This window comes from Dyadobacter alkalitolerans DSM 23607 (genome assembly GCF_000428845.1).
Classification (GTDB): domain Bacteria; phylum Bacteroidota; class Bacteroidia; order Cytophagales; family Spirosomataceae; genus Dyadobacter; species Dyadobacter alkalitolerans.
In genome coordinates this window covers 346028-461370 of record NZ_AUAS01000005.1, presented here as the reverse complement: position 1 = coordinate 461370, position 115343 = coordinate 346028, and the positions used below count along the sequence as shown (strand labels likewise).

Genomic DNA, 115343 nt, shown 5'->3' with positions numbered 1-115343 from the left:
GCACTGCTGATGCATGATTACCTGCTCAAACGTGGCATCCGCAAGGATTGCACCATCAGCATTGTAATGCCATTCGGGCTGCCGATCCCGCCTTCGCCTGACACATCACTGGCGCTGATGGACGCTTTTGCAGAGCGGGAAATCCGTTTTATCCCAAAACACGTGGTCAAATCCATTGACGCGTCAAAAAAGATAGCCACGCTTGACGATGGTGAAGAAATGCCTTTCGATTTGTTTCTGGGCATTCCAAAACATCGCGTAGCGAAGGTTGTCGAAGAAAGCGGCATGCCCGAGAAGGGCTGGATTCCGGTTTCAAAAACCAATCTGAAAACAAAATATCCCGGTGTTTATGCCATCGGCGATGTAAATAGTGTAGGAACTCCCAAAGCCGGCGTGTTTGCAGAAGGAGCTGCCAAAGTAGCCGCCGCATCCATTATTGCGGATTTTGAGCAAAGCCAGCAGCCGGAAGCCTACAAGGGCAATGGCATTTGCTACATCGAATTCGGTGACGGCCGGGTAGGGCAGGTTAGCGTAGATTTTTTCTCCGGTCCGGCTCCTTTCGGCAGTTATACCAAAGCTTCCGATGCGCTGGTGATCGACAAGGAACAGTTCGGTTCCAGTCGCGTAAGCCGCTGGTTCGGCATATAAGCGTTTGCAAAAAACGGATTCATCATAAACTTTAACCTTCAAAATTATGCCTACTTACCTGGTTGAGATTCCTCATTCTGAAAAAGTTTCAGACTGCATGCATGTTATCAATGTCTTTTTAGCCTCCGGTTCTCATATCATTTCCCAAGCGCACTGGGGATGCAAAGATGGCGTGCACAAAATGTGGTTTATCTACGATTTTGATAATAAGGAGCAGGTCATGCTGTCCATTCCACCGCTAATGCGGCCTCAGGCTCAAATTGTTGAGCTCAATAAATTCAGAGTGGAAGATGTGTCGCAGTATGCGACGGAATAAAAAAAATCAAAAGGAATGAAACAAATTATACTTGCATTTGCAATCGGTCAGAGGGCTGCATTGCGACGGTTTCTTGTGCTTTTGCCGATGCTGCTGCTAGCAGTGAGCAGTGTTTTTGCCCAAACGACCTGGAACGGAAGCGTTAGCGCGGACTGGGGCAATGCGCAGAACTGGTCGAACGGCGTGCCTGACGCCAGTGCTGATGTCATCATAACCGCTGCGGGAACTGCGCCAGCAATTGATGGGAATGTTGTCATGCGTGCAAAATCTGTACTTGTACAACCCAATTCCACCTTGACAATTGGTGCAGCCGCAATTTTGATCGTCAGTGGTTCCAATGAATTTACGACAACCTTCACATTCAGGGCAGCAATGAACAATTTGGGTCATGTTGTCAATGCAGGAGGCATTAAATTGGGCACAGTGCTCTTTCCAATTCCTCAGTATGCCATTGTAAATCAGGGGGCGTTCGACAACAAGCCGGGCGCCCGAATCCACATTGACGCGATTAATGATACGGGGATCTATAACACTGCAACTGGCACTTTCAACAATGAAGCTGATATTTTCATTGGAGTGGAATCAGCTGTTGGCTTTCACGGCATTTGGAATGAACATCTTTTCAACAACCAACCAACCGGGAACATTGAGATCAACCGCAGCCGCCTGAGAGGAATTGTAAATTATGAGAACACAGAGACGAAGTTGCGCGGATCATTTACCAATGAAGGAAAGATCAATATTGGCGCGCTGGAAAAGGTAGGCGACTCTGGAATTGAAAATACGGCAGATTTTATCAATGAGGCAGGTGGTGTTCTCATCATTGACCGCGCTATTACCGGAATATTTCAACCACCTTCAGGCGACTTCACAAACAAAGGCAAGGTCGTTGTCGGCACCAGCGACCCTGGCCGCTCGCTCGAAACAGCAATTAGAAACCAGGGAGATTTCTTTAATCTCTCCTGCGCGGAGCTTTCCGTTTTTTCGGCTCTGGATAACAACCGAACTTTCAGGAATGCCGGACTGCTTTACATACAGTCGCAAAGGGCTCATCCACTCACAACAAGCTTGCAAAACACGGGTATTCTGACATTTTCGGCGAATAGTCAGACAATCGGGGCAATCGCAAATAACGGGATAATCATTACCAGCAAAACAATTCCGGCTTGTGGAGGTGCAGTGAACGTGTTGACTTTGGGAAGCGCGGAAGGCTTTAATGTGGAAGGAATTTTCTCAGATGCCGAGGCGACTGTTTCTGCGGGGACTTATCATGCAGGATCAAATGCTTTTGAGCCCGCTGAATTGATTGCGGCAGGCATTCATACATTGTATATCAAAATCGGATCGGTTTACGAATGTACACGCATTGTCCCATGGCAACTGACAGTCCCCGAAGGGATTATTAAAGTAATTATTACTGAGCCGACAGTCGTTCAGCCGACCGAAGCAGTGCCCACGGGCAGTATTACCATCCATACAGAAGGCAGTGGTGAGCTTGAATTTAGTGTGAATGACGGAACTTCGTGGTCTGCCGAACCCAATTTTACGGGTCTTCCGGATGGTGATTATAACATCAAAGTTCGGTCCAAGATCAGCACTAGTTGTGAGGTGTCCTATGCGCAGAACCCTGTTAAGTTACGGTTGGATGTTGTTGTAGATGAAACGGATGTTTGGACCGGGGCAGTTTCATCGGAGTGGGCAAATGCTCAGAATTGGCGGGACAAAAGCATTCCCACGGCCTCTAATGGTGTGGTAATACCAAATGTTCCCAATTTGCCAGTCATCGATGCGGGTACAACAGCTGTCGCTCTGGCGGTGAAAGTGGATGAGAATGCTGCATTAACCATTGAAGATCAGGCAAACCTGACTCTTTATGGAAGCCTGGCCTATGAGTCGCTTGCGTCGGGCGCGGAACCATCGAATTTTACTGCCGCGTTGAACAACCTTGGAACTGTAACGAACAGCGGAACACTTCTTATTGGCTGGCAAAGCAGCGCAGGGATCTTTGGTATCGTTAATCAGGGAACCCTGAACAATAACGCAGGAGGAAATATCAATGTGGACCGCTCCGAAGACACCGGTATCTTCAACGCAGCCGGAGTTTTTACCAATGCTGCTAACATTACGATAGGCAGCCTTGGAAATGTGGGTAACCACGGAATATGGAACGACGCAACCTTCACTAACCAAGGTAACGGTCACATCAAAATTGACCGTTCGTCGCTTCGAGCAATTAAGAATAATGCTGATCCATCGAAATCTATCAGTGCAAGCTTTGATAATTCAGCGGCCATCACCATTGGCGACAATTTCAGTGTCGGTGTAACAGGAATCGAAAATCTTGCCAGTTTTAATAACTCCGGCAATGGAGAGATTAAAATACAGCGATCAACTGGCAATGGATTTTACAACGCCTCAGGCAATTTTATTAACGAGGCCCTCATCTTCATCGGCGGCACAACAGGTGCGGGAGACAATGGAATCGCAAACTGGGGAAACTTAGCCAACAATGCCAGTGGCAGCATTTATATTGACCGGGCAGGTAAGTTCGGGCTATTCAATGCTGCCGGAACTCTCAATAATAACGGCAAAATAATAATGGGCGAAGTAGCTTCAGGCGGGAATACGGGGATTGAAAATCATGCTGTTTTTAACAACAAAACCAATGCAGAGATCCATATTGATCATGCACAGGCAGCGGGAATCCACCACCTTTCCGGAAGCTTCACGAATGAGGGAACCATTGTCTTGGGCCGGACAGGGAACACCGGGACAAACGGGATATGGACAAAAACGGACTTTACTAACACGACGAGTGGAAAGATCTATATTGACAGGGCGAAGGCTTATGGCGGATCGGGTTTGAACCATATTAACGGTGTTTTTAATAATTCGGGAGAAATACGCCTGGGTATGAACGGGACAAGCGGTATGACCAGTATTTTTGTCGACGCAAATGCCACTTTAAATAACAACTCGGGGGCTTTTCTCACTGCTGACCGCAGTAGTGCCGCCTCCATTGAGGTCAAGGGATTTTTAAACAATGCAGGGCGTTTGCAGATAGGGTCCCTGGCAAATGTCGGTAACTATGGCCTGTACATCACTGGAACAGTGAACAATAACCTGGGAACAGGCGGTTTACGCGGGGAAATACAAATTTCTAATTCAGAAGTTTGTGCGCTTTACATTTTAAATACGCTTATTAATAATGCCGATATCAGTATTGGAGCCGCAGCAGGCGTTGGCACATCCGGGATGGAAAATCAGGGGATCATCCGAAACAAAGCCGACGGCCATATCAACATCGATCGCTCCACTGTTGTGGGACTGACGCACGTGAAGGGAACCTTCGAAAATGCCGGGACCTTGTCCATTGGAGCAAATCATGCCGTAGGGCCTTCCGGTTTTATCAACCAGGCAACTTTTCAGAATCTGGCTGGCGGAACCGTCGGCATTGACCGCACCTTTCGTATGGCGCTACGAAACGACGGCACTTTTTCGAATGCGGGCCATGTCACGATCGGTGCATTGACTTCGGTGGGGGCCACGGGTCTGGAAACAAATTCCATTTTCAATAATAATGCTGGTGGGCATATCCGGATTGATAACGCTACGGACATTGCTTTATCCAATGCAGCAGGGATATTTACCAATGAAGCCGATATTATCATTGGCGCTGCAACGGCTGTTGGCCGCTACGGGCTGGTAAACCGTGCGACATTTAATAGCAATGCCGGCCATATCCGAATTGATCGCAGCTCGGATACAGGTTTATACGAATCCAGCGGCATTTTTACCAATAAAGCCAGAATCACAATTGGTGCTTCCGAAGGCATCGGCGTTCATGGGATTTTCAATGAAGCGGCTTTCTTGAACATTGAAGAAGGCAACATTCAGATAGACCGCACAACGGTGGCTGGGCTTCGCAATTTCAACGGCAATTTTACCAATGAAGCAAATATTGCCATCGGAACAAATGATGATGTTGGGACATACGGAATATGGAATCAGGCAGCTTTTGCGAACAACGCTGGTGGAAATATCAGAGTGGACAATGCTGCCGAGGGCATTTTCGTAGAGGATAAGACCTTCGCCAATGCAGGCACCATCAACATAGGCGGGGTGAAGGCAGTAGGAACGCTGCTTAACGGGCATGGATCCGGGAATTTCAGCAACGATACTGGTGGAAATTTCAAGGCAACAGGGCAAATTGCAGCAGCGGGCTTCACAAATGCAGGCGGTACATTATCACCCGGCTATTCTCCTGGTAAGCTAACCTTTAACGAAAGTCAGGATTTCAGTAACAGTATCATGGACATCGAAATCAATGGTGCCGGAATTGCTGGCGTAGACTATGATCAGATAGAAGTGTTAGGAACCGCGACGTTGGGAGGTACATTAAAGGTAACCGTCAATTACAGTCCTGTTGATGGCGATGAAATTGAAATTTTAAAGGCATCTGCGATCTCTGGTCAGTTCAGCTCTGTTTCCGACGGAAACTTATGGCGAATCGAATATTCGGACAATGCAATCAAGTTAATTTATGACTCTTCCTTACCCGTTAATCTGGTAGAATTCGATGCCAGGCCAACTGGTTCAACCATACAGCTGAGCTGGCGTACGGCAGCGGAAACGGATAATGCTGGTTTCCAAATTGAGCGGAGTTCAAACGGAGTGAGTTGGCAGGATATTGGATTTGTAGTAGGAAATGGGACGGTCTCGGCAATACATGATTATCATTTTCAAGATATTAACCCAATTTCCGGATTGAACTACTATCGCCTTCGTCAAATAGATTTCGACGGCAAAACCCAACATTCAAGTATTCAGGTTACCAGGTTTGAAGGTCATGATTATGAGCCGATCGTGTGGGCCGACGAAGCGCGGCAGGCGCATATCAAAACTGAACATATGATAGAGCAGGTGACCGTTTTTGACCTCTCCGGGCGGATCGTCGGTGCTTCAAAACTAAAAACCTTAGACTTGTCCCATGTGAATGGCGGCTTACTGCTGGTGCGCATCCAAACAAGCAATCGAATTGTTACAAAGAAACTATTGCTTCCTTAATTCATCATCTGGTAACATTCAGAGCTACCACTATTCATCATAATCTGTGGAACAACTATGGGTTCGACTTCGGTTTAGTTCCCGCAAACGGAGTCGAACAAAAAACAGCTAAAAGTTATCCAAAAAGGAGGTTTGATTGACATATCTAGAGCCTCTCAAAGCAAAAAAGTCCCTCAGCTTACGCTGAGCGACTTTTGTACCCAGAGCCGGAGTCGAACCGGCACGAGTGTAACCTCATTGGTGTTTGAGACCAACGCGTCTACCAATTCCGCCATCTGGGCATTGATCTTCTCTTGTTGGGAGTGCAAAAGTAGGGAGAAAAATATATTAAGCAAGCGTATCGCCGAAAAAATCGTTGGAAAAAATAACGGCAATACATTCATGAAACTTAACTTCCTTATTCATAACGCAATGCTTCGATCGGATCGAGGCGGGAGGCTTTGATGGCCGGGTAAATCCCCGAAAGAACGCCCACAACTACGCAAACGAGAATTCCCATTGCCATCCAGATCCAGGGAACCACAAATGTACTATCGGAGCTGATGAGGCCGGAAATGACGTTGCCGATGATAATGCCCAGAATCAGGCCGGCAATTCCGCCCAGTATGCAGACCACGATGGCTTCGATCAAAAATTGGAAACGGATGACACCTGGCGTTGCGCCGAGCGATTTGCGGATCCCGATTTCGCGGGTTCGTTCGGTGACGGAGACGAGCATAATGTTCATCAATGCGATGGAAGCGCCTAATAATGTGATAATGCCGATGCCGAAACCGCCGATGCGCAGATAGCCGGTCACCTCTTCAAAGTCCTTGGCGACTGCATCCGCGCGGTCGATGGTGAATGAATCTTCTTTGCCCAAAGCATCGTTCCGGATCCTGCGCATGATCCCGCGGGCTTCTTCTACAATAAAATCTCCGTCGGAAATGTTGGGCGCGGAGGCGGTAATGTTGTATGTTAATGCTCGGTTTGCGGCAAGTCCGCGCCCGTTTTCGAGGGGAATGAGGATAATGCGGTCTGCGTCGTTTTGTCCGCCGAGCGAGCCTTTCTTTTGCAGCACACCCACAACTTTGTAACGGCTGCCCATGAAAGTAATGTCCTTATTGAGCGGGTCAACGCGTTGAAAGAGTTTTTTGGCGATTTCCTGGCCTATTACTGCAACATTCAGCGCGTTTTCCATATCATTCTTATCGAGATTACGGCCCAGGTCTATTTTGTAGCCATTAATGCCCAGATATTGCTCGTCGGAACCGACGACGCTTGTGTTTGGATTGGTTTTTTGGGAAAGATAATTAACCTGAACAGCTCCGCCTATGTCCGCTGAAAGCGAGGCGGTTGCGGTGTAAGATGATTTAAATTGATTGGCAAATGTTAGCGCTTGCCGGTAAGTTACTGCGGGATATTGCTTGCTTCGGCGGCCACCGTTGCGAAATTCATCGTCCTCTTTGTTTTTGACGGTGAAAGTGTTGGCGCCCAAGTCTGCAAAGCTGGCGTTTACCGAATTCTGAATGCCTTCGATGGCGGTCAGGATGCCAACCAGGGATGTAATTCCGATGGCAATGATCAGCGCGGTGAGGACGGTTCTGAGCAGATTGCTTTGAATGGAGCGGAGGCCTTCGTCAATATTTTCCCTGATGTTCATGGTTTTAAAGCTTGTGCACCATAATGTGAATTCTATCGTTTTCTTTCTATATTTAATAAAATCCGACTTTGTAAAGCTGCGCATGAAACGTGAAAGAATCAAACCAGTGATACGCTTGTTTATCCCGCTTATCATTTTTTTAACATTATCATTTAACAGCATGTCCAACCGGCTGCTTATCCCCATGGATGAGGGCCAAAAGAACCATTTGAAGGCTTACGGAATCTCTTACTGGATCCTGAAAAATTTTGAAATGGAAATGGATTGGCTGCTGAATTACCGTGGCGGCAGTTTTATGATCGCTTATAATCAGCAGTTTGCGTCGGAAATGACGGTTCGTGGGGTGAGTTTTGAAGTGATCTCGGAAGGGCAGGCGGGGCAGATCCTGAGCCAGATCAGTGCGCCGGATGTGAATATGGACGCTGTAAAGTTGCAGAAAGCGCCTAGGATCGCCGTTTATTCTCCCAAGTCGAAGCTTCCCTGGGATGACGCGGTGACGCTGGTGCTTACTTATGCGGAAATTCCTTATGATGTGATTTATGACGATGAAGTGCTGAACAATAAGTTGCCGGAATACGATTGGCTGCATTTGCACCACGAAGATTTTACGGGCCAGTTTGGTAAATTTTATCAATACAAAGATTTTCCCTGGTATCGCGAGCAAAAGCGTGAGGCGGAAGAAACGGCTAATAAATACCAGTTTGGCAATGTGCCACAGATGAAACTGGCAGTGGCCAAGCGGATTTCGGAGTTCGTTACGGGTGGCGGCTATATGTTCGCCATGTGCAATGCCACCGATACTTTCGACATTACACTTGCCGCCGAAGGGCTGGATATCGTGGAAGCGATGTACGACGGCACGCCCGTAGATCCGACTGCGAATAGTAAGCTAAATTATGATAACACATTTGCTTTCAAGGATTTCAAAACCATTTCCTATCCTTATGAAGTTGAGTTTTCAGACATTGACAACCAGCCTGAGGAGCGCAATCTGACGGAGGCCAACGATTTCTTCTCGCTGTTCCAGTTTTCTGCCAAATGGGACCCGGTGCCCAGCATGCTCACACAAAATCACCAGACTATTATCAAAGGCTTTTTAGGCCAGACAACTGCTTTTAAAAATCGCCTGATCAAGCCTGAGGTCATCATTCTGGCTGAAAATAAGACTGCTAAGGAAGCGCGTTACATTCATAGCACGCATGGAAAAGGCTTTTTTACTTTTTACGGCGGTCATGATCCGGAGGATTACCAGCACCGTGTAGGCGAAGAACCTACGGACCTGAACTTGCATCCAAATTCGGCCGGTTATAGGCTGATCCTTAATAATATCCTGTTTCCGGCAGCTAAGAAGAAGAAGCTGAAAACCTAGTTTTGAAGGCTTAAATTTCTAGTTCCAAATCACACAAACCGTGCGCTATCGCACGGTTTTTTGTTTTTGTTTTTTATATAAAATATTGATTGTGAGTGTTTTATGTATTGGCATAAAAATGGATTAACTATAAGCACATTAGCCATGAAACACATTTAACCTCCAAACAAAAAAACAATGGATCGGGAAGTTGCGCCGGACTACATTAAAACCACCAGAAACCGACGATGGCTTTTCATCGTGCTGGGAATAATCTTAACGGCAACATTGCTTTATTTTTTTCGCAAATCCCTCGGCAGCACATTGGAAAGCACCAGGATCCGCACGGGAACGGTTGAAAAAGGGAATGTTGAAAACACATTGACTGCATCGGGAGAAGTCATCCCGGCTTACGAGCAAATTTTTACGAGCCCCATCCGCGCCAGCATCAAGCGTATTTTGCTGACGCCGGGAACGCAGGTAAAACCAGGCCAGGCCATTGTTGAGCTGGATAAGTCGCTTACTGTAATCGAGTCCGAACGTTATGAGGACCAGCTGAAATTGAAGCAAAACAGCATTGAGCAGCTGCGGATGAAGTTGAACAAAGACTTGTATGACGCTGAAATCAATGATCGCATCAAATCTTTGAACATCAACAAACTCCGGGCCGATTTTGAAGACGCAAAAAGGCTTCAAAAAGTAGGAGGGGGCACGGCGGAAGACATTACCCGGGCAGAGAACGCCTTGAAAATTGCAGAACTGGAAAAGAAGCAATTGGAAAACGATCTGAAATACAACCGGGAATCGATGGGCGCGAGTTTGAAAGAGACCGAACTGGGCGCGCAGATCGAAAGCAAAAATTTAAAAGAATTACAACACAAGCTAAGAATGGCGGACATCGTCGCTGACCGGAAAGGGGTGTTGACCTGGGTAAATGAGAACATTGGCTCGTCGGTGAACGAAGGCGAAATGCTTGCAAAAGTGGCTGACCTGGGCAGTTTCAGGGTGGAGGGGAGTTGCTCGGACATTTATGCAGATCAGGTAAAAGCAGGACTTAGCGTGATTATCAGGCTGAATGAGGTGACATTACGAGGTGTGATAACGCAGGTGAAACCAGCTGTGAAGGACGGCGTGATCGGGTTTGTGATTCAGCTGGATAATGCAAAAAGCGAATCGCTCAGGCCCAATATGAAGGTGGAAGTTTATGTGGTGACCAGCAGCAGCTCTAATACGGTGCGCGTTGCCAATGGGCCAGCATTTACAGGTAAGAAAAAGCAGTTTGTTTATGTTATGAAGGACAACAAAGCGCTGCGCCGGAAAGTTGAAACCGGACTCTCAAATTTCGATTTTGTTGAAATAAAAAGCGGTTTAGAAGTGGGCGAGAAAGTGATCCTGACGGATTTGAATGATTATGAGCATTTGGAGGAAATTTCAATTCAATAAATGCTATGAAAAACACCCTTACATTCATTTTCGCTTGTTTTGTAACTTTTCCGGTTTTAGCACAGCCCAGAATACTTTCGCTGCAAGATGTTGTGCTCATGTCCAAAGAGCAATCTGTTGCCTCCAAACAGGCGGCTACGGCCAGGAAAACCAACTATTGGCAATATCGCTCGTTCCAGGCGGATTACCGGCCGCAACTTAGCCTGAATGGAACAATTCCGGGTTTTACGAGATCTTACATTGAAGTCAGGCAGCCGGACGGAACGATTTCTTTTGAGCAGGTTTCAAACAACAACTCTTTGCTGAATTTGTCTCTGAGTCAGAGCATTGCGCTTACGGGTGGAACGGTTTACGTGCAGCAGCAGACGCAGCGTTTTGATGATTTTGCAAGAAATAACACCAGATACAACGGCATTCCATTTGAAATTGGCATTACCCAGCCGCTTTTCCGGTTTAATACATTGAAATGGGACCGCAAAATTCAGCCTTTGAAATACCAGGAGGGCAATCAGCAATTTATCCAGTCGCTCGAACAGGTTTCGCTGGATGCGACGGGTTATTATTTCGAGCTGCTGGTTGCGCAGGTAAATTTGCAGATCGCCGAGAAGAACCGGAGTAACAATGATACGCTTTACAAGATCGCGCAGCAAAAATTAGCACTGGGAAAAATATCTCAGAATGACCTTCTGCAACTCCAAATGGGACTATTAACAGCGCAGAAAGACCTTGCATCGGCTCAGCAGGCAGCCGCAGTGGCATCTCTGAAACTAAAAATGTACATGGGTTCACGGGATGAAAGGGAGCTGGAACTGGAAATCCCATTGGAAGCAGCGGAATTTGCAATCAATACACAACTTGCATTGGATGAGGCATTTGCAAACAGGTCCGCAGCGGTCGGTTTTAAGCGAAAGTTGCTGGAAGCCGAACGGGAAGTGCAGTTTGCCAGGAAAGAAAATGGTTTGAATGCTTCACTAAATGCGACTTTCGGATTATCAAATCAAGGTGCACAGCCCTCCGACGTATACAGGAATCCGCAGGACCGTGAGTTTGTGGAACTGCAATTTACATTGCCGATCATGACCTGGGGCCGGAATAAAGCCCGCACGGAGGTGGCGAAGGCGAATCAGGAGTTTGCGCAGCAATCGGTGGAGCAGGAGAAGCTGACATTTGAGCAGGAGATTTTTACGCAGGTTACCCTTTTGCAAATGTTACAAAAGCAGGTTAAACTCACCAAACTGGCCGATAATATTGCCGCAGACCGCTATCAGATCGCCAAAGAAAGATTTATCCTGAGTGACCTGAGTGTAACCGATCTGGGCATCGCAACGCAGGAAAAAGACATTGCCCGGAGAGACTACATTCTAGCATTGCGGGATTACTGGCAAGCCTATTACAGCCTGAGGATCTTGACATTATACGATTTTGAACAAAACAAAAAAATAACATACTAAGCCATGATCAAACTGCAAAACGTTGAAAAAGTTTACCGCACGAGCTCCATTGAAACGCTTGCGCTGAACAACATCAATATCGATGTGAAAAAAGGCGAATTTGTTTCCATAATGGGCCCTTCCGGCTGCGGAAAAAGCACATTGTTAAACATTATGGGCCTTCTGGACGAACCTAGCAAAGGACATATTGAGATTGATGGAAGTAAAGTTGAGAAATATACGGACAAATCGCTGGCAAGTCTGCGTAACCAGAAACTGGGCTTCATTTTCCAAAGCTTTCACCTTATTAACGACCTTTCGGTGATTGATAATGTGGAAATCCCGCTTTTATACCGAACCAGTTCTTCCAAAGAACGCCGCGAGCTGGCGCAGGAAGCACTCGAAAAAGTGGGGTTGAGCAACCGCATGAAACATTTCCCAAAGCAACTTTCCGGAGGGCAAAAACAGCGCGTAGCAATCGCCAGGGCTATTGTAGGCAAGCCGGAGATCATCTTAGCTGATGAGCCGACCGGAAACCTCGACAGCGCAATGGGAAATGAGATCCTGAGCATTCTTCAAAACCTGAATGAAGGAGGCGCCACCATCGTTATGGTAACCCACGACGACGCCATGGCCAAACGCACGCACAGGCTGATACGGTTGTTTGACGGCACGCAGGTTCTTTAATTTTGAATGAGTCAATGACCGGCGACCCGGTCATGCACTCATTCATCGCACCGGCGACCCGGTCACTCACTCATTCACTCATTGAACATTATGCTTCTAAACTATATCAAAATCGCCTGGAAAGTGCTGCTTCGGCATCCTTTCTATACCTTTATTACGCTTTTCGGCATCAGCCTCACACTTACGGTGTTAATGGTGCTGACTTCGTTCCTGGATCATTTGTTCGGGACGCATTACCCGGAAGTTAACCGCGATCGCTCATTATATGTCGCCACCGTTATCCAGACCGATTCGGCGCGCACTTCCATGTCTTCCGGACCTGCGACTTTCGATTTTTTGACTAAGCATGTGAAATCGCTGAAATCGGCTGATAAGGTTGCTATTATGTCCAATTTCAGCTTTTCAAATACATATGTGAATGGAAAAAGGATCAAGTTGAACACCAAATATACCGATGCCGAGTTCTGGGAGGTGATGGGTTTTCAGTTTTTGGAGGGGAAGCCTTATAATGATAATAACATTAAAAATTCAGATCACGTGGCGGTCATTACGGATGCGTTGCGCGACCAGTATTTCGAAACAGACGGCAAATCGGTGGTGGGGAAGAACATTGAGATTGAGAACATTAATTACCGTGTGATAGGTGTAGTTAAAGGCAGCCCGCCAACGCGTATTTACAGCTATTCGGACATTTATTTTCCCTATACATCCCCAAAAAGCAATTACGAAAACAAAGGAATGCGAGGCCGCTACATTGCCATTGCCACGGCGAAAGATGCCGCAGATATGCCTGCGATCCAGTCGGAATTTGACAGCAATATTTCGCGGATTCCTTATGCTGAGATCCATACCGAGAAGAACCTGACTGTTTTAGAAGTGAAAGCAGATAAATACTTTGATCACTTCGTCAATACTTTCGCCCGGAGCAGCACGCAGCGGTTCTTGTTTTACACGGTGGTCAGTTTTGTGATTTTAATGTTTATGGGTTTGCCTGCTATTAATCTGGTGAATGTGAATGTTAGCCGGATTTTAGAAAGGGCTTCTGAAATCGGTGTCAGGAAAGCATTTGGCGCACCTTCGGCCGCATTGCTCTGGCAGTTTATCATTGAAAATATTTTCATCACATTCATTGGCGGAGCCTTTGCACTGGCGCTTTCTTACCTGATCATTTACTTCATCAATTCCAGCGGCTGGATCGCCTACGCAGACCTGACAATCAATGTGCCCGTATTTCTGATCAGCCTGGCAGTCTGCCTGTTCTTTGGCCTCATGTCCGGCGTCTTACCCGCATTCAGGATGTCAAGATTAAAAATCGTAGATGCATTGAAAGTCTGAAAGCAACATTCACTCATCGCCCGGCGACCGGTCACTCATTGGAACATTCACTCATTCAAAAAATGCCCCCATGCTTAAACATCTTTTCAAACTAATCTGGAATAAGAAGGGCACGCATTCCCTGCTTATTGTCGAAATTCTGGCGTCGTTCCTGGTGCTCTTCGGAGTGCTTTCGCTGATCGTTTTTAATGTGAGAAATTATTTGCAACCCATTGGTTTTGAGTATGAACAAGTCTGGAATGTAGACCTGGCCAGCAACCAGGATACGGTGGAAGTTGCGCGCAAGCTTACCAGCGTGATGGAGCGTATCCGGTCGTACAAAGAGGTAGAAACCGCCACGAGAATGAGCAGTAATACGCCATTTTCAGCAAATCAAATCGGCAATTCGATCACTTATAATAAGGTCACTGTCGGTGGGGATTTTTATTATACTGATCCGGATTTCAGCAAAACTCTTAACCTGCCACTCATAAAAGGACGCTGGTACAAAGACGGTGATCGGGTAGCTAAATTTGTTCCTATTGTCGTCAATAAAGCAATGGAAGACAAGCTCTTTCTCGATGAAACTTCGCTGAATAAAGTAATAAAAATCGATGATAAGAGCTCGTACAAGGTGATGGGCGTTGTCGATAATTTCAAGGCCAAAGGTGAATATATGTCGGACAACCCGGCCCTCTTCGAAATGCTTGTCAAGGACGACAGCTGGAATTCCAATGTCCTGATCAAGACAAAACGCGGCACGGATGCGAACTTTGAAGCCAAGCTTGTAAAGGACATTGCGATGATGGTGCCAGGATGGGGAATTGAAGTGAGTTATTTAAAAGAATCACGGCTCAACCGTCATAATCTGACACTCGTTCCTGTTTTAATTTTCCTGATTATCAGTGCTTTTTTGCTTACTAATGTTGCGCTGGGACTTTTTGGGATACTAAATCTGAACATTTCGCGCAGGAAAAATGAGATTGGGCTTCGCAGGGCGATGGGTGCCACGGAAGGGAGAGTAGCCATTCAGTTTTTGGGAGAAATATGGGTGATCGCGACTTTCAGTCTTATCATCGGGCTGCTTTTCGCCGTGCAGTTTCCGCTGATGAATGTGTTTGATCTCGACAGTGAAATTTATATCACTTCAATTTTCGCCTCCATTGCCGTAATTTACATCATCGTTACCCTCTGCGCCTGGCTCCCCAGCAAACAAGCCTCCCGGATCCATCCGGCGGTGGCGCTGCATGAGGAGTGAGGGTTTAGATGGGAATGAATGATTGAATGTTGAAAAGTGATTGCGAAGTAAAATTGTAATATGCTCCTAATTGTCGACGATGATCTTGCGATACGGACTTCTTTGATCCTGCTGCTTAAAAAGGAGGGGTTTGAGGTAAGAGGTGTGGGGTCGCCGGATGAGACTTTTGATATTTTGAAGACGGTTACGCCGGAGCTGATCCTGCTGGACCTGAACTTTTCGATTGAAACTTCGGGGAAAGAGGGAATGCAGCTTTTGCAGCAAATTAAGAAGCGTTACCCGGCCATTCCTGTGATCTTGATTACGGGATGGGGGACTATCGATCTGGCTGTGAGGGGAATGAAGGAAGGTGCAATTGATTTTATTACCAAACCCTGGCAGAATGACCACGTGCTGCAATCCGTTCGCACGATCCTGAGCTTGTCACAAACATTGCCGCTTTCAGGCAGCAGGAAGAAGCTGGAACAACAGTATCATTTCGAGAACATTGTAGGCCAGGATCCCAAACTGCTTGATATTCTTGAAACCGTTGGCCGCGTTGCTTCCACAGATGCGGCGGTGCTTATCACGGGCGAAAGCGGCACGGGTAAGGAATTGATTGCAGAGGCAATTCATATGAACAGCAAGCGAAAATCACGTCCTTTTGTGAAGGTGAATCTGGGCGGGATTTCTTCAACATTGTTTGAAAGCGAGCTGTTCGGTCACGTCCGTGGCGCTTTTACGGATGCCAAAACGGATCGCCTGGGCCGGTTTGAAATGGCGCATAAGGGATCAATTTTCCTCGATGAGATCGGTGAATTGGATCTGGCAAGTCAGGTAAAATTACTGCGTGTGTTGCAGGAACGAACTTTTGAGCCGTTGGGAAGCAGTAAAAGCCGGACTGTGGATGTGAGGGTGATTTGTGCTACAAACCGGAATCTGGAAGAAATGGTCGCGCAGGGAACATTTCGGGAAGACCTTTATTACCGCATTAACCTGATCACCGTTAAGCTGCCAGCGCTTAGGGAAAGGCCGGACGACATTCCGCTGCTGTCTGAATTTTTTGTTAATAACCTGAAAACCATTTATCAACGCCCCAACCTGCGCCTGAGTCCGGCATCAATGAAATGGCTCCGGACATTGCAGTTGCAGGGGAATATCCGTCAGTTGAAAAACCTGGTCGAGCGCACCGTATTGCTGTCTAGCTCGGATACATTGGATATAGCGGATTTACAGCGTAATCTGAGTGGCGGCACACAGCCGTCCGCCCAGAAAAACCTTCCCGAAGTGGGCGCGATCACGTTGGAGGAAATGGAATATCAAATGATCACCAAGGCCATGCAATTTCATCAGAATAAAGTGAGCAAAGTGGCCAGATCGCTCGGAATCACACGGTTTGCGCTCTATCGCAGATTGGAAAAATATGGTATTTCCTACGAATCCGAGGACGTATGAGATTATCAACGAAGGCCAAATACATTCTTTACATATTGGTATTGCACATTGTCCTGGTTTTCCTGGTTTACAAAATCCTGTATCAGGACAAACTGCTTTTCATTGGTTTTGAGGTGTTTCTGTTGCTTTCTGCCATCGTTTCCATTCAGATTTATCAGAATTTTATGCAACCTATCCAATTTGTGAAATCGGGAATTGAGGCCATTAAGGACAAGGATTTTTCCATCAAGTTCGTCCCAACCGGCAAAGGCGAAATAGATACATTGATTGAAGTTTACAACCTGATGATCGGCCAGCTCCGTGAGGAGCGGACGCGCTTGCATGAGCAACATTTTTTCCTCGAAAAACTGATCGCCGCATCACCTATTTCCATCATTATTCTCGATTTTGATGAAAAAATCGATTCGTTCAATGTCAAAGCAAAGGAATATTTCAAAAATGAAGCGGAAGGTTTGAAAGGGCTGTTATTGGAGGAAACCAATCATCCGTTGCTTGTTGAACTGGCTTATATTCAGGATGGGGAATCGAAAATTGTGAAAACCAATGGCGTGGTAACATTCAAAGTGCAGCGCTCGCATTTTATGGATCAAGGCTTCCGTCGCTCGTTTCTGATGATCGAAGAGCTTACTAATGAGATACTTGAATCGGAAAAGAATGCATACGGCAAAGTGATCCGAATGATGGCGCACGAGGTTAACAACACATTAGGCGCCACGGATTCCATTTTGCAGACAACCACAAACATTCTTTCTGACGATTCTTACATTGAACTGAGAGAAGCGCTTAACATTGCGTCTGAACGCAACCGGCGGCTAACGAAATTCATGCGAAACTTTGCAGACGTCGTGCGGCTGCCAGCCCCAGCGCCGGTTCCTGCGGATTTGAATAAATTTGTCAGAGACGTAGCTATTTTCATGGAGCCGACAGCCGCACACCGCGGTGTCTCAATCCACACATTACTGCCGGCAAATGTTGTATTTAAAAAAATCGACATGGGCCAGATGGAGCACGTGCTTGTCAATGTTCTGAAAAATGCAATCGAGGCATGCAGACCTGGCAATGAGATACGAATCGAAGTTTCCGAAAATGATCTGACCATTAAAAACAACGGCAGCCCCATCGAAGCCGAAGTAGGAGCCCAGCTTTTCAACCCATTTTTCAGCACCAAGCATGACGGCCAGGGCATAGGGCTAACATTAGCCAGAGAAATCCTCATCAACCACGGATTCACATTCTCATTACAGACCAATCCAGACGGCTGGACAGCATTTCGAATCGAATTTGAAGGCTGAGAAATCCGTTGAAATATGCTGCTTATGCATTTGCCTTGCGGATACGGATCGTAAATGCATTGGCTGGATTAGTGAGCATAACCTGCTTTGTATCGAACTCGCTGAATCCTTTCTGTTTCAACAGAGGTAAAAGCTTGTCTGAAATAGTGGTATAACCTCTGAATGTTCCGCCATTTGGCTCGCCTGGTTTATACCAGCCTGCGTCGTGTGACAGGAGGATTTGTTTAATAAAACCTTTTGCTTTCAAAAATATGACCAGCGCAGCGATTTTCTCAATATTATCTTCATTAACACCGTCCAGACTCACCCAGCAACCACTTCTCGCGATCTTTTCAAAATCCTCATTGCTTCCGCTGGCGTGAACCCAAACGAAAGCTGACGGACTGACACCATGTTTCTGCAATATTTCAATTTCCTGAGCGGCGGGGAGAGCTGGCCCCGTATGAGAACAGATCGTTAATCCCGTTTTTAGATGAGTAAGTGCGGCTGCACGGATCAGTTTCTGATGAAGTTCAGAAAGCGGGCCCGCATTAACGCTGGTTTTAATAAATCCCGGCTTAATGTTCGTACCATCAATACCGTTCCTGAATTCATCAATCCAGCGCTTTGAAAGTTGTTCTGCGGTTTCCGTGAAAGCAAATCGGGGTAAGTATTTGTTGTTCGAAGCACCGTAGTAACCCGTGTTCGTCAAGATATTCAATCCAGATTTTTGAGACAATTTTTGAAGCAACAGAACATCCCTTCCCAGGTAAGCAGGCGTACATTCGACAACACTTTTAATACCCCGTTCCTTAATTTCAAGCAGATACGGAAGGACTTTTTTGATTACCTCGTCATGATTCCATCGGTCCGGTGTAACCTCATCCGCCCCAACAAAATCAACCAGAACATGCTCATGAATAAGCGTCAAGCCAAGATCAGCAACATTGATTTTTCCTTTGACACTATATGTAAATGGTTCATCAAAAGAAAATTTCCCCAAAAACGGCACGCCGGCGCAAGCAGCAAAGAATTGCCTTCGGGAGAATATGGGGGTTGGTGGGTTAACGTTTACTGATTTCATATGTGTGAAGTTGCAATTTTGATTCTTCATTTGAAAGCGCATTGTCCCTCGTTTTGCTACCGATTTTCATCCCTCCGGGATTGCACAACCATTAAAATCGCGGAGCGATGCAATGCTGGTAGCAATATGTTATTCGTGCGTATTTTGCAAATCCCGGAGGGATGTGACAAACTGCACAATGTTTCATCCCTCAGGATTCCCCTGATCCAACGCTTGACTACTCAATCAGTATAAACGGAGTTGGGCTGAATGAGATGATGAAGATGATTAATGCGCAGATGCCGAGGATGATACGTGGGGCGTCGAGGGGTTCGTTCTCGTCGGTGTCGGGGTGGCGTATGCCGAGGAAGCGGCCCAGGATGAAAATGAATGGCAGGAAACCGGTGGAACCTTGCCAGTCAGGGCGAATGTAGGATACGGCGAATTGCCCGACTACTACGATCAGGCTCAACATCAGGCCCGTCATGGGACTATCGCTGGCCCTTTTGAAACAGATATAGAGGAAATAAATGTAGATGGCCAGATAGAAGAAACGCTCGTAGAAAACAGCATTGCTTCCTGTTGCAAACGACTCGGCCGTAAAAAGACCCAAACCAGCATAAAAAGCGAACAATCCGAAAAGGATCGGCGCAATGATATCAAATTTTTTCTTGCCAATTAAGCCATAAAGAATGTGCCCGCCATCCAGCTGACCGATTGGAATAAGGTTCAGCGAAGTAAAGAAAAGAGCCAGATAACCCGCGAAAATGTACGGATAGTGGATCATTTCGTAGGCATGCGGCAAGCGCGCCGGATCTGCAATGTAGGTTTTGAACATCCAGAATAGAATGTTATCGCCCAATGCAATGTTACCTGACGCATTTTCATAAGCGAATTGCGGGTAACTCAAACCAAACCGCGCGTATTCAGGATGTATGGAAAAAATGTATTCCGGCGGCGGCAAATGGGTAAAGCCATACCAGAGAACCACCAAAGCAGCAATGAAACCGGCCAGCGGACCAGCTATGCCGATATCGAAGAACTTTAAGCGTGAACGGACAACGGATTTAATGCGAATAAATGCGCCCATTGTTCCGATACTATTTGAAATACCAAACCAAAGCGGAATGTAGTAGGGGAGCGTAACTTTCACGCGATGCATTTTGGCGACGAAATAATGGCCGAACTCATGAATGGTCAGGATCGCCAGAAATGGGATGGAAAATTGGAAGCCATGCTTAAATTCAGCCCAACCGAGAAATTTAACGGTTTCATCGGTGACCGGCTTTTCAGCCCCGCTGCCCATGAGAAAATAAGCGAAGTCGTAAACGAAAGCAAAAATGTTGCCGTAAATCCATTCAGCGCCAGCCATTGTGGTGGTAATGATCGTCAGAATGAAAAGAACGGCCTGAATGATGTAAGTGCGTGTGTTAGACTGCATAGTCTTTAAGATATTCCAAAATGGTTACTGGTTTCTGGACGTGAATGGTGTCAATTCCTAATTTTGACGCCGCTTCAATGTTGTCCCGGTTATCGTCCAGGAAAAGGGTTTCTTCCGCTTTAAGACCTGCCTGTTCCAACACTTTTTGATAAATCCGCGGGTCTGGCTTCATTAGCCCCATTTCATAAGATAGGAAAACGGTTTCGAAAAGATCATCCAGCTTTTTAACGCCGGTTGATGCTTCCAGAATTTTGTTAACCTGTGTAATGTGGATGGAGCTCGTGTTGCTCAGCAAGAAAAGTCTATAATTTTTAGAAAGGTTTTGAATCAGCTCCACGCGCTCCGGAGGAAGATCGAGCAGCAGACTGTTCCAGGCTGTATCAATGGCTTCGTCGGAAAGATCGGAGAATTCCAGAATTTTCCGAACATAGTTGCGAAAACCCATTTCGTCCAGTTCGCCCGTTTCGAACTGCCGGAAGAGCGCATTTTTGCTGAATAGTTCAAGGATTTCAGCTTGTTCCCTGCCACTTAGTTCTGCAAACGATTTTGACGCAACGGGCACATCAATGTTCAGAATTACGTCGCCCAGGTCAAAAATGATATTCTTTATCTTGCTATTCTTCATTGTTCCGGTTATTCAACAACTACACCCATTGCACAGAATTTCTCAATGCGCTGGTCAATCCTGTCCTGGTGCTCTATCGCAGCGAGTTCATTAATGTTTTCCAGGATAACCATTTTCAACTTCTCGGCCATCCAGTTGTGATCTAAATGAGCTCCGCCCAATGGTTCGGGAATAATGCCGTCGATCAACCCGTTCTTTTTCATATCCTTAGCCGTGATTTTCATCGCTTCGGCTGCCTGCTCTTTGAAATCCCAGCTTCTCCACAGGATCGCTGAACAGTTTTCAGGGGAAATTACTGAGTACCAGGTATTTTCCAACATTAAAACACGGTCGCCGATGGCAATTCCTAGTGCACCACCAGAAGCGCCTTCGCCGATTACGATGCATATTACCGGCACTTTCAGCATGAACATTTCTTTCAGGTTACGCGCAATGGCCTCACCCTGACCACGTTCCTCAGCCTCCATACCAGGAAATGCGCCCGGAGTGTCGATAAGTGTAACAATAGGTTTATTGAATTTTTCAGCCAGTTTCATCAGGCGCAATGCCTTACGATAGCCTTCCGGATTGGGCATACCGAAGTTCCGGTGCTGCCTCTGTTTCGTATTCCGGCCTTTTTGTTGTCCTATGAGCATGAAAGACTGTCCGCCTACATTGGCAAGCCCGCCAATAATAGCCGGATCATCCCGAACCTGGCGGTCACCATGCAATTCGATGAACTCGTCACAGATCAGCTCAATGTAATCGAGCGTATATGGACGGTCCGGATGGCGCGAGAGCTGTACACGTTGCCAGCGCGTAAGGTTCTCAAATATTTCATTTCGAAGATCTGTTATATTGTTTTCCAATAAGGAAATGGCGCCGGAAAAATCCACATTATTGTTCTGCGCCAGTGTTTTCATTTCTTCGAGCTTGCGTTCGAGCTCGGCCATAGGTTTTTCGAAATCCAGGTATGTTCTCATATTCAGGTTCTTGTTTGTCTGGCAGCAGGACAGCTTAAAGTTCGTAAGTGCGTCCCCTCAATGGTATTTCTACCGATTTATAGCCGTTTTCTTGAATTTTATTTTGGAAATCAGTCATGCTTTGCTGTTCTCCGTGCACGAGGAAAATGCCTTTCAACTTTTCCGGATCTTGTAATTTGATGAATTTCAATAAGTCATTCTGATCTCCGTGGCCGCTAAATACGTCAATTTTTTCAATATTAGCCAAGACGGGCAACTGCTTTCCACGAATTGAAATTGTGTCCTGTCCATTCAGAAGCCGCCATCCCAATGTTCCCTCAGAGGCATATCCGATCATGAGGATCGTAGCATATGGATTGCCAATATTCGCCTCCACGTGCTGCTCAACGCGACCTCCCTGAACCATTCCTGAAGATGAAATAATAATGCACGGTTCATTGTAGTTGGAAACAGCCTTGCTTGCATCCGAGCTTTCGAGATAGATAAGGTTGTCGAAATCAAAAAGCATATCATTATCATCCTGGAAAGTGCGTGCTTCCTTATTCAGCAAGCGCACGTGGCGCTGGTACACTTTCGTGCTGCTATGTGCGAGCGGACTGTCGGAAAACACTTTCAGATTGGGAAATGAATGATCCATGTAGATCTTATTCAATGTATAAAGCAGCGCTTGCGTGCGGCCCACACTGAACGAAGGAATGATTAACCTGCCCGGAATATCAATGCAAGTTCGTTTGATCACATCTGCCAATGCTTCCACGGGCGATCCCTGGTCCTCATGCAGGCGGTTTCCGTAAGTGGATTCGCAAATAAGATAATCAACCTGTGGAATTTCCTGGGGATCGATCAGCAACGGATAATTGCTCCGGCCAATGTCACCCGAAAAGCAGATCCGCTTTTTCTCGCCATCTTCATAAACTTCCAGCACAATATGCGCGGCGCCCAGCAAATGCCCGGCCGCGTAGAAAACGATGGTTACATTATCCGCAATGCGATAGCGCTGGCCAAAAGCGACCGGCACAAAGTTATCCAATGCCTCATTTACGTTTTTTTCAACGAAATAATCCATCGGAACTTCCTTCTTTTTCTTGCCTCGTTTTTTGGAAGAACCGTTCATGCGTGCATTCAGGCGTTTCTGATGCAGGTTGGCAGCGTCCCGCAAAAGCAGCGAAGTGAGCGCTAGGGTAGGCTCAGTACAAACAACCCTTCCTTCAAATCCGTATTTATACAGATTCGGAATGTTGCCGGAGTGGTCAATGTGAGCGTGTGTTAAAAGTACTGTATTGATTAAACTCGCATCAAATGGGAATACACTTTTTTGCTCTTCATACCTGGTTTTTCTACCGATCTCGTCTAAATCAAAGTCAGAGCCGCAGTCAATTAAAATTCGGTAATCATCTGTCTCTAAAAGAAACATGCTACCTGTCACCTGCTGCGCAGCTCCCCAAAATGTCAATTTCATACGTTGGAAATGGGGTGTATCTTACAAAAGTACCAAAAACCGGCTGAGATTTGGAGATTACTTACTAGTTTAGATTTGGTATCTTCTCTTTCTGTGCGAAAGTCACCCTGCTAAACTAATATGAAATCCGGCCTGTTTTTGTTTTTTCTTTTTTTCTGTTTAACTGTCAATGCTCAAAATATAGACAGCACCGCGCTCAATAACCTCCGCGATGCCGTGCTGGAACTCGAAAACAGCGAATTGATGCGGAGCGGTTCCCTTTCCGTGAGTGTAAAAAAAGTAAAGGATGCCTCAAATGTCTTCGCATTAAATTCAGAACGTTCCCTACCATCCGCTTCCACGTTAAAATTAGTCTCAACAGCCACGGCGCTGGCCGTTTTTGGTGGTGATTTTAAATTTCAAACATATCTGGAACACGACGGGGTCATCAGAAACGACACATTAATCGGTAATGTATACATTCACGGAACCGGCGATCCGTCGCTGGGAAGTGAACGGTTCAAGGGTTATCCCACAGCAAATGAGCTCATTAACCGTTGGGCCGCAGCAGTTAAGAAAACGGGGATCCGGTATATCAAAGGCAGTATTATACCCGATGCCTCCTTCTTCGATGCGGAAACCGTTGCCAGCACCTGGATCTGGGGGGATCTGGGGAATTATTATGGCGCGGGTGTTTCAGGATTGAATTTCAACGAAAATTTGTACAAAATTAAATTCAAGCCCGGCGCCGACTTTGGCGATCCCACCACATTTGTTGGCATCGAGCCAGCCATTCCTTACCTGACATTCGTCAATAAGGTCACGACGGGTGAGAAAGGCTCTGGCGATAAGACCATTGTTTACAGCAGTCCGCTGGGCAATGCGGTGGTTCTAACAGGCACAATTCCTGCCGGCCCAGCAGTGTTTACAGTGAAAGGCTCGATCCCCAATGCAGCTGAATATGTGGCTTTTGCGTTAAAAAATAGTCTGTTAAATGCCGCGATCGGGATAGGAGAGAACAAAGTGCCGCAACCCGGAATGCCCGGCGCGTCTGCCAACCCGAAGGTTGTGCTGGACAAATACGAGTCACCGCCGTTGCGCGATCTTTGCCAGCAAACTAATTTTTGGAGCGTTAACTTGTACGCCGACGCACTTTTCAAGCAAGCCGGGAAACGACTTGCCGGAAACGCAGCATTTGATGATGCAGCCAAGGCCATTACGGCTTACTGGTCGGGTAAAGGAGCGGATTTAAGGGGATTTTATATCAAAGACGGCAGTGGTCTGTCACCGTCCGGCTCCATCACAACCCACAGCCTGACAGACATTCTGAACGCAGCTAACAAAGATGCCACCTTCAATGATTTTTACAAAAGCATTGCAGTACTCGGCTTGAATGGCACCGTCCGAAACCTTGGTAAGGGCACGAAAGCCGCTGGGAATATGCATGTTAAGAGCGGGTCCATTGAAGGAACCCGCGCTTATGCCGGTTATGTCACTTCCAAATCAGGATCCTTGCTAAGCTTTTCAATCATCGCCCACAAATACATGCCGGGCAGCAACCGCATGATTTCCGATTCACTGGTGAAAATCATGACATTAATGGCTGAACTATAATCCTACTGGACTTTTTCGATCACCAGGTTGTGATTTGTGTAAATGCAGAGGTCCGCTGCAACCGTCAATCCTTCGCGCACCATCTCTTCCGCAGTAAGGTGTCCTGCATGTTTTTTCAAAGCTTGCGCGGCCGACAACGCATAATTCCCGCCAGATCCGATGGCTGCAATGCCATTTTCAGGTTCAAGCACATCACCTGTGCCGGAAATGACCAGGATTTCCTCTTTGTTGGCCGTAATCATCATGGCCTCCAACTTGCGGAGATAACGATCTGTTCGCCAATCTTTCGCAAGCTCGATAGCAGCGCGTTTCATATTGCCGCCGTATGCATTCAACTTTTCTTCGAATTTTTCAAGAAGCGTAAAAGCATCTGCTGTGGATCCCGCAAAGCCCACGAGGATCTTTCCGCCCATTAGCGTCCGGATCTTTTTTACATTGCTTTTAGCAACTGTATTACCCATTGTCGCCTGGCCATCCGCGCCCAGGGAAACTGTTCCGTTATGAAGCACCCCCAAGACGGTGGTAGCATGTATTTTTTCCATAAATTGATTTTATACTAATTCGTAAGACCCCTCACAAAACAAAAGTGCCAGGTCGGAAAACCTGACACTTTGTACATTCTCGTAATATTCTCAATCAACTTCACTTCGACAACAGAATAGATAGAATCGATTTCTGAGTTTCAGCCATCTCGTCAAATTTGTCCTCCATCTTGTCAAACCTTCCATCCATTTTGTCCAGCCTCATTTCCACGTTCTCGAAACGACTATCCATTTTGTCTAGCCTTATTTCCATGTTTTCGAAACGACTATCCATTTTGTCAAGCCTCATTTCCACGTTTTCGAAACGATTATCCATTTTGTCAAGCCTCATTTCCACGTTTTCGAAACGATTATCCATTTTGTCCAGCCTCACTTCCATGTTGTCGAAACGACTATCCATTTTGTCCAGCCTCACTTCAATCTTGTCAAGTCGCACTTCGATCTTCTCAATACGACCGGACATTTGAAGTTGATTTTTTAACAAGAAGGAAACATTGTCATTCTGCTTTTCAACAACTTCGTTGATTCTTAACACGATAGCGGTTAAATTATCAACCTTCTTATCCGTCCTGTCCTGCCTTATGAGTAACTCGGAAATAACCGGCTCCAATTGATCTAATCTTCTGTCTGCATTCATAGTGTGTTTTTGTCTAAATGATAAATAAAATGCTATACCAACATACTCATCGGCTCTTCAAGCAGCTTTTTCACGGTTAACAAGAACTGAGCGCCTAGTGCTCCGTCTACTACGCGGTGGTCAGCAGAGAGAGTTACTTTCATGATGTTTTGCGGGTAAACCGTTCCATCTTCTTTGAAAGCTGCTACTTTCTTGATCGCGCCGATGGCCAGGATGCAGGAATCCGGCGGGTTAATGATCGCTGTAAATTCATCTACACCGAACATGCCCAGGTTTGAGATCGAGAATGTATTTCCTTCCCAGTCCTTAGGCTGCAACTTTTTGTCTTTCGCTTTACCGGCAAGATCTTTCACTTCGCCGGAAATTGTCGACAATGTTTTCTTGTCAGCATCGCGGATCACCGGAACGAGCAGACCTTCGTCAACCGCCACGGCAACGCCGATATTTACGTAATTGTATCTTCTGATTTTATCCCCTAACCAAGCTGAGTTAACGGCAGGATGTTGTTTCAACGCCACTGCGCAAGCTTTGATCACCATATCATTGAATGAGATCTTAGCAGGGCTCACCTCGTTCAATTGCGGACGCAATGCCATGGCCTTATCCATGTTAATTTCCATTGTCACATAGAAATGCGGCGCGGTGAACAAGCTGTCGCTCAATCTGCGGGCAATGGTTTTACGCATTTGCGAGATAGGAGTGTCCGTAAAGTCGCCGGATGCAGGGGCGTTCGAAGCAGTAGCAGGCTGTTCCGCTTTCGCAGCGGGAGCTGGCGCAGATGCCGCCTGAGCAGGCGCTTCTGTTTTTGCAGCAGCGGCTGCCGCAGCAGGTTTGAACTCATCCACATCGCGTTTCACGATGCGACCGTTGTCACCACTGCCGCCAACCTGGCTCAGATCAATTCCTTTTTCGTCTGCCAGACGTTTAGCCAATGGTGAAGCCTTGATCCTGTCACCTGAATCAGCAACAGAAACCGTTTTGTCGACGCCATTTGAACCCGATTCAGCAGCAGGAGCCGCTTTGCCTTCGTCGGTTGCATCAATGTTTTCAACTTCCGCACCACCTTCACCGTTTTCACGGGCCAGCAATGCTTCCACATTAGCGCCCTCTTCACCGATAACCGCGATAATGCCGTCAACAGGAACAGATTCGCCATCTTTAATTCCAATATATAGCAGCGTTCCGTCTTCGTACGCTTCCAGCTCCATCGTCGCCTTGTCAGTTTCAACTTCGGCCAGGATGTCGCCTGATTTTACTTTATCTCCAACCTTTTTCTGCCATCCTACCAATGTTCCTTCCTCCATCGTGTCGCTCATCTTCGGCATTCTGACAACGACTGCGTTGATTTTTTCAGCTGGGGCCGGAGGAGCTGCTTTTTTCGCAGGTTCCGGCGTCGCCGTTTCAATGGCAGCGGCTGGTTTTGCTTCTTCTTTGGCCGGTTCTGCACTTGCCTCCGCTTTCGCTGCGCCATTTGTGCTTCCGCCTTCGAGCAATGATTTGTAGTCTTCGCCTTCGGAACCAACAACGGCCATAATGCCGTCTATCGGAACCGCATCGCCCTTGTTAACACCAATGTATAGAAGAGTGCCGTCATAATAGGACTCAAGATCCATAGTTGCTTTGTCGGTTTCCACCTCAGCAATGATTTCACCTGATTTTATTGTATCGCCAACTTTTTTGTGCCATTCTGCGATAACACCTTCTTCCATGGTGTCGCTCATCTTGGGCATACGAATTACTTCTGCCATATCGCTTGTTAAGGTATTTTAGTTTCTTGGTCTAAAAATTAGAATTCAGTCAAAATTACAACAAAACGCGGATAGGTCTTGCCTTTCACGCCATAAAATTGACCAAGACAGCGCTCGGCTGAATATTTATGATTTAATCAATTGATTTTCAATACGGCCATAAACGCCTCCTGCGGAATTTCCACATTACCAACCTGGCGCATACGTTTTTTACCCTTTTTCTGCTTCTCCAAAAGCTTTCTTTTACGGGAAATATCACCGCCATAGCATTTCGCCAAAACGTCTTTACGCATTGCTTTCACCGTTTCACGCGCAATGATCTTTTGACCGATGGCCGCCTGGATAGCGATTTCAAACATCTGACGCGGGATCAGTTCCCTTAACTTTTCGCAAAGCTTTTTGCCCCATTCATACGATTTTGAACGGTGAACAATAGCCGAAAGTGCATCCACAGGCTCGCCATTCAGCATGACGTCCAGTTTCACCATGTCCGATTCCTGGTAACCCGCCAGTTCGTAGTCCAGGGAAGCATAACCGCGGGAAATTGTTTTTAGTTTATCAAAGAAATCAAAAACAACCTCCGCAAGCGGAATAAGAAATTGAAGCTCAACGCGTTCCGAAGTCAGGTAAACCTGGTTTTTAAGAATGCCACGTTTGTCCATACACAAGTTCAGGATCGCGCCGATGTAATCGGATTTCGTGATGATTTGTGCATTGATATATGGTTCCTCAATCGAATTAATGTGGTTAGGATCAGGCATTTCCGAAGGTGCGCTGATATTCAATAGCTGATTCTTCGTATTGGTAACGCGGAACTGCACGGATGGGACGGTCGTGATCACGGTCATATCAAACTCACGTTCCAGACGTTCCTGAACGATCTCCATATGCAGCATTCCGAGGAATCCGCAACGGAAGCCAAAGCCCAATGCCGCAGATGTTTCCGGTTCCCAAACAAGCGCAGCATCATTTAGTTGCAGCTTTTCCATGGCCTCACGCAACTCTTCGAACTCGCTCGTGTCAACCGGATAAATCCCGGCGAAAACCATCGGCTTAACTTCTGAAAAACCAACGATTCCTTCACTTGCAGGCCTGTCGATATGCGTAAATGTGTCGCCTACTTTTACCTCCTTCGCTACTTTAATTCCCGAAATCAGGTAACCTACGTCGCCGCATTCCACCACTTGTTTTGGTATTTGTTGTAGACCGAGCGTTCCGATCTCGTCGGCAATGTATTCTTTGCCCGTCGCCATAAATTTAACGCGATCGCCTTTTCGGATCGTCCCGTTTTTAACCCGGAAAATAACTTCGATCCCACGGTATGAATTAAAGACCGAGTCAAAGATTAATGCTTGCAAGGGTGCTTTCGGATCGCCAACCGGCGCAGGAATTCGCTCAACAATCGCATTCAGAATGGCCTCGATACCGATTCCTTCTTTGCCACTGGCAGGAATGATGTCATCCCGATCGCAACCGAGCAGATCGACCATTTCATCCTTAATTTCCTCAGGCATAGCGCCTGGCAAATCTATTTTATTCAAAACCGGAATGATCACCAGGTCGTGGTTGATCGCCAGATATAAGTTCGAGATCGTCTGGGCTTCCGTTCCCTGCGATGCATCTACGAGCAGCAATGCGCCTTCGCAGGCAGCAATGGAGCGCGAAACCTCGTATGAAAAGTCAACGTGGCCCGGCGTATCGATAAGGTTAAATGTATATTCTTCTCCCTTGTAAGGATAAGTCATTTGGATGGCGTGGCTCTTGATCGTGATGCCGCGCTCGCGTTCCAGGTCCATGTTATCGAGTAACTGGGCCTGCATTTCGCGTTTGCTTACAGTATTTGTAAATTCCAGCAATCGGTCTGCCAGTGTGCTTTTCCCGTGGTCAATATGGGCAATGATGCAAAAATTACGGATTTTCTTCATGAAAGTAGTTACTGTTCCAATGTTTGGCTCGTAAAAGTCTGAGGCAAAACACCTGCAAAATTACGAGGGTAATTAATATTTCAACAGCTTTTCTCATTGAAGTTCAAACTTAACGCAAATACGCACCCTAAATGAAAGCAAAATGCCTGATCCGAAACAGTCAGGCATTTTTAAATTACAATAAAACAAACGGCTCAGTCCACAGAAACCATCGCCTTGATCACACCATTGGCAGGATCCAGCCAGCCTTCAAACTCGTCCTTAACCTGACCAAAAGCCACCCGGTGCGTAATGTAAGTGGTAGGATCGATAAAGCCGTTTTTCATGCTGCTGATCACATGCTCAAAATCAGCGCGGGTTGCGTTACGGCTGCTCATTAATGTGGCTTCCCGCTTGTGGAATTCGGGATGACTGAAACTGATATCCCCTTTTTGGAGGCCTACAAGCACATATCTGCCGCCATGTGCCAGATAGCTGAATGCAGTGTTAATCGCTCTCAGATTGCCTGTTGCATCCACGATCACCGTAGGCATGTCGCCATTTGTGATCTCGGCTATTTTTTCCAAAGCATTGTCATTCAATGCATTGATCGTATGCGCTACGCCCAGTTTTTCACGGCAGAACGCTAATCTTCCATCATTAATATCCAGCGCAATCACATTCGCCCCGGCAATGCGTGCGAATTCCATCGTTCCTAGCCCGATCGGCCCGGCACCCACGACCAGCACCGTTTCATTTGGCTCCACATTTGCCCGCCTGATCCCGTGCGCGCCGATCGAAAGCATTTCTACAAGCGCCAATTCATCAAAGCTCAAACCATTTCCATGCACGAGCGAATAGGAGGGAACCGATAAATATTCAGACATCCCGCCATCAATATGGACACCGGAAACCCGGATGCTCGTGCAGCAATTAGGCTTATTGTTCCGGCAGGCAATGCATTTGCCACAATTGAAATAAGGAATAAAAGTCACTGCTTCACCAACCGAAAACCCCGGCGCTCCGTCCGTTTCGACAATTTCCCCGGCCAGTTCATGACCGAGAATGCGCGGATAATTGAAAAAAGGCTGCGTTCCCTCAAAAGCATGCAGATCTGTCCCGCAAATGCCGATCCTTTTAATCTTTATAATGGTATTCCTCGGGGTTAACGCTGGTTTTTCTGCCTGCTGATAAGTAAATTCCCCTGGTGTTGTACAAACCAAAACCTCCATAGCTGAATGGAATTAACTTCTATTTTACGTTGAGAATATTAAGAATTAGCCAATGCACGGTCCAGATGAACATAACCGCCGTCCACATAAATCAGCTGGCCTGTTGTATGACTTGAACGTTGTGATAGCAGAAAAACAGTCATGTTAGCGATTTCTTCGGCCGTTGTCATCCGGTTTTCCAATGGAATGTGCGCCGTGATGGAAGCCAGCTTTTCCTGCGGATTGGGCAGAGTTTCGATCCATCTTTCATAAAGCGGCGTCCAGCATTCAGCCACAATCACCGAATTGACACGGATGCCATATTTCAGAAGCTCCACTGCCCACTCACGGGTAAGTGCATTGCGTCCGCCGTTGGATGCAGCATACGCAGATGTGCCTCCCTGGCCTGTATCAGCGGTTTTTGAACTGATATTGACAATGGAACCTTTGGAAGCTTTTAATGCTGGCAATGCGTAATGTGCCATGAGATAGTAATGCACGACATTTTTATGCAGCGAAGCCATAAACGCTTCATAATTACCACTTTCAAGACCCACGCCGTCATTTACACCTGCGTTGTTCACCAGCCCGTCGATGCGGCCGAATTTTTCTAAAACGGCTGCAACGGCCTGCTCGCAAGCTTCGGGCCTGGTAAGCTCGGCAACCACCTGGAATGAGGACGTGCCTTTGGCGGAAAGCTCGTCAACCAATTTTTGATTATCAGCAGCATTGCGGCCAACTATAACCGGAATAGCGCCCTCGTTGGCCAGCACATGCACAATGCCTTCACCAATCCCTTTTGCGCCACCCGTTACGATAACGACTTTATCTTTTAATTGTAAATCCATAATAGAGAATGTTAGCAAGAATACGGACGACTTTTAATGGGAAGCACCCAGCGTCACATGTTTAATTGAATTGTTTTTGATCGCAAAATAAAGAACCACCAGGAAGCAGACCGCCGGAACAATATAGGCCGTTTGTATCGACGAAATATCAGAAACCTGACCCATAATAACCGGGAAAATCGCGCCGCCAACGATCGACATAATAACCAGTGAAGACCCGATTTTGGTCTGTTCTCCCAGTCCGCGGATACTGAGCGCAAAAATCGTCGGGAACATAATGGACATGAAAAACTGCACGCCTACCAATGCATATACCGCAACCATGCCTTCGGTAAGGACGGCCAGGATGAGCAATGCAACATTAATAATGCTGTAAAGTGCCAGTAAGCGCGGCGGAGCTACAAATCGCATCAGATAAGTGCCTATAAACCGGCCGATCATAAAGCTTAAAAATGCTCCGGACAGCACATATGCGGCCGTTTTTTCATCAATGCCTGCGACTTTATCTGAAAAACGAATAAAGAAACTGCTGATACAAACTTGCGCACCAACGTAGAAAAACTGTGCTATAACTCCTAAAATCAGGTTTTTTTCTGACCATATCGAGCCGCTGATCTTACCGCTGTCGTCCGTTTCCTCCTTGATTTCCGGCAATTGCGTGCGCCAGATCATTACCGCAACCAACAAAACCACAATTCCTATCACAAGAAAGGGTATTTGAACCGAAGAAGCTTCTGCATTGAGGTAACTGTTCAGCTGGTCCGCAGACATGGATTGCTCTTCCTGTTCAGAGAGTGTTTTTCCCGAGAGGATAAAAGTCCCGCCCATTAACGGCGCTAAAAATGCCGCTAAACCATTGAATGACTGTGCGAAATTAAGTCGCTGCGTAGCCGATTCACTGTCTCCCAGAACGGTTATGTATGGGTTAGCAGCCGTCTCCAGCAATGTTAAACCGCTTGCAATCACGAATAAGGCAAACAGGAAGAAGCCGAAATGCCTCATTTCGGCGGCTGGATAAAATAGGAATGTGCCAAATGCAAACAAAAGCAGCCCCAACGTGATCCCGGCTTTGTAACCGAACCTTTTCATAAAAAGTCCGGCAGGCAATGCAATCAGAAAGTAAGCGATATAAGAAGCCGAATCGATTAGTGCTGATTGAAAGTCACTTAGCTGACATGCTTTCTTTAAATGCGGAATGAGGATAGGGTTGAGATTAAGGGCGAAACCCCAAAGAAAAAATAAAGAAGTAATGAGAATGATAGCCAGCCGTGTTTTACGATCGGTCATAGAGGTCCGTAGTTAGTAATTAATAACAAGATATAGTAACGTCGCTTCGCCGCGTATCTACTTGACAAGGGCCGAATTCTTTTGGCAATTTATCACCCAATTACACATTCAGCAACCTTATCAGGACTTCTCTTTTTCTCCGCGAAACCTCTATTCTTGTCCCATCAGAAAGCACAACAAAATCATTGCCGTTGGAGATACGGATAACATGCTCAGCATTAACCAGGTGGGATTTGTGCGTCCGGATGAATTTAAATTGTTCGAGAATGTACTCAAAATATTTAAGCGTTTTGGTAGCAACAAAAGGTTTTACTTGATCCGTGAAATGGATAACCGAGTAGTTGCGGTCGGACTCGATGCGGATAATCTCAGCAAGCGGGAAAAAGAAAACGCCCTTACTAGAGCTAACCGTCAGCCGGAACTCTTTGGAGTCTTTTTTCTCCGCGCTGCCTATGAAATGCTCATATGTCTTTGGCCTTCTGGGCTTCATATTGCGCTTCACGAGATAGCGCTGGATCGCACCGACGAGTTCTTTCGGGTCAATGGGTTTCATCAGATAATCCAGCGCACTGAACCGAAGAGCCTGAATGGCATATTTACTCTGGCTGGTTGTGAAAATGACCTCAAACTGCGGATTTGTCAAACTTATCAGCAATTGAAACCCGTTTTGATAAGCCATTTCAATATTCAGAAATGCAATATCAGGCTCATAGTCAGTCAATAGCTCCCGTGCTTTGGCCGCTGACGCAGCGAAGCGGATTTCAGACACTTCCGGGACAAACTCGATGATCAGCCGATGCAGGAAACTCCTTGCCTTTTGTTCATCATCAACAATTAGAATTTTGATCATACCAGGCGGGCGAGGCACTTTTAATGCAAAGCCTATTGCACTTTTCTCGCATTCCAAAGTATTGGTAATTGAGAAAAGGCCGCCTTTCGGATGTGCGAACGGCCGCTATGGTTGATTCATTGGCTAATGTTCGGTCCCGTACTCCAAAGGTTTTTTCTGAAAGCTGTAAATCAGGTAGAACAATGCAGGAAGAATGAAAACGCTGCCGATCAGCAATGCGAGTGCCAGCGCCTCCATTGTTTTCTCCTGCCCGCTGTGTTCCAGCAGTGATAAATAACCGCCTCCTTTTAAGATTACAATGTTAGGGAAATGCTTGTAAGTGGTTGTCAGCAAGATCATTGTCACCTGAAATCCTGCAAGCGGCCGCAACAGAGCAAGCTTGCCCTGGTAAAGCAGCGACCACATCCAAACCAGCGAAAGCGTAGCAGAAACAATGGCGATCCGCCCGACCCAGTTTCCAAAGACCCAGTCGATCAGCGGAATGTGTTCGATATAGGCGGCAATAAAGACGAGTATCCCGCATATGACGGCAGCAATATTGAAAAACTGCGCTTTGTGTGCAAAGCGCAACCGGTCCTGATCATTATCCGTTTCACCGATCAGATATACAGAAGCCAAAAAACCGCAAATTGCTACAGTGAACAGGCCGACCGAAACCCCAAACCAATGCAGCCAGCTGAAAATATAAGCTGAAAGGAAGGTGTCAGCCTGTGGATCAATGTGGCCGGAAACGGCGCTTCCTGCAATGATGCCCAGAAATAGGGGCGTTATGAAGCTCGATATGGCAAATATCGTGTTGTATAAATACTGCATATCATCTACAACCGCGTCATAATGTCGGAAAGTAAAGGCTGTCCCACGTGCTATAATGCCCAGAAGCATGATGGTAAGCGGGATATGCAGGTGCACAGACATGGTTGAATAAATCACCGGAAAACCTACAAACAGGATCACGATGGCAATGATCAGCCACATGTGGTTCGCTTCCCAGATCGGCCCGATAGCGCCGTATAATGTCTTGCGGGTCACCGCTTTATTTTTACGTGACGTAAAAAGCTCGATGATCCCGGCGCCATAATCCGCACCGCCCAGCAGCAGGTAGAGGAGGATGGAAGTCCAGAGAAAGGTGATGACTATGTAGAGCATTTTAATTTAAAATGTTACCGGGTCGCCGGCGATGATTGAATGATTGACCGGGTCGCCGGGCGATGATTGACCGGGTCGCCGGGCGATGTGCTTGGTTGGCTTTATCTCGGTTTGTCGTATAGCGTTCCTACCATTTTGATTTGACGGTAGAGCATGAAAATTACGACTAATGCTAATGAGACATACACGGCGCTGAAAAGGTAGAATGAGTAGGCTATGCCAGGCATGGGGGTTACGGCGTCGGCAGTCCGCATGACGTTGTGGATGATCCAGGGTTGTCTGCCCACTTCTGTTACGGTCCAGCCAGCTTCCACGGCGATGAAGCCCAGCGGCGTTGCTGCAACGAACAATTTCAACAGCCACGGACTGGCGAGCCAGTTTTTCTTTTTCCAAAGCGCAATAAAATAAAGGATAGCAACCAGCATCATTGCCATGCCCATGCCGACCATAATCTGAAACGCATAATGCGTGATGGCTACCGGGGGCTGGTTTTCTTCGGGAATTTTATCCAGGCCTGTCACTTCTGATTCAAAATCACCGTGTGCCAGAAAGCTCAGGAAGCCAGGCAATTTTATGGCGTAATCCACCTTTTTATTCTCTTCGTCAGGGATGCCGCCGACGATCAGAGGCGCCGACTTTTCAGTATGGAAATGCGCCTCCATGGCCGCAAGCTTGGCAGGCTGGCGAATGGCCACATCCTTGGCCGAAATATCACCGCTTAGTGGTTGCAAAATCGCAGCTACGCACCCAAATATTGCGGCTATTTTAAAGGATTTGGTATGAAAAAGCACATTCTTGCCTTTTAGGATCATGAATGCGTGTACGCCCGCAACCGCAAAACCCGTGGCTACAAACGCAGCAATGGTCATATGAAGTGCCTGCGAAAACCAGGCGTCATTGAACATGGCTTCGATAGGATCAATGTTGATGTATTGGCCGTTGACAAAATCAAAACCAGCCGGACTGTTCATCCACGCATTCGCAGCCACCACCAGGATTCCGGATGCAAGTCCGCTTACGCCGACAATGACGCCGGTGAACCAGTGGAACCATTTGTTAAACCGGTCCCAACCATAAAGGAAAAAACCCAGGGCAATGGCCTCAATAAAAAATGCCGTTCCTTCCAGCGAGAACGGCATTCCAAATATGGGACCTGCGTGTTTCATAAATTCCGGCCATAAGAGCCCAAGTTCAAATGAAAGGACCGTCCCGGAGACGGCGCCTGTCGCGAAGAAAATTGCAACGCCTTTGCTCCATGCTTTTGTGACGTTTTTATAAACAATGTTGCCGGTCCTGAGCCAGTAATAATGCGCTACGGCCATAAAAAACGGCATGACCATGCCAATACAGGAAAATATAATATGAAAGCCCAGCGAAAGGGCCATCTGAGATCGGGCAGCTATAAAATCATCCATTGTGGAATTATTTTACTAAAAAATTGGAGGTCTCCAAAAAACTTCCGGCACCAAAACCGGCACCATCCAAAACTAGTGAAGTCTTATATCAAGAACCAGTTTTTTGGTAAAAAGGATCAGGAGAAATGAGAGGGATAAGGAAAAGTTTAGATGCTTAATCTTCTTTATGGAACCTGCACTTTCGAGTGAAATTTTAAATCAATATTAGTAATCAAACAAAAAATAATTAGTAATATTACTAATGAAACGCCAATGTTCTTGATATGTTAGGTATTATCGAAGATTATAAAGAGTTAAAGAGTCATTTAGGAATCCTGATTGATAAGTCAGGATATAAAAATGCCTATATCGCGGAGAAAACCGGCATTCCTGCACCTAATTTTTCCCAAAAAAAGAAACGTGGAAACTGGTCGGTTGAGGAAGTGGAAAAAATTTTGAAAGTAATTGAAAATCAGGAGCTGGAAGATATCTTTCTTCTCGAAATTTTAAAGGACCGGGATAAGGGCGATACCTTAACTTTTGAGCAGTTCCAAAAAGAAATGGGATGGAACTAGTTGTCGAAAAGACATTTGTGAAGGAATTAAAACGTTGTCCGAATTATATTCAGCGACAAGTCGCTGTTGTTTTGAATACGATCAAAGTCGTTGATCACATCATGGATATCCCTGACTGTTCCTTGCTGCAAGGAAAAGGCAATAAGGAATATTACCGGATTCGTGTGGGTGGTTACAGGATTGGCCTTAAATATGATGGCGGCACGATCAAGATTGTTTCCATTATTACGATCCAGTCACGCGGGGATATTTACAAAAAATTTTCTCCTAAATAATGTCATCCATTACGCTTCTCAGCCAGCCTTTTCTTCACAACATCTGCCGGGTATTTTAATGCGAGCTGCCTTATTTCGTAGGTGAATTCTTTGAATGTTTCTTCCCAGACTTCGGCTTCGCCGGGTTCGTAGTTGTAGAATCCGTGGGAGTTGGAGATGCCTCGGCCGCCTTCGCGAACTACTTTATCGATAAGTTCGGGGACTTCGGTACTGTTGTTTAAGGTAGGGAGCAGGTTTTTCATGACGGTGTGATAGGCGGGCACGCCGGTCAGGTCCATCCAGCGGAAAACACCGACCAATGTCATAAAATAACCGGCATTGTTGCGGCAAGAGCGGTCGACGTCTTCAATTGTCGCGTAACCATTTTCTACCAGACTGATTGCCTCGCGATACATGGCATACATGAGCCGGTTGGTGATAAATCCGGCAATGTCCTTTCTCACCAGGATCGGCTCTTTTCCCCATTTGTAGGAAAGCTCGTACAGATATTCCGCGTTTTTAATGTCCGTATCATCTCCGCAGATCACTTCCAGAAACCGCGTTGTATGCGCCGGTTCAGTCCAGTGCAGTCCCAGAAAGCGCTGAGGATGAAGTGTTAACTTTTGCAGCTGACTAATTGGAATAGCAGAAGTGTTGCTCGACAACAATGCATCCGGCGCAATAACTGCTTCAACTTTTTTATATACTGAATTCTTGATATCAATGTCTTCAATCGTGCATTCGTTAACAATTTTGCACGGTTTCAGCTGGGCGTAATCCTCGGTAATGATGAGATTTTTGAAATAAAATTCCGGATCATTTTCAATGAGTCCCTTTTCTTTTGCATTTTCCAGATGTTCCCGAATCCTTCTTTCCGCATGAAGCAGATCCGCGCTCACAGGCGCAACGGCAACCACGGGATGGCCGGCGATCAGCAGGCACGTCACAATACTGCAACCCATTAATCCCAAACCCACTATGCCGACTGGTATTTCATTTGGATTCATTTCAAGAACATTTATATAAAAGATGAAATAAAAAGGACGTTTGCAGAGCTTCCTACTACAAAAAGAGCCCTGGAATCGCAACTCCAGGGCTCTTAACCTATTATTTACTCAGTATGTCAAAACCAGGTCTATCGTGACCATCTATCCACTTCACTTTCCACTTCTTCACGGGTCTTTCCTAGTTTTTTTTGAAGCTTTCCAAGAAGTTCGTCTTCTTTACCATCTTCATATAACAGGTCATCGTCGGTCAAATCTGCATATTGTTGTTTGAATTTGCCTTTTAGCTCGTTCCAATTGCCTTTTACTTGTTGTGTGAAAGCACTCATGACTTTTTCTATTTAAATTTAAAAAGTAGCCTCGTTAGAAGCATTGAACTACACACAACAGTTCAAACATCATACCAAACCGTGTTTTGTGTCCTTGCTAAATGATTTCAAGGATCAGTGCAACGTTTTGTATGGAAAATCTTACGCAGATTGTGCAATCAGCTTATCAAGGCGTACAATTCCCTGCACCATAGAACGCACGGAATGGTAATTCACCTTCCATGAATGGCTCATATGCTTCCAGATCGGCTCTCCCTGGCGTGTCAGCAAAGGCAGCCATTCGCCTACTTCATGGTGGATCATTTTATCAAACACAAAACGGTGCGTTGCATCGTAAGCTTTCAGATATTTTTCATCGCCGTAAACGCGGTAAGCGTCCAGCATGCCAATGATCACCTCGGCTTGTTGCCAAAACTCCTTTTCACGGTCATAAACTTCACCCGCGTGCGAGCCCTCCACATACACGCCACCGAATTCCCAGTCGATGCCGTGTTCCACAGCGTGATCATACGAAGCCAGAAGTTGGCCCTGATAGGCGTCATAAGGCACGCCAGCAATGTCGAGCGCGTGCATAAGCAACCATGCAAACTCTACATTATGGCCATAGCTTGTATTGTCTTCGGCACTGCTTTTCATGCCGTCTTCCGAAAACCGGTCCCAGCCCCAGATAATGTCGAATTTGATCTGCGGTGCAACCGTCCAGTCTGCCCAGAATTGGGGAATGCCTGTTTTATAGGTTGGGTGCATGATTTTATGCAAAAGCAGCTCGATAATTTCCATCAGCTTGCGCTTGTGGACCTGTTTCTGGCTCGCTTCATATAAGGTAGTGAAGGCCTCCATTAAATGCATGTGCGCATCCAGGGTTTTGCGGTCGCCGCCAGCCGGGCCATTGCCTTTCAGCTCCCAATTGCGGTGGAACATTTCAAAATAGCCGCCATAGTAAGTGTCTGCGCCGTGGATTTGTAGCAGATCAAACACCTTTTCCGCATATTCCAAACCCCTCGGATCGCCCGTTGCTAATGTGTATTCGGCCAGGCTGTAAATAGCAAAGCTGTGTCCGTAAACGATCTTTTCATCGATCTTAACATTTCCTTTACGGTCCAAGAGCCAGTAAAAACCGCCATTTTTCTCATCCCACATTTTATTGATCAGGAAATCGACGCCGTGGCTTGCGATAGCAGCATAGCGACCGTCGCCATAGCCAGCCCTATGCGCAGAGGAAAATGTAAAAACAGTTCTGGTTTGCGCTATAAGCGACTTCTCATCCTCACCGGAGTCATTTCCGGCATTGTCGAAATGCGTAATAAAGCCGCCATTTTCCTTGTCTACACATCTGGTTTCCCAAAAAGGAAGCAGTTCAGTTGTCAAATGGTTGTGAATCTCGTCGCGGTAACTTTTTAATTGATCAATGCTCATTTTGGAAATCCTATTTTATGTCCCGGAAAGGGCTGTTTTGTTTAAAGTTTTTTCTATTTAAGACCAGCTGATACTATAACTACTTAAAGGAAAAAATGGACTACTTACCCGATATTTGCAAATGCTAAGACATACTTCGTAATTAGCAAAGAATTCTTTAACCTGAAATGATATGAGCAATCCTGAAATTGTAGAGATCCTGGAATTGACCGCCAAATTAATGGAACTGCACGGTGTGGACCCTTTTAAGATCAAAGGATATTCCATTGCGGCCTTTTACCTGGATAAATATAAGGAAGGAGAGCTCCAAAATATGACGGAACAGGAGCTTACCAAGTTGCAGGGCATTGGTAAAAGCACTGCCGGGAAAATTGTTCAGATCGCGAAAACAGGAACATTCCCCGAGCTCGAAGAGCTGCTGCGCAACACGCCGCTGGGGGTGATGGAAATGTTCAATATCAAAGGAATAGGGCCAAAAAAGATAGCGGTTCTGTGGCAGGAGCTGGGCATTGACAACCTGCACGAGCTCGAACTTGCTTGCCTGAACGGTTCCGTCGCCAAGCTCAAAGGCTTCGGCGGGAGCATTCAGCAAAAGATCATCGATTCATTGGCATTTCTGAAAGATCAGGCGGGTAAATTGCGGATGGATAAGGCAGAAGTGATTGCGGAAATGATCGTCAGAGAGCTGAAAAAAAACTTTGATCAGGTGGAAGTAGCAGGAGACATCCGGCGCCGTGCTGAAATTGTCGACAACATTAAAATACTGGTCGGAACGGATTCGCCGGCTTTGTTGCAGACATTTATTGGTGACATTGAAATCCTGGTCCAGGATGAAAAGCGGTCGTCACCTTTTGTATGGCGGGGAAATGTGCAGGACGTGGCCGTTGGCATTGAAATTATCGCTTCCAAGCCGGAACGTGTTGTGAATGAATTATTTATAGAAACTTCTGACGCCTTACATTTAGGCTATCCCACATCAACCGGCAGCACAATCTGGCGGCAAGCCCATTACGAAGAGGCGGAGAATGAAGAAGCTATTTACCAAAAAGCGGGATTGCCTTACATTGTTCCTGAAATGCGGGAAGGTGCCGGTGAATTTGCCTGGGCTGAGACACATTCCGCCGATCAACTCATTACCTGGGACGATCTGAAAGGGATTTTACACAACCACAGCACTTATTCCGATGGCCAGCATACATTGGAACAAATGGCGCTTTATTGCAGGGAGCTGGGTTTTGAATATCTGGGAATTGCTGATCACTCGCAAACCGCCACCTATGCCCAAGGTCTTAAAGTAGAGGACGTTATCCGTCAGCACGAAGAGATTGCGAAACTGAATGCACGTTTTGCATCCGAAAATCCGGAAAAGCCTTTCAAAATTCTAAAAGGAATAGAATCCGACATTCTGGGTGACGGTTCGCTGGATTACCCAACAGAAATTCTGGCCTCATTCGACTACATTGTTGCTTCCGTGCATAGTAACCTTACCATGTCGTTGGAAAAGGCTACAACGCGCTTGCTAAAAGCCATTGAAAATCCATATACAACCATCCTGGGCCACCCAACCGGCCGCTTACTGCTCTCCCGTGAAGGCTATCCCATCGATCACAAAGCCATTATCGACGCTTGCGCAGCGCATAATGTAGTTATAGAAATCAACGCTTCTCCCTGGCGCCTCGACCTCGACTGGCGCTGGATTTCCTACTGCATGGAAAAAGGCGTCCTGCTCAGCATCAACCCCGACGCCCACTCCAAAGAAGGCTATTTCGACATGCATTACGGCGTAGCAGTAGCAAGAAAAGGCGGTTTAACGAAGGATATGACGTTTAATGCGTTTGGGTTGGAGCGGATGCAGGAGTATTTGCAGGGGAGGTTAGCACGCGTTGCGGTTTAAACACTAATCCTTCCCCAACACCAAAGCCAAAATCCTCGGAATCTTAGTCCGGTCGTTGTCGTCAAAGAATTCGTGGACTTCTTCAATTTTTAGGCCGTGTTTTGCTGCGGCTTCGGTGAAGTCGGAGATGTTGTGGGTGAAGCAGGGGACTATGGTCTGGCCTTCTTCGGTTTCGAAGCGGGCCTTGGAGCCGGAATATTGTTTGAATGGATGCAGCTCGCCGAGGTAAACTTTTCCGTTGGAAGATAGTTTTTTACTTACTTCACTGAAAATGAAATCCAGGTTTTCAATGTGCTCCAAAACGAGACTGAATGTGATCAGCTCAAAGTTTTCCTGAGTGAAATTCCAGCCTTGCGTAATGTCTGCCTGGACGAATACAGCGTTCGAGCCGGCAAGTTTTTCTTTGGCTTTGGCCAACATTTCAGCTGAAAGGTCCGCACCAACCAGCTTTTTCGTTCTCGTGATAAGATATTGAGAATTTTTCCCGGTTCCGCATCCGATTTCAAGAATGCTTTCAAATGTCTGATCACCAAAGATCCCGCGCAGTGCCACTGCTTCCAGATCCCGAGTTTTATTCACATTCGTATCATATTGCTCCGACCATTTGTCATAAGCTTTTTGCGTAGTATCAGTGCTCATTTTTACAAAATCCTAATTTCCTTATTTGTTTCAAAAATTTCCTGCGGCAAATATGCAGTAATTCCTGTTTTTAACGCATCTATGAGCCTTGTTTTCATTTGTTCGCGGTTCACCAGCAGGCAAACTTCACGCGCTGGCTCAGGAAACTGAAAGCTCCGGATGTGCTTTTTCCTGACGTCAGAAAGCTCCATAACCGCCATTTCGGGCAGAATGGTAATGCCTCCGTTCTTTTCAACCATCCGGATCAACGTTTCTATACTGCCCGACCGGTAACTAAAACTGCTGCCAAACTGGCTATTCCGGCTCAACTCACAAAGTCGCTGGATCTGCGTGCGAAAACAATGTCCTTCTTCCAGCAGCCAAAGTTCATTGGGTTCGAGATCTGCTGGCAGGATGTATTTTTTGGCATATAAATCAGTGTTTTCCGAAACATAGGCGTAAAAGCGTTCCTTATATAGCGGAATTTCCTGCAAGCTGCTTTCTTCGGATAGCGAGGCGATGATCCCCACATCCAGATTGCCCAGTTTCAACTCACTAATGATCCTTTCCGTGATCATTTCGGACACATGCAGCTTGATGTCCGGATAATGACTGATAAATGGATTCACAAAATGTGGCAGCAGATAAGGCGCAATGGTTGGGATGATCCCGATCCGCAATTCGCCCGATAAGTCACCATTAAAATGCTTGGCGATCTCATTCATCCGCGATGCTTCACGCAAAATCGTTTTAGCCTGATCAATTATTTCACGGCCAATTCCGGTTGGGACAATCGGCTGCTTCGTCCGGTCAAAAATCTTAACAGCTAATTCTTCTTCCAACTTACGGATCATCATCGAAAGCGTAGGCTGGGTCACATTGCAATGCTCAGCCGCCTGAACAAAATGCCTGTAGTTATCAACGGCTACAATGTATTCCAGTTGTTGAATATTCATTTAATAGGTTAGAGTCAGTAATATTAATAGATTTTATTTATGCGAAAATACAATTTAAATGCTTTGCTCTATAATGAAATTGAGCTGTATTCCTTAAATAATCGACATAGACGTTGCATAGCTGCTATTTCAGCTTCTTCACAAGCGTAAGGTTTAAAAGCGACTGCATTTGTGTGATAGCGATTTGGTTAAGCTGAACCAGTCGATCCGAAGCACTTAACTTTTGTTGAATGAGCATTGCGTTAATGCTTTCCAAATTGGAGAGGATAACTAGTTGCTCAATGGACGCATTATCCCGCACATTGCCCATAATCCCTTTATTCTGATCACGCCATTCTTTGGCAGTCATTCCAAAGAGCGCCATATTGAGCAGATCTGCTTCGCTTGCATAAATCGCACTGCATTGTTCCCTGTTCAGCGATTTTGGAATAAGATGCGCTTTGATTGCATCGGTATGAATCGTGTAGTTTACCTTGACCAGCGTTCTTTGCAGATTCCAGCTTTGTTTGAGGCGATCACTTTCATCTGATTTCAGGCGTTGAAATTCTTTAATCAAGTACAATTTAAATGATGGAGAGATCCATGAAGCGAATTCAAAGGCAATATCTTTGTGCGCATATGTGCCGCCACCATATCTTCCTGCCTTGGAAATCAGGCCAATAGCATTTGTTTTTTCAATCCATTGTTTCGGAGATAAAATGAATGAATTGCTCCCCGCATCATTTTTAAAGTCATCGAATTCGATGACTTTAAAATTCGAATTATGCATCTGTTCCCACAGTCCCATAAATTCAATTGTGAATCTTGTCCTGAGCCAATTTAAGACGAGCTGTCCGGCTAACTCCGGATTTTTGTGCTTGGCAATGTCTGTGAGGGATATGAAATCGTTGTCATTAATGTTCATAAGGTCGATTTCCTGCCCTGAAACTTGAATGGTTGTGTTTTTTGTCGTCATAGCATTGTTGGTTAAATGCTATTGAGACGTTGTTGATTGGAAAAAGTAACGGCTAGTCGATAAAACTTTGGATTAAATGATGATTAAATTCATCTTGTCGAACAGCTCTGGCTGGATTTTTTTAATGTGAGCTGGAACAAGATCGCGTTTGTCACACTTTAATCCAATGAAAATGAAAAACTTGAAAGCATTAGTCTTGCTGGCCTTTATGGCATTTGCCGCGCCTTCATTTGCGCAAACTGCAACACCAGCCAAACCGGCTACCAACAAAACGACCGTTGCCACCAGGCAGACCGGAAATGACAAGACGACCATTAAGGTAAAAGCCAACGGAACGCCCGACAAGCGTTATGCTGAGAACAAGAAACTCAAAGCCGACGGGACGCCGGACAAGCGTTACAGCGAAAACAAGAACCTGAAAAAAGACGGCATGCCGGATAAACGTTACAAAAGCAATAAAGCCGACTCGCTAAAAGCGTCTAAAAAGCAATAGATCAAATAAATGCCGGAAATATTTTCCGGAAAATCTAGGGTAAGCGCCCGACTGGTTGTCATTCCAATGAACAGCCTAAGTCGGGCGCTTATTTTTTACCAGTAATCTACCATTGCAATGAACGTAGCCATCGCGGATCACGTGACATATTTAAGCAGGGATCGGGAAGCAGAGTTTGAACGGGTTTTTAAAGCACACTTTAAGGGCCTCCATGCCTATGCCTGCACTATTCTGCGGGACGATATTATGGCCGAGGAAATGGTGCAAAATGTGTTTTGCCGGCTTTGGGAAAAAACAGATCACATTGAAATCAAAGAATCCGTCAGCGGCTATCTCTACCGCTCGGTTTATCATGAAAGCCTTAATTATATCAAACATTTGAAAGTGAGGGACGCCTACCAAACGTACGCAATTAACCAAATGGAACACAGCAATAACACCTCCCATCCGCTGGAACTGAAAGAGCTCGAACAGCGCCTGGACAAAGCCCTTAAAGAATTGCCCGAAAAGTGCAGAACGATTTTCCAGATGAGCCGTTTTGAAGAACTGAAATACCAGGAAATCGCCGACCGCCTGCAATTGCCATTGAAAACAGTGGAAAATCAAATGGGTAAGGCACTGCGTCTGCTGCGCCTGAAACTGGTTGATTTCCTGCCTGCATCCATCCTTTTATTTCTCCTCAGCTAATCCGTGCCGGTCATGAATAAAGAACTGAATTACAACATAGACGACCTGCTTGTCAAGGCTTTACTGGATGAGACGAGCGTCGCAGAACAGATCGAGATCAACCAATGGTTGTCCGACAGCGATGATAACCAGCGTTATTTCGAACATTTTGAATTGATATGGAACCAGAGCAAGCAACTCGCGGCACAGAGCGCCGTGGATGAAAACGCAGCCTGGGAGCGGTTCCGCAAACGGACACAGAAGAGTAGGGAAGAAGAAGCGCCGGTAATCCCGCTTTATGAGTCCCAAAAGTCGTTCGCGCTCCTCAGGGCCGCCGCGCTGATTGCCGCAACTTTGTGCACCGGCTGGCTTGCATATGTATTTTTTGGTCAAAATGCGGAGCCGCAAATGCTGACCGTTCGATCAGGGAGAGAAACAGTGATCGATACATTGCCCGACGGGTCCATTGTGACTTTGAATAAAAAATCAAGCATTTCTTATCCGGCGGAATTCTCTGGTGGCAAAAGGGAAGTGTCATTAACGGGCGAGGCGTTTTTTGAGGTTACCAAAGACAAGACCAAACCGTTTGTGATCGCTGTGAATGATATGACCGTTAAGGTTTTGGGGACTAGTTTTAATGTGAAGGACAATGCAAAGAAGACAGAAGTGATCGTGGAAACCGGTTTGGTTGAAGTGGCTAAAAACAACGAGTTTGTCCGCATTAGTCCAAAGCAGAAAGCAACGGTGCTTAAATCGCATCCGGCACTGGTTAAGGATGAAACGGCAGATGATTTTTACAAATATTACAGGACAAACAAGCTGGTGTGCAACGATACGCCTTTGTGGAGATTGGTGGAAATACTGAATGAAACTTACGACGCCAATATTGTGATTGAAAATGAACGTCTGAACAACATGCCTATCAACACCACATTTGATAAAAAGTCGCTGGACAGCACATTGAGCCTGATTAGTGAAACATTAACAATAAAAGTTGAGCATAGCGGAGAGCAGATCATTTTGAAATAGCGCTTATCTTTCGGAATGAATCAGACCTTTACGAAACTGAACACGATAAAATACATCATTATCATGCTAATAATGCCCTGTGCAACCTACGCACAGGGCATTCTGAATAAAACCGTAAGCGTATCCGCGCAAAAAGAACCCGTTTCAGAAGTATTAAAAAACATCAGCGATCAGGGAAAATTTTACTTTTCATATAACAGCAACATTATTTTAGGCGATAGTCTGGTAACATTAAATGCTGCGCGGCAACCACTTAAGCAGGTTTTGGATCAGTTGTTCGGCAACAAATATCAATACAGGGAAAAAGGGGATTACCTGATCATTCTTCCCGCGGCGAAAGAAAAGGTGTTTTATATAAGCGGCCATATTTTCGATCAGGAAACCAATGTGCCCATTGATTACGCCAGCGTTTATTCAAGGCAGTTACTGGTTTCAACATTGTCTGATGACGCCGGGCATTTCAGAATACGCATTAAAGACCGGAGCTTGCCTTTAAGCCTGACAATCAGCAAAGTGGGCTATGGGGATACGACGATTGTGATCTATCAGGAAAGTGCAGATCTTCGGATCAATATTATACAAAAAGCGGTTGACCTCGACCCACTCATTGTCCGCTATTCCGAAGGCGAATCCACCTGGCTTGGCCGTTTTTTCCTTTCCTCGAAGCTTCGCGCGCAAAGCCGCAACATTGGCCGTTTCTTCGTCGCATTGCCCTACCAGGCGTCATTGACACCAGGTTTGGGGACGCATGGACGGATGAGCTCGCAGGTTGTGAACAAATTTTCCCTTAACCTTCTGGGCGGTTATACGGCCGGTGTAAATGGCGCAGAAATAGCCGGTGGCTTCAATATTTCAAAGCAGGATGTGCGTTATGTCCAGATCGCGGGGCTTTTTAATGTGGTTTCGGGCGATGTAAAAGGCGCCCAGGTGGCTGGGTTTCTGAATCACATTCTTGACTCGCTGAGCGGCGTCCAGGTTTCCGGATTTGCTGGGAGTGTCAAAAAAAATGTAAGTGGTGCGCAAGTCAGTGGATTTTTGAGCCGTTCCGCAGGGCCGTTGCGCGGTGTGCAAGTGTCAGGTGCATTGAGCATTCTTGGTGATAGATCGAGCGGTGCGCAGATTTCGGGCGCTTACAACCACGCTTCGGAAGATTTCAACGGTGTACAGGTTGGCGGGGGTGTCAATGTAGTCCAAGGGAACCTTTCGGGTGGACAAATTAGCGGGGGGATCAACATAGGCAAGCGCGAGGTGCGCGGTTTTCAGCTCGCGACGATCAATGTGGCCAGGCGGCTTCACGGAACGCAGCTGGGCATTATCAACATTGCAGACAGTTCGTCGGGTTTGAGTTTAGGATTGATCAATATTATCAAAAAAAGCACTTCCAATATTTCTTTTTATGCCAATGACGTGACGCCTTTGAATGTGGCCTGGAAGATGGGTACGCACAAATTTTACAGCATACTCATGGTCGGCTCCACCACAGGCGGACAAAACAAGGTCCTTACATTTGGTGCAGGAATAGGACGGGAGTTTTTTCCATTCAAAAAGGTTGGCTTCTTCACCGAAATTCTCAATCAGAACATTCATACCACCAGCTGGGATAAGCTGCCTTTCATTTACCGCTTCCAAACCTCCCTGACTTACAAGCTGAATAAACGCCTGATGCTCTTCGCCGGCCCATCATTCACCGTTTACGACAGCGACGGCTTCCAAACCGAAAAAGGCTACAAATCTTTCCCCCCAAAAGGTTACCCCGACTTCAAAATGGGCAACAAAAACATGACTTCCTGGATCGGCTGGCAAGGCGGTTTGAGCTGGCGTTACGGTCGCGGCCTTTAATTATCTACTATTTTTCCTGATTATTTTAGGGTAACCATGCCTCTCGTTGTCGGTACTTTGCATACAGCAATTGGACCGGATTGAAGGCCTGCAATTTTGGGGTTCCTGCGGACTGTATGTGTTTAAATGATTTCTTTTTAAATACATTCACATGAAAAATTTAAGATTTTGCGTAGCTAAGGCTGCATTCCTCAGCATATTCCTCTCCGGTTTATCCCTTGTTTCTTTTGGCCAGAAGGACAGCACATCGGTTGTGCACTTCGGACTTATTTATCCGCTCAGCACCAATGGCAAACACGCTGCGTCCTATACAAACCAGTTTTCGCTCCACGCCATTGCCGGGCTTTCCAAGTCAGAAACCGGTGTGGCCATCGCAGGCGCTGCTAATGTGATCAAGCAGGACGCTTCGGGCTGGCAAATGGCGGGCGCGGTAAACTTAATATCCAGCAATGCAAAAGGAGTTCAAATTGCGGGAGGGGCTAACATTATCGGGAATAATGCCAACGGAATCCAGATGGCAGGTTTCTCAAATATTGTTAAGAATGAAGCAAAGGGCGCACAGATTGCGGGTTTCATGAACCTGGCCGGAAGCTCTCAGTCCTTGCAAATGGCTGGTTTTGCCAACATTACACGCAATGATGCGAAGGGATTGCAGGTTAGCGGATTTCTGAATAAGGGCAAGAATGTCAATGGGCAGGTTGCGGGTTTTGCTAACATTGCCAAGAATGTGAAAGGCATCCAACTGGCTGGTTTGATCAACATCGCCGACACCAGCGATTACCCGATCGCCATTTTTAATTTTATTAAAAGTGGTGAAAAATCCATCGCCTTAACATTCGACGAGTCTATGACTACCATTGCTTCATTCCGTTCAGGGGGCCGGGTTTTGTATGGAATTGCGGGGATTGGGTATAATTTCAAAGATAGTAAACGCGATATGTATGCAGTGGAGGCAGGTTTAGGGGCACACATTAAGCTGGTCGATAATTTCAGGCTTAATCTCGAAGCCGTGAGCCATTCGCTTTCCAACTTCAAAAAGGCCCACTATTTTAAAAATTCACTCCGCATTATCCCAGCTTACAAGATTGGCAGCAAACTCGAAATCTTCGCTGGCCCTACCATCAACTACGTAAGTTATAAGCGCGAAAATGACTACGATTTTGTAAAAAAATACATCTGGAAAAACGATAGTTCAAAGGATTTCCAGGGTGTTCACCTAGGATTCAATACGGGTATTCAGTTTATTTTATAATGCGGGCCGTGCAAACTTTGCCTTGGAGAGAAGGGCGGGGGCTTACCGCTTTTCTCTTCCGGAAGGGCACTACGAGCCTGTCCGTTCACATTTGGCGATCAATCGCCCGATTGGTTTATCTGATATTCAAGCACATTTGGCCTTATCGCAAAAAGGTGATCCTCAAAAACCTGGCGATCTGTTTTCCTGAACTGTCAAATGCAGAGACAGCGGGGTTGGCCAATCAATATTACAGGCATCTGGCAGATCTAATTGTTGAGCCATTTATGGTGCGGAAACTCTCGCCGCAAGATCTTGCAAAGTTTGTCAGCTATAGCAACCAGTCTGTTTTACATCAGTTGATAAAGGAGAAAAAGGACATTGTGCTCATGGTTTCACATTATGGCAACTGGGAATATCTGTTTTCGCTGCCGCTGCTAACCGATTGCAATGTTCTGGCCGCTTACTCGCCGGTCTCAAATCCAATGTTGAACGAAAAAATGAAAGGGCTGAGAAGCCGCTTTGGCGTGAAGCTGGTCCCGAAGATTCATTGGTATCGCTCGGTAGTCAATTGGCAGGATACGAAGCCCGCCATTTTTATCAACATTGCGGACCAGAGACCCGCAGAGGCGGGTAAGCATGCTGTTGAATTCTTTCGTCATAATACGTATATACAAACGGGTGCAGCACGGATGGCGATCCGACGAAATAGTGCCGTGGTGTATCTGGATGTACAAAAACGGGGTGTGAACAAATATAATTTTCGATTTAATCTGCTAGTGAAGGATGCTGCAAAAATCACCGAAACAGAAATTATGAAATTGTATTATGCAGAGTTGGAAAAGAATATCAAGCGCCAGCCGGAGTTATGGCTTTGGTCTCACAACAGATGGAAATTCGGTTTTCCTGGCACTTTACCTCAAAAGCATATAAATGTTGGTTCAGCAAAAGGTGTGAGTTAGTCGTAAAAGCAAAGGGCGACGCCAGTTTTGGTATCGCCCTTTTTGTGTCCTATCATACGGAGTTACCTAGAAAAGCCCTTTCGCTTTATCCAATGCTGCGTCCAGGCCGCTTGCGTCCGAACCGCCAGCCGTTGCAAAGAATGGCTGACCGCCACCGCCGCCGCGAATTTCCTTCGCGAGATCTTTCACGATCTTACCGGCATTCAAACCCGTTTCCTGCACGATATTTTCAGCAATAAACACCGAAAGCTGCGGCTTACCAGCGATTTCTGTCCCAAAAACAGCGATCAGGTTTTCGATCTGGTCCCGCAATTCATAAGACAGTTGTTTCAATGAATCAGCATTTGGCACGTCCACTTTCTCTACGATCAGGTTAAATGTGCTGTGCTTTTTCATATTGTCGATCAATGTCGTTTTCAGAGACTGGATCTTTTCGTTTTCAAGCGAAACAATCCTTTTTTGCAGAGCATTGCGTTCGTCCAATAAACTCTCCACGGCCTTGATCAGATCCGTTGGGTTTTTGAGCAAATCTTTGATCCTTGTCAGGGTTGCTTCCTGATCGCGCATGATTTCAAGCGCTTTCGCACCTGTAACGGCTTCCACACGACGCACGCCTGCGGATACAGATCCTTCGGAAATGAATTTGAAAACACCGATCTGGCCCGTTGAAGGAATGTGCGTTCCACCGCAAAGCTCGAAAGAGTAAGTCGGGTCGAAAATGATCAGACGAACAAAATCGCCATATTTCTCACCGAATGTCGCCGTTGCACCCTGATCCAATGCCTGCTTGATTGGCACGTTCCTTCTTTCGTCTAATGCAATGTCCTCACGGATTTTTTCATTGACACGGTCTTCAATTTTTTGCAGTTCCTCGTCGGTTACTTTCGCAAAGTGGGAAAAGTCGAAACGCAGCACTTCGTCGTTCAAAAAAGAACCTTTCTGGCCAATGTGCGTGCCGAGCACTTCCCGCATCGCCGATAGCATCAAGTGCGTTGCCGAGTGATTGGCCTTGATCTTTTCACGGCGGTCACTATCGATCTTAGCGACGATAATTCCTGCATTCTGTAATGCGTCATCCAGATTTTTATCCAAAGAAATATGTACAAAAAGGTCGTTCTCTTTCTTGGTATCAACGATCCGGATCGTCTTTTTGCCATCTGCCAGACCGTTATCCAGGAGCAGGACGCCTGTGTCACCAACTTGTCCACCCATTTCAGCGTAGAACGGTGTGCGGTCCAGGACAATGTGATATTCTTCGCCCGTTTTCGTCTTAACCTTACGATATTTGGTGATCTGACTGTGTGTTTCTTCAAAATCATAACCCAAAAACTCAACGCCATCCGCTTCACGTAACTCGATCCAGTCCGTAGCCTCCTTCGCTGCATCCTGTCTCGACCGGTTTTTCTGTTCTGTTAGTGCATCCTGGAAACCTGTTTCATCGATTTGAAATCCTTTTTCCCTTGCAATAAGCGCGGTGAGGTCAACCGGAAAGCCAAATGTGTCGCTCAGTTCAAAAACCTCGTTACCGGCAATGGTATTAATGCCTTTTTCTTTCAAAGAATTCACAATCACATCCAGTCGCTTCAGACCAGATTCAAGCGTTCTTAAAAAGCTTTTTTCTTCTTCCAGGATCACCCGCGTCACAAATTCTTCCTGCGATTTCAACTCAGCAAAAACATCCTTGAACTGATCCGCCAGAACAGCAACCAGCTTGTAAAAAAACGGCTCCTGAAAACCTAGATAAGAATAACCATAACGTACCGCACGACGTAAAATCCGACGGATCACGTAACCGGCTTTATTGTTAGAAGGCAACTGGCCATCCGTGATCGCAAATGCAACCGCCCGGATATGGTCTGCAATGACGCGCATCGCAATGTCCGCAAACGGCTCATCATTAGCGCCGTATCGCTTGCCGGATAATGTTTCCAAAACCTGAATTGTGTTTTGAAAAACGTCTGTGTCATAATTGGAAGTCTTAGCTTGAACCGCCATACATAAGCGTTCGAAGCCCATTCCCGTATCCACGTGAGTAGCGGGAAGCGGCACCAGCGAGCTGTCGGCTTTCCGTTCAAACTGCATGAAAACCAGGTTCCAGATTTCCACAACTTGCGGATGATCATTATTAACCAGCGATTTTCCGGAGATTTCCGCCACTTCCGAAGCAGGGCGCAAGTCAATATGGATTTCCGAGCACGGGCCGCAAGGACCTGTATCGCCCATCTCCCAGAAATTGTCTTTTTTATTGCCTAAAATAATGCGGTCTTCACCCACGATCGGTTTCCAGAGATCCCATGCTTCCTGGTCAAAAGGAACGCCATCTTTGGAATCGCCCTCAAAAACAGACACATAAAGCCGGTCTTTCGGAAGTTGGTAAACCTCTGTCAAAAGCTCCCAGGCCCAGGTAATTGCTTCTTTTTTGAAATAATCACCAAACGACCAGTTACCCAGCATTTCGAACATGGTATGATGGTAAGTATCAAAACCAACGTCCTCTAAATCATTGTGTTTTCCTGAAACCCGGAGGCATTTCTGAGTATCCGCGATGCGGCGGGAGGGAGGCGTGCCGTTGCCCAGAAAGAAGTCTTTAAACTGCGCCATCCCCGAGTTGTTAAACATAAGGGTAGGGTCGTTTTTGGCCACCAAAGGTGCCGAAGGCACAATTAAATGTTGTTTACTCCGAAAAAAATCAAGAAAAGCCTGACGTATTTGATGCGAGGTCATTGTATATATTTTGGTCCTAAAAGTCTACGAAACAGGCCGCAAATGTACGGAAAAATTGCGTTTAGTTGCCCGTCAGTCATCCTCATCTGTCAAATTAGAATTCATAACAACTGAGATCATCATTTAGTCTTTTAAGAAAGCCGTTTTGAGTATAAACCCATCCTGATTTTCTTATTTATAAAATTCACTGATCCTGTGATGTTGTTGTTTGCAGGGGTTTTTGCGAATGGATTTTTTGATTTTTGTTACAAAGGGAATGTGCCTTTTGGAATTAATAATGTGCTTGAAATGAAACCGTTTTCGGAGTTATCGGCGGAAGAGTTAGCGATGGAAAACCTATTCATAAGATGGGTCCGGTTTCCCGATGATCCACCTATCCGCACTTTTTGGGAAGGCTGGATGACGAAGTATCCGTCCATGAAAGAGACAGTCGCCAAAGCCAGGGAACTCGTGTTGGTCGCGTCCGACTGGAAGCCTGATTCGCTTTCAAGCCAGGAGGTAAATTCAATCTGGGGAAGGATCCGGAATTCGCTGGACATCATTACCGAGCGTGATCCCGCACAAGCAGGCGCCGGTGCCCTTAAAAAACCAGTGGCATCAAGTAACATTATCCTTGGTGTAATCTCCATGGCACTGCTCATTCTGCTTGCCTTCTTTTTCTTCTCTATAATAAATTAGTGCCCGTATCACTTGGGGTATTTATATTAAATAATATTGGTATAGTGCTAAGTTCGTAGTGCATAAACCGCTGCATCTGGGCCCGCCGAGAAGCTGGTTGGTAATATTTTGCAATAAAATATTTGATACTGAATATTCTGGCAACGTTCCCGATAACGTTTGCATAAATAAAAATCTGCTTTTACTTCCGCGTTAAGGCGCTTATCGCTATTCTCAATTCCGCATTTGAAATTGTACTTTATGTACAATAAATGTTGTTATCGGAATTGTTCTAAAACAGCTTACAAATTGCGGTAACCTTTTCTCAACACTTCCATCATCAGCTTCCATTTTTGCCTTATGTCACCGAAAAAGTGTAACTGGTAATATACACTAAAACTTTTTTTATAATAAATATAATTTTTTATCGGGGTAAGCTTGAAAAACCTCGTCAAGCAGTAAGCAGTCAGAACTTTATCAATCACCAATCCATGCGTATGAAAAGAAAATTTACCAGTACTGGTCAAAGCGCCCTGCGTCTGACCATGGCAGCGATGATGGTGTCGGGCATCACAGCCGAGGCATTTTCACTGAACCGGCCTAACGTAACCCATGTTTTTTCCATCGACAAAAGTGTTTCCGGAAAAATCACCTCATCAGAAGATAATACGCCAATCCCCGGGGTGTCGGTTGTATTGAAAGGCAGCAGAAGCGGAACAAACACAGATGCAGACGGGAATTTTAAAATTGATGTGCCCGACAATGGTGCCGTGCTCGTGTTTTCATCGGTTGGATTTATTACTCAGGAAGTTGCAGTAGGCGCTAAAAGTGTCGTCGACATTAAGTTGGAGTCCGATATGAAAGCGCTTTCGGAGGTTGTGGTTGTGGGTTATGGTAGCCAGAAAAAGAGCCAGACAACCGGAGCAATTTCATCTGTTTCAGCCAAACAGATCAGCGAAATGCCTATTACCAACATTGGCCAGGCCATGCAGGGTCGTGTGGCCGGGGTGGACGTTTCCCAGTCGGGAAGTAAGCCTGGCTCTACGCCAAAGGTGCTTATCCGCGGCCGACGTTCATTCAATGCCGGTAACAATCCATTATATGTTGTAGATGGAATTCCATTGGCAGGGGACCGGAACGAATTAATGTCTGTTCGCCCGTTTGATTTTGTATCGGGCGGTTATGAGGACATGAACCCGAATGATGTGGCATCTATGGAAATCCTGAAAGATGCGACGGCAACGGCCATTTATGGTGCGAGAGGTGCCAACGGCGTTGTCCTGATCACAACGAAAAGAGGAGAGTCTACAAAAGGCAAAACCACTGTTAGTTACGACACGTATGTAGGTGTAACGGACGCGCTGGACAAAATCCGTCTTTTCTCAGGGCCTGAATTTGCAGAATACATGCGCGAGTCGCGCCGTGGCATTGCATCCGGAAGCATTTACAAGGATGCGAATGGCAATCCGGTTCCTTCGGGGCAGGTGGATGCCTTTGCGGATTCCAAGTTATTTGAAGCCGTTGAACTGGACGGGATTGCGAAAAACCGTACGACAGATTATCAGGATATGATCCTGCGTCAGGGTTTCCAGCAAAACCATTCAGTAGGGGTGCAGGGCGGAAACGAAAAAACGCAATTCTACATTTCCGGCGGGTTTTTCAGGGATAAGGGGATTTCGGAAGGACTGGATTACACAAGAACTTCTCTGCGCGCCAACATTGACCATAACATCAACAGCCGCGTGAAAGTGGGGATATCTTCTTACCTGATGTATTCTGTAAGAAATGGTAAAGATTTGAACCCTTACGGATTTACATTAAACCAAAACCCGCTGGGACGAGCATATGATGATGAAGGGAAGATCATCTTTGCGCCAACCAACGATGCGCTTCTGACCAACCCGCTGGCTGAAATCGTTCCTGGCGCTCAGGTAGATGAACGCAAAAAATACAGGATCTTCAATAGCATTTATACAGAAGTGAAGATCATCGAAGGTTTGAAATACCGGATCAATTTCGGTCCTGACTTCGCAGTTGAACGCGGCGGACGCTTTATCGGTGCGCAGACTAATGCGAGAAAAGGTGGTGACCCGCAAGCCTCCCTTTACAACCAGTACGGCTTCAACTGGACATTGGAAAACATTGTTACCTATAACAAAACATTCGCGGCAAAACACAATTTGGGCATTACGGCGCTTCACTCGGTGCAGCGTGAGAATTTCGAGGCTAATACAATCTCAGTTCAGGGTGTGCCGGCTGAAACGCAGCAGTTTTACAATGTGGGTAATGCCAATGCAGTGTTGGGCGTAGGTAGCGTGCTGATTCCGTGGACATTGAACTCTTACATGGCGCGTATCAACTATGATTATGCGGACAAATATCTGGTAACTGTAACCGCTCGTCGTGATGGTTCCAGCCGATTTGGAGAGAACACAAAATACGGAACATTCCCGGGCGTCGCTTTGGGATGGAATATTTCAAATGAGCCTTTCATGAAAAGTGTCTCGTGGCTTGATCTTCTGAAACTTCGGGTAAGCTACGGTTCTGTGGGTAACCAGGGTGTGGCACCTTATCAAACGCAAGGATTGCTGGGCCGGACCATTTATGCCTGGGATAACACGCCTGCTTACGGATATCGCCCGAATACAATCGGTAACCCTGATTTGAGATGGGAATCTTCTGCAACCAAGAACGTGGGTATCGATTTCAGTTTTATCAAAGGACGCGTTCAGGGATCTCTTGAACTTTATGAAACCAATACAACCGACTTGCTGCTTTCCGATCAGCTGCCTGCTTCTATCGGATTCAATGCTGTGACACGTAACGTAGGTGAAACGCGCAACCGCGGAATTGAGCTGGGCGTTTCTACCATTAACGTGAATGCTAAAAACGGTTTTAAATGGACTACGGATTTCCAGTTCACCAAAAACACCGAAGAGATCATTTCGCTTTATAATGGTGCGGTGGATGATTTGGGTAACAAATGGTTTATCGGCTATCCGTTGTCTGAGTTTTTTGATTACAAAAAAGCGGGGATCTGGCAGACAAACGAAGCGGATGCAGCTAAATCTTACGGAAGCCGTGTAGGGCAAATTAAAGTTGCCGACGTGAATGGCCGCGGCGCGGACGGACAGTTGACCGGACAGCCAGATGGTAAGATCAATGCAGATGACCGTCAAAAGTTGGGTTCAGATGTGCCGGATTGGAGTGGTGGTATTACCAACCGTTTCAATTTCAAAGGGTTTGACCTTTCTTTCTTCATCTACGCAAGACAAGGCCAGATGATCATCAGCGGGTTCCACCGCGATAACAATGCATTGGCTGGCCGTTATCAGCAAATGTATGTGGATTACTGGACGCCAAACAATCCAACCAACGAATTCCCTCAGCCAAACAAAGACCAGGAGTTCCCGGTTAACAATCAGGCGATTATCTATTACGATGGCTCGTTTGTGAAAATCCGTAACATCAACTTCGGTTACACTTTCACTAATAATCTGACCAAGAAACTGGGTCTGGAATCGCTTCGCTTGTTTGCAAGTATCCAGCAGCCAAAGATCTGGTCGAAATATCGCTCCAAATACAATGGTGTGGATCCTGAAACCTCAGAGACAACCATCGGATCAGGTGTAACGCCGGCTACGCGCGTATCCACGATCGGACTTAATGTGAAGTTCTGAGCATGCTGAAAGGTTTGGTAAAACATTTAATATTGACAAAAATGACATTCAAATACATCAAAAAATCATACAAATACATTGGCTTAATGGCGTTGATGCTCATGGGCCAGTCGTGCAGCGACCTGCTGGAAGAAGAGGTCATTTCCAGCATCGGCAATGACTACATTAATACACCGAAAGGTTTTGAAGACGCTGCCAAATCGGCCTATTCTTCTCTGCGAAACTATTACGGAACGCAGCAAGGCATTACCATGACTGAATTCGGCACAGACCTTTATGCGACGGGCGCGGACGGTGGTTACAAGGGTTTTCACTTTTATGATGCCCAGCTGCAGCCAACTGTGGATTACCTGGCCACCATTTGGGATGAAACTTATCGCGGGATCAATGTTTGTAATGCGGTGATCGAACGGGCGCCAGCTGCCACTGTTCCCGATGCGATCAAAAAAGCGCGTGTTGCTGAAATGAAATTCCTGCGTGCGCATTATTATTTCCTTTTGATGCAGCAATATGGCCCGGTCGATCTGCGGTTGACTGAAACCATTTTGCCAACCAAGAAAACTTCCCGCGCGACTGAATCAGAAATTTACAAGCAAATCATTTCTGACCTGGAGTCCGCTTTGCCGGACCTTGAAGCAAAATCGAAAGCCACTGATTACGGTCGCGCCACAAAGCCTGCGGCGGAGCATTTGCTTGCCAGAGTATTTTTGGCAAAAGGCAATTCAACTTCCAAAGCAGCAGACGATTATTCCAAAGCAGCAACGTATGCCTCCAATGTAATTAATAACTACACATTCAAGCTGTTACCAGATTTCGCAAGTGTTTTTGACCAGGCCAATCAGATTCACGATGAAGTTGTGTTTGCAGTTCAGTTCACCCAGGACCCGTTGACAAATGGCACCGGAAACAGCTTGCACCTTTACTTCGGAATGCAATATGACGTGCAGGCCGGCATGGTGCGGGATATTTTGAATGGTCGTCCTTTCAAGCGCATGCGTCCGACGAAATACTGTCTGGAAACCGTTTTTGCAGACCGTGTGAATGATTCACGTTACAAGAAGACCTTTAAGGACACATGGCTTGCTAACAACCCGGGCAAGTTTACAAACGTATTTGACAACTCGAAAACGGAAGTAACATTCAAAGCAGGGGATACGGCAATTTTCATTCCTGGCTATGAAATGCCTTTGGCAGAGCGTGCGAAAAAGCCCTATCAGGTGCTGGTGCCAAGTCGTTACGATGAAGCATTATTCCCTGTGAACAGAAAATTCCTTGATCCCCTTCGCCCAGACCGTACTTACGAGCAGGGAAGCCGCGATTTCATGTGTTTCCGTTTGGCAGACACTTATTTGTTGCTCGCCGAGGCGCAATTGCTGACAGGCAAGGTGAAAGAAGCCACGGAAGCAATTAATATGGTACGTCGCCGTGCTGCATTTCCCGGCAAAGCAACCGCTATGGAGATCAAGCAGGCAGATATGAACATGGAAATGCTGATGGAAGAGCGTGGACGTGAGTTACTTGGAGAGCAAATCCGCTGGATGGACCTGAAACGCTGGGGTAACCTGGTTGAAAGGGTTCAGAAATACAACCCGCAGGCGGCTCCCAACGTAAAAGCGATCCACTTGCTGCGTCCAATCCCACAGACACAGATCGACAGAACGGAAGGCGGTGCCACAGCATTCCCGCAAAACCCGGGCTATTGATATTGAATCGAATTTTTGAAGATGCACATTCCCATCATGTCAGAGGATTTAAAGTCCTTTGACTTGATGGGAATGTTTGTTAAAAAGTAAGGGTAGCGTATGCAAAATATCGTTACATTGATAATGTACGGAAGTCCATTTTAGTCCGTTACTTAGGTCATTTATTAAACAGAGTTCCTTTAAAATGAAAAAACAAAGATTACCGCTGACCATTTTACTTCTTTTGGTCACCCTGACATTGGCGAATGCGCAAAAATCAAAAGACGGATGGGAGAATCTTTTCAACGGAAAAGACCTTACCGGCTGGAAGCAACTGAATGGAAAAGCTAAATATGAAGTAAAAGACGGCGCCATCGTAGGAACGTCTGTCAGCGATACGCCCAATTCTTTCCTTACAACTGAGAAGGATTACGGTGATTTCATATTTGAATGTGATGTGAAAGTGGATAACAAGCTGAACTCCGGCATTCAGATCAGAAGCTTGTCAAAACCAGAATATCAAAACGGTCGTGTGCATGGATACCAGGTTGAAATCGACCCGAGCGACCGCGCTTACTCTGCCGGACTTTATGACGAAGCACGCCGCGGCTGGCTATATCCGCTGGATTTGAACCCGGAGGCAAAAAAAGCATTTAAAAAAGACGCCTGGAACAAATACCGCATTGAAGCCATCGGAACTTCAATACGCACATTCCTGAACGGCGTTCCGGTTGCTCACGTGATTGACGACATGACGCCGAGCGGATTCATCTGCCTGCAAGTGCACGCCATTAGCAGCAAAGATCTGGAAGGAACACAGGTAAGCTGGAAAAATGTAAGGATCAAAACAACGAATCTTAAACCGAGTCCGGCAGCTAACATCCGCATTGTAAACCTGATCCCTAATTCCCTGAATGATGCGGAAAAAGCGCAGGGTTATTCATTGCTTTATGATGGAAAAACCGCGGATCAATGGCGCTCTTACGGCGGGACGGATTTTCCTTCAAAACGCTGGAACTATGCAGACGGAACGATTACAATCTCAAAATCAGACGGTTCTGAAACAGGAAATGATATTGTTACCAAAAAATTATACGGCCCAGCATTCGAGTTTGAATTTGATTTCAAACTTACTGAGGGCGCTAACAGCGGAGTAAAATACTTTGTAGACCAAAAATTCAATTCAGGTGGAAAGTCGGGCATTGGTTGTGAATATCAAGTGCTGGACGACGAAAAACACCCGGATGCAAAATTGGGCAAAAACGGGAACCGTACTATCGCTTCGTTCTACGATGTAATTCCTGCCGACAGACCAAGAAATGCTGTGAAAAAGATCGGAGAATGGAACCACGGAAGGATTGTAGTGCAGAAGGACGGAACGGTTCAGCACTTTTTGAACGGTTACAAAGTGGTGGAATACGTGCGTGGTTCGCAGCAGTTCAAGGATTTTGTGGCTGAATCCAAGTTCAAAGGTTTCGAAGGATTTGGCTTGTCCCAGCAAGGAAATCTGCTTTTGCAGGATCATGGCGACAATGTTTCGTTCCGTAGTTTGAAAATTAAGGAGACCAAATAAAGCGCTCCGGTTTAAAAAAGAATATTTTTCAAGAGTAGATAAAAGTCCATAGGTTTTTTACAACTGATTGCCCGCCAAACTCGCGGCACATTAACTGAAAATTAACTTTTTAAGATCAATATCATGACAAGCAGAAGGGATTTTATAAAAAATGCAGCGCTGGCTTCGGCGGGTGTTGCGGTTGGCTCAAATGCTTTTAGCGCAGCAAGTTACCGGAAAATTTTGGGCGCGAATGATCGCGTACGTGTGGGGATTATTGGTTTTTCCGATCGTTTTCGCAGCTCACTTGCCCCAAGCTTTTCTGATCATGCGAAAGAACTAAACTTTGAGTTTATGGGCGTATCCGACCTTTGGAACCGCCGCCGTGATGAAGCTGAGGCGTTTATGAAAGGAAAGCCTTATGCATCTGCAGAATTTGCAAAAGCAAGAAACAACGAAGAACTGCTGGGTCGTAAAGATGTAGATGCGGTCATCATCAGCACCGCGGATTTCCAGCATGCATTGCATTGTGCGGAAGCCGTGAAATCAGGCCGCGATGTGTATGTGGAGAAACCATTTGCCGAAACATTGGAAGATGCAAAAATTGCTTTAAAGGCTGTTGAAGCGTCCAAGCAAATTGTGCAGGTGGGTTCACAGCGTCGCAGTGCGCCTAACTATTGGGCTGCTTATGAATACATTAAATCAGGCAAATTCGGTGATATTACCACGGTTGAAATGACCTGGAATGTAAACCAGCCTGGTCGGTGGAGACGTAAGGAGCTGGTTTCCCAAATCAGAAAAGAAGATACAGACTGGGACCGCTTCCTGATGAACCGTCCGAAAGTGGCATGGAACCCACGCTTCTACCTTGAATTCCGCTTGTTTTATCCATATTCTTCTGGGATTCCAGGACAATGGATGGCTCACCAGATTGATACAGTGCACTGGTTCTCAGGACTCGACGCGCCACGGAATGTCGTAGCCAATGGTGGTGTTTATACCTGGAAAGATGGCCGTACGAATGTGGATACATTCAGTGCTGCTTTTGAATATGGCCCGTTTGACAACAAAGAAAAAGGCTTCCAGGTGATCTATTCGTCCCGTTTCAATAACGAAGCAGGCGGCGTGAAGGAATACTATTATTCCAATGGTGGAATGATCAATCTGGACACGAACAAGATCACTCCCGAAGGCGGTTTGAAAGCAAAAGATGCCAAAGGAATGGGCATGGAAGCCAACTTGCTGACGGAAATGTCGTTGAAAGCGGGCGATAAAATTGCAACAGACGCCAACACTGGCGGAGATCCGATGACTTCGCTTCACATGCGTAACTGGATGGAATGTATCCGCAGCCGTAAAGAAAGCAATGCGCCGGCGCGTGTTGGTTTCAACCACTCAGTTGCGAACATTATGGCCACGCAGGCGCTTCATACAGGCAAGCGCGTGAGCTGGGATCCTAAGAAAAAAGACATTGTTTTAAGCTAAACGACATTGAACGTGAACGTTATAACAAAGGGCATTGCAGTAACCGCGCTTTCTGTTTTTGCGGCAGGCGGGTTGGTGCAAGCCCAAAAAGTGGATCTGGTTAATAACGAGAAGGAAAAGAAAGTTGAAGTCAAAATCGACGGCAAAGCTTTTACATCTTATTTCTATCCGGGTGAAGACAAATTGAAAAAAGCGGTGCTTTATCCCGTTCAGACGGCAAAAGGTACGCTCATTACCAGAGGCTGGCCACTTGATCCGAGACCCGGCGAGCGCGTCGATCACCCGCACCATGTCGGGATCTGGCTCAATTATGAGGATGTTAACGGCAATGATTACTGGAACAATTCGGACGCCGTTGACCATGCAAAACGTGCTTACGGGACCATCGTTCACACCGGCATCAAATCCATGAAAGGTGGAAAAGACAAAGGTGAGCTGACGGTAACCGCAGATTGGAAGGATAAAAATGGCGTCCTCACATTAAAGGAAACCACAACATATCATTTCAGCGGTAAAGGCGACCAGCGCATTATAGACCGCTCCACAACATTAACTGCCGTGCTGGACGAAGTGGCCATGCCCGACATCAAGGACGGAATGTTTGCAATCCGAGTAGCGAGGGAGCTGGAATTGCCTTCCAACAAACCTGAAATCTTCACGGACGCAAGCGGTATAGCAACGAAAGTTCCCGTCATGAACAATGAGGGAATCAGCGGAAACTACCGCAACAGCAATGGAGTGGAAGGAGAGGATGTTTGGGGCAAGCGCGCCATCTGGTGCAACCTTACAGGAAAGATCAAAGACGAAAACATCAGCGTCGCCATGATCGATCACCCGAAAAACGTAGGTTATCCAGCTTACTGGCACGCCCGCGGCTACGGTCTTTTCGCCGTAAATCCATTAGGAATGAAAGCCCTGAGTAACGGAAAAGAAACGCTGAATTTTAAACTAAAAAAAGGCGAATCCACCACATTCCGCTACCGCCTGGTAATCGCCTCGGAACATTTGAAAGACGACGCGATTAATGCCATGGCAGCGGACTACGCGAAGACGAAATAACATAGTCCATTAAAATTTATTCTTGCCAAAAGGCGCCGCAGTTTGTGTGGCGCTTTTTTGTTATTTGAAAAGAATAGAAAGAAGTTGTATCCTTGATGTTGACATTGACTTAAACAAATATGGAAGACAAATCAAGACGGAGGTTCTTGCAAAATGCCGGACTGGCCACAATCGCTTCAATTTCCCCACTGGCAGCCGAGCCGGAAAAAGTGAAGGAGCTGTTTATTCACCACGTTTATTTTTACCTGAAAGACCCTCATAATGCACAGGATGAGGCGAAATTGCTGGAAGGTTTAAACAAGCTGGCAAAAGTCCCGACGATCCAGTATGTACACATCGGGAAACCTGCCGAGACAAACCGGTCTGTCATTGTAAGAGATTACACATTTTCATGGATGTGTTTTTTTAAAAATATAATTGAAGAGGAGATATATCAAACGCACCCGATCCACCTGGAATTCGTTAAGGATTATGCGCATTTGTGGGAAAAAGTGGTTGTTTACGATTCAGTAGGACCCAAAAAAGTAGGGTAGCACAATCAGCCAGGCGCCCGGTGTGCCAGGGCACTGCTCCCAATGAATTTCATATAGGCCAGCGGTAAAGAGCTGGCCTTTTTGCTTTTAATAGTAAACGCTTTAATCTTACATGAAGTCCATGCTGCCACTTTTCCTTCGTAAAAACCCAGTTACACTCCTTTTCATCTGTTTTGTTGCTGCCATAACACAGCCCGTTTCTGGCCAGAATGTTGTAGAACCGATCCGTTTGAATCAGGTTGGTTTTTATCCTAACGCCCAAAAGATTGCTATCGTGCTCGACGAGAAACAAACCGCTTTTGAACTTAAAGATGCGGCAACGGGGAAATCGGTTTTTAAAGGCAAGTTAAGTGAGCCGCGGACCAACCAGCACTCCGGAAAAGTCAGCCGGATAGCAGACTTTTCAAGCGTTCGGAAAGCGGGGAAATATGTTATAGAAGTTCCGTCTCTGGGAAAATCTCCTTCATTCCAAATCAAAGATCATGTTTATAAAGAAGTTGCTGCTGCCTCGCTTAAAGGCTTTTATTACCAGAGAGTTTCGGTGGAGTTGCCGGAAAAGTTTGCAGGGAAATGGGCACGGCCGGCCGGGCATCCCGATAATAAAATCTTGATTCACGCATCCGCAGCTTCGGAAGGAAGAGCGGAAAATGCTATCATCAGCTCACCGAAAGGCTGGTATGATGCGGGCGATTACAATAAATACATTGTTAATTCTGGCATTACGATGGGAACATTGCTGTCGTTATATGAAGATTATCCGTCATTTTGTGAAAATTTTATTACAAATATCCCTGAAAGCAATAATGGCGTTCCCGACGTGCTAGACGAAGCATTATGGAATTTGCGCTGGATGCTGACCATGCAAGATCCTGCCGACGGAGGCGTTTACCATAAACTGACCAATCCTAGATTTGATGGGATGATCATGCCCGATGCTTGCAAAAATCCCCGTTATGTTGTCCAAAAAGGCACTGCTGCTACGCTTGACTTTGTTGCGGTAATGGCGCAATCGGCACGCATTTTCAAAAGTTTTGAGAATAAATTTCCTGGTCTTTCCGATTCTTGCGTCACTGCCGCTGTGAAGGGGTGGGAATGGGCCCGCAAAAACCCTGCGGTGATGTATAACCAGGATGAGATGAATAGAAAGTTTGACCCGGATGTGGTAACGGGTGCTTATGGCGACCGCGATGTAAAGGACGAATGGGTATGGGCCGCAGCAGAAATGTATGCGCTGACCAAAAAGCCCGACTATCTCAAAGACATTGACTTCCAGGCCAACCAGCCTATGCCTTTGCCGACATGGAGTCAGGTGAGAACATTGGGTTATTACACGATGATCAGATTTGCGAAGGAACTTAAAGTGGATCCGGCGTTGACAAAAAGTTTAGAAAAGAACATTATAGAATATGCTGACAACTTGCTAACCGACTTGGAAAAACAACCATATCACACGGTTATGGGCAAAACGGCCAAGGATTACGCTTGGGGCAGCAGTTCCGTGGCGGCCAATCAGGGTATAGCATTGCTTTACGCTTTTAAACTCACACAAAATCCGAAATACGTACTGGCCGCACAGGGAAACCTGGATTATTTGTTGGGCAGGAATGCGACGGGATATTCATTCCTGACCGGATTTGGATCGAAACGCGTGATGCATCCTCACCATCGGCTGTCTGTTGCCGATGGCGTTGTTGATCCTGTTCCGGGACTTTTATCAGGTGGTCCCAATCCGTCTCAGCAGGATAAATGCACGACCTATACCAGCAAATTTGCAGATGAGTCGTTCACCGATGACGATTGTTCCTATGCTTCCAATGAGATTGCGATCAACTGGAATGCACCCATGGTTTATCTTGCCGCCGCACTGGAAGCATTGTCGGAAATGAAATGACGGCTTACTGTTTAGTCGATTCGACGGGCACGGTCGGAGGCGTTTCGTTATAACCCTTCTTGCCCGTCATATTTTCTTCTTCCGACTCCCTGGCTGCTTCTTTCGAAAGTGTTTTCGAAGGTTTTGCGCTGTCGTCTTTTTGCTTCTCTTTGCCTTTTGGTCCACCGTGCGTCGGTGAGCCGCCTTCTACATTTTCTTTATTTGCTTGCGCTGCCATATTCGTCTGATTTTTACGATTAACGCTCAATTTTCATACCCGAAGCCTATACGTTTGCAATGATTATTAAATTCTACACATTGAAACGCTTTCCTTGGGGTGGAATAGATTCCCGGGAGGTCACTTGTCATCAGGACCAACAAAAAAAACATCCGGTCAAACGACCGGATGTTTTCCAAATTACCCTAAACCTTCAACTGCCATTTAATTACTTAGTATCTGCCTCTGTGGTCACGGGCCCAGCCGTCGCCGCGGCGATCGCTCATTCTGCGTGTGTCGGCCATTAATCTTTCCAGATCTTCACGAAGGATCCGTGTTTCTCTTGGCGACAACCTTCCGCGGTGGCTGTATTCTCTCTCGCGGGCCTCGATACGCTCGTAGCGGTTCATCAGCGCGTTGGCTTCCCGGGAAGACAATGTGCCGCGGTTGATTCCGGCCGCAATGCGTTGGCGCGCTTCGCGTTGCAAATAGTTGATCTCAGATCCGCCCCGCTCACGATACTCGTAGTGACGGCGGTCACCCCGTTCTGAGTGAGGCGTTGCACCATATTGAGCGAATGCGCTTGTGAATCCTAATGTGACCAGTGCGACTGCAAAAAATATCTTTTTCATGACCAATAAATTTTTAAGTTCATGGGTTAGAGGGCCGCAAAAGACATAGGTTTAAATTGCGCTTGTTAATGATTGTTAAGGAAAAAACAACCGTTTAAACGCTATACAGGACGATTTGATTCTGAGATACTTACCTTTTGCAAATTGAATTTTGGATAGATTCTTTTGCTTCTGCCAGAATATCTTCTGCTTTTTTTCCGGCAGGCTCAATCCCTGGAAGCACGGTCCAGGAGAGGTGGGAAAATGATTTGAGAGGGAAAATTCCTTTTGGATTAAATGAGCCAGTGCCATTAATCGCGATAGGAACGATCAATGCATCCGGGGCGCGTTTCAGCAATGTGGCTACGCCGCCCGGGACGAAGGGCTTCATGATGCCACTGGCTGTGCGTGTCCCCTCGGGGAAGATAATGGCTGATGTTTTTTCATCATGGATGAGTTTGCCCAGTCGCGCTATCTCCGTCACCGCTTGTTTGCCATCTTTCCTGTTGATGAGCGCTGCACCGCTTTTTCTCAGGTTATATGAAATGCTTGGAACGCCTTTTGATAGTTCTATTTTAGATACGAACCGCGGGTGATATTTTCTTAAAAACCAGATGATCGCCGGAATGTCGAATGTGCTTTGGTGATTGGCAACAAAAATAATGGGGCGATTATCAGGCAGCTGCGTCAGGTTTTGCAGCGTAATGCGGGAGCCGGTGAGATACAAACCGTAGGTAAGGAAGAAGTTGAGATAGTCGACAACGGCTTTGTGTATTTTTTTACCAAAAACATGAAATGCAATAACCTGTAAAACGTGAAAGACGAGAAGGGTTAGGCCGAAATGAGTCAGGTAGATAGCACTAAGAACATAGTCGAGAATTTTTTTCATCCGGTTTTTTTCTGCAAAAATAGTTTAAAACTGCATCGATCATGCTAATTTATCAGCTGTGAAATGATAAAAGTCATTCAAAACTTACATTAAATTCGCGTAATTTGTAAATTAACAAACAGAGCTAAAATCAGAAATATAATGGATACCGCACTTTCAGCTGAAAGACTTGAAGTCATGCAACATGTAGGAAAGGACCTAAATGTGCTTATGACGGAATATTTAAAACCAATTGAGGAGAACTGGCAACCCACGGATTTCTTGCCGGATGCCAGTAGTGAAAATTTTTTCAGCGAAGTCAAGTTATTGCAGGAAAGCTGCCGCGAATTACCTTACGACTACATTGCAGTGCTGATCGGCGACACCATTACCGAAGAAGCGCTGCCTACTTATGAATCCTGGTTAATGGATGTAATTGGTGTAGATCAGGTTAATAATCCATCCGGATGGTCTCAATGGGTGCGTGCATGGACAGCGGAGGAAAATCGTCACGGCGATCTTTTAAACAAATATTTATACCTGTCCGGCCGCGTAAATATGCGTGCTATGGAGGTTTCAACACAGTTTCTGATTGCCGATGGATTTGATATCGGTACAGACCGCGATCCTTACCGGAACTTCATTTACACCTCTTTCCAGGAATTGGCTACCAATGTTTCGCACAGAAGAACGGCGACGTTGGCCAAAAAATTCGGAAACCCGCATTTGTCTAAAATTTGCGGTGTGATCGCTTCTGACGAAATGCGTCATGCAAAAGCATACAAGGACTTTGTAAGGCGTATTTTAGAGGTGGATCCTTCGGAGCTGCTTCTGGCCCTGGAAGATATGATGCGTAAAAAGATTGTAATGCCCGCACATTTCCTACGTGAATCGGGCGTGAAAATGGGTGATACATTCTCTCATTTTTCCGATGCAGCGCAAAGGCTCGGGGTTTATACAACCAATGATTACATTGAAATTCTGGATAGTTTGTTGATAGAGTGGGAGATAGGCGCCGTTCGGAATATTAACGAAAAGGCCGAGAAAGCCAGAGACTACCTGATGGCGCTGCCCGACAGGTTAAAGAGAATCGCAGACCGGACAAGAGTTCCGGAATTGCAATATGAGTTTAGCTGGATTAAATAATTGAGAATGTTGAGTGTGGTCAACATGACCGGCTGAGCATCGTTAACCTGTTACGCTGAGGGTAGTCAACCTGTCACACTGAGCGGAGTCGAAGTGCAGTATCATCGCTTCGACTCCGCTCAGCGTGACAGATTACTTGATCAGCATTACGGATCCATTCTTCCGCATCACCTTTCCCTCATTGGAGATTCCTTCTATCATCCATACATAAGTCCCGGAAATGGCTTGTTTTCCGTCAAATGTGCCATCCCAGCCCTTGTTCATATCTTTGGTGTAAAACATCAATTCCCCCCATCGATTGTATATTTTGAAATAATTAAGGCTGGTAATCTCATTAATCACCGGCATTAAGATCTCATTTTTCCCATCACCATCCGGTGTAAATGCCGTCGGAACATTCAGGTTTTCGCGTCGTCTTACCCGCAGATTAACAGTTGCTTTTCCTGTACAACCCATCCCCGAAGTAATGGAGACGGTATAACTTTGATCTGCCTGCAACGTGGCCCGCGGGCTCGGACTCGACGGATTGGTTAGCCCATCGGGCGGCGACCATACGAAGGTGGCGTCATTCAGGTTCGTGACTTGCGGCGATGAAGCGACAAGTTGATAAGGAACATTGACGTCGATCAAAGCATCAGGCGTAGTGCGCACCTCAATCGCCGGGGCCACCTGAACCGTAACCGTATCTCTGAGATTGCACACGCCTAGCGATGCATTTACAATATATTGTGTTGTGGTTGAAGGGCTTGCAATCGGATCCTTTAAGCTTGCATTGTCCAGGCCCACTTGTGTTTCCCAAGTGAATGTTTGCGCGTTGCTGGTTGTGAAAAGCTGCACCGATTCACCTGCACAAACAACCGTGTCGGGAATGGTTTGAACATTAATATTGCTTGAAAATTCGACTCTAACGGGTTCACTGACCACACAGCCATCGCCATCTTTCATGAAAACCTTGTAATTGGCCGGAAAAAGTTTAAATGTTGCATCTGCCTGATAATTAACGGAATCTATCGAATATTGGTACGGCATCGTTCCGCCTTTTCCGGTGATTGCAAGTGTTCCTTCACTGTTGCCATCGCAGGTTCCGGGTTGTAGCGTAGTGGTAAGGCTCAGGTCGCTGACAGCCACCTGCTTAATGTTGGTAATCTCGTTTTGGCATAGCAAATTGGTAATTTTCAGCTGCACATCTTTTTTTCCTGCGCTGTTCCATCTTACCGTATAAGGGCCCATATCTCGTCCTGAAATAACCTGTGCACCGTCAAAATCCCATTCGAATTTGTAGCCGTCGCCGGGGACCGGAATGGTGCCCGTGTATTTTATTTCAACAATCTGGTCGCTTTTGCAAATGTTGAATGGAACGGTCGAGAAGTCTGCGTTCGGATTTATGTTGGCTGTAAAACAGATATCGGTAAATGTCTTATCCACATCCGTTTTGGAAAAATACTGGTCCGTAAACGACAAATATCCAAAATTAGCCTGCCCCGATTCACAGGAAACCGACTGATCATCCCGGAAAATATAGATAGGCGTCCCCGCTTTGCCAACGTATCTGCCGTCGGCATCATTATAAGATGCAAAAAGCGTGTTATCTACATACACATCCATAATACCGGTTTGACCGTTTCGCGTGAATGTCAGCAGATAATAAGTGTTTGTATTAAAAAAAGGACAGGCTCCTGCGATGCCGAAAGGGTAAAAATCAATGCAGCGGTCCGCGGAGCCATTCTTGTCTTTAAAATAAATTCCCTGATCGGAGACACCATTTGAAAAATCAATGATCCGCGCCCACGTTTTGCCCCAGTCGGTGGGCTTAACATACATTTGGATGGTGTAATTGTCTGTTATTGCTCCTTCTGTATTGGGATACATTAAGCCCCAGTTCAGATTGTTTTGATAAACCGTTCGCCGCACGCCGCATGGTAAAACATCATTTACAAAGCCGCCACCAATAGCCGGAGCGTCACACGCGCCCAGTGCTCTTGCAGGCGTAAGCGCGGGCCCGCACTCGGGAGCTGCCACGTCGAATGTCTCATAAAACCGGTAAGTATGCTTAACAGTCTGCCCGTAAGAGGTTGACAGGTAGGAGAATGCGCAAAGAAAAAGTAATAGTAATCGTATTTTCATATTCAGCCGAGGCCGGAAGTAAAGAACGTGAGTGACGCTGATAAATCTATAAACGGTAAACAGCCCGATTTATGTCGGAATCTTTGAAGCGGCTAAGTTGTAATGGTTTTTATACTAAAATTACGCTAAATCCCACATATTAGATGTTAAGAGCCGGTTATTTGAAAGGGGAAATGTTTAAACATTTAAAGAGGCCCCGTAACCGGAACCTCTTTGACTGCATTGATTTTAAGATTGACTTATTGATTAACGGCCTTCAAATTACCGTCCTTGATCATCAGATTTTTTCTGGTTTGCAGATCATCGCGAAGCAACTTCCTGAATGGTTCCACGGTTTTCGCAGCTGCTATTCTGCTGTTTGCGACGGCTGGTACGCCCATCACTTCCAGAGCTTTACGGAAAAGAGTTTCGTTTTCATCCCCGAATGCGCTGTAAGGGACTTTTGAATCTTCCACAATGTAGTTGGGCGTAATGCCATCAACAGTTCCGTAGTCCGACTCGTCGTTAGCATTGGCCGTTTGACCCAACATTACATAAACGCCCCACTTCCAGCGATCCTTATTGTCATTGATCAACGAACCGAACAGGTTCTTACCCGCCGTGTTCTCTCCGATGGTGATAACATTCATATAAGGTTTTAATCCATTAATAACCAGCTCACTAGCCGACGCAGTGCCGTTGGAAGTAAGGACAAAAACGCGATTAAGATTGCTGCCAATGTTATTAGGCTCCGCCTGGAAGTTGTAATTGAGCGCATTAGCTCCATTTTGCTTTTGCCAGTAAGCGATGTATTTATCGTTCCATTGCTCTTTGTAGAAGATCTTGGAAGCCGTGATGTTTTTACCGATCAATGACGCCAATGTGTTCGCGGAGCTGATATAACCGCCCGAATTCAAGCGCAGGTCAAGTACCAGTTCGTTAACGCCCTTTGCTTTGAAATCAGCAAAAACCTGGCGCAGTTCGTTATCATACTTGTTCTTATCAGCCTCATTACCAGGCACAAATTGCGTGTAGACCAGGTAGCCGATCGTTTTACCGGCAGTCGGCTTGGATATAACGGTGGAAAAGGCAACAGGATCTTCGGTAACCTCTGCTTTTGTGATGGAATATGTCGTATTGGTCGCGATGATTTTACCATCTTGTAACGCACCCATGGTGAGTTTAACCGTCTCATTTCCGCTCAGTAAGCTAGCGTAATTACTTTGCGTTAACTGAGTTCCGTTCACTTTCAGGATGATGTCACCTCTTTTCAGGCCCGCAGCCGCGGCAGGGCTTCCTTTGACGACATAGTTTAGAAAAGCGCCGATATTCGACTGACCGTCATCAAGAAAAGAAAGCGAATAACTGATCCCGAAAATTTTGCTGACACCATTAAATTCGTTTTGCAGCGCATCAATGTCATCTGTCAAAGCCGAAAAACGATCGACAGTTTGTCTTTGGTAAATCAATTTTTCGAAATAGTCATAGGGGCTTGCCGAAGCGTCCAGGCTGGATTCCGCAGGGAGCTCCTTATACCAGAAATACGCATCGTCCATCACTTCATAAAGCCAGGCGTTGATCGCTTTTCTATCAGAAACCGACGTCGTATCCGCTGCAGCGAGCACGTCCGGTTCCACATCTTTATCCTTGCACCCCACCACCGCCACCGCAAATGCAAGCGCAAAAAGAAGGTTTAACTTTTTAAGATTTAACATATTAGCAGGTTTGTTGAATTCATTGTTTAACGAACTATACTGCTAATACGTATGTCAAAAGCACTTTGTGGCGCCGGCAAGCGGGTGGAATGGGGGAAAATTGGTGAATTTAATTGAGATTTAATGAGTAGGAATCGTGGTTAGATTCCCATCATTCTCAAATCCCTGTCAATCCTTTAAAAAACTTCCTCGCAATCATAGCGTATTCCAACGGATTCGCCTTGGCGGGGTCTTGTTCGGCTTCTAGGACGATCCAGCCGTTGTAGTCGCTGGTTTTGATGATGTCGAAGAGGGCGGGGAAATTGATGCAGCCTTCGGGGTCGCCGGGGACTGTGAAAACGCCGCTTTTTACGGCGGTCAGAAAGCTAAGCTTTTCGTCGTGAACGCGTTGCAGGACATTTGCGCGAACGTCTTTTAAATGAATGTGCGCTGTGCGGCCGATGTATTTTTGCAAAGCACCGGCAGGATCTTCGCCGGCAAAATGGAAATGTCCGCAGTCGTAATTCAGGAACACATTTTCGGGATCGGTTTCATTTAAGAGGCGATCCGTTTCTTCAATGGTTTGAATGCAGGTTCCCATGTGATGGTGAAAAGCCAGCTTCATGCCGCGGTCACGGGCAATTTTGCCCAGTTCGTTCAAGCCAAATGTGAAGCTATCCCATTCTTCTTTGGTATGCAACATGCCTTTTCCTTCGAAAACGGGCACATTCATTTGCCCCTGGCAACTATTCCCCGTTTCGCCGCCACCGATCACTTTCGCTCCCATTGTTTCCAGGAAGTCAAGCAATGTGGTGAAGTTCTCGCGGTTTTCGGCAAAGGTTTTGGTCGTTAGCTCATAACTGTTCCATTGGTTGCAAATCTGCAAACCTCTCAATTCCAATGCTTTCTTCAACACATTCGTATCACGCGGAAACTTATTGCCGACTTCGCAGCCTGTGAAACCGGCCAGCGCCATTTCGCTGATGCATTGCTCAAATGTATTTTCACCGCCCAGTTCGGGCATATCGTCGTTGGTCCAGTTGATGGGCGCAACGCCTAGTTTAATGTTCTCGAAATTCATGACTTATAGGAAAATGCGCTGTTCTTTTTTGTTCGTTTTATATGTTTCAAAGGCCTTTTGCACGCTCGGAGATGTCGATACTTCTGCGATCGGCACCTCCCACCAGGCGTGGTAACCTTTCACGGTGCGGTAAAGACTGGTTTCAATATAGATAACCGTGGTGCGGTCGGCCGTCTTGGATTGTGCCAAAGCGTTTTCCAGCGATTCGCGATCTGTTGCGCGGATTACATTAGCGCCCAAGCTTTCTGCATTTTTAGCCAAATCCACCGGCAGGAAATCGCCTGAAAGCTGTCCGGATTTTTCATCCCGATATTTATACATTGTTCCAAAACGCTCGCTGCCAATGCTTTCTGAAAGTCCACCAATGCTGGCGTAACCATTGTTATTTAAAAGTAAGATAGTAAACTTGATCCCTTCTTGAATGGCAGTCACGATCTCATGGTTGTTCATCAAATAGCCGCCATCACCACAGATCACGTAAATTTCCCGCGTCGGATCGGCCATTTTCGCGCCCATACCTGCTGCGATCTCATAGCCCATGCAGGAGAAACCATATTCCAAATGGAAGTTCTTCGGATCCGTCGCACGCCATAATTTATGTAGATCGCCAGGCGCGCTGCCTGAGGCATTGATCATCACATCCCGGTCGTCCATAAAGCTGTTTAATGTTCCAATCACAACAGCCTGATCGATAGGCACAACCGTTCCGTTTCCTTCGGCGTAAATTTGGGTTACTTCGTCGTCCCAGGCTTTGTTAACCTCCGCGATGTGCTGGCGGTAATTTGATTCAACTTCATAGTCGCCTAATAAGCCGGATAACTCTTCCAAAACAGCCTTCGCATCCCCAATCACCGGCAATGCAGCGTGCTTGAAAGCATCAAATTCACTGATGTTAATGTTAATAAACTTTACATCCGGGTTCTTGAATATCGACTTGGAAGCCGTCGTAAAATCGCTGTAACGCGTTCCTATGCCGATCACAACATCGGCTTCGTTCGCAATTTCAATCGCATATTTCGTCCCGGTTGCGCCCAGACCGCCAATGCTGTAAGGAGCGTCAAAACGAACCGCGCCTTTTCCAGCGAATGTCTCACCGACTGGAATGCCTGTTTTGCTTGCAAAACTTCCAAGCACACCACAGGCATCACTGTAAATGGCACCGCCGCCGGCAACGATGACAGGGTTTTTAGAAGATTTAATCCATTCCGCAGCTTTCTGCAATGTGGTCAAATCTGGTCTCGGCCTGCCGACGTGCCAGACTCTTTTCCTAAAAAGTTCTTCCGGGAAGTCGTATGCATGCGTTTGAACATCCTGCGGCATGGATAATGTTACCGCGCCCATTTCCGATTGCGAGGTGAGCACGCGCATCACTTCCGGCAGCGAGTAAATGAGCTGTTCAGGGCGGTTGATGCGGTCCCAGTATTTAGAAACGGGTTTGAAACAATCGTTGACAGAAATGTCCTGCGTCGAAGCGCTTTCCAATTGCTGCAAAACTGGATTAGGCTCGCGGGTAGAGAAAATATCTCCGGGCAAAAGCAAAACAGGCAGCCGGTTAATGGTCGCCAATGCCGCGCCGGTGATCATATTGGTAGCGCCGGGGCCTATGGAAGTCGTACAAACGAATGCGCCGAGGCGGTTTTTTACTTTCGCATAAGCAACAGCCGTATGCACCATCGATTGCTCGTTGCGGCATTGATAGTAACGGAAATCAGGGTTTTCCTGCAAAGCCTGGCCCAATCCAGCCACATTACCATGCCCGAAAATCCCGAAACAACCACCAAAATAAGGCTGTTCCACACCGTCGCGCTCGATGAACTGGTTCTTTAAAAATGTGATCGTAGCTTGCGCTACTGTGAGTCTTCTGGTCATTTTGTGATGATTTTGCTTGAATTATCAGGCGAAACTGAAATCGCCGGCTTTGCCTGTGCAACCGAACAGGTCGAACTTTTTCAGCATAAATTTTTTGTATTCTTCCATAAAAATCTTCCCCGGCGTGGTCGGAGCGAACTCGTCCGGCTTGTCGCGGAAAAACTCGCGGTTAACCATCGTCCAGAGCAGCCGCGTGTCCGTGGCAATATTAATCTTGCAAACACCCAGTGGGATCGCTTTCCTGATTTCGTCTTCCTGCACGCCTTTGGCATCCGTTTTGAGGTTGCCGCCCGCCGCATTAATGCGCTCCACAACCTCCGGAATCACATTGGAACCGCCATGCAGCACCAAAGGAAAGCCCGGAAGCCGCTGCTGAATCTCTTCCAAAATGTGAAACTGCAAACCCTGTCCGCCCGAAAACTTGTAAGCGCCATGGCTTGTCCCCACCGCAATGGCCAGACTATCACAATCCGTCGCTTTGACAAAATCCTCAACCTGTTGCGGATTGGTATAAAAAGAATGTGCGGCATCCACCGTCAGATCATCTTCCACACCCGCCAAAACGCCCAATTCGGCCTCCACGCTAATGTTCTTCGCATGCGCACGTGCAACGACTTCCCTGGTACGAGCCACATTCTGATCAAAATTATCATGACTTGCATCGATCATCACCGAGGTGTAACCGCCCGCTTCAATGGCTTGAAAAATATGCTCTTCAAAACCATGATCCATGTGGATTGCATAGGTTACATCAGGATATATCCGGGCCGCCGCAGCGATCATAGAAAGCAGCATATCGGGGTGCGCATAATCTCTTGCAAACGGGGTTGTCTGCACTATAAATGGCGCTTCCGCTTCCCGAGCCGCTGCGAACAGGCCGTGGATTTCTTCCATGAAAAACACATTCACCGCCGGAATCGCATAGCGGCCATAGCATTTTTCAAAAAGTTGTTTTGTTGTTAAAAGCATATTTTTTACCAAAACACGGTGTACAATGCCGCGATAACTCCGCAGATCATGATCGAGCCAATGACGAAACTTTTGCCCGGTTCGAACATGGTCCGGTCGATTTCCAGTCCTTTTGGATTGTGCCTGCTTTTTGGATCAGCCAATGTCATGACCACAATTACCGCACAGAGAATCAAGAAGATTATGCCCATACGATCCAGAAATGGAATTTCGGGAGCCAGGAATTTGCCGGCTGTGGAAAGCGGGATGGTTAGCAACGCAGCCGTAAGCGCCGCTGCGGAAGTCGTTCTTTTCCAGAACATTCCAAGAATAAAAATCGCGAAGACGCCCGGGGTAATAAAGCTGCTGTATTCCTGAATAAACTGATAAGCCTGATCCAGCGCACGAAGCTGCGGTGCAATAATGACGCCAATCGCCATAGCCACATAAATCGTGTAGCGACCTATTCGAACGAGTTGCTTTTCGCTGGCATTGGGGTTAATGTATTGTTTGTAAATGTCGAGCGTAAAAATGGTTGAAATACTGTTTGCTTTCCCAGCCAAAGATGCCACAATCGCCGCCGTTAGTGCCGCAAAGGCCATTCCTTTTAGTCCGCCCGGAAGCAAATTGAGCAAAACAGGATAAGCATGGTCCGGTTTTACAACCCCGACGCCATCCAGCATTTCCTTTTGAAACATGCCATTTTGATACAAAACATAAGCTGCAATGCCCGGAATAACCACAATAATCGGAATAAGTAGTTTCAGCAAAGCCGCAAACAAAATCCCTTTCCGCGCAGTCTTTAAATCAGCGCCTAAGCTTCTCTGAATAATGTATTGATTGCAACCAAAATAGGCAAGGTTATTGATCCACATCGCACCAATGATCACAGACAATCCCGGCAAGTCTTTGTAAAAAGGGTTTTCCTTAGGCAAAATCATGTGGAAATGTGAGTCTGCCTGTTCTTTGAGCAAGCCTAATGCATTGAAAATCCCAGGCCTGTTGAAATGCGTGGAAACGAGATCCAGAGCCAGATAAGTAGTTGCTAACCCGCCCATGACAAGCACAATAACCTGTACAACGTCCGTATAACCAATCACTTTCATCCCGCCAATGGTGATGATGACCGCAAAAAGCCCTAGCCCAATGATTCCCCATGTAAAGTCCAGACCAGCAGTAACTTCCAATGCCAATGCACCCAAATAAAGAATCGAGGTAAGGTTTACAAACACGTAAAGCAACAGCCAGAAAACGGCCATAATGGTCGCCACCGTAGGATTATACCGCTCCCGGAGGAATTGCGGCATGGTGTAAATCTTATTTTTGAGATAAACCGGCAGGATAAAAAGCGCCACCACAATTAACGAAGCCGCCGCCATCCATTCATAGGAAGAAATCGCCAGCCCGATCGCAAAACCCGAACCCGACATCCCGATAAAGTGCTCTGCCGAGATGTTAGAAGCAATAATCGAGGCGCCGATCGCCCAGAATGTCAGTGACCCTTCGGCCAGGAAATAGTCCGTCGAGCTGACTTCCTTGGAGCTTTTCTTTTTGTAAATCCAATAACCATAAGCAGAAACGCCTATCAAATAAATAAAGAATACAACATAATCCAGCGATTGCAAACCGGTATTGGACATTCGGGTAAAGGGTTAGGTAAATTGGTATTCAATTTTCTGCACGAAGTAACTTAAACGACTGCATACTGCAAAACCTCCTCGATTTTCACACTTCTGCCTTCTGTCAGCGACTTCATCGCAGCGATGCCGATGGCGGTTGCCATGAGTCCGTCGTGCGCATCCACAAGAGACGGCTTGTCTTGCAACACACAGTCAATGAATGATTTAAGGCAAACGCGATAAGCTGTTTCGTATCTTTCCAGGAAGAAATGCAGCGGCAAGGAAATGTGTCCGCCATTGCTGTCGAAATGCACGAGCGTGTCGGAGGTGTTGTTTTCCGCCTTCGCCATGCCTTTTGATCCAAAGATTTCAAGACGCTGGTCGTAACCGTAAACTGCTTTCCGGCTGTTGTCAATCACGCCGATAGCGCCATTTTCAAATGTCAAAACAATTACTGCTGTGTCGATGTCCCCGAATTCTTTAATCTCCGGATGGATCAATGCGTCGCCTTTTACAAAAACCTCCTTCACCTCGCTGCCCACGATGTAGCGCGCCATATCGAAATCGTGGATCGACATATCAAGGAAAATGCCGCCTGAGATTTTCAGATATTCTACTGGCGGAGGCGCAGGGTCGCGGCTGGTAATGCGCAGAATGTGCGGATCACCGATTTTATTGGCTTCCACCAGACTGCGGACATTGCTGAAATTGGCATCAAACCGACGGTTGAAGCCCAACATTAATTTCACATTATTCTCACTCACAGCCTTTTCCGCAGCGTGAATCGCTTCCAATGTTACGTCCAAAGGTTTTTCACAAAACACATGCTTTCCTTTTTCCGCAGCCGCAACTGTATAAGGAACGTGGAATGGAGTAGGGGAGCAAATGATAACCGCCTCAACATCAGGATGGTTGATCACATCATAGGCATCCGTAGTAACCTCGGCAACACCCAGACTGCGTGCAAATTCATGTGCCGCAGGTGAGACGTCGGAAGCGATAATCACCTCTGCGTCAGGCATGTGATGAACCAGGTTGCTCAAATGTATCTGCCCGATCCGCCCCAGGCCAATTACCCCGGTCTTTAATTTTCTAGTCATTTTAGTATTAGAATAATGGTTTATGTTTTGTCAAAACTTCCTGTTCCACTCTTTAAGCCAGCGTTCGATCACGACTTTGGTTTGCGTGAAGAATTCTACCGCGTGTTTTCCTTGTCCGTGCAAGTCGCCGTAGAAGCTTTCTTTCCAGCCTGAGAAGGGGAATTGGGCAACGGGCGCGGCTACGCCAATGTTGATACCAATGTTTCCGGCTTCTGCTTCGTGGCGGAATTTGCGGGCATTGGAGCCGCTGCTGGTGAAGATGCAGGCCATATTTCCGTATTTGCCAGCATTAATAAAGCGGATCGCTTCGTCGATGGTGTTAATGTGCACGAGGCTCAAAACCGGTCCAAAAATCTCCGTTCCGGCCAATTCGCCGTCCAATGGGATATCTTCGATAATGGTAGGATTAATGAAGTTTCCGCCTTCATAGCCTTCCACTTTTGCATTCCGGCCATCAACGAGCAACCTTCCGCCTTCGCTTAATCCTTTGTCAATCAATGTCTGAACGCGGTTTTTGCTTTCTGCTGAAATTACCGGGCCCATTTGCACGTCGCTATCGAGTCCGAAACCGGTCTTTCTGTTCCTGGCAGATTCCACCAGACTTTCCGTAATGTCCTTATGCTCACCAACTGTGATAATGGTCGAAGCTGCCAGACAACGCTGTCCCGCGCAACCATAAACGCTGTCGATCACGATTTGGGAAGTCATTTCAATGTCTGCATCGGGCAGCACGAGCACTGGATTTTTTGCGCCGCCTTGTGCTTGTACGCGTTTTCCGTTCGCAGCGCCTTTTGAATAAACATATTTAGCAACATTGGATGATCCAACGAAGCTAATGCCTTTGATAGCAGGATGTTCCAGAATGCCATCGACCACTTCACGCGCACCTTGCACGAGGTTAAGGACGCCTTTTGGCAGATCCAGCTTTTCCATCAACGCCACAATTTTGGTCATTGTCAACGGCACTTTTTCCGAAGGCTTAATGATGTAGCTGTTCCCGCAAGCCAGCGCGTAAGGCAGGAACCAGAATGTGATCATTCCGGGGAAATTGAACGGCGCAATGCACGCACAAGGGCCCAGCGGCTGACGGATCATGTATTCGTCGATGCCCTTGGCGATGTCTTCGGAAAATTCTCCCTGCATCATCGCAGGCATTCCGCAGGCATTTTCCACATTCTCAATCGCCCGCACCATTTCGGCTTTGGCTTCGATGAATGTCTTTCCTGATTCCAGCACGATCGTCCGTGCAATGTCGTCGGCATTATCTTCCAGCAATGTTTTTAGCTTAAACAAATATTGAACGCGCTTGGAGACGGGCGTGCTTCTCCACTCCTGAAACCCCTTAACAGCGGCTTCTGCGGCATCTTCCACGTCCTTTGCATTGCCATAAGGCACCTGCGCGAGCACTTCCTGGTTAGCAGGGTTCAGCACATTCTCGAAATGATCCGAATGGCTGTCCACCCACTTTCCATTGATGTAATTCTGTAATTTTTCCATTTTATCTAAATTGTATTAATTCAAAAGTTTGGTCAGATTTTCCGATTATCGGACATTGGGTCGCGGGAATTGGAAGACTACAAGCCGCCGTAACCGGAAACAAAAGCATCCACCTCGGCCCGGGTCGGCATAAAATTGGCGCAACCTTCGCGCGTCACAATGATCGCCCCGCAGGCATTGCCCATTCTTACACTCTGATAAAGGTCCCAGCCGCTCAGTAACCCGAAAGAAAATCCGGCGCAAAACGCGTCGCCAGCACCGAGCACATTCAAAACTTCAACAGGAAAGCCAGGCACCTTAACCTCTTCTTTTCCAGGCTGAAAAATAGAAGCGCCATCTTTCCCACGCTTGACGACCAATGTTTCCACACCGGACGCCATAATTTCCTGGATTGCGTTTTCAATGTTGCCGCGGATTTCAGGAGCGGAGATTTGCTGATGTTTAATGAGGAGCTGCTCCTTGTCGGTCAGGAATGTGGCTAAAATTTCTTCTTCCGTCCCTACGACAATCTTGAAGCTGGGCAATGCAGCCCGGATTGTTATGCCAAACGCCCTCGGATCAAACCATTGATCGGCTCGGAAATCAATGTCCAGCAAGCGGGTAACATTGTTTCTCTTGGCCAATTCCAATGCATAAAACATCGCCGTGCGGCTCGGATCTTTGCTGAATGCGGTTCCTGAAAACACAGCGGCTTTGAAATCCCCGAACGGAATGGCATCAACGTGATCCAGGTTCAGGTTAATATCGGCGCAGTTTTCGCGGTAATAAACGAGCGGAAAACGATCCGGCGGCTCAATGCCCAGCACTACGGCAGAGCTTCTCGTGCCTTCTATTGTTGGCACCCAGTCCGTCACAATGCCTTCCTGATCGAGGAAATGTTTGATGAAATTCCCAACCTGATCGTTGCCTATGCCCGTTAGAATGGCCGTTTCCAAGCCCAGTCTGCGTGCGCCGGTGGCAATGTTCAGCGGGCAACCGCCCACGAATGCGTTGAATGCTTCAATTTTTTCAAAAGGACTGCCCACATTGGCCGAGTACAAGTCGATAGACGAGCGGCCGAGAGTCAGTAAGTCGTATTTTTTCATTGCGGAGAATTAAAAAAGGGGTGCGGCGTTATTTGCCATTCATTTCAGCCGTCACAATCGGCAGGCGCGGATCGGAGCCTTTCCAGCTTCCGTAAATCCAGTCGTGGTCGGGGTCAGAAGTGTTGGCCAGCGATTGGTCGCTTCCGGCCAGGAAATTGAGATAATAAACATTATAACCGTGGCCAGCTACAACCGGGTGATAGCCTTTGGGGACCAGAACGGCTTCGTTATGATGCACCCGCACAATTTCATCCAGCGAACGGTCCTCGGTATAAACCTGCTGAATGGCGTAACCCTGCGGTTTGTCGATTTTGTAAAAATAGATTTCCTCCAAATTCGCTTCGATCAGATTGCCGTTTTCATCTTCTGTCCGCACGTCATGCTTGTGGGCAGGAAACGAGCTCCAATTGCCGGAAGGCGTGTAAACTTCTACGCAAACGATCTTATGGCACTCAAAACCAGGCTCCAATAAGCTGTTGATCTGGCGGTTTGCATTGTCGCCGCCCCGATATTCAATGGCTGCTTCTTCCGGGCGCTTCATACGCGGCGGATGGTCTTCATTGGAAGCTACATAGCAAATCGCAATGTCGGTCTGAGGTGATTGTGCCGTTAAAACGTAATCCGTATTTCTCGACAAATACATGGCATGCCCAATTCCGCTGAACACATCTTTGCGACCGTTTTTCGTTTCCCAGGTTTGTCCCGCGGCTTCAACTTTGAAATTTCCGCCAAGCAAAACGAAGCAATATTCGTACTCGCCCGTGTTTCCTGAAATTTGTTCGTTTACATCCAGTATTTTAGCCTCGAAGTTCAGGTAAGTCCAACCGGCTTGATCGCTCGTAAGGGAATGGTAGGTTTTTTGGTCAGGCGCAGGTTTAACTAGCAGGTCACTCATTGTGGTTATTCGTTACATTTGTACACAATGATAGCGTTGTATAAATTAAACACAAAATGTAAATATGTTTATATTGAATGCAAACGTTTGAAAAAATTTTAAAATTTTAGTTGCCATAATCATACAAATGAATTCCCCCCGACCCGTAACCATTAAAGACATTGCCCGCCGTTTCCGGTGCTCGCCATCAACCGTTTCCCGCGCTCTTAACGACCATCCGGCTATCAACGAAGACACCCGAAAAAACATCCAGGAATACGCCCGGGAGGTGGGTTACCAGCGGAATGAGGTGTCTTTGAGTTTGTTAAATAAAAAAACTGCATCGCTGGGAGTAGTCGTCCCGACGATCAGTAATTACTACGAAACCGCCGTCATTGAAGGTCTTCACCAGGCATTGCAGCCCATGGGTTACACGCTTAACATTTGTGTAACCAATGAGAATTACGCTCTGGAAAAAGAATATCTCGCCAAACTGCTTTCGAACCGGACCGAAGGAATTTTCCTTTCCGTATCGCAGGAGACTTATGACTCAGGCTATTACGAGCATCTGGAAAGTGTAATCCAACGAAAAACACCGCTCATTTTTATCGACCGCGAGTACGAAGATTTCGAAACCAGCCGGGCCACGGTGGATGATTATCATGGTGCTTTTGCGGCCGTTGAGCATTTGCTCAGTATCGGATATAAGAACATCGCCCATCTGAAAGGGCCTAACGGCCTAACGGTCAGTGAGCAACGTTTGAAAGGCTACATTGATTGCTTGAAAAAATACGACATGCCCGTTCGGGAAGAATTTATCATTAACACCAACTTCAAAGTCGAAAGCGCCATTGTACCCACGAAGCGGCTCCTGGAAATGGCCACGCCACCGGATGCTATTTTCGGTGTAAACGACCAGGTCGCCATCGGAGCCATGCGGGTCGTTAAAGACAAAGGCCTCCGCATCCCGCAGGACGTCGGCCTGGTAGGCTTCGACAATTCTCCCATCTCCGCCTACACATTCCCATCATTAACCACCGTAAGCCGCCCCGGCCGCAAAATAGGCATGGAAGCGTCGAGGCTTTTCCTTAACCAAGTCAATGGCGCAGAGGACTTTAAGCATGAAAGCATTGTGCTGCCTTCGGAGTTGATTATCAGGGAGAGTTCGTTACGGATTTAATGTTTAACCTGCGGATTTTAAATATTTGAAAAAATTTTGTGACCGATAGAAAAGTCTAACGTCTAAAAAAGGGTGCGCTATTGCACCATCGTAACTTAAAAGTTACCTTTATCATGACGAAGATTAGGAGGGTTATTGAGTACAAACATTATTTTAGAGACTTTGTCTATCAGCAAACGCCTAGGATTAAAGAAAAAATCTTTAAGGTGCTGTTTGGAATTGAGACATTGGAGCGAAATCCAGCAAAGTTTTTAAGGTACATTGAGGGTTCAAATGTCCTTTACGAGGCGCGCATAAAACTGGGCTCTAACATTTGGAGAGTTTTTTGTTTCTTTGACAGTGGCAATCTTGTTATACTTCTAAATGGTTTTCAAAAGAAAACACAAAAGACGCCAAGAAGAGAAATCGACAAAGCATTGAGATTAATGCAGGAATATTATCACACTAAAAATAGCAACAATGGACATCACAACTTGGGATGAAATTAAAGATGAAATTTACGGTAAGGTAGGGACTGAATGGAGAGACCAGCTCGAAAGGGACTGCGAAAGTTTTAAAATTGGACTACTCCTCAGAAAAGCCCGTGAAGACAGAGAACTTACGCAGGCACAGCTTGGGGAAATCATCAATAAAAAAAGGGAATATATTTCCAGAGTAGAAAATGATGGAAGCAATCTAACTCTTAAAACGCTTTATGATATTGTAGAAAAAGGGTTAGGGGGAAAAGTGAAGATTGAGCTTGAATTCTGAGATATGTTTTAGTTTAAATACAAAAAAGCAGCCGGATCGCCAGCTGCTTTTTGTATTTAAATAAATGTTAAGGATCAATAACCCTCGTTCTGCTTTAAATATCCCGGTGTATTAGACGCCCCGTCGATAGCAGTCTGTGGAATTGGGAAGATTCTTTTCTTTACGTCGGCGTTGGATTTTTCGGTCCATTTTCCTTCGTATTTGCCGAAACGGATCATGTCGCTGCGGCGGAGCATTTCCCAGTAAAATTCGAAACCTCTTTCGCGGAATAGCAGGTCGAGGTTCATGGTTGTTAATGCGGGTGGCGGCGTGGTGGCGGTTCTGGATGCCCTTACGATGTTTACGTCTGCCAATGCGGCGGCGGCATCGTTGCTTTTACGCAATTTGGCTTCGGCACGCATCATGTAAATGTCTGCAAGGCGCAGGATTACAATGTCTGCATCCCCTTTGTTACGGCCTGTATTGGATTCGCTGCCGAACTCGTATTTAGCAACGCGGAAACCCGTGTTGTAGTTACTTCCAGCCGTCGTAAAGTCAACGAGTTCGCCAAAACTTACAGGCAGGTCGGCCCTGTTACGGGTGATATAGGCCAATTTACCTACTTTCAGTCTGCCATCCGGACATCTTACAAATGCGCCATTGACACGCAATGCACCATATTGCTGACCGCGCAGAATGCCACGGTTGATTTTGTAATCAGAATCCTTCACACATGTATCAGCCGTGTTGGTATACACAGACATATTTTCCTGATAAAACCGAGGATCTCGTTTGGGATCAACGGCGCCATATGCCTGCACCCACGACTGGTAAAAGTCGGATGTGATGGCGGGGCCGTCTGTTCCGTTTGCGGCTGGGAATGCTGCGAGTGGGAACTGGTCCCCGGAGATGGAGAAGTAAGCCAGACGGTTGTGACCATTCAAATCGGAACGCTGGTCTACTGCGAAAATCAGCTCCTGGTTCGTATGGTTTTGGTTGCCGAAAATCGCGAAATAATCCGGCGACAGTTTTGCTTGTCCTGAGGCAATGATTTTGTCGGTATACTGAATTACTTTGTCCATATCCGCGGGCGAAAATGTGAAAGTCGGCGCGTAAACGTTGCGGTAAACTGCTGCATTTAAATTAAGGCGCGCTAGTAGTCCCCATACGGCAACCTGGTTCAGCCTTCCGGGCCCAACCACAGATTTAGGTTGAACAATCGGCTCAATAGCAAGCAGTTCACTTTCAATGTATTTCACAGCTTCCTCACCTCTAATGATCACGGAGGCCACATTGGGATCGTCCTTTACAAAAACGACGCCGTACATATCCAGCATAATCATGTTATAATATGCACGCATGCCCCGAGCTTCCGCAGCATAAAGTGCCGCTGTGGCCGACTTGGAATCTTTCAAACCGGTGATAGCCGTGATTGACCTTGAAATGGATTGCGATAATGTGTTCCAGGTGCTGGTAACATTCGGATCCGTGGCTGTTGTATTGTGCTGGTGTAGCGCCAGATAGATTCCGTTATCGCCCCAGTCGGTTCCGCCGCGATAGGGTAGGATGGCCTCATCAGTGGATATTTCGTTGAGCGCAAAATAGGTCGTATGCTGAAACAAATTGGGCAGCAATGCGTAAACGGGTGCTATTAGGCCGTTTGCAGCTTCGTCCGGAGACAAATTGGCTTTGAGCGTTTCGTCCAAAACCTGCTCTTCAAGATCGGTGCAGGCGTTTGTGACAAATAATAAGCTCGCAACCGCAAATATGAGTGATAATTTCTTTTTCATCTTTTATTTATTAAAAGCCAATGTTTAGACCAAAAAGGATTGTTTTAGCCTTTGGATAACTCAGATAATCAACGCCGTAAGAAGTGATCTCATTGATATTGCGGTCGTTGTTCACCTCAGGATCGTAACCTGTGTATTTGGTCCATACCACGAGGTTCTGGCCTGTAACCGACACGCGCACAGTCTGCACCCATTTGTTGATGCCCAGTTTCGTGGTATTCAGGTTGTATCCCAATGCAAGATTATTCAACCTCAGATAAGCGCCGTTTTTCAAATATCTTGTAGACACAGGCGCCGAATTGTTCACCGATTCAGCTGCTTCTGCAAATGATTCGCGGGTCACATTCAAACCTTTGGATAATCTCAGCTTAAAGAAATTGGAATTGGCCGTGTTGTCATAAACCTTGTTTCCAGCCACACCGTTGAAGTTTGCTGTCAGGTCGAAACCTTTGAAAGACACATTACCATTGAAATTGTACATCCGGGTAGGAAGTGCCGTCCCGGCAGCAACGCGGTCCTTGTCTGTCACAATTCCGTCGCCATCCACGTCCCTGAATGTGCTGATGCCTTTTTCGTCAAAACCTGTAAATTCTTTGAGGAAGAATGTTCCGATCGGCTGATTATTAATGTATCCGTTAATGGTCGCCGAGGTGAGGCCCGGGCCTTGGGCAGCGCCCGATGGGATCACAGAATAAGGAGAACCTGTTACATTATTTTTGATAAATGTAATGTTACCACCAAAAGAGTAGCGCAGTCCGTTGTCCAGCGATTCGCGATAGTTCAAATCAACTTCAAGCCCCTGGTTTTTAATCTTCATATCAGGCACGTTGGTCCAGAAAACACCGGCTGGCTGGATAGGATCGGCAGGAATTACTTCCAACAATATCTTCTCAGATGTTTTGGTAAAATAGTCGATTTCACCGCTCAATGCGCCTTTGAACAAAGCAAAGTCAAGTCCTATATCCGTTTGTTTGGACACTTCCCATTGAATGTTCGGGTTAGCCAGCCTGGTGTTGGTGGTTCCGGCAGGGTAGGAGCCTGTTCCGATGGGGTAACTTGTTGTGGGTGAGACAACTGATGTAAAACGGGCCTGTGTAATTTTGGAAGGAATTTCCTGATTTCCCGTTGATCCCCAACCTGCACGAAGTTTCAGGTCCGAGAAAGGAGATGACTTCATGAATTCTTCCTCAGAAATCCTCCAACCTAATGAGAATGAAGGGAATGAACCGTATTTGTTGTTAGCTCCAAACTTGGATGATCCGTCAACACGAAGCGTTGCCGTTGCCAGATATCTGTCTTTGAAACCATAGTTCACCCTTCCAAAGAACGATTGCAGCTCATTAATACGAGCATAACCGCCCGGAGCGTTCAGGATCAATGTCAAATCCTGACCAAGGTTCGGGTTATTAATAGGCTCAATGTCCGAAATCGGGAATTTATTAATGCTGAAATTCTTTCCGGACAGCGAAATGCGCTGGAAAGAGTGACCTACTAGCGCACTGAAACTGTGGTTCTTACTATTTGCAGTATACGTCAGGTAATTTTCGATCAGGCTGTTACTGTTTTTTGTCTGGTAATTTTCCAGACGGCCGATCTCGAACGGAACAGCATTCGGCAAGGTTTGCTTGTCCTGGGTTGCCGTAGAATTATCAAGACCGAAATTCAGTTTATAAACCAAACCCTTAATAATAGTCACCGAGGGCGAAATGGATGCCAGGACACGGTTGGTGTTCAAAACTTCTTTGTATAATCTCAGCGGGATCAGTGGGTTGGTTCCATCCTGATACTGAAATGGTTCGCCATTCGCGTCGTAAGGCGCATAGGTCGGGTTTGCGGTGATAGCGCCGCCAATCATTCCCTGAATGTTAGGCCGTCTATTTTTGGTATTGGTTGCATTCAGATTCACATCCAATGTAACGCGGTCGTTCAGCAACTTCTGGGAAAGGTTAATGCGACCGGTGTAGCGGTCCTGCTGGCTGCCTTTCAAAATACCCTGTTGTTTTTGCGCACCGAATGATCCGTAGTAGGTCATTTTATCTGTTCCGCCGCCTACTGAAATGTTGTGGTTATGCGTGGTTGCGCTCCGGGATATTTCCTTTTGCCAATCCGTATTTGCGCCGCCGTCAATCACAGTACCGCCCAGTTTGGCAGCTTCGGTAAGAAATTCCGGGCCTGATAACACATCCAGCGGACGGGCCATCTTGGATATTCCCAATGATCCTGAATAGGTCACACTGGCTTGTCCCGATTTTCCTTTTTTAGTTGTAATTAAAATAACACCATTGGCACCGCGTGCACCATAAATCGCTGTCGCAGAAGCATCTTTCAAAACATCCATCGACTCAATGTCCTGCGGATTGATGAAATTCAGCGGGTTCGTATCGCCGCCGGTTCCGCTATTATCCAGGGCCATTCCGTCCACCACAAAAAGCGGCGTGCTTCCTGTGCGTATCCCACCCGGCCCGCGAACGGTAATGCTGGTTTTTGCACCTGGTTCACCAGTTGCCGAAGTAATGTTCACGCCCGAGACTTTACCTTGCAGCAATTGTTCTGGTGAGTTAATGATACCGGTATTAAATTCGCTGCTTTTCAGGGATTTAACAGATCCCGTAATGTCTTTTTTAACGGTCGTTCCATAACCCACAACCACCACTTCGCTTAGGTTGGATGTTGATTCTTTTAGTCTGATTTCAATCGAACTGTTATTGGATTCTGTGAGTAGAAAATCGTTCAGAGATTGTTTTTCAAAACCTATATAACTGAATTCCAGATTGTAACGAACTCCTGTTTGAAGGCTCGAAATGGTGAAGACACCATTTTCGTCTGTTGTGGCGCCTTGTTTGCTGCCACCGCCAACGGGTGTAACAACCACCGTAACACCGGGCAAACCGTCTTTTGTGCCGTCTGTAAGCACTTTTCCTGTGAGCGTAACGTCCTGTATTACACGCATGTCGGCTCCGAAATGGCTCGATAAACTTCCCGAAACCGGCAATATAGCCGCTGCCGTTGCATATGGCCCATAAATGGCCGCGCCCTGCAACAGGCAAATGCTAAGTGTCCCGGTTTTGACTAATAGAGTCAAAGTTTTTTTCATGAGATCAAATTATTGGGTTGAATTGTTAATGAAAGGTAGGATGCGCAAGCAGAGAGGGGCATATGATGATATTTTAGGGTTCTGGTTACGCAAGATTACAAATTGTATTTTTAAAATATTTAATAGAAATTACCTCATAGGCTATGCAAACGTTTGAAATTTTATGCAAACGTTTGAAAAAATAAGAAGATTTTATAGGATGAAATCAACAGGAAAAGCATCAAAAAACCCCACAAGCAGCCACAATCGGCTATTGCACGCAAAAGTCTTTGTTATTGCCCTTGTGGAAACAATTTATGGAATTGTCAAATCAGCCGCTCGTACTTAAACGTCCTGACGCAGAACTTCCAGAGGCGGACGTGAAAGAATGCCCCGGCTGTTGACCAGTCCAATGAAGACGGTCATGAATGAAATGAATAGGAAGACAATTAAAATTGGTAAAAACTCAGGCTTGAACTCTGCTTCAAAACTGAACTTTGCCAGTAACCAGCTTCCGATCAGCGAAAGCAAAATGCCTGTAAAAGCGGCGAGTGATCCCAGGAAAAAGTATTCCAGTGCCGTAATCGAGAAGATCTGTTTACGGCTCGCGCCTAATGTCCGGAGCAGCACACTTTCCTGTAAGCGCTGGTATTTGCTGATCAATACGGAAGCAATCAGCACAATTAATCCCGTAAGAATACTGAAACCTGCCATAAAGCGGATTACGAAGCCGATTTTATTAAAAATATCATCCAAAACACGAAGTACCAATGCCAGATCGATGATTGAAATGTTGGGAAACTGCCGAACAATGGATTGCTGAAAAACGGCCGATGCCTGCGGATTGGGCACATGCGTGAGCATAACGTGAAACTGAGGTGCTTCTTCCAGCACGCCGGTTGGGAAAACAACCAGGAAGTTGGTTTGGACTTCGCCCCAGTTCACTTCGCGCAAACTGGAAACAGTAGTCGACATCATGGTTCCCTGCACATTGAAAACCAGCGTATCACCCAGTTTGAGCCTGCTCCGGTCTGCAAATCCCTGTTCGATAGAAATGGGGATGAGGCCGTCGGTGCTCCTGTAAGTGCCTTTCCAATTTCCTTTGGTCAGTTTTTCTGTGGAACTCAATGAATCCCTGAATGTTACGCGGTATTCACGGCCGAAGATGCGGCGGGATTGCTCGGCTGTGGTGTCGCCTTCAAAGTCGGATGCTGTTTTTCCATTCACTTCTTCCAACCGCATGTTTACGATCGCAACGTTCTGGTTAACAGGAATATTCTGTGCTTTTGCAATCGCCAGCACAGCTTCTTTCTGACTGCCCTGAATGTCGAAAAGGACAATGTTCGGCTGGTTTCCGCTGGACGACATTTTCACGCGGTTGAGCAAGATTGTTTGAACAAAAAACAATGTGCAGACCAGACAAGTGCCAAGGCCGATGGATACAACCAGAATGGAAGTTTGGTTGTTGGGACGATATAAATTAGCCAGGCCCTGTCGCCATAAATAGCTCCATGACGTAGGGAAAAACTTGCGAACGAGCCACATAAGCAAACTTGCGAATCCATATAATACAACAAACGAAGCCAGAATGCTGGCCGTGAAGACCAGCGCTTCAATCCACGTCTTCATTTGCAGAAATGCGAAGCCGTAAATAAACACGACGATCAGGCCGTAAAGCACCCAGGCCCACGGATCTCTTTCCATCTTCACCGCATCCAGCGAAACGCGCAGCACATTCAGCGGCGAAACCTTGCGGATCAAAACGAGCGGAGGCAATGCGAAAAGGATTGAAATTAGCACACCAATAGCCAAACCTTGTCCGATAGCAAGCCAGGAAATGTCCGTAGTAAGTTCAAAAGGCAGAAAATCCTTGATCACAATCGGCAGAAACTGTTGAATGGTGGTGCCCAGGATCGCGCCTAAAATGGATCCGATAATGCCAATTCCTGCAATCTGGATCAGGTAAATCAGGAATGCCTGAGAGCCTTTAACCCCCAGACAGCGCAGAATAGCAATCGAGTTGAGTTTTTCGCGAATGTAAATATGAATTGCACTCGCAACGCCGATGCAGCCCAAAAGCAATGCGACAAATCCTACCAAGGCTAAAAAACGCGTCAGATCTTTGAATGATCTGCCAGTGTCTTCTTTTTGGGATTGAATGGTTTTGTAGTCCAGATCACCGGCTTCAAAACGGGGTTCAAGCTGCTTGGCAAGCTTTTCAACGTCTGTCTCCGGCGCGAATTTGTAATAATAGCGGTAAGCGACGCGGCTTCCTTTCTGCATTAAACCCGTTTGAGCAAGATAGCGCATGGGAATGTAAACCGATGGCGCGACCGTGCTCGTAAGTCCCGTTGAGCCAGGCGCTTTTTCCAAAATTCCAGCGATGGCAAAAGTTACATTACCGATCTTGATCGAATCGCCCACTTTTGCTTGATATTGCAGCATAAGGCTTTGATCTACAAGCGCTTCTTGCCTCGAACGAAATGTTTGTTCGGCAGTAACGGGAATGGTTTCGAACTTTCCATAGTAAGGAAAATCGCCTTCCAGGGCCTTAACCTGGGCAAGTCTGTTGCCGCCATTTTTTGGAAAATAAATCATGGAGGCAAAACTGCGCTCCTCAGACCTGGTTTTTCCCAAAGAATCCACAAGCGTTTTGGCCTTTCCTTCAACAGGTTTTCCGGTATTAAGGGCCAGATCAGCGCCAATTAATGTTGCTGCCTGGTTATCAATGTTCAATCTGAGGTTATCACCCAGGGAGTAAATGGCCACAAGGGCAGCAATTCCGAGGATAATGGACGAAATGAAAAGCAGCAGCCGAGAGCGGTTTTTCCGGCTGTCACGCCACGCCATTTGCAATAACCAGGGGAAATTAATTTTATCTTGATTCATCATTCAACCAGTTTGCCGCCTTTAATGCGAATAATGCGTTGCGTTTTTGCAGCCAGTTCCAGATCGTGCGTCACAAGCACAAGGGTTGTTCCCGCTTCCCGGTTGAGGTCGAAAAGCAGTTTTACCACTTTTTCGCTGGTTTCTGCGTCCAGGTTCCCGGTCGGTTCGTCGGCAAACAGGATCTGCGGTTTGTTGGAAAATGCCCGGGCCAGTGAAACGCGTTGCTGTTCTCCGCCGGATAATTGGGTAGGATAATGATGGCTTCTTTCGGCAAGGCCTACTTTATCGAGCAGGTCCAGCGCGCGAGGCTTAATGTTCTTTTCGCCTCGTAGTTCCAGCGGGACCATTACATTTTCGAGTGCAGTAAGCGTGGGAAGCAATTGGAAATTTTGGAATATGAAACCTACATACTGATTCCGGACAGCGGCCAGTTGATCTTCATTGAGACCATTAAGCCTCGTTCCGTGCAACTCAACGGTTCCGGATGTAGACCGGTCCAAACCTGCGCACAAGCCCAGAAGTGTAGTTTTTCCGCTTCCGGAAGGCCCCACGATCGACATGGTTGAGCCGGCTGCGATAGAAAAATTGATATTGTCTAAAACGGTCAGCGAACGGTCGCCACTTTTATATATTTTACTAACCTGTTGCAGATCGAGTATGGTATCCATCAATTGTTTTTAATTTTATGTTTTTCCTGTGTGCTAAACTGGGGCAACTTGATTTACTCCAATTTGGTTCTTTTGGATTTAGCTTGCACATAAATATACCATTATATGATGAATCGCTTTGTTTTTATAGCCAAAATGCTGCTTATAGGCGCCATCCTGACTTCTTGCAACAGTGAAAATAAAGAAACTGCCGAACAGAAGGACTCGGTAAAAACAAGTTCAAAAACCCCTGCCAGTGCCAAGAAGACCATTGTGTTTTTTGGAAACAGCCTTACCGCAGGATACGGACTGGATGATCCTTCGCAAGCATTTGCCGGTTTAATCCAAAAACGCATTGATTCCCTGGGACTCAGCTATAAGGTGATCAATGCTGGCGTGAGCGGCGAAACCACTTCGGGCGGAAACAGCCGGATCGACTGGCTTCTGAAACAGCCTTTGGACATTTTTGTGCTGGAACTGGGCGGTAACGATGGTTTAAGGGGCATCCCGGTTTCGGAAACCAGGAAGAACCTGCAAGCCATTCTGGACAAAGTGCGGGCAAAATATCCCGATGCTAAACTTGTCCTGGCTGGCATGCAAATCCCGCCTAATATGGGACAGAAATATGCTTCGGAATTCAAAGCCGTTTATGTAGAGATCGCTGATAAAAATAAAATTACCCTTATTCCATTCTTACTGGAAGGTGTAGGTGGCGAGAGCAAGCTTAACCTGCCGGATGGCATTCACCCAACTGCCGAAGGACATAAAATCCTTGCCGAAAACGTTTGGGTGCGGATTAAGGATCTGCTTTAATTCGCAAGACGGGTGCGTAGTAAACAAGATAAAGGCCCGGAAATATGTTAAAAAACATACATTCCGGGCCTTTGTTTCATTAGGTGTTTTCCTTACACAACCCTGTCGCCACGAATCAATCGAAGAATTATTGCAACAACTGCAATCACCAAAAGAATGTGAATAATGTTTCCCATTCCAAAGCTAGCAAAGCCAAAATAGCCGATCAGCCACAGAATGACCAAAATGACAGCTATTGTATAAAGAAGATTTCCCATTGTTTTAATTTTTTGAGTTAGTGTTATTTGTGATCAGCAATAACCTATCAATTAGGATGCCAGCCTTTAAGATTGAAAATAAGGCGTTATTATTCCCCGAATTCTACAATATTTGATCACATGATATCATGTATAGCTTTAAGTTGTAGAAATTTTTCTCAAACTATATGAAACGAAACACCATTTTAATTCTGCTGATTTGCTCATTTATCTGCCATTTTTCCCCGGCAGCCACTGTCGACACCGTCCAGGTTTACAGTAATATCATGAAAAAAAGCCTTAAAACAGTCGTTATAAGGCCATCTCAATATGATTCAGGTCGAGCCTATCCGGTGGTTTATCTGCTCCATGGATACAGCGGCAACCATGCCGACTGGATTTCGAAGGCCAAAGGCTTTGAAACAGCGGCCGACACTTATAATATGATCATTGTATGCCCGGATGGCGGTTATAGCAGCTGGTATTGGGATAGCCCGGTGGACACGCAGTCGCAATATGAGACCTATGTTTCCAAAGAACTGGTTTCCTTTATTGATTCAAAATATAAAACCGTTAAGGACCGCGCTGGTCGGGGCATTACAGGTTTAAGCATGGGCGGGCATGGCGCGCTTTATCTTGCTTTCAGGCATCAGGATGTTTTTGGGGCAGCGGGCAGCATGAGCGGTGGCGTAGATATCAGGCCGTTCCCAAATAACTGGAACATGGCCGACCGACTGGGAAAATACGCCGAGCAGCCCGAAAGATGGGAGAAGAACACGGTCATTAATATGCTGCACCTGCTGACGCCGAACTCGCTGGCTTTAATCATCGACTGCGGCGTTGACGATTTCTTTTTTAAGGTGAATGAAAAGTTGCACGAACAGCTCGTTTACAGAAATATCCCCCACGATTATCTTGTCCGCCCGGGTGCCCATAATTGGCCTTACTGGACGAATGCAGTACAATATCAGTTGCTTTTTATGAGTAACTATTTCAATAAAAAGCCAAATCCTTCCAATTAAATTTCTCTAATTTACATTTCAAAAAAATAGAATCTACCTTACATTAAATTTTACTATTCAGCTAAATGAGCAACTATTCCTCAACCGTGGAACCCACAAAAGCCCGATTCACTGAAAACAGATATTTGATAACCCTCATCTTCGTAACGTCCCTGTTCATGTTCTGGGGAATTGCCATCACGATGGGCGACGTTTTGAACAAACATTTTCAACACGTATTAAGTCTTACCAAAACCCAGTCTGCATTTGTACAATTCGCCATTTTTGGCGCTTATGGCGTCATGGGAATCCCGGCAGGGCTTTTCATGAAGCGGTTTGGTTATAAGAACGGCGTGCTTTTTGGTTTGTCACTGTTTGCATTGGGGTCGTTCTTGTTTGTTCCGGCAGCTGCGGCAGCATCATTTCCATTCTTCGGAGGAGCATTATTTATCCTGGGTTGTGGAATCTCCACTTTGGAAACTGTGGCGCATCCGTTCGTAGCGTCGCTTGGTGATCAGCGCACGAGTGACATGCGGATCAACTTTGCACAGGCTTTCAATGCATTGGGAACGATCATTGGACCGGCGGTTGGGTCTTATTTTTTGTTGAGGAACAATGTGGAAGGCAGCACGGACCTTACTTCTGTAAAAACATTATATATCGTGATCGGAAGCGTTATCGCCACGATCGCTGTTTTGTTCTCATTTGTAAAAGTGCCTGCGCTAACGGATCCGCACGTGGTTGCTGATCCTGCTGCGGCGAATGTGGACACGCATCCCGAAAAAGGCCTTTTTGAGCACAGACATTTCAAATGGGCGGTTATTGCACAGTTTTTCAATGTAGCGGCACAAGCGGGAACCTGGGCATTCTTCATCAATTACGGTCACGAGAAAATGGGTTTCACCGACGTCGTGGCTGGTAATTACATGATCCTGTTCTTTGTGTTAATGCTTACAGGTCGTTTTGTTGGAACATTCCTGATGCGCTTCGTAGCGCCGCATACGATATTGGCGATTTTTGCAGCTTGTAACATTGTTATGTGCCTTATCATCGCGCAGAGTCTCGGCTGGCCTTCATTCATCGCCTTGCTGATGCTTAACTTCTTTTTCAGCATTATGTTCCCGACCATTTTTAGTTTGGGATTGAAAAACCTGGGCAAGCATACGCAACAGGCTTCATCCTTTATTTCGATGGGTGTTGTCGGTGGCGCGTTCTTTCCTTTCGCTATGGGCGCTGTGGCCGAGTCGGATGTGGCACATGCTTATTATTTGCCGATCATTTGCTATGCAGTGATTTTTCTGTTTGGATACAAATATTATAAGGTGCTTTAAGCCGGTTTGTTCCAGAAATTTTAATCAATAATCAATAAAAAAATCGATTGCTGAAAGCCTGCGGCCGACAGCCTTAATATTATGAAACTCTGGGGAATTGACTTAGGAGGAACAAAAATAGAATGCGCGGTGCTGGATCCCGAGCGCAATTTGGAAGTGGTTGTACGCATGCGCCTTCCGACCGAATCTGCGAACGGTTACGATCATATTTTATCACAGATCAAAAAGCTGATCGATCAGGTTGCGGAGCAGGTGGGAGAGAAGCCAACCAAGATCGGGTTTGCTACGCCGGGCGTTTTGGAGCCCGATTCGCAGTTGATGAAAAACTCTAACACGATCTGCCTCAATGGCATGCCATTAAAAGCGGATCTTGAAAAAATATTAGGCATTCCCGTTCAGCTTGCGAATGATGCCAACTGTTTTGCACTGGCCGAAGCATTGATCGGTGCCGGAAAGGATTATCCCAGAGCGGAAGTTGTTTTTGGTGTGATCATGGGCACGGGCGTTGGCGGCGGATTGGTGGTGAACAACAAGATAATTGCCGGACATCATGGAATTGGCGGCGAATGGGGACATAACATTCTGGAAGAGAACGGTGAACCTTGTTATTGCGGAAAAGCAGGTTGCGTAGAGCAGGTCATTTCCGGCCCTGCGCTGGAACGTTTTTACGAAAAAGTAAGTGGTGAAAAACTGACGATGAAAGTAATCCTGGACCGTTATCACCAGGGCAATGACGAGTTTGCGAAAGCGACCATTGAGCGCTTGCTGGAATTCTACGGACGCGCTATTTCCACATTGATCAATGTCCTGGATCCGGGACTGATCGTGATTGGCGGCGGCGTTGGCAATGTTGAATTGCTTTACACCGCGGGTTTTGAAAAGATCAAAAAATACATTTTCAACAAGGGCGTTGTGACCACGCCGATCCTGAAACCGAAGCTGGGCGACAGCGCTGGGGTTTTCGGGGCAGCGCTTTTGTAAAATATGCTTAGCAAGGTGATTCCCGCATGTTATAACCAGTAAACCAGCACGTTCCGGAGCTTCTTAGTGAATTAATCACTCTATCGGATACAGGGTTCTATGTCAACGAACGGAATCTCCTTGCGCATAAAGTCCATTGATACAGTCCGTGGGCTCATTATGGTGATCATGGCGCTTGACCATGTCAGGGACTATTTTCACATTACGGCATTCTCCGCCGATCCGCTCGATCCGGCCACAACCAATCCCGCCCTTTTCTTTACAAGATGGATCACGCATTTTTGCGCACCGTCGTTTATGCTGCTTTCAGGGATTTCGGCCTATTTGTCCGGCCAGAACAAAACCACCGCTGAAACATCTTCTTTCCTCCTGAAACGCGGTCTGTGGCTGATTCTGGTTGAAATAACCTTCATGACATTTGCCTTTTCGTTTGACGTAACATTTAAAACCATCTTTCTCGCCGTGCTCTGGGCGCTGGGAACGAGCATGCTGGTTTTGGGCTTATTAGTGCGTTTCCTTTCTCCCAAAGCGATTTTGATTTCAGGTTTGATTTTGATTTTCGGTCATAACCTCTTCGATTTGGTGAAAGCAGCGCCCGGCTCAGGGCTGGACATTTTCCTGGATATTTTTATAACGGGCCCAGCACGTTTCGTGCCGAGGGGCGATGGCGGGAATATTGCTTTTCTCTACGTTATACTGCCCTGGGCAGGGATTATGATGTCGGGATACGGGTTAGGGGTGATTTATAACCGGGCATTTCCTGAGCAAAAGCGTAGGAAGTTACTTTTACAATCGGGCATGGCGGCCATTGTGCTGTTCCTGGTTTTGCGCTTCGTGAATTATTACGGAGATCAATCGCTATGGAGCCCGCAATCGGAAGGGCTGAGGACGTTCTTATCATTTATGAATGCGTCCAAATATCCGCCCTCGCTCCTTTTTACCCTCATGACACTGGGCCCGATCCTTATTTTTCTCGCGCTCACCGAGCATGCCGATAATGCGCTGACGCGGTTTTTTACCGTTTACGGTAAGGTCCCGTTCTTCTACTTTACGCTGCATTTCTATCTAATTCACTTGCTGACCATGATCGCCGTTTTGTCCTCGGGCTACACCTGGGCGCAGGCGACTGCACCGGATCTTTTCTTCAAATTCCGCCCGAACGATTTTGGTTACAGCCTTGGAATGGTGTATGTAATATGGATTTCCATTGTCCTCGCGCTCTATTATCCATGCCGGTGGTTTGGGAATTACCGTGAGCGGAACAGGAAATGGTGGCTGAGCTATTTATAGCATTGTTATTTCCCGCTTGTGAAAGGAGCGAATAGCCGCGATACACCCAACAAGCCCGACGCGCTTAAGTTATAAACGGCCCACCTGGAACGCCCCAGCCCCATTTCGGCATTGGTTCTTCGGGATTCATGGTCAGGTCGTCGACATTAGAATTGAGCCGCCAGCCCATTCGTATAATGTAGGAATTGGTTTTTGTTCCATATTGAAATATAGCTTTGCTGTCAAATCCTTTTTATTTGTCCAAAAAGTCCACGCTCAAATGTTGCATTTAATACTCCATCACAATCCCATCGAAACCATCCAGCCTGCTGATCTTCAAGTTAATGCCTGCATTTACATAAGTAAACTTAATAGGCTGGCCGGTGTTTAGGGAGAAGATTTTGGTTGGTTTTTTGGGTGATTTGATTTTGAAATCCAGGTTGTAGACGGGCAATGGTGCGAAATAGGTGTTGCCGCTGAAACCTGTCAGATTGATCAAATGCATGATTAAACCGTCACTTTTTGTCTGCTCTTTATTACTGACGTTGTTCTTCGTAAATTCCTTTAAAATAACTTCAATTCTTTCCGGAGCATTGGTTTGAATGTCTTCTCTTGCGTTTGGTAAAACGAAATGGATTGCGTCCAGCAGCAGATTTTTGTGCTCCTGATAACCGTGCATATAATAGATCCGGCCCAGGCTGACAGGGAAAATAAGTGCTTTGCTTTTTTCATGATTTTTGATCCCTAATGCATAATAGCCCGTCGGTTCGTGGCCGCCGATGATTTCGGGTGGGCCGGGGCGGCCTTTGGATAATATGGGAAGCAGTTTTTGGTCTGTGCCCGAGAGGTCGTAAAGTCCAAGATTGAATTTCCAGAACAGCATTTTCTGACCGGGGAAACTTTTAAAAATGTTGCGGTCGTCCGGAACAAGATAATTTCCGGCGCCGTCATTATCCTTTTTCTCAATTTTTGCTCCGAACAGCTCCTGCAATGTTTCCGGACTGTCGAACATGGTGCGGTTTGTGGCGATCAGGTGAGTGCCTGCTTTGCTCGCATCTTTCAGGACCTGAATGGCTTCGGGTTTTAAATAGGTGATCTCGGGGAGAATGATGAGCTTGTAACCGTTCACTTTTTCGGCCAGGTTTCCGATCTGACCGTCTTCAATGATGTCAAACGGAATGTGCGCCTCACGCAGCATAAGCTGGACGCCGCGATATTCCTGCATCGGTTCGCCATTCGGCCAGGCGCCGGGCGCAATGATGGCGATCTTAGCAAGGGATTTATATTTGCCAAAATACTGCTCATGCTGCTCGTGAAAGGCATAAACCTTCTTGATCACCCCATAATTGCGCTCGTCTTCATAGCCCCGCATATCACCCATCATGCTGAGATCCAGGCCCGAACCATTGGCAATGTTCTCATAAAGCCGAATCTGAACTTCCTGCGGTTCCACAGCATTGTAACGCGATTGAAAAGAAATCTGCTGAATACTGGCGTTGCTGATAATGTGGTCCGGAAAGGAATTAACGGCATTGCTGACATTGTCGGAAGCCGTGTAAGGCCAGTAGGGCAGGGTTGTCATGCTCTGCGATTCGTGCCGGATAATGTCAACGAACTTATCCGAGTAAGTGCAAATGGCGATCTGCTCATTTTTGGACTTTACCAGTTTATGAAGCCTTTCCGACCAATCTTCAACCGTGTGTTTTTTGAACGCAAGATATTTCTGATAAAGTGAATCGGCTTTATTTTCTTCGGTAGGAAGCACTTTTCCGTTCGAGTAAGCGGCAAATGCTTTTTTATCAAACTCATTCTGATCAATGCCGTGGTATTTTCCTTCGTATGGATTGTTCACCTGGTAACCCGGCATATTCAGGAAAATCCCGTCGATCGGGAACATATCAATCACTTCTTCAATGATCTTAAAGGCCTTTTCCTGCACGTAGGGCGCATTAATGGAGACCACATACATGTCGGTGTTGATGATCCGCTCACCTTTTGGAGAAATGTAGCACCATTCTGGATGCGCTTTGTAAATGCTTTCGTGGACCCGGCTGAAATCGAAGCGGACGATGACCTTAATGTTGTTTTGATGACATTTTTTGATAACATCACCCAACACATTTTCCTTCATAAATGGATTGGTATAATGGAAGTCCAGCTTGGTAGGATAAAAAGCCATGATTCCGCCCGCATTGATCAGCAATGTGTTAGCGGAATAAGTGATCAAATCTGCAACGATAGAATCAGCATTGATGGTGGCGGCTTCATAGGAAGGCAGGTTCATCTGGATCACCCGCAGATTGTTCCTTTTCCACCAAAGATCTTTGGTATTTTGTGCGTAAAGCGTGTTGGTCAAAAACAGAAATAAGATAAGCGCCGTTAATTTTTTCATCAGGAATTTATGTCGTTTACAGGGAAAGCAATGATGTAATTGTGATCTACTAACGGTTTTCGATCGTTTTGGAAAATGGGTTGCCGGCATTTGGCGCAATTTTTATAGCTCTTGTTATATAAAATCTTTCTCATCAAAAGTTACCGGAATTGGATAAGGTTAAAGTCGCGGCGCTGCTCATTATTCTTTATGTGGCGGCGGGCCATCGTGCTGAGGCACAGGAAGGCTGGTTTAAAAGATTTGTACAAAAGACCGTTTCTGATACAACCGCTCCCGGCGAATCCAGCTTCCGGATCTATCCTACATTGGGCTACTCGCCGGAAACCAGCTTTGAATTCGGATTGTCCTCCTTACTGATCTTTCAGGCTAACAAAGACACCCTCAACCGGTTAAGCGAAGTGCAGGCTTTCACATTTGTAACATTGGAAGCGCAATACGGCATCTGGCTGGATAACGCTATTTATGGGGACAAAGACAACTGGTTTTTCCTTGGTAGGACGCGTTTCCAGCGTTTCCCGCTGCTTTATTACGGCATAGGACCTGAAACGGTGGGTAAGGATCCGGCACTGATCGACGCGAATTACATTCTTTTTAAACAAAGGGTTCTAAGAAAAATAAAGCCCAACTTCTTCGCCGGGCCTGAAATTGATTACCAGCAACTATACAACACAGATTTTGAACAACCTGATAATCACACCTATGACAAGCCGCTGGGAAGTGACGGGACGCGAAACATAGGGCTTGGTGGTGCCTTGGTTTACGACAACCGGCATAATGTGCTCAATGTCCGCAAAGGATTTTTCGGGGAAATATCATTTTTGAAATACAGCCCGTCACTGGGAAGTAACTTTAATTTTCAGGGCGTTAACCTGGACGTGCGTTCATCGCATCCCGTGAGCGCGCGCAATGTGCTGGCCTGGCAAGTTTTGGGCAATTTTTATTCGGGTAATGTTCCGTTTAACCAGCTTGCATTGATGGGCGGCGAAATGATCATGCGGGGTTACTACTATGGCCGTTACCGGGATAAAAATATGATCGCAGGCCAGGTGGAGCATCGTTGGCTGCCATTTGGGTTTAGTAAGCGTTTCGGTGCCGTGGCCTTTGCCGGAACCGCCGTTGTGGCACCAAAGCTTAACGCATTCACATTAAAAGACATAAGGGCCTCTGGTGGTGTAGGCCTGCGTTATTTGCTTTTTCCAAAAAAAGACATTTTCCTCAGACTCGACGTTGGTTTTACCAAAGACGGGCCAGGATTTTATTTGTTTACAGGAGAAGCCTTTTAATGCGATTTCAAAATCAATCCCTGTGCTTGTAAGTGAAAGCCACAATGAACAAAAGCACGCCCACAAAGCCCAAGGCGATAGATAGGGAGGTGAATTCTGCTATAAACCCAATCAATGCGGGGCCAGCCAATTGTCCTGCGTAGCCTAATGTTGTCACGGCAGGAAGGGAAACGGACGGTGGCACATTGGGAAAACGACCAGCGGCTGTAAAAAAAATCGGGACGACATTAGCGGCACCCAGACCAACCAAAACGAAGCCGGCCAATGCAGCCGGTGCCCAGGGCACTGCTACTGCGAGCAGGAAGCCAGCTCCCGCCAAAAATGTTCCGTAAAAAACAACCTTAGAAGGTCCGAGCTTATGGATCAGGTTATCACCGGTTAAGCGCATAATAGCCATGGCAACAGAAAATACTGCATAACCAACGCCGGAGAGGGAAGGGTCAAAGTCCCGGGAAAACTGTAAAAATACCGCGCTCCAGTCCAGCAACGAACCTTCCGCCAGGAATAGGATAAAGCACATAAGCCCCAACACAAGCACAGGGCCTTTTGGGAGAATAAAACTCGCTTTGTCGATTTTTGCTTCTTCGGAATGGGGGAGTAAATATTTGAACTGCGTGGCTGCGATAATAACCAGCAATGCGGAAATGCTCACCGCCGCAACCGTGGGTGAAAGTCCTGCCTTGATCAGAAAACCGAGCCCGATGGAACCCAGTAAGCCACCTACGCTGAACATTCCGTGAAAAGATGACATAATGTGGCTTCCGTGTTTTTCCTGGACCAAAACGGCCTGCGCGTTCATAGCCACATCAACCGAGCCGATGCCCGCTCCAAACACAAATAAGGCAGCCGCAAGTTCGTAAGGCGTGCTGGCCAGTAAGAGCAAGGGCAAGAATATAGCAATAATCAGCGCGGAGAGAAGAGAGATCCGGCGGCTACCGTATTTATTGATTAAAATTCCGGTTATAGGCATTGTCAAAATTGCACCTGCTCCCAAGGCTAACAGTACGACGCCTAAGTCAGCCTCACTGAGCCCCAATGCAAGTTTAGCGAAAGGCACCATCGGGGCCCAGCTGGATAAACCGATCCCGCAGACCAGGAAAATGAGTAATACCGCTTTTCTTGCAGCGCTTATTTTTGCTTTTTCTTGCATAAAAGGACTAATACAAAAGGATTATGATGCAATAATATGCAACATTAATGAGATTGTTAAAATAAATGTTGCAAAAAACTGCAAATTGTTTGCGTGAAAACATTCGGGTTAAAAAAAAACTATCCGGCTTTGAGGAGCCCGGATAGTTTCTACTATGCGAATGTAAGTGGCCTGTCAGATATTTTTCTTCTTCGATTCTTTCACAGCGAAATCAACCGCGCGGGCCGTTAATGCCATGTAAGTCAGCGAAGGGTTCACACAAGAAGCCGAAGTCATGGCTGCACCGTCGGTAACAAACACGTTTTTAACGGAATGCAATTGGTTGTTTCCATTCAAAACCGAAGTTTTAGGGTCACGGCCCATTCTGGCTGTTCCCATTTCGTGAATAGCCATGCCAAGATATGATCCGTTGTCATGCGTTTTCACATTTTTAAGACCTGATTTTTCGAGCATTTCGGCTGCGTCATTCATCATGTCCACGCGCATTTTTTTCTCGTTCTCGCGCAGTTCTGCATCAAATACTACTGCCGGCATGCCGAATTTATCCTTATTGTCTTTGTTCAGATACATGTAGTTTTCGTGGTAAGGCAATGTTTCGCCAAAACCGCCGAAGCCCATTGTCCAGTTGCCCGGAGTTGTCAGTTCTTCTTTGAAGTCAGCACCGAAAGCAAGTTCGGCAACATTGCGCTGCCATCCCTGACGGCCACCGCCACCCTGGTAACCGAACCCGCGCAGATAATCACGTTTATCAGAACCGATGTTGCGGTAACGGGGAACGTAAATGCCATTGGCACGGCGTCCGAAATAATATTTATCCAAATCACCTTCCCAAACGCCACTGGCGCCTGTTCTGAAATGGTGGTCCATCAAGTTATGTCCCAGCTCGCCCGAATCATTGCCCATTCCGTTCGGGAAACGGTCCGACGTTGAGTTGAGCAACACAGCTGTTGAACCCAGGGCGCTGGCGCAAACGAAAATCAGTCCTGCGAAATACTCCTTTTCCTGCAATGTTACCGAATCCACCACTTTTACACCTGTGGCTTTGCTCGATTTTGCATCATAAGTAATTTCCCGCACAACCGAATCCGGACGCAAGGTTAGCAAGCCGGTTTTTACTGCTGGCGGAAGCGTGCTGGACTGCGTACTGAAATAAGCACCGTAAGGGCAGCCCAGTGAGCATTTGTTACGATACTGGCATGGAGAGCGGCCTCCTTCAAGCTGGATTTTGGTCGGCTGTGAAAGGTTAGCAACGCGGCCAATGGTCATTGTGCGGCCGGGGAATTGCTTTTCGAGTCTTTTTCTAACTTCTTTTTCAACGAAATACATGTCCATAGGTGGAATGAAATCGCTGTCCGGCAACTGAGGAAGCCCCAGTTTTTCGCCTGAAATCCCAACATGTTTTTCAACATAAGAATACCAGGGCGCTATATCTTTATAACGGATCGGCCAGTCAACTGCGATGCCGTCCTTTAAATTCGCTTCAAAATCAATGTCGCTTAACCTGTACGACTGCCTTCCCCACATGATCGATTTCCCGCCAACAATGTTGGGACGGAACCAGTCGAACCTTTTCTTTTCCTCGTAAGGCGAGTCCATATCATTCATCCAGTATTTTTCCGTCATTTCATTATACGGATAATCGCGGGAGAGGAATGGGTGCGTTTCTTTTTGCTTTACCGTCAGCCGGCCGTTGTATTGCGTTTCCCAGGGCGCTTTCAGGGCGTTTTCGTAGCCGGTAACGTGTTCCAGGTTTTTGCCTTTTTCGAGCATCAGCACTTTCAGCCCTTTTTCTGTCAGCTCTTTTGCTGCCCAGCCACCGGATACGCCGGAACCGATCACGATTGCGTCGTAGGTAATTTCTTTTACTGCGTCAATATTTAAATTCGCCATTATAAGGGATATTATTAATGATTTGGTCAGGGATAGTCATTTATAGCGCCCAGCTTTTCTGGCCTTTTGGCATCGGCCAGCTGCCGTCGAAGCGTCCCGGGATCGGCAAATAATCCAGTGCCTGCGTTGCACCGATTTCTGAAGTGAAATAACCGGTTACGGTTAAACCTTTCATTTGCAGGAAAAATGGCTTATCCGAAACCGTTGTGCGTTTGATAATGTCGTTTTTCTGCGTTGCATCCAGGGCCGAAAACCCTTTGCTGTACACTTCTTTGCTTTGCGCATCTATTTTATCCAGTCCGGAATAAAATTTCTTTTGATCCGCCATTTCGTAGCAGTCGCGCATGATCCTGGTGATAAACTTGTCTGCGCCCGCAGCCTTGGCCCCCGGCGTTCCGGTGGTTGGGATGATAGTATCTGCAACATCGGCCAAAAGTGCTTCCTGTTCGGCAGATATATCCAGTGAAGGGCCAAAGTTCAGTTTTTCACCCATGATACCTGCCATTAAGGGGGCGGAGAGTGTGCCTCCAAGCAGGAAGGTTATTTTTTGAACAGCTTCTCTACGGTTCATTAGTCAAGGATTTAAGTCGGGAATGGAATTAATTAAAATTAACCTTTAAATATAACAACCTGTCCAGAATTTTTGCCATTTAAGGCCAAAATTTTCCGTAAATTAACTCAGGTCCACCGATTAATCATCGCATTTGTCTTGGTCGCCTCCAACCTGCCATATTTGATCAATATTCTGAACCAAAGCTTAGGCATTCGTCAGATTCTTCGATCTGGCGGATAAGTTTAAAGGTTAAGTAATAGAGGAACGTTGAGTAAATAATGCGGATAACTTTCCTGATTTTCAGGAAAGTTATTTTTTTCTAAAGTAGACGGCAAGCCTGAATGGCGTATTCAATGTATCAAACCATGTTTTCAAACCTAGCTAATAATCGAATTGCCAGATGCCTTAAAATGCATCTGTTTTTTAAGAGGTGACCCAAGGGTCATGACAGTGTGTGTATAGTGAAAGTGGCAGGGAATTTCCCTGCCACTTTTTTGTTTGATCCAATAAAAATCCGCTTTGAATGATTGAAATTATTTGGCGGGAGTAATCACAATATTTCTGTATTCCACCGGGCCATGATCGCCCTGGATGTAAAGCGGGCCTGGCTCGCCTTCGTTGCTGTCCAGCGCCCCACCTGTGATGCCGGGAATTTCCTGATTGGTGATCACGGTTTTGCCGTTGGTAACCAGTGTCAGCATGCGGCCAACCAATGTAATGTCAAAAGACTGCCATTCGCCCGGATCTTTGGCCATCATTTCGCTTGGAACCAGGAAGCCGTAAACTGCACCCAACTGGTCCAGAGATGGTTCCATGCCTTTGCTGTCGGTAACCTGCACCTCATAACGGCCTCTCAGATACACGCCGCTATTGCTTCCTTTTGGAATGCGGAATTCCACATGCAGTTTAAAATCATTGAATTTCTGATCTGTAATAAGGTTTGCACCGGATTTTGGACTGCGCAAAATGCCGTTTTCAGCGATCCACTGGTTCTCACCGGCTGCATGCCATCCCTTGATCTCATTTCCGCCGGTGAGCTTGATCGGCGTGCCCCATACAGGTGCCGCTGTCCTGCGTAAAGACGGTGCGCGAACGCCAGTGTAATTGTATTTTTTACCATCGGGTGTGCTTACACTTCCTGCGATCTTTTCTCCTGTCAGCGTTCCTTCGAGCTTTAAATTGCCATCACCTTTTTCCCATTGCGGCGGGATTTCAAAGCTAAACCGGCCATCCTTAAAGATGACTTCTGAAATAGGGCGGGCACTTCCCGAGACGCTTGTAAACTGGCCAATCAATGTATGGTTGCCTGAATGGCGCACTTCCAGCCAGGATGGGGCCTTTTTGCCATCCATATCTACGGTAATGTCCCAGCGGCCTTCGATAGGCGCGGGGGCAGGGGCTGAGGGGATCGGATTTGCTTGGTTTGCGAAAGCGCCTGGCAATAATGCGAATGCAAAAAGACAGGTTTGTATTAATTTCTTCATGTTTTTGATAAAAAGTTAAGGGTGACAATTTAAATATAAAATTCGACAAAAGACTCCGGTAACGCACAGCCTGTGACCATCGCCGCCGCATGGATTAAAAACTTTTCAAAATAGCGGATATGTTGGCTAACTTTGAAAGGATACGAAATGTAAAATAAGGATGGATAATACCGAGGCGCCCCTGCTATCAGACATTGAAAATGTAAAAAAATCGGGATCGTATCTACCATTCCATGCCCGCTGTTAAGCAATTAGGGCAATGTTCTCGCTCTGTCAATAGTTAAATTCCATCGTATAGGGAGTGATAGCCGGGCTTTTGGATCCGACGCTGACTTTGCTTGGATAACCATTTGCAGCGTATTCATATTTGTAATCAATAGAATAAATCGGGCCATTGGCATCGCTTACGGTCTCTTTCACCACATTGTTCGGGCTCATAGCATGTGCAGCCAGCTGCCCGGTCCGGTCCAGGCCAAGCTTAAAGAACGGGTTTGGATGATTGTCAAATTCGTATTCGACATAACTGCCGGGAGCAGCTTGTTCGGCATATTTGACCCAGCTTTTGGCGATATTATGCTGCCCATTCCGGATGTAGAATATTGAAAAATCGTTGGCTGTGTTGGTCTTCTCGGTAAATTCCTGGCGCGTGATAAACCCTTCTTTATCAATTGCATAAGTCCTGTAAAAAATTTCCAGGAAAATCAGGTTCTCTTCCGTCACTTCGCGCAGTGAATCATTATCAGGCTTATTAAACCGGATCGAATACGCAGGTTTGAAAACATCGGAAACGGTTTGCGCTTCGCCGTTCCAGGCCGCGGAGACAACATCGTAAGATTCTGTAACCCCCGCATTCCTTACGAAATTGCCGCTTTGATAATGCCCGGGAACATTAAAAAACAGAAACTTTTTTTGTTCACGAAGCAAATCTCCCTCATAAATGTATTCTGCAGCGAGTTTGCCGTTATACAGCAGCTTTTTCAATTTCACATCTACGGGCGGCGAACCAAAAGGCGCCTGTTGCTTCGCCAGCACCGCAGGGTCGGGGTAGGGCGCAGGCTGGTTTTTATCATCGTTACAGGATCCCAGTGCAAGCAAGAAAAGAAACGCCAGATGTTTTTTCATGAATGGAATGTTTAAGATTGAACCGGGCTGCAACGACTGCCGCTATTTCCGTTGCTGAGATAAAAATGTGATCAGCGAAGCAAATTCCTCGTAAGAAAGCTCATTCGCAAGCCCAGGAGGCATCATTGACGTCTCCATTTCTTTCCGCGAAATGATATCGGATGCTTTTACAACCGTTACTTGTCCGGTAATGTCACGGATTACAACCTTCTCCGCCGATTCTTCGGAAACGAATCCCATGTAAGTCTTGTCCCCTTTTGCAGTGATCAACACCGAGGCAAATCCCTGAGAGATAGATGCATTGGGCTTCAAAATGGATTCGGCGATCTGTTCGCGGTTCATAATGGAGCCGATCTGGCCCATAAATGGTCCTTTCATGACTTCGCCTTTGCTGAGGCTATGGCATGCAATGCATCCCTGCTTGGTGAATAACTGTTTTCCCAAAGCAGGATTACCTTCGATTTTGGCAATCGCCAGCATGACATCTTCAATCGAAGATTCGCCCACCTGCCCTTTTTTATTTCGGATTTTATTTAAATCAATTTTCACTTCTTCTTTGGCGGCGACCACTTCTTCACCGCCGAATTCGGTGATGCCCATGCGCATTTTACCATTCAGGTCGGCAAAGCGCTGCTTTCCGTTTTCATCCGTCTTTTTCCATTCCTCCATCAAAAATCCTTTGATCGAATCCGACGATTCCCACGTAACGGCCTTATAGTAAGGCCCATGCGTATCAGGGCGGGTGCTCCACCACCAGGAGCCGTCATAGGGTGCTTCTTTCTTGTAAAGCCGTGCTAATGTGGTCATTATCTGGTTTTTAGATGCATCGCCTTTCGCTCGTCCGTAAGCCGAAATCAGCCCTGATACTGCTTTGGGATCATGCATGTAACGCAGTGCCCATAGCGCGAGCGTGGCATTTTCTGTTCCGATGGCTTTCACGCATGCATCCACAGCATTGAGCGCAACAAGTGCTCTTACGGCAATGTGCGGGGCAATAATGGGTGAGTTTGGCGTTGCGTGCGGTCCTTCTGTTCCTTTGGCAGGCGATACGAATGATGCAGGCACCTTTACTTTCAGCAATGCGTCTGCCGTTTCAGGGCGGCCTAGCCGGCCTAATCCTACCGTCGACACAAGCTGGACGCGCGGCGATCCGTCTTGCAAACCTTTCAGAAACGGCTCAACAGGGACATTAGAAACATTTTTCAGGCGATCGGCCAATGCGCGGAGGGCAAATTCCCTCACATCATTATCTTCAGTGAGCTTAACGAGGTTATCCTGGCCGGTAGTGCCTGCAACCTGGGCATATGTGAAAATCCCGGCAACACGTGCGTAAAGCGGGAGTTTTTTGTTCGTGGCAATGCCTAAGGATGCTTTTCCGGCATCTTTTGCTTTCCGGGTAAGCAACTCCTGTTGTGCAGCGAGGCGTTGGACCGCGCTTGCATTCGTCAGCAATGCAGCCAGGTCTTTTACAGAGGATTTTTTAAGGTCAGCAAAAGGTTTGTACTGCCAAGTTTTGGGCACCGCACGAACCACAAAACCTTTGCCCGGATTCCCTGAATAACCCGCGCCATCCCAGGCAGATAAGTACACGCTTCCTGCCGCATCGATATCAATATCTGTAATCTGTGCAAGCTTGATGAATTCCTCTTCTTTCTGCGTGAACGTAGGCCCGTCGGGTGTCACCCTATGAATGTAAAGCTGGTTTCTGCCCCAGTCGGCCATCATAGGCACCTGATTGTATTTTGCGGGCCAGTTGGGATCATCCATAAACAAGGACCCCGTCCCCGAGCCACCGCCCACATCGACGAGCGCAGGAATAATTTCTTCTGTAAAATGCTTGAAGAGAACAGGATAGCCATATTCACCTGATTGTATCTGATGGCTGAACCGAATGTTCCAGCCGCCTCCGTCATTGGTGTTGTCTCTTGTGAAAATATTCATGTAGGGGTCAATCGCCACATCGTAAATGTTACGCATGCCGTGAGTGAAAACCTCCATCTCAGTCCCGTCGGGTCTAACACGCACGATTCCACCACCCAGTTGGGTCAGCTTTTTGCCCGACCTGTCGACGGCGTCATGAAAACCAAAATCACCGACAGCAATGTAAATCCAGCCATCGATCCCCATCCGAATCCCGTTTGTTGAATGATCCGTTCCTCGGCTTTGGAGGAATTTTGGTGAGCTTATGCTTTGGATCAAAGGCGAAGGGCCTCCGTCGGCCACGCCATCCCGGTTTTTATCTTCAAAAACGACCAGGTCCATCCCCGATGCCTTTTGTGTTTCTTTTGAAAAGGTGGTGTGTAAAACAAATACGCGATCACCCATAGCAATGATTCCACGCGGATTATCCACCTCTGCGAATGTGGTATTTTTATCAACTTTTCCATCATGATCCGTATCGACCAAGCGCACAATGCGTCCTTTTCCGGGCGTTTTCCCTAGTGAGCCAATCATGTCAACGCCCACAAAAACTTCTCCGCTGGCTGCAACGGCAAGGCAGGCTGGACTTGGTGTAAGGTCTGACCCGGCAAAATGGGTAACATTCAACTCAGCAGGCCATGCGGCTGCATTAGGAAGAGAATCCGCTGTTACAGAGCGGGCTGGGCTATTAACGGATGCAGAACGGTCGATCGCTGCATTATTCCAGTAAAGGATCAGGAAGGCAGTTACGAGACTCAGAGTAATCTTTAACATAATTGGATTTATGATAAACAATTCATCTTGTTTCAGATGAAAAAATATGGATACAAACTCAACTTAATAAATGGGATATTCGGAAATAACTACTCAAAAAAGCACCAATTCATTTGGGACATTCACTTCGCAACAAAGCGGGCGAATTTCATAAAAAGGTCGGGTAATGCCTCGTGCTGGCCGTGCAGGATCGTAAAATAGAAATAGCGCTCAATGTTCAGACCTTCCACATCCACAATGCGGCACTCCTTGCTTTGCAGTTCTTTCAGCACGGCATGAACGGATAGTAACGCCATGGAATCCGAATGCAGCATATATAGTTTCATGCTTTCGCTGCTGCCAAGCTGCATTTCAATGTTCAGCTCGGCAATGCTGACGCCAATCGTCTTTAGGGCATGGGCAATCACTTCTAATGTCCCCGAACCGGGTTCGCGCATAAGCAACGGGATGGTTTTGAGCTTTTCCGGTGAAACGGTGCCGGTCATGGCAGTCGGGTTTTTACTGGCGGCCACCAGAACAATTTCGTCCTTTAAAAACTCGATATACTTTATAGCAGCGTTTTTGGAAAAACCTTCAATTACGCCCAGGTCAATCTCTTTGTTTTGCAGGGCTTGCTCAATTTCTTCGGTATTTTTAATGGTAAGCGTTACCTGAATGTTGTGAAACTTCCTGTGAAAAGCGGCCAGGATAGGAGGAAGAATGTATTGCGCGGCCGTGGTGCTGGCGCCGAGCCGCAGCTTTCCGCCCTGGCGCTGTGCCAGGTTGTTGATCTCAAACTCAATGTTCCGGTAAATCTCAAAGATCTGTTCGCTATGGTGCAGGAGAATTTCGCCAGCCTGGGTAAGCTTCACACGCGAGCCGTTACGCTCAAAAAGCTTGGTATTCAGCTGATTTTCAAGCTCGTGAATGTGCTTTGTTACGGCTGGTTGTGTGATATAAAGCTCCGCAGCCGCTTTTGTAAAGTTGAGCCGGCGGGCAACCGTGTTAAAAACCTGTAACCGAAAATCGAAGACCATGCTGCAAGTTCGCTGTTATAATTGCAAATTCAAAAACAGCAAAAATGCCGCATTCAACGCATCCGTCGCACTGGAATGTTAACACTGTTTCGCTATTTTTAATGCAAAGGCAAAAAAAATAAACCCCGACGCTGGATCGGGGTTAAGGTCATCTTTTTAAGGTCTGCTTCTTCTCTTCGTCGTGTGGGGTGTTGCTGTGCCACCGCTTCTGATCGTTTTCTTATTGCGTTTTACTGAATAAGATGTTGTGGTGTCGGCATCGGGGCGACCGGTGCTGCTTCTTCCGTTGATCGTTCCGTTTGTGCTCACGGTTCCGTTGTCATTAAGGATAGGGCCGCTCTCGGCGTTGGACGAATCCTTGACGATTGCGGAGACATCGGATGTGTCTGTCGAAGAACTCAACCTCGAAGATTTTTTCTGAAATGTTCGCTCAGAGCGTTTTGATTCCGTTTTGTTATCCCGCGATTGCGAAAAAGCAATGGTTGGTGCAGCTAACACCGTCATAATCATTAATATTTTTAACCGTCTCATGCGCTTGGTCATTTGGGTTGCCAGTTTGTTTGATATTAAGTGAAGTATCAAATACCGTTCCAACCTGAGCGGATGTGAATAAAGCCCCTTTCTCAGGGCGCAGGTGATGGCCGAAATGGGACTTGTTTAGTGAAAAATCTCTATATTGACAGCTTTGAACCGTTAGTATAATGTAATGAATGGTCAACAACTTCAATCCAGAACTGTAAATGTTACCCGATATGTTACCCCGCTGCGGGAAGGCGGATCGCTGCCTGCTATTGCCGAGGCCGACGACGATTTTTTATATGTCCTGAAATTCCGCGGGGCCGGGCAAGGAACAAAAGCGCTGATTGCAGAGCTGATAGGAGGGGAAATTGCGCGACTGCTGGGCTTGAAAGTTCCTGAAATCGTTTTTGCCAATCTCGACGAGGCATTCGGAAGGACAGAGCCCGACGAAGAAATTCAGGATCTGCTTCGTGCCAGCACCGGGTTGAATCTGGCCATCCATTATCTATCCGGCGCCATTACTTATGATCCCGTGGTAACCGACGTGGAGTCACGGCTTGCATCCGCAATCGTATGGCTCGACAGCCTCATTACCAATGTGGACCGCACGGCCAGGAACACCAATATGCTCATGTGGCATAAAGAGTTATGGCTTATAGACCATGGCGCAGCATTGTATTTTCATCATTCGTGGGATAACTGGGAAGAGCAGGCTAAGCGGCCGTTTGCACAGGTGAAAGATCATGTGCTGCTTCGTTACGCTGCTGATATCGAATCTATTAATACCGAATTTAAGTCCATTTTAAATGTTGAAAAAATTGAGGCCGTTGTATCGCTGATTCCGGATGACTGGCTGCTGCGCGATGCGCCTTTTGAAACTGCCGAAGAACATCGGCAGGCTTATGTGAAATTTTTAGCGTCGCGGCTCTCCGTGTCGGATGTATTTGTTAAAGGAGCTAATGATGCAAGAGCAGCACTTATTTGAGTACGCCGTAATTCGCGTCGTGCCCAGGGTCGAGCGCGAAGAATTTGTGAATGTGGGTGTTATTTTATTTTGTCCGTCAAAGCGTTTTCTGGAATGCACCATTGAGCTGAATGCTGCCAAGTTGCGCGTGCTTTCCGAAAGCCTGGACCTCGATGAAGTAAGTGCCTACCTGAATGCATTGAAGTTGATTTGTTTGGGTAAAAAAGAAGGCGGCACCATTGCTGCGCTGCCGCCTGCATCACGTTTCCGTTGGCTTACCGCCACGCGAAGCACTGTTGTACAATCATCAAAAGTGCATCCTGGCTTTTGCCGGGAACCGGAAGTGAGTTTGGATAAATTGTTTGATCAAATGGTCAGGTAACTTAGCGCAGGTTCAGCTGCTGTTGGACTTCTTCCTTTTTTCTTCTTGATACTTCCACCTGCGATCCGTCGGAAAGGAGCACATACTGACTGTTGTGCGACACTTGCTTAATGTACCGGGAGTTAACGAGGTGTGATTTGTGTGTGCGGATGAAATTAAAGTCGGCCAGCATTTCGTCAAAGTGCTTTAAGGTTTTGCTGGAAACAAATGGTCTTTTACCAACCAGGTGGATGGACGTGTAATTTTTGTCTGCTTCGAGCCTCAGGATTTCGTCCAGCATAAAGAAGAAAACGCCTTCGCTGGAAGGGACGGCCAGACGAAAATCTTTAATTTCCTTCTTCTTAATGTTGTCCATCAGGTTGTCCAGAAGCATCTGACTGGGGCGGGCATTCTTCTCTTTCACTTTTTCAATATGCCGTTCAATGGCACATCTCAACTCTTCCACACATATGGGTTTTAACAAATAATCCAGCGCACTGAACCGGATCGCCTGGATGGCGTATTTATTGAATGCGGTTATAAAAACGATATCGAAGTCAGGATTTTTTCGGCCAGCCAACAATTCAAAGCCAAACTTTCCCGGCATCTCCACATCCAGGAATATGATTCCGGGCTTGAATGTTTTCATCACTTCCACTGCTTGATCCACCGATCGCGCTTGCCTGATGGTCATTTCCTCCGGGATCATTGTTTCCAGATAATTGGCAAGAATGTGACGAGCTTTAACTTCATCATCGATAATCAGCGCGTTTATCATAATGTCTTTAAATGTTGTAAAGGGTGATGTGGGACATTAAACTGATCGACGCTTAGCCAGGCATTTTCCCGGTGAGACCCGGTGATATCATGGAAACGCTGATCAGTTTTTAACCGGAAGTATAATTAAAAGAAAAGAAGAAGAATGTGCTTTTTCAACCATTAAAAGGCCGGTGAGATTTATTTAAAGGCTAAACGCAAAAAGGCCATATCACCCTGAGATGATATGGCCGTAAAGTCGAAATATTGGAAATTATTCCTCAGTAACAGGCTTTTGCATTTCGTTCATGTTATGCGCGACCATGCTGTCGGGCGTCACATTGCTTATACCCATTTGTAACTTATTTTTAAGCCCGGATATTACCTTATCCTTGCCTGCCATCAGTGCGTTGTAACCGTCCTTAGCCACGCCTGCGGGATCAGCTTTGGATTCTTCGTCCTGCACAGCTTTGCTGC

93 protein-coding genes and 1 tRNA gene (2 of these 94 running past the window's edge) are annotated in these 115343 nt (G+C 46.5%); 41 read left to right on the top strand and 53 right to left on the bottom strand.

From position 1 onward, the window contains the following. The 3 genes in view from G395_RS0113080 to G395_RS0113070 are tightly spaced (at most 46 nt apart) and all read left to right on the top strand, a layout consistent with a single transcriptional unit that may run on beyond the window. A protein-coding gene (locus tag G395_RS0113080; RefSeq protein ID WP_026630456.1) for an NAD(P)/FAD-dependent oxidoreductase crosses the window boundary here: on the top strand, positions 1-648 show its 3' portion. Its footprint begins 495 nt before the window's first position; 648 of the gene's 1143 nt are visible here — the last part of the coding sequence; the start codon falls outside the window, past its left edge; the stop codon is at positions 646-648. Positions 649-694: 46 nt separating this feature from the next. Next, on the top strand, positions 695-964 hold the full coding sequence (locus tag G395_RS0113075) for a hypothetical protein (protein ID WP_026630455.1): 270 nt from the start codon (positions 695-697) through the stop codon (positions 962-964). 15 nt (positions 965-979) lie between these two features. Beyond that, positions 980-6031: a T9SS type A sorting domain-containing protein gene (locus tag G395_RS0113070; RefSeq protein WP_157486689.1), complete on the top strand. Its 5052-nt coding sequence runs from the start codon at positions 980-982 to the stop codon at positions 6029-6031. Between the two features lie 197 nt (positions 6032-6228). On the opposite strand, the gene G395_RS0113065 is transcribed toward G395_RS0113070, so the two are convergent. Both G395_RS0113065 and G395_RS0113060 read right to left on the bottom strand, forming a co-directional pair. After that, positions 6229-6312 (bottom strand) — tRNA-Leu (locus G395_RS0113065). Positions 6313-6428: 116 nt separating this feature from the next. Continuing rightward, entirely contained in the window at positions 6429-7673 is a 1245-nt protein-coding gene (locus tag G395_RS0113060) for an ABC transporter permease (protein WP_026630453.1), read from the bottom strand. Positions 7674-7755: 82 nt separating this feature from the next. Between G395_RS0113060 and G395_RS0113055 the strand changes: the two genes are divergently transcribed. The 8 genes from G395_RS0113055 (at position 7756) to G395_RS0113020 (ending at position 17879) form a co-directional block, all read left to right on the top strand. Beyond that, positions 7756-9042 (top strand): asparagine synthetase B, encoded by a 1287-nt coding sequence (locus G395_RS0113055; protein ID WP_229204156.1) that lies wholly within the window; start codon positions 7756-7758, stop codon positions 9040-9042. 177 nt (positions 9043-9219) lie between these two features. Further along, positions 9220-10464, top strand: coding sequence for an efflux RND transporter periplasmic adaptor subunit (locus tag G395_RS0113050; protein ID WP_026630451.1), 1245 nt, complete (start codon positions 9220-9222; stop codon positions 10462-10464). A 5-nt stretch (positions 10465-10469) separates the two neighbouring features. Next, on the top strand, positions 10470-11915 hold the full coding sequence (locus G395_RS0113045; protein WP_026630450.1) for a TolC family protein: 1446 nt from the start codon (positions 10470-10472) through the stop codon (positions 11913-11915). A 3-nt stretch (positions 11916-11918) separates the two neighbouring features. Next, positions 11919-12581 (top strand): ABC transporter ATP-binding protein, encoded by a 663-nt coding sequence (locus tag G395_RS0113040; RefSeq protein ID WP_026630449.1) that lies wholly within the window; start codon positions 11919-11921, stop codon positions 12579-12581. Positions 12582-12671: 90 nt separating this feature from the next. Further along, positions 12672-13916, top strand: a complete 1245-nt coding sequence (locus G395_RS0113035) for an ABC transporter permease (RefSeq protein ID WP_026630448.1) — start codon at positions 12672-12674, stop codon at positions 13914-13916. A gap of 70 nt (positions 13917-13986) precedes the next feature. After that, positions 13987-15153, top strand: coding sequence for an ABC transporter permease (locus G395_RS0113030; RefSeq protein ID WP_026630447.1), 1167 nt, complete (start codon positions 13987-13989; stop codon positions 15151-15153). Between the two features lie 60 nt (positions 15154-15213). Beyond that, positions 15214-16587, top strand: coding sequence for a sigma-54-dependent transcriptional regulator (locus G395_RS0113025; RefSeq protein WP_026630446.1), 1374 nt, complete (start codon positions 15214-15216; stop codon positions 16585-16587). After that, on the top strand, positions 16584-17879 hold the full coding sequence (locus G395_RS0113020; RefSeq protein ID WP_026630445.1) for a sensor histidine kinase: 1296 nt from the start codon (positions 16584-16586) through the stop codon (positions 17877-17879). The genes G395_RS0113025 and G395_RS0113020 overlap by 4 nt, the downstream gene beginning before the upstream one ends. Positions 17880-17901: 22 nt before the next feature. On the opposite strand, the gene G395_RS0113015 is transcribed toward G395_RS0113020, so the two are convergent. The 5 genes from G395_RS0113015 to G395_RS0112995 form a co-directional block, all read right to left on the bottom strand. Further along, positions 17902-18942, bottom strand: a complete 1041-nt coding sequence (locus G395_RS0113015; protein ID WP_051350143.1) for a phosphotriesterase family protein — start codon at positions 18940-18942, stop codon at positions 17902-17904. Positions 18943-19159: 217 nt separating this feature from the next. Then, on the bottom strand, positions 19160-20362 hold the full coding sequence (locus G395_RS0113010; protein WP_026630443.1) for a site-2 protease family protein: 1203 nt from the start codon (positions 20360-20362) through the stop codon (positions 19160-19162). Further along, on the bottom strand, positions 20352-20987 hold the full coding sequence (locus tag G395_RS0113005) for an HAD family hydrolase (protein WP_026630442.1): 636 nt from the start codon (positions 20985-20987) through the stop codon (positions 20352-20354). The genes G395_RS0113010 and G395_RS0113005 overlap by 11 nt, the downstream gene beginning before the upstream one ends. A gap of 8 nt (positions 20988-20995) precedes the next feature. Next, entirely contained in the window at positions 20996-21949 is a 954-nt protein-coding gene (locus tag G395_RS0113000; RefSeq protein ID WP_026630441.1) for an acetyl-CoA carboxylase carboxyltransferase subunit alpha, read from the bottom strand. Between the two features lie 34 nt (positions 21950-21983). After that, complete coding sequence (locus G395_RS0112995; protein WP_026630440.1) at positions 21984-23408, bottom strand: MBL fold metallo-hydrolase RNA specificity domain-containing protein; 1425 nt, start codon at positions 23406-23408, stop codon at positions 21984-21986. 120 nt (positions 23409-23528) lie between these two features. Between G395_RS0112995 and dacB the strand changes: the two genes are divergently transcribed. Continuing rightward, positions 23529-25001, top strand: a complete 1473-nt coding sequence (gene dacB / locus G395_RS0112990; protein WP_051350142.1) for a D-alanyl-D-alanine carboxypeptidase/D-alanyl-D-alanine endopeptidase — start codon at positions 23529-23531, stop codon at positions 24999-25001. Positions 25002-25003: 2 nt separating this feature from the next. Here dacB and hslV read toward each other — a convergent pair whose 3' ends face one another. The 10 genes from hslV to G395_RS0112940 form a co-directional block, all read right to left on the bottom strand. After that, positions 25004-25543 (bottom strand): ATP-dependent protease subunit HslV, encoded by a 540-nt coding sequence (gene hslV / locus G395_RS0112985; RefSeq protein ID WP_026630438.1) that lies wholly within the window; start codon positions 25541-25543, stop codon positions 25004-25006. A 100-nt stretch (positions 25544-25643) separates the two neighbouring features. After that, on the bottom strand, positions 25644-26180 hold the full coding sequence (locus G395_RS31135) for a hypothetical protein (RefSeq protein ID WP_051350141.1): 537 nt from the start codon (positions 26178-26180) through the stop codon (positions 25644-25646). A gap of 32 nt (positions 26181-26212) precedes the next feature. Then, complete coding sequence (locus G395_RS0112975) at positions 26213-27928, bottom strand: pyruvate dehydrogenase complex dihydrolipoamide acetyltransferase (RefSeq protein ID WP_026630437.1); 1716 nt, start codon at positions 27926-27928, stop codon at positions 26213-26215. A 137-nt stretch (positions 27929-28065) separates the two neighbouring features. Then, a complete protein-coding gene (gene lepA, locus G395_RS0112970) occupies positions 28066-29853 on the bottom strand; it encodes a translation elongation factor 4 (RefSeq protein ID WP_026630436.1) in 1788 nt (595 codons plus the stop codon). A gap of 194 nt (positions 29854-30047) precedes the next feature. Continuing rightward, positions 30048-31064 (bottom strand): zinc-binding alcohol dehydrogenase family protein, encoded by a 1017-nt coding sequence (locus tag G395_RS0112965; protein WP_026630435.1) that lies wholly within the window; start codon positions 31062-31064, stop codon positions 30048-30050. A gap of 38 nt (positions 31065-31102) precedes the next feature. After that, positions 31103-31891 (bottom strand): L-fucose dehydrogenase, encoded by a 789-nt coding sequence (locus G395_RS0112960; RefSeq protein WP_026630434.1) that lies wholly within the window; start codon positions 31889-31891, stop codon positions 31103-31105. 33 nt (positions 31892-31924) lie between these two features. Beyond that, positions 31925-33178 (bottom strand): L-fucose:H+ symporter permease, encoded by a 1254-nt coding sequence (gene fucP, locus G395_RS0112955; protein ID WP_026630433.1) that lies wholly within the window; start codon positions 33176-33178, stop codon positions 31925-31927. Positions 33179-33278: 100 nt separating this feature from the next. Further along, a complete protein-coding gene (locus tag G395_RS0112950) occupies positions 33279-34028 on the bottom strand; it encodes a LytR/AlgR family response regulator transcription factor (protein WP_026630432.1) in 750 nt (249 codons plus the stop codon). Between the two features lie 123 nt (positions 34029-34151). Next, positions 34152-35174: a cytochrome d ubiquinol oxidase subunit II gene (locus G395_RS0112945; RefSeq protein WP_026630431.1), complete on the bottom strand. Its 1023-nt coding sequence runs from the start codon at positions 35172-35174 to the stop codon at positions 34152-34154. Between the two features lie 101 nt (positions 35175-35275). Then, positions 35276-36589, bottom strand: a complete 1314-nt coding sequence (locus tag G395_RS0112940; RefSeq protein WP_026630430.1) for a cytochrome ubiquinol oxidase subunit I — start codon at positions 36587-36589, stop codon at positions 35276-35278. A gap of 263 nt (positions 36590-36852) precedes the next feature. On the opposite strand from G395_RS0112940, the gene G395_RS0112935 reads away from it, so the two are divergent. Then, positions 36853-37143: a hypothetical protein gene (locus tag G395_RS0112935; protein WP_026630429.1), complete on the top strand. Its 291-nt coding sequence runs from the start codon at positions 36853-36855 to the stop codon at positions 37141-37143. Next, positions 37134-37418: a type II toxin-antitoxin system RelE family toxin gene (locus G395_RS0112930; RefSeq protein ID WP_026630428.1), complete on the top strand. Its 285-nt coding sequence runs from the start codon at positions 37134-37136 to the stop codon at positions 37416-37418. Before G395_RS0112935 ends, G395_RS0112930 begins: the two co-directional genes overlap by 10 nt. A gap of 2 nt (positions 37419-37420) precedes the next feature. Here the strand turns inward: G395_RS0112930 and G395_RS0112925 are convergent, their stop codons facing one another. The 3 genes from G395_RS0112925 to G395_RS0112915 form a co-directional block, all read right to left on the bottom strand. Beyond that, positions 37421-38404: a 3-hydroxyacyl-CoA dehydrogenase family protein gene (locus G395_RS0112925; RefSeq protein ID WP_026630427.1), complete on the bottom strand. Its 984-nt coding sequence runs from the start codon at positions 38402-38404 to the stop codon at positions 37421-37423. A 128-nt stretch (positions 38405-38532) separates the two neighbouring features. After that, positions 38533-38730, bottom strand: a complete 198-nt coding sequence (locus tag G395_RS0112920) for a CsbD family protein (RefSeq protein ID WP_026630426.1) — start codon at positions 38728-38730, stop codon at positions 38533-38535. Positions 38731-38871: 141 nt separating this feature from the next. Next, positions 38872-40146, bottom strand: a complete 1275-nt coding sequence (locus G395_RS0112915) for a beta-1,2-mannosidase (protein WP_026630425.1) — start codon at positions 40144-40146, stop codon at positions 38872-38874. Between the two features lie 172 nt (positions 40147-40318). On the opposite strand from G395_RS0112915, the gene G395_RS0112910 reads away from it, so the two are divergent. Next, on the top strand, positions 40319-42040 hold the full coding sequence (locus tag G395_RS0112910; RefSeq protein WP_026630424.1) for a DNA polymerase/3'-5' exonuclease PolX: 1722 nt from the start codon (positions 40319-40321) through the stop codon (positions 42038-42040). 3 nt (positions 42041-42043) lie between these two features. On the opposite strand, the gene G395_RS0112905 is transcribed toward G395_RS0112910, so the two are convergent. The 3 genes from G395_RS0112905 to G395_RS0112895 all read right to left on the bottom strand — a co-directional run bounded on the left by G395_RS0112905 (position 42044) and on the right by G395_RS0112895 (position 44569). Next, complete coding sequence (locus tag G395_RS0112905; RefSeq protein ID WP_026630423.1) at positions 42044-42679, bottom strand: class I SAM-dependent DNA methyltransferase; 636 nt, start codon at positions 42677-42679, stop codon at positions 42044-42046. Positions 42680-42681: 2 nt separating this feature from the next. Continuing rightward, positions 42682-43614, bottom strand: a complete 933-nt coding sequence (locus G395_RS0112900) for a hydrogen peroxide-inducible genes activator (RefSeq protein ID WP_026630422.1) — start codon at positions 43612-43614, stop codon at positions 42682-42684. A 124-nt stretch (positions 43615-43738) separates the two neighbouring features. Further along, entirely contained in the window at positions 43739-44569 is an 831-nt protein-coding gene (locus tag G395_RS0112895; RefSeq protein ID WP_026630421.1) for a KilA-N domain-containing protein, read from the bottom strand. A gap of 172 nt (positions 44570-44741) precedes the next feature. On the opposite strand from G395_RS0112895, the gene G395_RS0112890 reads away from it, so the two are divergent. From G395_RS0112890 to G395_RS29340, 6 genes are all read left to right on the top strand, one after another. Next, on the top strand, positions 44742-45062 hold the full coding sequence (locus G395_RS0112890; RefSeq protein ID WP_026630420.1) for a hypothetical protein: 321 nt from the start codon (positions 44742-44744) through the stop codon (positions 45060-45062). Positions 45063-45179: 117 nt separating this feature from the next. Then, positions 45180-45749 (top strand): RNA polymerase sigma-70 factor, encoded by a 570-nt coding sequence (locus G395_RS0112885; RefSeq protein ID WP_026630419.1) that lies wholly within the window; start codon positions 45180-45182, stop codon positions 45747-45749. A 12-nt stretch (positions 45750-45761) separates the two neighbouring features. Beyond that, entirely contained in the window at positions 45762-46757 is a 996-nt protein-coding gene (locus tag G395_RS0112880; protein WP_026630418.1) for a FecR family protein, read from the top strand. A gap of 15 nt (positions 46758-46772) precedes the next feature. Continuing rightward, a complete protein-coding gene (locus G395_RS0112875; RefSeq protein WP_229204155.1) occupies positions 46773-48596 on the top strand; it encodes an STN and carboxypeptidase regulatory-like domain-containing protein in 1824 nt (607 codons plus the stop codon). Positions 48597-48747: 151 nt separating this feature from the next. Continuing rightward, entirely contained in the window at positions 48748-49848 is a 1101-nt protein-coding gene (locus G395_RS0112870; protein WP_026630416.1) for a hypothetical protein, read from the top strand. An 8-nt stretch (positions 49849-49856) separates the two neighbouring features. Continuing rightward, complete coding sequence (locus tag G395_RS29340; RefSeq protein ID WP_229204154.1) at positions 49857-50789, top strand: lysophospholipid acyltransferase family protein; 933 nt, start codon at positions 49857-49859, stop codon at positions 50787-50789. A 66-nt stretch (positions 50790-50855) separates the two neighbouring features. On the opposite strand, the gene alaS is transcribed toward G395_RS29340, so the two are convergent. Further along, entirely contained in the window at positions 50856-53513 is a 2658-nt protein-coding gene (alaS, locus tag G395_RS0112860) for an alanine--tRNA ligase (RefSeq protein ID WP_026630415.1), read from the bottom strand. A 198-nt stretch (positions 53514-53711) separates the two neighbouring features. Here alaS and G395_RS32730 point away from each other — a divergent pair, with 198 nt between their 5' ends. The 8 genes from G395_RS32730 (at position 53712) to G395_RS0112815 (ending at position 66052) form a co-directional block, all read left to right on the top strand. Then, entirely contained in the window at positions 53712-54191 is a 480-nt protein-coding gene (locus G395_RS32730) for a hypothetical protein (protein ID WP_229204153.1), read from the top strand. Between the two features lie 476 nt (positions 54192-54667). After that, positions 54668-57850: a SusC/RagA family TonB-linked outer membrane protein gene (locus tag G395_RS0112845; protein WP_374754382.1), complete on the top strand. Its 3183-nt coding sequence runs from the start codon at positions 54668-54670 to the stop codon at positions 57848-57850. Positions 57851-57891: 41 nt separating this feature from the next. Then, the gene (locus G395_RS0112840; RefSeq protein WP_026630411.1) at positions 57892-59553 is read left to right on the top strand and encodes a RagB/SusD family nutrient uptake outer membrane protein; all 1662 of its coding nucleotides are present in this window, start codon (positions 57892-57894) and stop codon (positions 59551-59553) included. 184 nt (positions 59554-59737) lie between these two features. Beyond that, positions 59738-61105 carry a 3-keto-disaccharide hydrolase gene (locus G395_RS0112835; RefSeq protein WP_026630410.1) on the top strand — a complete coding sequence of 456 codons (1368 nt, stop codon included), beginning with the start codon at positions 59738-59740 and terminating at the stop codon, positions 61103-61105. 123 nt (positions 61106-61228) lie between these two features. Further along, positions 61229-62569, top strand: coding sequence for a Gfo/Idh/MocA family protein (locus tag G395_RS0112830; protein ID WP_026630409.1), 1341 nt, complete (start codon positions 61229-61231; stop codon positions 62567-62569). A 21-nt stretch (positions 62570-62590) separates the two neighbouring features. Beyond that, on the top strand, positions 62591-63628 hold the full coding sequence (locus tag G395_RS0112825) for a DUF6807 domain-containing protein (protein ID WP_374754383.1): 1038 nt from the start codon (positions 62591-62593) through the stop codon (positions 63626-63628). A gap of 119 nt (positions 63629-63747) precedes the next feature. Beyond that, on the top strand, positions 63748-64161 hold the full coding sequence (locus G395_RS0112820) for a Dabb family protein (RefSeq protein WP_026630407.1): 414 nt from the start codon (positions 63748-63750) through the stop codon (positions 64159-64161). A 112-nt stretch (positions 64162-64273) separates the two neighbouring features. Next, positions 64274-66052, top strand: a complete 1779-nt coding sequence (locus G395_RS0112815; protein WP_026630406.1) for a glycoside hydrolase family 9 protein — start codon at positions 64274-64276, stop codon at positions 66050-66052. A 4-nt stretch (positions 66053-66056) separates the two neighbouring features. Here the strand turns inward: G395_RS0112815 and G395_RS0112810 are convergent, their stop codons facing one another. From G395_RS0112810 to G395_RS0112800, 3 genes are all read right to left on the bottom strand, one after another. Then, positions 66057-66269, bottom strand: coding sequence for a hypothetical protein (locus G395_RS0112810; protein WP_026630405.1), 213 nt, complete (start codon positions 66267-66269; stop codon positions 66057-66059). Between the two features lie 212 nt (positions 66270-66481). Beyond that, on the bottom strand, positions 66482-66880 hold the full coding sequence (locus G395_RS0112805; protein WP_026630404.1) for a hypothetical protein: 399 nt from the start codon (positions 66878-66880) through the stop codon (positions 66482-66484). Positions 66881-67010: 130 nt separating this feature from the next. Then, positions 67011-67748, bottom strand: coding sequence for a lysophospholipid acyltransferase family protein (locus G395_RS0112800; RefSeq protein WP_026630403.1), 738 nt, complete (start codon positions 67746-67748; stop codon positions 67011-67013). Positions 67749-67889: 141 nt separating this feature from the next. On the opposite strand from G395_RS0112800, the gene G395_RS0112795 reads away from it, so the two are divergent. Then, positions 67890-68873, top strand: coding sequence for an acyl-ACP desaturase (locus G395_RS0112795; RefSeq protein WP_035361185.1), 984 nt, complete (start codon positions 67890-67892; stop codon positions 68871-68873). A gap of 132 nt (positions 68874-69005) precedes the next feature. Here the strand turns inward: G395_RS0112795 and G395_RS0112790 are convergent, their stop codons facing one another. The 10 genes from G395_RS0112790 to iolB all read right to left on the bottom strand — a co-directional run bounded on the left by G395_RS0112790 (position 69006) and on the right by iolB (position 82764). Then, positions 69006-70997, bottom strand: a complete 1992-nt coding sequence (locus tag G395_RS0112790) for a T9SS type B sorting domain-containing protein (RefSeq protein WP_026630401.1) — start codon at positions 70995-70997, stop codon at positions 69006-69008. Between the two features lie 239 nt (positions 70998-71236). Next, positions 71237-72691, bottom strand: a complete 1455-nt coding sequence (locus G395_RS29335; protein ID WP_229204152.1) for a S41 family peptidase — start codon at positions 72689-72691, stop codon at positions 71237-71239. A 157-nt stretch (positions 72692-72848) separates the two neighbouring features. Next, on the bottom strand, positions 72849-73751 hold the full coding sequence (iolE, locus tag G395_RS0112780) for a myo-inosose-2 dehydratase (RefSeq protein WP_026630400.1): 903 nt from the start codon (positions 73749-73751) through the stop codon (positions 72849-72851). A 3-nt stretch (positions 73752-73754) separates the two neighbouring features. After that, positions 73755-75620: a 3D-(3,5/4)-trihydroxycyclohexane-1,2-dione acylhydrolase (decyclizing) gene (iolD, locus tag G395_RS0112775; RefSeq protein WP_026630399.1), complete on the bottom strand. Its 1866-nt coding sequence runs from the start codon at positions 75618-75620 to the stop codon at positions 73755-73757. A gap of 24 nt (positions 75621-75644) precedes the next feature. Further along, positions 75645-76589 carry a class II fructose-bisphosphate aldolase gene (locus G395_RS0112770; protein WP_026630398.1) on the bottom strand — a complete coding sequence of 315 codons (945 nt, stop codon included), beginning with the start codon at positions 76587-76589 and terminating at the stop codon, positions 75645-75647. 5 nt (positions 76590-76594) lie between these two features. Next, positions 76595-78208, bottom strand: a complete 1614-nt coding sequence (locus G395_RS0112765) for a sodium/sugar symporter (protein WP_026630397.1) — start codon at positions 78206-78208, stop codon at positions 76595-76597. A 50-nt stretch (positions 78209-78258) separates the two neighbouring features. Further along, complete coding sequence (iolG, locus tag G395_RS0112760; RefSeq protein WP_026630396.1) at positions 78259-79287, bottom strand: inositol 2-dehydrogenase; 1029 nt, start codon at positions 79285-79287, stop codon at positions 78259-78261. Positions 79288-79317: 30 nt separating this feature from the next. Continuing rightward, positions 79318-80784 (bottom strand): CoA-acylating methylmalonate-semialdehyde dehydrogenase, encoded by a 1467-nt coding sequence (locus tag G395_RS0112755; RefSeq protein ID WP_026630395.1) that lies wholly within the window; start codon positions 80782-80784, stop codon positions 79318-79320. Between the two features lie 77 nt (positions 80785-80861). Then, on the bottom strand, positions 80862-81869 hold the full coding sequence (iolC, locus tag G395_RS0112750; protein ID WP_026630394.1) for a 5-dehydro-2-deoxygluconokinase: 1008 nt from the start codon (positions 81867-81869) through the stop codon (positions 80862-80864). A gap of 28 nt (positions 81870-81897) precedes the next feature. Continuing rightward, on the bottom strand, positions 81898-82764 hold the full coding sequence (iolB, locus tag G395_RS0112745) for a 5-deoxy-glucuronate isomerase (protein WP_026630393.1): 867 nt from the start codon (positions 82762-82764) through the stop codon (positions 81898-81900). A gap of 127 nt (positions 82765-82891) precedes the next feature. Between iolB and G395_RS0112740 the strand changes: the two genes are divergently transcribed. The 3 genes from G395_RS0112740 to G395_RS0112730 all read left to right on the top strand — a co-directional run bounded on the left by G395_RS0112740 (position 82892) and on the right by G395_RS0112730 (position 84673). Beyond that, positions 82892-83923 (top strand): LacI family DNA-binding transcriptional regulator, encoded by a 1032-nt coding sequence (locus G395_RS0112740; RefSeq protein ID WP_026630392.1) that lies wholly within the window; start codon positions 82892-82894, stop codon positions 83921-83923. Positions 83924-84036: 113 nt separating this feature from the next. Further along, positions 84037-84405, top strand: coding sequence for a type II toxin-antitoxin system RelE/ParE family toxin (locus G395_RS0112735; RefSeq protein ID WP_026630391.1), 369 nt, complete (start codon positions 84037-84039; stop codon positions 84403-84405). After that, entirely contained in the window at positions 84383-84673 is a 291-nt protein-coding gene (locus tag G395_RS0112730) for a helix-turn-helix domain-containing protein (RefSeq protein WP_026630390.1), read from the top strand. Before G395_RS0112735 ends, G395_RS0112730 begins: the two co-directional genes overlap by 23 nt. 74 nt (positions 84674-84747) lie before the next feature. Here G395_RS0112730 and G395_RS0112725 read toward each other — a convergent pair whose 3' ends face one another. The 4 genes from G395_RS0112725 to G395_RS0112700 all read right to left on the bottom strand — a co-directional run bounded on the left by G395_RS0112725 (position 84748) and on the right by G395_RS0112700 (position 93072). Beyond that, positions 84748-86442, bottom strand: a complete 1695-nt coding sequence (locus G395_RS0112725; RefSeq protein WP_026630389.1) for a RagB/SusD family nutrient uptake outer membrane protein — start codon at positions 86440-86442, stop codon at positions 84748-84750. A 10-nt stretch (positions 86443-86452) separates the two neighbouring features. Next, positions 86453-89536, bottom strand: coding sequence for a SusC/RagA family TonB-linked outer membrane protein (locus G395_RS0112720; RefSeq protein ID WP_211237773.1), 3084 nt, complete (start codon positions 89534-89536; stop codon positions 86453-86455). A gap of 324 nt (positions 89537-89860) precedes the next feature. Continuing rightward, entirely contained in the window at positions 89861-92407 is a 2547-nt protein-coding gene (locus G395_RS0112705; protein WP_310588877.1) for an ABC transporter permease, read from the bottom strand. Continuing rightward, positions 92404-93072: an ABC transporter ATP-binding protein gene (locus G395_RS0112700; protein ID WP_026630386.1), complete on the bottom strand. Its 669-nt coding sequence runs from the start codon at positions 93070-93072 to the stop codon at positions 92404-92406. The genes G395_RS0112705 and G395_RS0112700 overlap by 4 nt, the downstream gene beginning before the upstream one ends. 108 nt (positions 93073-93180) lie before the next feature. On the opposite strand from G395_RS0112700, the gene G395_RS0112695 reads away from it, so the two are divergent. Further along, positions 93181-93864: an arylesterase gene (locus G395_RS0112695; RefSeq protein ID WP_026630385.1), complete on the top strand. Its 684-nt coding sequence runs from the start codon at positions 93181-93183 to the stop codon at positions 93862-93864. Between the two features lie 92 nt (positions 93865-93956). Here the strand turns inward: G395_RS0112695 and G395_RS32075 are convergent, their stop codons facing one another. Continuing rightward, entirely contained in the window at positions 93957-94121 is a 165-nt protein-coding gene (locus G395_RS32075) for a lmo0937 family membrane protein (protein WP_157486687.1), read from the bottom strand. 167 nt (positions 94122-94288) lie between these two features. Between G395_RS32075 and G395_RS0112685 the strand changes: the two genes are divergently transcribed. The 4 genes from G395_RS0112685 (at position 94289) to G395_RS0112670 (ending at position 98703) form a co-directional block, all read left to right on the top strand. Then, positions 94289-95122, top strand: coding sequence for an alpha/beta hydrolase (locus G395_RS0112685; RefSeq protein ID WP_035361180.1), 834 nt, complete (start codon positions 94289-94291; stop codon positions 95120-95122). A 65-nt stretch (positions 95123-95187) separates the two neighbouring features. After that, positions 95188-96432 (top strand): L-fucose:H+ symporter permease, encoded by a 1245-nt coding sequence (fucP, locus tag G395_RS0112680; RefSeq protein WP_026630383.1) that lies wholly within the window; start codon positions 95188-95190, stop codon positions 96430-96432. Between the two features lie 81 nt (positions 96433-96513). After that, positions 96514-97413 carry an ROK family protein gene (locus tag G395_RS0112675; protein WP_026630382.1) on the top strand — a complete coding sequence of 300 codons (900 nt, stop codon included), beginning with the start codon at positions 96514-96516 and terminating at the stop codon, positions 97411-97413. A 99-nt stretch (positions 97414-97512) separates the two neighbouring features. Continuing rightward, positions 97513-98703 (top strand): acetyltransferase domain-containing protein, encoded by a 1191-nt coding sequence (locus G395_RS0112670; RefSeq protein WP_026630381.1) that lies wholly within the window; start codon positions 97513-97515, stop codon positions 98701-98703. A gap of 268 nt (positions 98704-98971) precedes the next feature. Here the strand turns inward: G395_RS0112670 and G395_RS0112665 are convergent, their stop codons facing one another. After that, positions 98972-101074: a family 10 glycosylhydrolase gene (locus G395_RS0112665; protein ID WP_026630380.1), complete on the bottom strand. Its 2103-nt coding sequence runs from the start codon at positions 101072-101074 to the stop codon at positions 98972-98974. Between the two features lie 149 nt (positions 101075-101223). Between G395_RS0112665 and G395_RS0112660 the strand changes: the two genes are divergently transcribed. Then, positions 101224-102357, top strand: a complete 1134-nt coding sequence (locus G395_RS0112660; RefSeq protein WP_026630379.1) for a BamA/TamA family outer membrane protein — start codon at positions 101224-101226, stop codon at positions 102355-102357. Between the two features lie 13 nt (positions 102358-102370). Here G395_RS0112660 and G395_RS0112655 read toward each other — a convergent pair whose 3' ends face one another. From G395_RS0112655 to G395_RS0112615, 8 genes are all read right to left on the bottom strand, one after another. Continuing rightward, positions 102371-103507: an MFS transporter gene (locus tag G395_RS0112655; protein WP_026630378.1), complete on the bottom strand. Its 1137-nt coding sequence runs from the start codon at positions 103505-103507 to the stop codon at positions 102371-102373. Between the two features lie 174 nt (positions 103508-103681). After that, positions 103682-105397: a GMC oxidoreductase gene (locus G395_RS0112645; protein ID WP_026630377.1), complete on the bottom strand. Its 1716-nt coding sequence runs from the start codon at positions 105395-105397 to the stop codon at positions 103682-103684. A 40-nt stretch (positions 105398-105437) separates the two neighbouring features. Continuing rightward, positions 105438-105968: a gluconate 2-dehydrogenase subunit 3 family protein gene (locus G395_RS0112640; protein ID WP_026630376.1), complete on the bottom strand. Its 531-nt coding sequence runs from the start codon at positions 105966-105968 to the stop codon at positions 105438-105440. Positions 105969-106483: 515 nt separating this feature from the next. After that, entirely contained in the window at positions 106484-107434 is a 951-nt protein-coding gene (locus G395_RS0112635; RefSeq protein ID WP_026630375.1) for a 3-keto-disaccharide hydrolase, read from the bottom strand. A gap of 273 nt (positions 107435-107707) precedes the next feature. Further along, on the bottom strand, positions 107708-108556 hold the full coding sequence (locus G395_RS0112630; RefSeq protein ID WP_157486683.1) for a hypothetical protein: 849 nt from the start codon (positions 108554-108556) through the stop codon (positions 107708-107710). Positions 108557-108598: 42 nt separating this feature from the next. Next, positions 108599-111250, bottom strand: a complete 2652-nt coding sequence (locus tag G395_RS0112625) for a DUF7133 domain-containing protein (protein WP_026630373.1) — start codon at positions 111248-111250, stop codon at positions 108599-108601. A 122-nt stretch (positions 111251-111372) separates the two neighbouring features. Then, complete coding sequence (locus G395_RS0112620) at positions 111373-112266, bottom strand: LysR substrate-binding domain-containing protein (RefSeq protein WP_026630372.1); 894 nt, start codon at positions 112264-112266, stop codon at positions 111373-111375. Positions 112267-112422: 156 nt separating this feature from the next. Continuing rightward, the gene (locus G395_RS0112615) at positions 112423-112797 is read right to left on the bottom strand and encodes a hypothetical protein (protein WP_026630371.1); all 375 of its coding nucleotides are present in this window, start codon (positions 112795-112797) and stop codon (positions 112423-112425) included. A gap of 175 nt (positions 112798-112972) precedes the next feature. Here G395_RS0112615 and G395_RS0112610 point away from each other — a divergent pair, with 175 nt between their 5' ends. Further along, positions 112973-113770: a HipA family kinase gene (locus G395_RS0112610; protein WP_026630370.1), complete on the top strand. Its 798-nt coding sequence runs from the start codon at positions 112973-112975 to the stop codon at positions 113768-113770. After that, positions 113745-114131, top strand: coding sequence for a DUF3037 domain-containing protein (locus G395_RS0112605; RefSeq protein WP_310588875.1), 387 nt, complete (start codon positions 113745-113747; stop codon positions 114129-114131). Before G395_RS0112610 ends, G395_RS0112605 begins: the two co-directional genes overlap by 26 nt. 1 nt (position 114132) lies before the next feature. Here the strand turns inward: G395_RS0112605 and G395_RS0112600 are convergent, their stop codons facing one another. Both G395_RS0112600 and G395_RS0112595 read right to left on the bottom strand, forming a co-directional pair. Continuing rightward, complete coding sequence (locus tag G395_RS0112600) at positions 114133-114888, bottom strand: LytR/AlgR family response regulator transcription factor (RefSeq protein WP_026630368.1); 756 nt, start codon at positions 114886-114888, stop codon at positions 114133-114135. A 252-nt stretch (positions 114889-115140) separates the two neighbouring features. Then, positions 115141-115343, bottom strand: the 3' end of a protein-coding gene (locus G395_RS0112595) for an SDR family NAD(P)-dependent oxidoreductase (RefSeq protein ID WP_026630367.1). 595 nt of this gene lie beyond the right edge of the window; 203 of the gene's 798 nt are visible here — the last part of the coding sequence; its start codon lies off the right edge, out of view; its stop codon occupies positions 115141-115143.

Bases quoted from the DNA above. Each gene is read 5' to 3' on its own strand.
- G395_RS0113075 (WP_026630455.1), top strand. From the start codon at position 695: ATGCCTACTTACCTGGTTGAGATTCCTCATTCTGAAAAAGTTTCAGAC.
- G395_RS0113070 (WP_157486689.1), top strand. From the start codon at position 980: ATGAAACAAATTATACTTGCATTTGCAATCGGTCAGAGGGCTGCATTG.
- G395_RS0113060 (WP_026630453.1), bottom strand. From the start codon at position 7,673: ATGAACATCAGGGAAAATATTGACGAAGGCCTCCGCTCCATTCAAAGC.
- G395_RS0113055 (WP_229204156.1), top strand. From the start codon at position 7,756: ATGAAACGTGAAAGAATCAAACCAGTGATACGCTTGTTTATCCCGCTT.
- G395_RS0113050 (WP_026630451.1), top strand. From the start codon at position 9,220: ATGGATCGGGAAGTTGCGCCGGACTACATTAAAACCACCAGAAACCGA.
- G395_RS0113045 (WP_026630450.1), top strand. From the start codon at position 10,470: ATGAAAAACACCCTTACATTCATTTTCGCTTGTTTTGTAACTTTTCCG.
- G395_RS0113040 (WP_026630449.1), top strand. From the start codon at position 11,919: ATGATCAAACTGCAAAACGTTGAAAAAGTTTACCGCACGAGCTCCATT.
- G395_RS0113035 (WP_026630448.1), top strand. From the start codon at position 12,672: ATGCTTCTAAACTATATCAAAATCGCCTGGAAAGTGCTGCTTCGGCAT.
- G395_RS0113030 (WP_026630447.1), top strand. From the start codon at position 13,987: ATGCTTAAACATCTTTTCAAACTAATCTGGAATAAGAAGGGCACGCAT.
- G395_RS0113025 (WP_026630446.1), top strand. From the start codon at position 15,214: ATGCTCCTAATTGTCGACGATGATCTTGCGATACGGACTTCTTTGATC.
- G395_RS0113020 (WP_026630445.1), top strand. From the start codon at position 16,584: ATGAGATTATCAACGAAGGCCAAATACATTCTTTACATATTGGTATTG.
- G395_RS0113015 (WP_051350143.1), bottom strand. From the start codon at position 18,942: ATGAAATCAGTAAACGTTAACCCACCAACCCCCATATTCTCCCGAAGG.
- G395_RS0113010 (WP_026630443.1), bottom strand. From the start codon at position 20,362: ATGCAGTCTAACACACGCACTTACATCATTCAGGCCGTTCTTTTCATT.
- G395_RS0113005 (WP_026630442.1), bottom strand. From the start codon at position 20,987: ATGAAGAATAGCAAGATAAAGAATATCATTTTTGACCTGGGCGACGTA.
- G395_RS0113000 (WP_026630441.1), bottom strand. From the start codon at position 21,949: ATGAGAACATACCTGGATTTCGAAAAACCTATGGCCGAGCTCGAACGC.
- G395_RS0112995 (WP_026630440.1), bottom strand. From the start codon at position 23,408: ATGAAATTGACATTTTGGGGAGCTGCGCAGCAGGTGACAGGTAGCATG.
- dacB (WP_051350142.1), top strand. From the start codon at position 23,529: ATGAAATCCGGCCTGTTTTTGTTTTTTCTTTTTTTCTGTTTAACTGTC.
- hslV (WP_026630438.1), bottom strand. From the start codon at position 25,543: ATGGAAAAAATACATGCTACCACCGTCTTGGGGGTGCTTCATAACGGA.
- G395_RS31135 (WP_051350141.1), bottom strand. From the start codon at position 26,180: ATGAATGCAGACAGAAGATTAGATCAATTGGAGCCGGTTATTTCCGAG.
- G395_RS0112975 (WP_026630437.1), bottom strand. From the start codon at position 27,928: ATGGCAGAAGTAATTCGTATGCCCAAGATGAGCGACACCATGGAAGAA.
- lepA (WP_026630436.1), bottom strand. From the start codon at position 29,853: ATGAAGAAAATCCGTAATTTTTGCATCATTGCCCATATTGACCACGGG.
- G395_RS0112965 (WP_026630435.1), bottom strand. From the start codon at position 31,064: ATGGAGGTTTTGGTTTGTACAACACCAGGGGAATTTACTTATCAGCAG.
- G395_RS0112960 (WP_026630434.1), bottom strand. From the start codon at position 31,891: ATGGATTTACAATTAAAAGATAAAGTCGTTATCGTAACGGGTGGCGCA.
- fucP (WP_026630433.1), bottom strand. From the start codon at position 33,178: ATGACCGATCGTAAAACACGGCTGGCTATCATTCTCATTACTTCTTTA.
- G395_RS0112950 (WP_026630432.1), bottom strand. From the start codon at position 34,028: ATGATCAAAATTCTAATTGTTGATGATGAACAAAAGGCAAGGAGTTTC.
- G395_RS0112945 (WP_026630431.1), bottom strand. From the start codon at position 35,174: ATGCTCTACATAGTCATCACCTTTCTCTGGACTTCCATCCTCCTCTAC.
- G395_RS0112940 (WP_026630430.1), bottom strand. From the start codon at position 36,589: ATGGATGATTTTATAGCTGCCCGATCTCAGATGGCCCTTTCGCTGGGC.
- G395_RS0112935 (WP_026630429.1), top strand. From the start codon at position 36,853: ATGTTAGGTATTATCGAAGATTATAAAGAGTTAAAGAGTCATTTAGGA.
- G395_RS0112930 (WP_026630428.1), top strand. From the start codon at position 37,134: ATGGAACTAGTTGTCGAAAAGACATTTGTGAAGGAATTAAAACGTTGT.
- G395_RS0112925 (WP_026630427.1), bottom strand. From the start codon at position 38,404: ATGAATCCAAATGAAATACCAGTCGGCATAGTGGGTTTGGGATTAATG.
- G395_RS0112920 (WP_026630426.1), bottom strand. From the start codon at position 38,730: ATGAGTGCTTTCACACAACAAGTAAAAGGCAATTGGAACGAGCTAAAA.
- G395_RS0112915 (WP_026630425.1), bottom strand. From the start codon at position 40,146: ATGAGCATTGATCAATTAAAAAGTTACCGCGACGAGATTCACAACCAT.
- G395_RS0112910 (WP_026630424.1), top strand. From the start codon at position 40,319: ATGAGCAATCCTGAAATTGTAGAGATCCTGGAATTGACCGCCAAATTA.
- G395_RS0112905 (WP_026630423.1), bottom strand. From the start codon at position 42,679: ATGAGCACTGATACTACGCAAAAAGCTTATGACAAATGGTCGGAGCAA.
- G395_RS0112900 (WP_026630422.1), bottom strand. From the start codon at position 43,614: ATGAATATTCAACAACTGGAATACATTGTAGCCGTTGATAACTACAGG.
- G395_RS0112895 (WP_026630421.1), bottom strand. From the start codon at position 44,569: ATGACGACAAAAAACACAACCATTCAAGTTTCAGGGCAGGAAATCGAC.
- G395_RS0112890 (WP_026630420.1), top strand. From the start codon at position 44,742: ATGAAAAACTTGAAAGCATTAGTCTTGCTGGCCTTTATGGCATTTGCC.
- G395_RS0112885 (WP_026630419.1), top strand. From the start codon at position 45,180: ATGAACGTAGCCATCGCGGATCACGTGACATATTTAAGCAGGGATCGG.
- G395_RS0112880 (WP_026630418.1), top strand. From the start codon at position 45,762: ATGAATAAAGAACTGAATTACAACATAGACGACCTGCTTGTCAAGGCT.
- G395_RS0112875 (WP_229204155.1), top strand. From the start codon at position 46,773: ATGAATCAGACCTTTACGAAACTGAACACGATAAAATACATCATTATC.
- G395_RS0112870 (WP_026630416.1), top strand. From the start codon at position 48,748: ATGAAAAATTTAAGATTTTGCGTAGCTAAGGCTGCATTCCTCAGCATA.
- alaS (WP_026630415.1), bottom strand. From the start codon at position 53,513: ATGACCTCGCATCAAATACGTCAGGCTTTTCTTGATTTTTTTCGGAGT.
- G395_RS32730 (WP_229204153.1), top strand. From the start codon at position 53,712: ATGTTGTTGTTTGCAGGGGTTTTTGCGAATGGATTTTTTGATTTTTGT.
- G395_RS0112845 (WP_374754382.1), top strand. From the start codon at position 54,668: ATGAAAAGAAAATTTACCAGTACTGGTCAAAGCGCCCTGCGTCTGACC.
- G395_RS0112840 (WP_026630411.1), top strand. From the start codon at position 57,892: ATGACATTCAAATACATCAAAAAATCATACAAATACATTGGCTTAATG.
- G395_RS0112835 (WP_026630410.1), top strand. From the start codon at position 59,738: ATGAAAAAACAAAGATTACCGCTGACCATTTTACTTCTTTTGGTCACC.
- G395_RS0112830 (WP_026630409.1), top strand. From the start codon at position 61,229: ATGACAAGCAGAAGGGATTTTATAAAAAATGCAGCGCTGGCTTCGGCG.
- G395_RS0112820 (WP_026630407.1), top strand. From the start codon at position 63,748: ATGGAAGACAAATCAAGACGGAGGTTCTTGCAAAATGCCGGACTGGCC.
- G395_RS0112815 (WP_026630406.1), top strand. From the start codon at position 64,274: ATGAAGTCCATGCTGCCACTTTTCCTTCGTAAAAACCCAGTTACACTC.
- G395_RS0112810 (WP_026630405.1), bottom strand. From the start codon at position 66,269: ATGGCAGCGCAAGCAAATAAAGAAAATGTAGAAGGCGGCTCACCGACG.
- G395_RS0112805 (WP_026630404.1), bottom strand. From the start codon at position 66,880: ATGAAAAAGATATTTTTTGCAGTCGCACTGGTCACATTAGGATTCACA.
- G395_RS0112800 (WP_026630403.1), bottom strand. From the start codon at position 67,748: ATGAAAAAAATTCTCGACTATGTTCTTAGTGCTATCTACCTGACTCAT.
- G395_RS0112795 (WP_035361185.1), top strand. From the start codon at position 67,890: ATGGATACCGCACTTTCAGCTGAAAGACTTGAAGTCATGCAACATGTA.
- G395_RS0112790 (WP_026630401.1), bottom strand. From the start codon at position 70,997: ATGAAAATACGATTACTATTACTTTTTCTTTGCGCATTCTCCTACCTG.
- G395_RS29335 (WP_229204152.1), bottom strand. From the start codon at position 72,691: ATGTTAAATCTTAAAAAGTTAAACCTTCTTTTTGCGCTTGCATTTGCG.
- iolE (WP_026630400.1), bottom strand. From the start codon at position 73,751: ATGAATTTCGAGAACATTAAACTAGGCGTTGCGCCCATCAACTGGACC.
- iolD (WP_026630399.1), bottom strand. From the start codon at position 75,620: ATGACCAGAAGACTCACAGTAGCGCAAGCTACGATCACATTTTTAAAG.
- G395_RS0112770 (WP_026630398.1), bottom strand. From the start codon at position 76,589: ATGCTTTTAACAACAAAACAACTTTTTGAAAAATGCTATGGCCGCTAT.
- G395_RS0112765 (WP_026630397.1), bottom strand. From the start codon at position 78,208: ATGTCCAATACCGGTTTGCAATCGCTGGATTATGTTGTATTCTTTATT.
- iolG (WP_026630396.1), bottom strand. From the start codon at position 79,287: ATGACTAGAAAATTAAAGACCGGGGTAATTGGCCTGGGGCGGATCGGG.
- G395_RS0112755 (WP_026630395.1), bottom strand. From the start codon at position 80,784: ATGGAAAAATTACAGAATTACATCAATGGAAAGTGGGTGGACAGCCAT.
- iolC (WP_026630394.1), bottom strand. From the start codon at position 81,869: ATGAAAAAATACGACTTACTGACTCTCGGCCGCTCGTCTATCGACTTG.
- iolB (WP_026630393.1), bottom strand. From the start codon at position 82,764: ATGAGTGACCTGCTAGTTAAACCTGCGCCTGACCAAAAAACCTACCAT.
- G395_RS0112740 (WP_026630392.1), top strand. From the start codon at position 82,892: ATGAATTCCCCCCGACCCGTAACCATTAAAGACATTGCCCGCCGTTTC.
- G395_RS0112735 (WP_026630391.1), top strand. From the start codon at position 84,037: ATGACGAAGATTAGGAGGGTTATTGAGTACAAACATTATTTTAGAGAC.
- G395_RS0112730 (WP_026630390.1), top strand. From the start codon at position 84,383: ATGGACATCACAACTTGGGATGAAATTAAAGATGAAATTTACGGTAAG.
- G395_RS0112725 (WP_026630389.1), bottom strand. From the start codon at position 86,442: ATGAAAAAGAAATTATCACTCATATTTGCGGTTGCGAGCTTATTATTT.
- G395_RS0112720 (WP_211237773.1), bottom strand. From the start codon at position 89,536: ATGAAAAAAACTTTGACTCTATTAGTCAAAACCGGGACACTTAGCATT.
- G395_RS0112705 (WP_310588877.1), bottom strand. From the start codon at position 92,407: ATGATGAATCAAGATAAAATTAATTTCCCCTGGTTATTGCAAATGGCG.
- G395_RS0112700 (WP_026630386.1), bottom strand. From the start codon at position 93,072: ATGGATACCATACTCGATCTGCAACAGGTTAGTAAAATATATAAAAGT.
- G395_RS0112695 (WP_026630385.1), top strand. From the start codon at position 93,181: ATGAATCGCTTTGTTTTTATAGCCAAAATGCTGCTTATAGGCGCCATC.
- G395_RS32075 (WP_157486687.1), bottom strand. From the start codon at position 94,121: ATGGGAAATCTTCTTTATACAATAGCTGTCATTTTGGTCATTCTGTGG.
- G395_RS0112685 (WP_035361180.1), top strand. From the start codon at position 94,289: ATGAAACGAAACACCATTTTAATTCTGCTGATTTGCTCATTTATCTGC.
- fucP (WP_026630383.1), top strand. From the start codon at position 95,188: ATGAGCAACTATTCCTCAACCGTGGAACCCACAAAAGCCCGATTCACT.
- G395_RS0112675 (WP_026630382.1), top strand. From the start codon at position 96,514: ATGAAACTCTGGGGAATTGACTTAGGAGGAACAAAAATAGAATGCGCG.
- G395_RS0112670 (WP_026630381.1), top strand. From the start codon at position 97,513: ATGTCAACGAACGGAATCTCCTTGCGCATAAAGTCCATTGATACAGTC.
- G395_RS0112665 (WP_026630380.1), bottom strand. From the start codon at position 101,074: ATGAAAAAATTAACGGCGCTTATCTTATTTCTGTTTTTGACCAACACG.
- G395_RS0112655 (WP_026630378.1), bottom strand. From the start codon at position 103,507: ATGCAAGAAAAAGCAAAAATAAGCGCTGCAAGAAAAGCGGTATTACTC.
- G395_RS0112645 (WP_026630377.1), bottom strand. From the start codon at position 105,397: ATGGCGAATTTAAATATTGACGCAGTAAAAGAAATTACCTACGACGCA.
- G395_RS0112640 (WP_026630376.1), bottom strand. From the start codon at position 105,968: ATGAACCGTAGAGAAGCTGTTCAAAAAATAACCTTCCTGCTTGGAGGC.
- G395_RS0112635 (WP_026630375.1), bottom strand. From the start codon at position 107,434: ATGAAGAAATTAATACAAACCTGTCTTTTTGCATTCGCATTATTGCCA.
- G395_RS0112630 (WP_157486683.1), bottom strand. From the start codon at position 108,556: ATGAAAAAACATCTGGCGTTTCTTTTCTTGCTTGCACTGGGATCCTGT.
- G395_RS0112625 (WP_026630373.1), bottom strand. From the start codon at position 111,250: ATGTTAAAGATTACTCTGAGTCTCGTAACTGCCTTCCTGATCCTTTAC.
- G395_RS0112620 (WP_026630372.1), bottom strand. From the start codon at position 112,266: ATGGTCTTCGATTTTCGGTTACAGGTTTTTAACACGGTTGCCCGCCGG.
- G395_RS0112615 (WP_026630371.1), bottom strand. From the start codon at position 112,797: ATGAGACGGTTAAAAATATTAATGATTATGACGGTGTTAGCTGCACCA.
- G395_RS0112610 (WP_026630370.1), top strand. From the start codon at position 112,973: ATGAATGGTCAACAACTTCAATCCAGAACTGTAAATGTTACCCGATAT.
- G395_RS0112605 (WP_310588875.1), top strand. From the start codon at position 113,745: ATGATGCAAGAGCAGCACTTATTTGAGTACGCCGTAATTCGCGTCGTG.
- G395_RS0112600 (WP_026630368.1), bottom strand. From the start codon at position 114,888: ATGATAAACGCGCTGATTATCGATGATGAAGTTAAAGCTCGTCACATT.